The organism is Kribbella catacumbae DSM 19601, assembly GCF_000372465.1.
GTDB classification, from domain to species: domain Bacteria; phylum Actinomycetota; class Actinomycetes; order Propionibacteriales; family Kribbellaceae; genus Kribbella; species Kribbella catacumbae.
In genome coordinates this window covers 1-100,735 of sequence record NZ_AQUZ01000032.1, presented here as the reverse complement: position 1 = coordinate 100,735, position 100,735 = coordinate 1, and the positions used below count along the sequence as shown (strand labels likewise).

Annotated in this window: 86 protein-coding genes; 55 read left to right on the top strand and 31 right to left on the bottom strand. The window is 67.7% G+C overall.

The features are described from left to right. The coding region (locus A3ES_RS0128780) for a hypothetical protein (protein WP_020390310.1) at positions 1–570 on the bottom strand (570 nt) is incomplete at its 3' end. 168 nt (positions 571–738) lie between these two features. Between A3ES_RS0128780 and A3ES_RS0128775 the strand changes: the two genes are divergently transcribed. After that, a complete protein-coding gene (locus A3ES_RS0128775; protein ID WP_020390309.1) occupies positions 739–1,284 on the top strand; it encodes a hypothetical protein in 546 nt (181 codons plus the stop codon). Between the two features lie 85 nt (positions 1,285–1,369). On the opposite strand, the gene A3ES_RS0128770 is transcribed toward A3ES_RS0128775, so the two are convergent. Next, a complete protein-coding gene (locus A3ES_RS0128770) occupies positions 1,370–1,618 on the bottom strand; it encodes a helix-turn-helix domain-containing protein (RefSeq protein WP_020390308.1) in 249 nt (82 codons plus the stop codon). Between the two features lie 248 nt (positions 1,619–1,866). Here A3ES_RS0128770 and A3ES_RS0128765 point away from each other — a divergent pair, with 248 nt between their 5' ends. From A3ES_RS0128765 to A3ES_RS0128745, 5 genes are all read left to right on the top strand, one after another. Next, the gene (locus A3ES_RS0128765) at positions 1,867–2,523 is read left to right on the top strand and encodes an SAF domain-containing protein (RefSeq protein WP_157630791.1); all 657 of its coding nucleotides are present in this window, start codon (positions 1,867–1,869) and stop codon (positions 2,521–2,523) included. Next, positions 2,523–3,797 carry a CpaE/TadZ family protein gene (locus A3ES_RS0128760; protein ID WP_020390306.1) on the top strand — a complete coding sequence of 425 codons (1,275 nt, stop codon included), beginning with the start codon at positions 2,523–2,525 and terminating at the stop codon, positions 3,795–3,797. Before A3ES_RS0128765 ends, A3ES_RS0128760 begins: the two co-directional genes overlap by 1 nt. A 94-nt stretch (positions 3,798–3,891) precedes the next feature. Continuing rightward, positions 3,892–4,680: a DUF4097 family beta strand repeat-containing protein gene (locus tag A3ES_RS0128755; protein WP_020390305.1), complete on the top strand. Its 789-nt coding sequence runs from the start codon at positions 3,892–3,894 to the stop codon at positions 4,678–4,680. Positions 4,681–4,726: 46 nt separating this feature from the next. Then, the gene (locus tag A3ES_RS0128750; protein WP_020390304.1) at positions 4,727–5,383 is read left to right on the top strand and encodes an HAD family hydrolase; all 657 of its coding nucleotides are present in this window, start codon (positions 4,727–4,729) and stop codon (positions 5,381–5,383) included. Between the two features lie 2 nt (positions 5,384–5,385). Continuing rightward, positions 5,386–6,612, top strand: coding sequence for a glycosyltransferase 87 family protein (locus A3ES_RS0128745; protein ID WP_157630794.1), 1,227 nt, complete (start codon positions 5,386–5,388; stop codon positions 6,610–6,612). A 139-nt stretch (positions 6,613–6,751) separates the two neighbouring features. Here the strand turns inward: A3ES_RS0128745 and A3ES_RS0128740 are convergent, their stop codons facing one another. Together A3ES_RS0128740 and A3ES_RS0128735 are read right to left on the bottom strand one after the other, a co-directional pair. Continuing rightward, entirely contained in the window at positions 6,752–8,077 is a 1,326-nt protein-coding gene (locus A3ES_RS0128740; protein WP_020390302.1) for a hypothetical protein, read from the bottom strand. Positions 8,078–8,088: 11 nt separating this feature from the next. After that, a complete protein-coding gene (locus A3ES_RS0128735; protein WP_020390301.1) occupies positions 8,089–8,574 on the bottom strand; it encodes a cupredoxin domain-containing protein in 486 nt (161 codons plus the stop codon). A 220-nt stretch (positions 8,575–8,794) separates the two neighbouring features. Here A3ES_RS0128735 and A3ES_RS0128730 point away from each other — a divergent pair, with 220 nt between their 5' ends. The 4 genes from A3ES_RS0128730 to pruA all read left to right on the top strand — a co-directional run bounded on the left by A3ES_RS0128730 (position 8,795) and on the right by pruA (position 13,679). Continuing rightward, positions 8,795–10,258, top strand: coding sequence for a WS/DGAT/MGAT family O-acyltransferase (locus A3ES_RS0128730; RefSeq protein ID WP_020390300.1), 1,464 nt, complete (start codon positions 8,795–8,797; stop codon positions 10,256–10,258). Further along, a complete protein-coding gene (locus tag A3ES_RS0128725) occupies positions 10,255–10,821 on the top strand; it encodes a DUF6912 family protein (protein ID WP_020390299.1) in 567 nt (188 codons plus the stop codon). The genes A3ES_RS0128730 and A3ES_RS0128725 overlap by 4 nt, the downstream gene beginning before the upstream one ends. A 5-nt stretch (positions 10,822–10,826) precedes the next feature. Then, positions 10,827–11,741, top strand: coding sequence for a non-homologous end joining protein Ku (gene ku / locus A3ES_RS0128720; protein ID WP_026163293.1), 915 nt, complete (start codon positions 10,827–10,829; stop codon positions 11,739–11,741). A gap of 309 nt (positions 11,742–12,050) precedes the next feature. Further along, on the top strand, positions 12,051–13,679 hold the full coding sequence (pruA, locus tag A3ES_RS0128715; RefSeq protein ID WP_020390297.1) for an L-glutamate gamma-semialdehyde dehydrogenase: 1,629 nt from the start codon (positions 12,051–12,053) through the stop codon (positions 13,677–13,679). Here the strand turns inward: pruA and A3ES_RS0128710 are convergent, their stop codons facing one another. Then, on the bottom strand, positions 13,680–14,336 hold the full coding sequence (locus tag A3ES_RS0128710) for a TetR/AcrR family transcriptional regulator (protein WP_020390296.1): 657 nt from the start codon (positions 14,334–14,336) through the stop codon (positions 13,680–13,682). 139 nt (positions 14,337–14,475) lie between these two features. Here A3ES_RS0128710 and A3ES_RS0128705 point away from each other — a divergent pair, with 139 nt between their 5' ends. Continuing rightward, a complete protein-coding gene (locus tag A3ES_RS0128705; RefSeq protein ID WP_026163292.1) occupies positions 14,476–15,339 on the top strand; it encodes an alpha/beta fold hydrolase in 864 nt (287 codons plus the stop codon). Positions 15,340–15,360: 21 nt separating this feature from the next. Here A3ES_RS0128705 and A3ES_RS0128700 read toward each other — a convergent pair whose 3' ends face one another. Together A3ES_RS0128700 and A3ES_RS0128695 are read right to left on the bottom strand one after the other, a co-directional pair. Continuing rightward, entirely contained in the window at positions 15,361–15,549 is a 189-nt protein-coding gene (locus A3ES_RS0128700; RefSeq protein ID WP_020390294.1) for a hypothetical protein, read from the bottom strand. An 82-nt stretch (positions 15,550–15,631) separates the two neighbouring features. Continuing rightward, entirely contained in the window at positions 15,632–16,129 is a 498-nt protein-coding gene (locus A3ES_RS0128695) for a DUF2505 domain-containing protein (RefSeq protein ID WP_020390293.1), read from the bottom strand. 152 nt (positions 16,130–16,281) lie between these two features. Here A3ES_RS0128695 and A3ES_RS0128690 point away from each other — a divergent pair, with 152 nt between their 5' ends. Beyond that, positions 16,282–16,812 (top strand): hypothetical protein, encoded by a 531-nt coding sequence (locus A3ES_RS0128690; protein ID WP_020390292.1) that lies wholly within the window; start codon positions 16,282–16,284, stop codon positions 16,810–16,812. Positions 16,813–16,936: 124 nt separating this feature from the next. Here A3ES_RS0128690 and A3ES_RS0128685 read toward each other — a convergent pair whose 3' ends face one another. Both A3ES_RS0128685 and A3ES_RS0128680 read right to left on the bottom strand, forming a co-directional pair. Beyond that, positions 16,937–18,403 carry a glycoside hydrolase family 76 protein gene (locus A3ES_RS0128685; RefSeq protein WP_083933758.1) on the bottom strand — a complete coding sequence of 489 codons (1,467 nt, stop codon included), beginning with the start codon at positions 18,401–18,403 and terminating at the stop codon, positions 16,937–16,939. A 109-nt stretch (positions 18,404–18,512) separates the two neighbouring features. Beyond that, the gene (locus A3ES_RS0128680) at positions 18,513–19,685 is read right to left on the bottom strand and encodes a VOC family protein (RefSeq protein WP_020390290.1); all 1,173 of its coding nucleotides are present in this window, start codon (positions 19,683–19,685) and stop codon (positions 18,513–18,515) included. A gap of 91 nt (positions 19,686–19,776) precedes the next feature. Between A3ES_RS0128680 and A3ES_RS0128675 the strand changes: the two genes are divergently transcribed. After that, positions 19,777–20,760 carry a threonine ammonia-lyase gene (locus A3ES_RS0128675; RefSeq protein ID WP_020390289.1) on the top strand — a complete coding sequence of 328 codons (984 nt, stop codon included), beginning with the start codon at positions 19,777–19,779 and terminating at the stop codon, positions 20,758–20,760. A 3-nt stretch (positions 20,761–20,763) separates the two neighbouring features. Here A3ES_RS0128675 and A3ES_RS0128670 read toward each other — a convergent pair whose 3' ends face one another. After that, positions 20,764–21,432 (bottom strand): hypothetical protein, encoded by a 669-nt coding sequence (locus tag A3ES_RS0128670; protein WP_020390288.1) that lies wholly within the window; start codon positions 21,430–21,432, stop codon positions 20,764–20,766. Positions 21,433–21,633: 201 nt separating this feature from the next. On the opposite strand from A3ES_RS0128670, the gene A3ES_RS0128660 reads away from it, so the two are divergent. Together A3ES_RS0128660 and A3ES_RS0128655 are read left to right on the top strand one after the other, a co-directional pair. Next, positions 21,634–22,215, top strand: a complete 582-nt coding sequence (locus A3ES_RS0128660) for a hypothetical protein (protein ID WP_020390286.1) — start codon at positions 21,634–21,636, stop codon at positions 22,213–22,215. Positions 22,216–22,265: 50 nt separating this feature from the next. Next, complete coding sequence (locus tag A3ES_RS0128655; RefSeq protein WP_237745080.1) at positions 22,266–23,108, top strand: tryptophan 2,3-dioxygenase; 843 nt, start codon at positions 22,266–22,268, stop codon at positions 23,106–23,108. Positions 23,109–23,132: 24 nt separating this feature from the next. Here the strand turns inward: A3ES_RS0128655 and A3ES_RS48780 are convergent, their stop codons facing one another. Genes A3ES_RS48780 through A3ES_RS0128640 form a run of 3 tightly spaced genes read right to left on the bottom strand, consistent with a single transcriptional unit; the run spans position 23,133 to position 30,761 of the window. Continuing rightward, positions 23,133–28,370 carry an AAA domain-containing protein gene (locus A3ES_RS48780; RefSeq protein ID WP_020390284.1) on the bottom strand — a complete coding sequence of 1,746 codons (5,238 nt, stop codon included), beginning with the start codon at positions 28,368–28,370 and terminating at the stop codon, positions 23,133–23,135. Further along, positions 28,367–29,542, bottom strand: coding sequence for a M48 family metalloprotease (locus A3ES_RS0128645; RefSeq protein WP_026163289.1), 1,176 nt, complete (start codon positions 29,540–29,542; stop codon positions 28,367–28,369). The genes A3ES_RS48780 and A3ES_RS0128645 overlap by 4 nt, the downstream gene beginning before the upstream one ends. A gap of 43 nt (positions 29,543–29,585) precedes the next feature. Then, on the bottom strand, positions 29,586–30,761 hold the full coding sequence (locus A3ES_RS0128640; RefSeq protein ID WP_020390282.1) for an amidohydrolase family protein: 1,176 nt from the start codon (positions 30,759–30,761) through the stop codon (positions 29,586–29,588). Positions 30,762–30,813: 52 nt separating this feature from the next. On the opposite strand from A3ES_RS0128640, the gene A3ES_RS0128635 reads away from it, so the two are divergent. From A3ES_RS0128635 to A3ES_RS0128625, 3 genes are all read left to right on the top strand, one after another. Continuing rightward, positions 30,814–31,443, top strand: a complete 630-nt coding sequence (locus A3ES_RS0128635; RefSeq protein ID WP_020390281.1) for a hypothetical protein — start codon at positions 30,814–30,816, stop codon at positions 31,441–31,443. A 125-nt stretch (positions 31,444–31,568) separates the two neighbouring features. Then, the gene (locus tag A3ES_RS0128630) at positions 31,569–32,258 is read left to right on the top strand and encodes a response regulator transcription factor (protein WP_020390280.1); all 690 of its coding nucleotides are present in this window, start codon (positions 31,569–31,571) and stop codon (positions 32,256–32,258) included. Positions 32,259–32,260: 2 nt separating this feature from the next. After that, entirely contained in the window at positions 32,261–33,586 is a 1,326-nt protein-coding gene (locus tag A3ES_RS0128625; protein WP_020390279.1) for a HAMP domain-containing sensor histidine kinase, read from the top strand. 47 nt (positions 33,587–33,633) lie between these two features. Here the strand turns inward: A3ES_RS0128625 and A3ES_RS0128620 are convergent, their stop codons facing one another. After that, complete coding sequence (locus A3ES_RS0128620) at positions 33,634–34,245, bottom strand: M15 family metallopeptidase (protein ID WP_026163288.1); 612 nt, start codon at positions 34,243–34,245, stop codon at positions 33,634–33,636. Positions 34,246–34,333: 88 nt separating this feature from the next. Here A3ES_RS0128620 and A3ES_RS0128615 point away from each other — a divergent pair, with 88 nt between their 5' ends. Further along, positions 34,334–35,029, top strand: coding sequence for a response regulator transcription factor (locus tag A3ES_RS0128615; RefSeq protein ID WP_020390277.1), 696 nt, complete (start codon positions 34,334–34,336; stop codon positions 35,027–35,029). Continuing rightward, complete coding sequence (locus tag A3ES_RS0128610; RefSeq protein ID WP_020390276.1) at positions 35,022–36,128, top strand: sensor histidine kinase; 1,107 nt, start codon at positions 35,022–35,024, stop codon at positions 36,126–36,128. Before A3ES_RS0128615 ends, A3ES_RS0128610 begins: the two co-directional genes overlap by 8 nt. A 34-nt stretch (positions 36,129–36,162) precedes the next feature. On the opposite strand, the gene A3ES_RS0128605 is transcribed toward A3ES_RS0128610, so the two are convergent. The 5 genes from A3ES_RS0128605 to A3ES_RS0128580 all read right to left on the bottom strand — a co-directional run bounded on the left by A3ES_RS0128605 (position 36,163) and on the right by A3ES_RS0128580 (position 41,385). Then, positions 36,163–37,263, bottom strand: coding sequence for a UDP-N-acetylglucosamine--N-acetylmuramyl-(pentapeptide) pyrophosphoryl-undecaprenol N-acetylglucosamine transferase (locus A3ES_RS0128605; RefSeq protein WP_020390275.1), 1,101 nt, complete (start codon positions 37,261–37,263; stop codon positions 36,163–36,165). Next, positions 37,260–37,898: a D-Ala-D-Ala dipeptidase VanX gene (gene vanX / locus A3ES_RS0128600; protein WP_020390274.1), complete on the bottom strand. Its 639-nt coding sequence runs from the start codon at positions 37,896–37,898 to the stop codon at positions 37,260–37,262. The genes A3ES_RS0128605 and vanX overlap by 4 nt, the downstream gene beginning before the upstream one ends. Then, positions 37,895–38,926 (bottom strand): D-alanine--(R)-lactate ligase, encoded by a 1,032-nt coding sequence (gene vanA / locus A3ES_RS0128595; RefSeq protein ID WP_020390273.1) that lies wholly within the window; start codon positions 38,924–38,926, stop codon positions 37,895–37,897. The genes vanX and vanA overlap by 4 nt, the downstream gene beginning before the upstream one ends. Further along, a complete protein-coding gene (locus A3ES_RS0128590) occupies positions 38,923–39,966 on the bottom strand; it encodes a D-isomer specific 2-hydroxyacid dehydrogenase family protein (protein WP_020390272.1) in 1,044 nt (347 codons plus the stop codon). The genes vanA and A3ES_RS0128590 overlap by 4 nt, the downstream gene beginning before the upstream one ends. Before the next feature lie 288 nt (positions 39,967–40,254). Then, positions 40,255–41,385, bottom strand: coding sequence for a lipid II:glycine glycyltransferase FemX (locus A3ES_RS0128580; protein ID WP_085955583.1), 1,131 nt, complete (start codon positions 41,383–41,385; stop codon positions 40,255–40,257). Between the two features lie 221 nt (positions 41,386–41,606). Here A3ES_RS0128580 and A3ES_RS0128575 point away from each other — a divergent pair, with 221 nt between their 5' ends. Next, positions 41,607–43,046 (top strand): MFS transporter, encoded by a 1,440-nt coding sequence (locus tag A3ES_RS0128575; protein ID WP_020390269.1) that lies wholly within the window; start codon positions 41,607–41,609, stop codon positions 43,044–43,046. Positions 43,047–43,343: 297 nt separating this feature from the next. Here A3ES_RS0128575 and A3ES_RS0128570 read toward each other — a convergent pair whose 3' ends face one another. Beyond that, positions 43,344–44,324 (bottom strand): NmrA/HSCARG family protein, encoded by a 981-nt coding sequence (locus A3ES_RS0128570; protein WP_020390268.1) that lies wholly within the window; start codon positions 44,322–44,324, stop codon positions 43,344–43,346. Positions 44,325–44,423: 99 nt separating this feature from the next. Here A3ES_RS0128570 and A3ES_RS0128565 point away from each other — a divergent pair, with 99 nt between their 5' ends. The 12 genes from A3ES_RS0128565 to A3ES_RS0128510 all read left to right on the top strand — a co-directional run bounded on the left by A3ES_RS0128565 (position 44,424) and on the right by A3ES_RS0128510 (position 66,296). Then, a complete protein-coding gene (locus A3ES_RS0128565; RefSeq protein ID WP_020390267.1) occupies positions 44,424–44,924 on the top strand; it encodes a MarR family winged helix-turn-helix transcriptional regulator in 501 nt (166 codons plus the stop codon). Positions 44,925–45,030: 106 nt separating this feature from the next. Next, positions 45,031–45,327 carry a hypothetical protein gene (locus A3ES_RS55615; RefSeq protein WP_020390266.1) on the top strand — a complete coding sequence of 99 codons (297 nt, stop codon included), beginning with the start codon at positions 45,031–45,033 and terminating at the stop codon, positions 45,325–45,327. After that, positions 45,324–46,232, top strand: a complete 909-nt coding sequence (locus tag A3ES_RS0128555) for an FAD:protein FMN transferase (RefSeq protein WP_020390265.1) — start codon at positions 45,324–45,326, stop codon at positions 46,230–46,232. Before A3ES_RS55615 ends, A3ES_RS0128555 begins: the two co-directional genes overlap by 4 nt. Further along, entirely contained in the window at positions 46,232–46,780 is a 549-nt protein-coding gene (locus A3ES_RS0128550) for a ferric reductase-like transmembrane domain-containing protein (protein WP_020390264.1), read from the top strand. Before A3ES_RS0128555 ends, A3ES_RS0128550 begins: the two co-directional genes overlap by 1 nt. After that, on the top strand, positions 46,777–47,988 hold the full coding sequence (locus tag A3ES_RS0128545) for an NADH-ubiquinone oxidoreductase-F iron-sulfur binding region domain-containing protein (RefSeq protein WP_020390263.1): 1,212 nt from the start codon (positions 46,777–46,779) through the stop codon (positions 47,986–47,988). Before A3ES_RS0128550 ends, A3ES_RS0128545 begins: the two co-directional genes overlap by 4 nt. Then, positions 47,985–48,233 (top strand): ferredoxin, encoded by a 249-nt coding sequence (locus tag A3ES_RS0128540; RefSeq protein ID WP_020390262.1) that lies wholly within the window; start codon positions 47,985–47,987, stop codon positions 48,231–48,233. The genes A3ES_RS0128545 and A3ES_RS0128540 overlap by 4 nt, the downstream gene beginning before the upstream one ends. A gap of 86 nt (positions 48,234–48,319) precedes the next feature. After that, entirely contained in the window at positions 48,320–53,179 is a 4,860-nt protein-coding gene (locus A3ES_RS0128535) for an NAD-glutamate dehydrogenase (RefSeq protein WP_020390261.1), read from the top strand. Positions 53,180–54,413: 1,234 nt separating this feature from the next. Then, entirely contained in the window at positions 54,414–55,163 is a 750-nt protein-coding gene (locus A3ES_RS0128530) for a hypothetical protein (protein WP_020390260.1), read from the top strand. A 170-nt stretch (positions 55,164–55,333) separates the two neighbouring features. Further along, positions 55,334–58,138, top strand: coding sequence for a S8 family serine peptidase (locus A3ES_RS51660; protein ID WP_020390259.1), 2,805 nt, complete (start codon positions 55,334–55,336; stop codon positions 58,136–58,138). Positions 58,139–58,342: 204 nt separating this feature from the next. Continuing rightward, complete coding sequence (locus A3ES_RS0128520; RefSeq protein ID WP_020390258.1) at positions 58,343–65,134, top strand: RHS repeat-associated core domain-containing protein; 6,792 nt, start codon at positions 58,343–58,345, stop codon at positions 65,132–65,134. Continuing rightward, entirely contained in the window at positions 65,131–65,490 is a 360-nt protein-coding gene (locus tag A3ES_RS51655) for a DUF2019 domain-containing protein (protein WP_020390257.1), read from the top strand. Before A3ES_RS0128520 ends, A3ES_RS51655 begins: the two co-directional genes overlap by 4 nt. Positions 65,491–65,612: 122 nt before the next feature. After that, a complete protein-coding gene (locus A3ES_RS0128510) occupies positions 65,613–66,296 on the top strand; it encodes an IMP cyclohydrolase (RefSeq protein ID WP_157630789.1) in 684 nt (227 codons plus the stop codon). 50 nt (positions 66,297–66,346) lie between these two features. Here the strand turns inward: A3ES_RS0128510 and A3ES_RS0128505 are convergent, their stop codons facing one another. Next, positions 66,347–67,084 carry a GntR family transcriptional regulator gene (locus A3ES_RS0128505; protein WP_020390255.1) on the bottom strand — a complete coding sequence of 246 codons (738 nt, stop codon included), beginning with the start codon at positions 67,082–67,084 and terminating at the stop codon, positions 66,347–66,349. A gap of 163 nt (positions 67,085–67,247) precedes the next feature. Between A3ES_RS0128505 and A3ES_RS0128500 the strand changes: the two genes are divergently transcribed. From A3ES_RS0128500 to A3ES_RS0128445, 12 genes are all read left to right on the top strand, one after another. Then, positions 67,248–68,249, top strand: a complete 1,002-nt coding sequence (locus A3ES_RS0128500; RefSeq protein ID WP_020390254.1) for a Gfo/Idh/MocA family protein — start codon at positions 67,248–67,250, stop codon at positions 68,247–68,249. Next, on the top strand, positions 68,246–69,127 hold the full coding sequence (locus A3ES_RS0128495; protein WP_020390253.1) for a sugar phosphate isomerase/epimerase family protein: 882 nt from the start codon (positions 68,246–68,248) through the stop codon (positions 69,125–69,127). Before A3ES_RS0128500 ends, A3ES_RS0128495 begins: the two co-directional genes overlap by 4 nt. Next, on the top strand, positions 69,127–70,068 hold the full coding sequence (gene iolC, locus A3ES_RS0128490) for a 5-dehydro-2-deoxygluconokinase (protein WP_020390252.1): 942 nt from the start codon (positions 69,127–69,129) through the stop codon (positions 70,066–70,068). Before A3ES_RS0128495 ends, iolC begins: the two co-directional genes overlap by 1 nt. A gap of 358 nt (positions 70,069–70,426) precedes the next feature. Further along, positions 70,427–71,299, top strand: a complete 873-nt coding sequence (locus tag A3ES_RS0128485; protein WP_020390251.1) for a Cgl0159 family (beta/alpha)8-fold protein — start codon at positions 70,427–70,429, stop codon at positions 71,297–71,299. 46 nt (positions 71,300–71,345) lie between these two features. Then, positions 71,346–72,236, top strand: coding sequence for a 5-deoxy-glucuronate isomerase (iolB, locus tag A3ES_RS0128480; protein ID WP_026163283.1), 891 nt, complete (start codon positions 71,346–71,348; stop codon positions 72,234–72,236). Positions 72,237–72,483: 247 nt separating this feature from the next. Further along, positions 72,484–74,403 carry a 3D-(3,5/4)-trihydroxycyclohexane-1,2-dione acylhydrolase (decyclizing) gene (gene iolD / locus A3ES_RS0128475; RefSeq protein ID WP_020390249.1) on the top strand — a complete coding sequence of 640 codons (1,920 nt, stop codon included), beginning with the start codon at positions 72,484–72,486 and terminating at the stop codon, positions 74,401–74,403. After that, positions 74,396–75,289, top strand: a complete 894-nt coding sequence (locus tag A3ES_RS0128470) for a TIM barrel protein (protein ID WP_020390248.1) — start codon at positions 74,396–74,398, stop codon at positions 75,287–75,289. Before iolD ends, A3ES_RS0128470 begins: the two co-directional genes overlap by 8 nt. Positions 75,290–75,370: 81 nt before the next feature. Next, positions 75,371–76,372: a substrate-binding domain-containing protein gene (locus A3ES_RS0128465; protein WP_020390247.1), complete on the top strand. Its 1,002-nt coding sequence runs from the start codon at positions 75,371–75,373 to the stop codon at positions 76,370–76,372. A 9-nt stretch (positions 76,373–76,381) separates the two neighbouring features. After that, the gene (locus A3ES_RS0128460; protein WP_020390246.1) at positions 76,382–77,428 is read left to right on the top strand and encodes an ABC transporter permease; all 1,047 of its coding nucleotides are present in this window, start codon (positions 76,382–76,384) and stop codon (positions 77,426–77,428) included. Then, positions 77,425–78,303: an ATP-binding cassette domain-containing protein gene (locus tag A3ES_RS0128455; protein ID WP_020390245.1), complete on the top strand. Its 879-nt coding sequence runs from the start codon at positions 77,425–77,427 to the stop codon at positions 78,301–78,303. Before A3ES_RS0128460 ends, A3ES_RS0128455 begins: the two co-directional genes overlap by 4 nt. Further along, positions 78,300–79,361 carry a Gfo/Idh/MocA family protein gene (locus A3ES_RS0128450; RefSeq protein ID WP_020390244.1) on the top strand — a complete coding sequence of 354 codons (1,062 nt, stop codon included), beginning with the start codon at positions 78,300–78,302 and terminating at the stop codon, positions 79,359–79,361. The genes A3ES_RS0128455 and A3ES_RS0128450 overlap by 4 nt, the downstream gene beginning before the upstream one ends. A gap of 58 nt (positions 79,362–79,419) precedes the next feature. Further along, complete coding sequence (locus tag A3ES_RS0128445; RefSeq protein ID WP_020390243.1) at positions 79,420–80,916, top strand: CoA-acylating methylmalonate-semialdehyde dehydrogenase; 1,497 nt, start codon at positions 79,420–79,422, stop codon at positions 80,914–80,916. Between the two features lie 47 nt (positions 80,917–80,963). On the opposite strand, the gene A3ES_RS0128440 is transcribed toward A3ES_RS0128445, so the two are convergent. Together A3ES_RS0128440 and A3ES_RS0128435 are read right to left on the bottom strand one after the other, a co-directional pair. Beyond that, positions 80,964–81,449: a DUF488 domain-containing protein gene (locus A3ES_RS0128440; protein WP_026163282.1), complete on the bottom strand. Its 486-nt coding sequence runs from the start codon at positions 81,447–81,449 to the stop codon at positions 80,964–80,966. A 123-nt stretch (positions 81,450–81,572) separates the two neighbouring features. After that, a complete protein-coding gene (locus tag A3ES_RS0128435; RefSeq protein ID WP_020390241.1) occupies positions 81,573–82,451 on the bottom strand; it encodes a LysR family transcriptional regulator in 879 nt (292 codons plus the stop codon). Between the two features lie 76 nt (positions 82,452–82,527). Here A3ES_RS0128435 and A3ES_RS0128430 point away from each other — a divergent pair, with 76 nt between their 5' ends. Continuing rightward, positions 82,528–83,247, top strand: a complete 720-nt coding sequence (locus A3ES_RS0128430; RefSeq protein ID WP_020390240.1) for a CTP synthase C-terminal region-related (seleno)protein — start codon at positions 82,528–82,530, stop codon at positions 83,245–83,247. On the opposite strand, the gene A3ES_RS0128425 is transcribed toward A3ES_RS0128430, so the two are convergent. The 5 genes from A3ES_RS0128425 to A3ES_RS0128405 all read right to left on the bottom strand — a co-directional run bounded on the left by A3ES_RS0128425 (position 83,219) and on the right by A3ES_RS0128405 (position 88,846). Continuing rightward, positions 83,219–83,557, bottom strand: a complete 339-nt coding sequence (locus A3ES_RS0128425; protein WP_020390239.1) for a YnfA family protein — start codon at positions 83,555–83,557, stop codon at positions 83,219–83,221. The two genes, A3ES_RS0128430 and A3ES_RS0128425, sit on opposite strands and share 29 nt — an antisense overlap. Next, positions 83,544–83,882, bottom strand: coding sequence for a hypothetical protein (locus A3ES_RS0128420; RefSeq protein ID WP_020390238.1), 339 nt, complete (start codon positions 83,880–83,882; stop codon positions 83,544–83,546). The genes A3ES_RS0128425 and A3ES_RS0128420 overlap by 14 nt, the downstream gene beginning before the upstream one ends. A 21-nt stretch (positions 83,883–83,903) precedes the next feature. Then, positions 83,904–86,603 carry a glycoside hydrolase family 84 protein gene (locus A3ES_RS0128415; protein WP_020390237.1) on the bottom strand — a complete coding sequence of 900 codons (2,700 nt, stop codon included), beginning with the start codon at positions 86,601–86,603 and terminating at the stop codon, positions 83,904–83,906. 87 nt (positions 86,604–86,690) lie between these two features. After that, positions 86,691–87,692, bottom strand: a complete 1,002-nt coding sequence (locus A3ES_RS0128410; protein ID WP_020390236.1) for a Gfo/Idh/MocA family protein — start codon at positions 87,690–87,692, stop codon at positions 86,691–86,693. A 14-nt stretch (positions 87,693–87,706) separates the two neighbouring features. Continuing rightward, positions 87,707–88,846: a phytanoyl-CoA dioxygenase family protein gene (locus A3ES_RS0128405; RefSeq protein ID WP_020390235.1), complete on the bottom strand. Its 1,140-nt coding sequence runs from the start codon at positions 88,844–88,846 to the stop codon at positions 87,707–87,709. Between the two features lie 100 nt (positions 88,847–88,946). Between A3ES_RS0128405 and A3ES_RS56310 the strand changes: the two genes are divergently transcribed. Continuing rightward, on the top strand, positions 88,947–90,008 hold the full coding sequence (locus tag A3ES_RS56310; RefSeq protein ID WP_020390234.1) for a LacI family DNA-binding transcriptional regulator: 1,062 nt from the start codon (positions 88,947–88,949) through the stop codon (positions 90,006–90,008). Here A3ES_RS56310 and A3ES_RS0128395 read toward each other — a convergent pair. Next, positions 89,941–90,948 carry a LacI family DNA-binding transcriptional regulator gene (locus A3ES_RS0128395; protein WP_020390233.1) on the bottom strand — a complete coding sequence of 336 codons (1,008 nt, stop codon included), beginning with the start codon at positions 90,946–90,948 and terminating at the stop codon, positions 89,941–89,943. The genes A3ES_RS56310 and A3ES_RS0128395 overlap by 68 nt on opposite strands. A 239-nt stretch (positions 90,949–91,187) precedes the next feature. Here A3ES_RS0128395 and A3ES_RS0128390 point away from each other — a divergent pair, with 239 nt between their 5' ends. Continuing rightward, complete coding sequence (locus tag A3ES_RS0128390; protein ID WP_020390232.1) at positions 91,188–92,225, top strand: Gfo/Idh/MocA family oxidoreductase; 1,038 nt, start codon at positions 91,188–91,190, stop codon at positions 92,223–92,225. Positions 92,226–92,348: 123 nt separating this feature from the next. Beyond that, entirely contained in the window at positions 92,349–93,092 is a 744-nt protein-coding gene (locus A3ES_RS0128385; RefSeq protein ID WP_020390231.1) for a GntR family transcriptional regulator, read from the top strand. A 29-nt stretch (positions 93,093–93,121) separates the two neighbouring features. Here the strand turns inward: A3ES_RS0128385 and A3ES_RS0128380 are convergent, their stop codons facing one another. Then, entirely contained in the window at positions 93,122–94,396 is a 1,275-nt protein-coding gene (locus A3ES_RS0128380) for a hypothetical protein (protein WP_020390230.1), read from the bottom strand. A gap of 14 nt (positions 94,397–94,410) precedes the next feature. Next, positions 94,411–94,911: a SigE family RNA polymerase sigma factor gene (locus tag A3ES_RS0128375; RefSeq protein ID WP_020390229.1), complete on the bottom strand. Its 501-nt coding sequence runs from the start codon at positions 94,909–94,911 to the stop codon at positions 94,411–94,413. A gap of 1,208 nt (positions 94,912–96,119) precedes the next feature. Between A3ES_RS0128375 and A3ES_RS0128370 the strand changes: the two genes are divergently transcribed. From A3ES_RS0128370 to A3ES_RS0128345, 6 genes are all read left to right on the top strand, one after another. Continuing rightward, positions 96,120–97,439: a TadA family conjugal transfer-associated ATPase gene (locus tag A3ES_RS0128370; protein WP_020390228.1), complete on the top strand. Its 1,320-nt coding sequence runs from the start codon at positions 96,120–96,122 to the stop codon at positions 97,437–97,439. After that, the gene (locus A3ES_RS0128365; protein ID WP_020390227.1) at positions 97,439–98,299 is read left to right on the top strand and encodes a type II secretion system F family protein; all 861 of its coding nucleotides are present in this window, start codon (positions 97,439–97,441) and stop codon (positions 98,297–98,299) included. The genes A3ES_RS0128370 and A3ES_RS0128365 overlap by 1 nt, the downstream gene beginning before the upstream one ends. Next, positions 98,296–99,234 (top strand): type II secretion system F family protein, encoded by a 939-nt coding sequence (locus tag A3ES_RS0128360; RefSeq protein ID WP_026163281.1) that lies wholly within the window; start codon positions 98,296–98,298, stop codon positions 99,232–99,234. Before A3ES_RS0128365 ends, A3ES_RS0128360 begins: the two co-directional genes overlap by 4 nt. 14 nt (positions 99,235–99,248) lie before the next feature. Next, positions 99,249–99,446 carry a hypothetical protein gene (locus tag A3ES_RS0128355; RefSeq protein WP_020390225.1) on the top strand — a complete coding sequence of 66 codons (198 nt, stop codon included), beginning with the start codon at positions 99,249–99,251 and terminating at the stop codon, positions 99,444–99,446. 224 nt (positions 99,447–99,670) lie between these two features. Next, the gene (locus tag A3ES_RS0128350) at positions 99,671–100,024 is read left to right on the top strand and encodes a TadE family protein (RefSeq protein WP_237745079.1); all 354 of its coding nucleotides are present in this window, start codon (positions 99,671–99,673) and stop codon (positions 100,022–100,024) included. Next, on the top strand, positions 100,021–100,479 hold the full coding sequence (locus tag A3ES_RS0128345) for a hypothetical protein (protein WP_020390223.1): 459 nt from the start codon (positions 100,021–100,023) through the stop codon (positions 100,477–100,479). The genes A3ES_RS0128350 and A3ES_RS0128345 overlap by 4 nt, the downstream gene beginning before the upstream one ends. Positions 100,480–100,735 lie beyond the last annotated feature (256 nt).

Here is a 100,735-nt window from a genome sequence, read left to right as displayed (position 1 = left end):
GGTCCGCGGGTGGGAGTCGGCTAGTGAGGTGCCGGTCGGCTGGTTGGTCGAGTGCGGCTGGGGGGAGGTCCGCGGGTGGGAGTCGGTTAGTGAGGTGCCGGTCAGCTGGATGGTTGAGCGGGGTTCGACGGAGCTCCAGGGGCGGGTGCCGGAGGGGGCGGCGGCGGTTGGCTGGGTGGTTGAGGTGGTGGTGGGGGTGGTGAAGGTGTGGGTGCTGTCGGTTGGGGCTGCTTGAGCTACGCCGATGGTGAGTGGGGTGACGGCGGCTACCCCTAGAGCCGAGCGGAGTAGGGCTCGGGAGCTCTGGGATGTGATGCAGGCGGCGACGACCGAGGCGCCGCGGCCGACTGCGCCAGGGGTCTGCTCGAGGACCGTCGCGAGGACCGCGACGACGAGCCAGCAGTACGCGACCCACGCCACCGCGCCGACCGCCAAGGAGGCCATTGCGGTCAGGTCCTGGGCTGTGCCGGCGCCGATCGAGCCCGCGGTCACCCAGCGGAGCAGTAGGCCGAGGCCGGCCAGTGCGCCCAGGGCGACCAGCCCTTTCAGTCCACGGATCGTCGCATTCATCCGTTTTGACCTCCGACCTATGAGTTTGCGTGAGTTTGCGTCTGCTTGATCAATATAGACCTGCCTAGACCGGCTTTGGCAAGTCGACAAGTGGGCGGAGTGTGTCACGCAGTGTGGAAGTCATCGACGCAGAGTGGCGATGACCGCTAGGGCGGGTAGGTTCGCGGCATGCGTCTGGAAGCCCTGTTCGAGGATCTGGAGTCGCAGTTCGAGGCCCTGCAGGAGGGTGATCTGTTCGGGGAGGTCGCGGACCGGATCCGTGCCGAGGTCGGCAAGATCACCGTGCTGGACCGCCTGCGCGGCGCCGTCGGGACGGTGATCCGGGTGGAGTTGAGGCGCGCCGAGCCGGTTCAGGGGACACTCAGCCGGGTCGGCAAGGACTGTCTGCTGATCGAGGCGGAGCGCTACGAGGAGTGGCTGATCCCCGACACCGCACTCACCGGAATCCATGGGCTCGGCCCGTGGGCGGAGCCGGCCGAGGGGGCAGTCGCGGCAAAGCTCGGCCTGGCGCATCTGCTGCGCGGAATCGCCCGGGACCGTTCACCGGTGACGTTGTTCTGCGGCGGCAATCCGATCACGGGCACGATCGACCGGGTCGGCGCCGACTTCCTGGAGCTGGCCGAGCACCCGCTGGACGCACCGCGCCGGCGTACCGAGGTCTACAACTCCCGCCTGGTCCCCACCCAAGCCCTCGACGCCGTCCGTCGCCGCTAGCCCTTTATCGGCTCGCTAGCGCCCTAAAAGAGGCCAGCGGTCACAACCCGCCAGCGGCCGCCCCGAGTCCACGCGACGGGGGCTGTCAGAGCTGCGCGTCCTCCGAGGCTTCGGCTTCTTCGCCGAAGGGGTGGGAGTCGATGAACTGCTTGGTCTCGGTGTAGAGCCGCTCGATGTACTTCTCCAGCTCCGACGACTCCACCCGCCACTGCCCGCGGCCGCCGATCTTGACCGCCGGGATGTCGCCGCGGCGGACCAGCGCATACACCTGATTGGCTGAGATGTTCAGGACCTCGGCGACGTCGGACAGCTGGAGAAAGCGCGGAGCCGGCATGCGTGCTGGGTCCCTTCGGGTCGGCGGCGGCTGATTGCTTCAGTTTGCCACGGTTGGCATCTGGATGAGCCTGTTTGTCCCCAACCGCGGCCGGCCTGTGGATGACGAACGACGCCCGGACCGCGGACACGGCAGAATGTCGGTCGCCAAGAGCAAACCAACGGCAACCAAGCGCGACCAAGTGCGACCAAGTGCACTGAGCGCGACCGAAGACCTTCAAGTGGTAACCAAACTGGGGAGAGTTCCGAGTGGCCGACAGTCCTATGCTGCGGAGTGGGTTCGCGGCGCCGTCCACGCCGACCCTGCGGACCCGGCGGGCGCGCTGGAAGGACGGCCGGCTGCTGCTCGGCGTGCTGCTGGTCGCGATCGCCGCGCTGGCCGGCGCCAAGATCCTGTCGGCGGCCGACGACACCACGGCGGTCTGGGCCGCCAAGCGCGACATGCCGATCGGCGTCACGATCACCGGCGACGACCTGACCACCGTGAACGTCCGCTTCACCAGCGACGACGCCGCCCGCCAGTACGTCGCCGCCGACGCGGATCTCAAGGGCATGGTCACCACGCGTGCGATCAGCAAGGGCGAGTTCGTCCCGCGTCAGGCAGCGACCACCAAATCCGACAACGAGCGCACTGAGCTGCCACTGTCGGTCGCGACCGGCCGCCTCCCGTCCGACACCGCTGTAGGCGACCATGTCGACGTCTGGGTGATTCCCAAGGATCGGCCGGCTGCGAAGCTCTGGGCCGAGGTCCGCGTAGTACAGATCGATACGGTGAAGGGCGTCGCGGGCAGCTCGGCGCGGAGACAGGTACTGGTCGGCCTGGGAGCCGAGTACGTCAGGGGACTCCCTGCAACCCTCGCACTGATGAGTGCTGGCGAGCCCGTGCTCATCCGGCGGGGCCGCTGATGTCTGTACCCGTACTGCTAGCAGTGACCGGTGCGCCGTGGGAAGCCGACGTCGTACGCCGGGCCGAAAGAGCCAACGGCATCCGGGTAGTCCGCAGATGCGTCGACATCGCCGACGTGATGGCCGCAGCAGCCACTGGGCAAGCGCGGGCCGTCTTGCTCGCAGAAGACCTGCCCCGGCTGACCTCTGACGCAGTAGCAGCTCTCCACGCTCGCCGGATCGCAGTAGTCGCGCTGGTCGACCCGTCCGACAACGGCGAACCCTCCGGTGCCGAGGACCGCCTCAGCCGGATGGGCATCGAGCGGATCCTCCCGGCAGACGTCAGCGCGGATGACCTCGGCCGGGCCATCATCGACGCGGTCGACTCGGGCCCACCGGTGACCGTCTCCCACTTCGCAGGCGGCTTCGTACCGTTCAACAGCGAGTCGGTGGCCAACCCCGAGGCGTACGGCGAGCCCTACGGCCAGGGCACCGGCCGGGTGATTGCGGTTTGGGGGCCCACGGGCGCGCCAGGCCGCAGTACGGTCGCAGTCGGTCTGGCTGCGGAGCTAGCAGCGCGTGGCGTGTCCACCTTGCTGGCCGATGCCGACGTGTACGGCGGCACTGTGGCTCAACTGCTCGGCATGCTCGACGAGACCTCCGGACTCGCTGCAGCCGCTCGTTCCGCCAGCGGTGGCTCCCTGGACGTGGCAGTGCTCGCCCGGCACGCCAGGCAGGTAGGGCCGAACCAGTTGGTCCTCACCGGCCTTAGCCGCGCCGACAGGTGGACCGAACTGCGGCCAACCGCCATCGAGTCGGTCTGGTCGACCGCCAGGATGCTCGCGCCCTGCACTGTGATCGACGCCGGCTTCTGTATTGAGAGCGACGAGGAGATCTCGTTCGACACGCTTGCGCCGCGCCGCAACGGCGCCACTCTCGCAACGCTCGAAGAGGCCGACGAGGTGGTCGTGGTCGGGACAGCCGACCCAGTCGGGCTCACCCGGCTGATCAGGTCCCTGCACGAGCTCAGGGCCGTCGTACCGTCTGCCAACACGCGCGTAGTGGTCAACAGGGTTCGCTCAGGGTCGCTAGGGAGCTCCCCGACCGAGGCCGTGAACGAGGCTCTCAGCCAGTACGCCGGCGTACAGGCTGCGGCGTTGCTGCCGTTCGACCAGGCGGCGTGTGATGCGGCGCTGACGCACGGCCGGAGCCTCGTGGAGGCCGCGAAATCCAGCAAGCTGCGTAAGGGAATGCAGCAGTTGGCAGCCGGGGTTATCAGGGATCTCCTCAGTTGATTTCCGGGGGTTAACCCCACCGACAAGCGTCCGGGGATATGCCAGGGTTGGCATCAGGGCGTCAACTGTGGCGCCGGCACCACCAGGGAGCGCCATGTCCGAGGTCGAGGGCCGTCCGGCCAGCACGATGAGCACCGAGCGCCGCTACGGCATCGCGATCTCGGTCGCCCTGATCCTGGGCGGTGTCTACTGGGCGCTGACCAGCCTGACCGAGAACACCAAGACCAGCGAGCAGACCTACCCGGTGGTCGGTACTTCGCTGTCGATCGAGACCCGATCGGCCAATCTCCAGGTGCAGTCGGGCGACGTCAGCCAGATCACGGTCCACCGGCGGATCGAGCGCAACGCACTGGGCTCGGACCCGAAGGAGAAGTACGAGGACGGCAAGCTGGAGATCCGCGACAGCGGCTGCGGGTTCCTGTCCTTCGGCTGCGACACGGAGTACGTCGTGACCGTGCCCAGGGACCTCAGCGTGACGATCGACAGCAGCAGCGGCGATCTCAAGGTCGCCGGTCTCAGCGGAAGCACCACGCTCAAGTCGAGTTCGGGTGGGATCGAGGCGCGGCAGATCTCCGGCGACCTCTCCCTGGAGTCGTCGTCCGGTGACCTGGAGGCGACCGATCTGAGCTCTGGCTCGGTCACCGGCAAGAGCAGTTCGGGCAGCATCCAGCTGTTCTTCCGGACGGCGCCGACCAAGGTGCAGTTGGAGTCCAGCTCGGGGGACGTGTCCGTGCGGCTGCCGGCCGGCGAGGAGTCCTACAAGGTCGAGGCCGACACCAGCTCCGGCGACGAGAACACCACCGTCAAGACGGACCCGGCCGCCACCCGCACGATCAAGGTCGAGACGTCCTCGGGCGACGCCACCGTCATGTACGGCGGGTGAGCGGGCGGCCGGGGCCGCTGACCATGTCCTGAGTAGTCTTGCGCGCATGCCTGACGACACGCCTGTACTCCGTGGCCTGCTGGTGGACTGGGGTGGCGTACTGACCTCCGGTCTGGAAGACGCCCTGGGTCGCTGGGCCGAGTTGGACGGCCTCGACTTCGAGGCGTACTACCGCGCGATGGTCGACTGGCTGGCCGCCAGCCCGGTCGAGGCTGAGGTGAACCCGATCCACGCGCTCGAGCGCGGCCAGCTCGCGGTTCCCGACTTCGAGCGCAAGCTGGCCTCGATGCTGGTTCGCCGCGACGGCGGCCCGGTCCAGGCCGAAGGACTGCTGGAGCGGATGTTCGCGCACTTCGAGCACCAGCCGCAGATGTCCGCGCTGATCCGCCGCGCCAGGGCACACGGCATCAAGACCGCACTGCTCTCGAACTCCTGGGGCAACAGCTATCCGCGCGAGACCTGGGACGGCATGTTCGACGACCTCGTCATCTCCGGCGAGGTCCAACTGCGCAAGCCCGAGGCGGAGATCTACCTGCTGGCCGCTGAACGGCTCGCTCTCCGCCCGGCCGAGTGCGTTTTCATCGACGACATGGAGCTGAACGTCGTCGCCGCCCGCGAACTCGGCATGACCGGGATCGTGCACACGTCGTACGACGAGACCCGGCGCGAACTGGAAACCCTCTTCGGGGTCGACCTGACGTGACGATGACCTCGACCTCACCGCACACCGACCGCCGCTGGCTCCTCGTCGCCGTCCTCGGCTGCGCGGCCTTCGTTGCCCTCGGCGCCTGGGCCTACGGCCTGTTCGACGGCATGATCGACCTACGCGTCTACCGGATGGGCGGCTCGGTCCTGCTCGACCGCGCTTCCCTGTACGACGCACAGCTGCCGGGCTCGGGTCTGCCGTTCACGTACCCACCGTTCGCGGCGATCGCGATGGTCCCGCTGGCCGCCGTGCCGTGGGGCGTCGCGCTGGTGCTCTGGACGACGATCTCGGTGCTGTGCATCGCGCTGATCTGGCGCGTGGCGCTGCCCGCGAACGCTTGGAACCTCGTCGGCGATCAGTGGCGCGACCGGCGGATCGCAGTACTGGCTGCGTTGACTGCTGGTTCGTTGTTGCTCGAGCCGGTCTGGCAGACGATCCAGTTCGGTCAGATCAATTTGTTGCTGACCGCAATGATTCTGCTCGACCTGGTCCGGCCGACCGGGGCGAAGTGGCGTGGATTCTGGGTCGGCGTGACGATCGGGGTGAAGCTGACTCCGTTGCCGTTCCTGGCGTTCCTGCTGATCACCAAGCAGTGGAGGGCGTTCCGCAACGCACTGCTCGGGTTGGTGGCGACGGTGGCGATCGGTTTCGCCGTCGTACCGAACCAGTCGTGGGAGTACTGGACCGTTGTCATTCGCAACGCCAACCGGGTCGGCGGGTTGGCGTACACCGCGAACCAGTCGTTCATGGGCTTCCTCAGCCGGCTTGGCGACGAGGCGTCCTGGGTGGAGCCGGTCTGGTTCTTGCTCTCAGCAACCTTCGGCCTGCTGGTGCTTTGGCTGGCCCGCAAGTACTGGCTGGCCGACGAGCGGGTGACCGCCCTCTCGGTGATGGCGCTGGCCGTGCTCTATGCGTCGCCGGTTTCCTGGAGCCACCACTGGGTCTGGATCATCCCGCTCGGCATCAGCCTGATCCGCGCGGTCCACCGCGAATGGGGGTCGAAGCCGGCCCTCGTCACCGGCATCCTCTGGTACGGGCTCTTCGTCCTCAGGTCCATCTGGTGGGTCCCCTTCCGCGACGACCGCGAACTCAGCTGGTCGTTCTGGCAGTCGATACCCGGCAACTCCCACCTGCTCCTCGGGATGATCGCCTTCCTGACCCTCGCCTACGCCAGCCGCTCCCTGCCGACGCCACAGGCTCCCGCGGATATCCCGAAAGCCGGCTAGCGCCGCGGCTCCCGGACCGCCACCACACACCAACCCCGCCAATCGGCCGAACCGAGCGCTCACCAGCGCTCGGCGCTGGCCTCAAGTGAGGAGTTGGTGTGTGATGGCGGTCCGGAGCGCGCCTGGGAAGGACGCAGTACTAGTCGGAGAACAGCAGCAAAAGTCCGCCGACGGTGTAGCCGACCATGACGACCAGCAGCGGGAGTTGGCCGGCGAGGGCCTTGTTGCGCGGGAAGAGGGCTACGGCTCGGTCGTGGGCGGAGATGACGCCCATCAGGTGGCCGGAGACGACTGCCAGGACCTGGATCACGGAGATTGTCGTGCTGTGGTTGGTGATTCCGGTGTTCAGGCCGAGGAGGCCGGTGCCGAAGATGTTGGCGCCGTTCGACAGCGGGTCACTCAGGTAGATCAGGGTCCGCTGGCCCTCCAGGATGAGCAGCGTCAGGTAGTGCGCGACGACGTACCCGAAGGCGATGGGTACGACGGAATGCGCGAACAACCCAGGAAGCGCAGTACGGGAGCTCTCGGACAGCCGCCCCGCCAGCAATGTCGCGCTCGAGTACGTCACCAGCACGAAGAGGATGAAGGCGAGTAGCGCGAGGGTTCCGAGCATGGTCATCGAGTAGTCGGAGTTCTGGGCCCAGCCGATCCAGGCCGTCGAGTTCGAGAAGCCGTCGTACGCCGTTGAGCCGAGCAGCGCCGCGACCATGCCGACCAGTCCTGGTTGCGCCTTCAGCCCGTCCAGGTTCTCCAGCGGCCGGCGGAGCACCAGCCTGCCGTCGTCGCGCCGGCCCCAGGGCGACAGTCGCGCCATCAGCGTGGCGTAGACCTCGAACGGGTCGGCGGTCGAGAACCAGCGGTCGCCGAACAGGACCGCGCCGATCAGCATGATCACGACGTACAGCGCGAGCCACGCCTGCAGTACCGGCAGCGTGGCGCGGTCGGGCGCGACCAGCTCCAGCCAGGTGAAGGCGAAGATGCCGAGCGCGGCCGGCCACAGGCCCAGCCACTTCGGCAGCGTGAGCACGCCTTGCGAGGGCGGCTGACGCAGTGCCTTGCTGAGCAGCAGATGCACCGTGCGCAGCGGGTTCAGCGTGCGCCAGACCGGGCCGAGGAGCAGCGAGATCGGTACCAGGCCGACCCACACCAGGATGTAGATGAACCCGAAGATCGGGTTCGTCAGCCGGTCGACGCCGAACAGCAGCGCCACCATCGTGTACAGGAAGATCGCCAGCCCGACCAGCCGGACGAACCAGCGGAAGCCGGCCGAGTCGACCATCCGGGTGATTGCGTCCGGCAACGGCTTGCCAGAGGCGTTACCCCGGTACTTCGGATTGCGCCAGGCCAGGCCGAGGATGACGAAGGAGAGTGCGATCGCGAGGCCGGCGCCGCCGACGGCCAGGGCGAACGGGACGGGCAGGTCCTGCCGGCCGCCGATCCCGTGCAGCGGCAGAAGAAGTGACATCACGGCGAGCGTCAGGAAACGACGAGCTTGGCGACCAGTTTGCCGCTCTCGTGTGTCTCGACCTCGAAGGTGCCCTTCATGTTCGCGGTGAACTTCACCGAGACGGGCTTGCCCGGTTTCAGCTCGAGCTCCTTGTCGTAGCCGTGGACGTGCAGCTGGTCCTCGGCGTCGCTGACCGCGGTGATCAGCACGGTCTGGCCGGCCTTCACCTTGATGCTGGAGCCGCTCGGGTTGACCTTGCCGTTGGCAACGGTGACGTCGACGGTCACGTCGGCCTGTTCGCCGGACGGGTCCGCGGTGTTCGACGGCGACTTCGTGTTCGGCGTACTGCCCGGGGTGCCACTCGGCGTCTCGGTCGGCGTCGGCGTCGGCGCGGAGGAGGGTGCGGTCGACGGGGTGGCGCCGGTGCCGGAGTCGTCGCCGCAGCCGGCCAGGACCAGCATGCCGAGAGCGGGCAGGAGCGCGAGCGCGGTACCGCGGGAGAACGTCGAACGCATGAGACGAGGGGCCTTTCAAAGGTCGCTGACACGAGCAGGACGTGGGACACGCCCTCTTGCCTGACGAACGTGCAGGCGTCAGTGTTCCCGCTATGCACCATCAGTCGTGTCACGATCGCTGACAGCCACGTCCGTCGTCGACAGCCAGTGTCGCAGCCGACTGTCGGTAGACCCGGTTAGGGTGACTGAACACGAACCACGACAGCGAAGGAGGGCCCGGATGCCGGACCGGCTGACGTCGCTGGACCTGACCTTCCTGAAGGCCGAGAGTCCGGCCACGCCGATGCATGTCGGCACCGTGGACATCTTCGAGCCACCGGTGCACGGGGACGACGGGTTCGACTACGAGAGTCTGGTCGCGCTGATCCGGGACCGGATCGCCTTCGTCCCGCGGTACCGGCAGCGGATCCAGCAGATCCCGGGCCGGTTCGCGGGCCCGATCTGGGTCGACGACGAGGATTTCGACATCACCTTCCATGTACGCCGGTCCGCGCTGCCGCGGCCTGGCACGCATGCCCAGTTGCTGGAGCTGGTCGCCCGGATCATGTCCCGCCGGCTCGACCGGGCCAGGCCGCTGTGGGAGATGTACCTGGTCGAGGGCCTGCAGGGCGACCGGTTCGCGATCATCGCGAAGTCCCACCAAGCGCTTGTCGACGGCAACAGCACGGTCGACATCGGGCAGGTCGTCCTGGACGCCACCGCGCATCCGCGGGACACCCCCACCGACACCTGGCAGGCCGCACACCCGCCGTCGGCGCTGGAGTTGCTCGCGGGCGTGTTCGCGGACGCCACCCGCCATCCGACTGCAGTACTGGAGCTGGCGCGGGCCGAGATGGCCAGCCTGACCGGCTCGACGTCCGTGCGTGAGGTGCTCGGCGACGTGGTCGGGTCGGTGGTCGCTCAGCGGCACGTCCAGGAGAGCTCGCTGCACGTCAAGACGTCCGGCCAGCGCCGGTTCACCACCGTCCAGACGGACCTGGAGGACTACCGAGCGGTCCGGGCGATGCACGGCGGCACGGTGAACGACGTGATCCTGGCCGTCGTCGCCGGGGCACTGCGGGCCTGGATGATGACCCGTGGCGAGTCGGTCAGTCCGACCCGCGGCGTGCGAGCCGTCGTACCGGTCAGCATCCGGGATGACGATGACGAGGAGCCGACCTCGCTCGGCTCGCGGGTGATCGCCTCGACGGTGAACCTGCCCGTCGGGGAGAACTCGCCAGTCATGCGGCTGCACCAGATCTCGTACCAGACGAAGGTGCACAAGGACACCGGGCGAGCCGTCAGCGCCCGCTCACTGGTCGGGATCGCCGGGTTCGCGCCGACCACGCTGCATGCGCTCGCGGCCCGGGTCGCGACCGCGACGGTGCGGCCGATCGACGACGTGGTGATCACGAACGTGCCGGGTCCACAGTTCCCGCTCTACGCCCAGGGTGCGCCGATGCTCGCGTCGTACCCGGTGGTGCCGTTGATGCCGGGTCAGGGGCTGTCGGTCGGCGTCACGTCGTACGACGGCAAGGTGTCCTTCGGGCTGAACGCGGACCGAACCGCGATGCCCGACCTGGCCGTCTTCGCCCAATGCGTCACGGATGCGCTGGACGAGCTGCTGGACACCACCAAGGGGAGCCGCAGCCGTGCCTCGCGCGGCCGGAAAAAACCTCGCAGTCCGAAGAAGGCGGGTTCATGAGGGTCTATATCCCATCCACCATCCCCCTGCTCGACGCCGCCTGTCACACGGGGGAGTTCGGACCGGCGCCCCAGCTCGCGTACGCCGTGACGCCGGCGCTGCGCGAGTGGTTCGCGGCCAGCGACGACGAGGAGCTCGAGTACGCCGCGTTGGCGCAGGCGGCCCGGGCATCGATCGGGCTGCTCGCGGCCGACCCGAAGGCGCCCAGGAAGCGGGTCGTAGTCGCCTGCGAGGTTGCAGCGGTCCCGCCGGCAGACGGCAGCGTCCAGCTGGGAGACGCGCGGCTGGAGCTGCATGTGGTGATCCCGTGGACAGCGGTCGCGGCGGTGCATCTGGACGGTGACGACGCCGTCGAGGTGGTCCGCCAGGCCGCGGAGCTCTGGGAGGTGGCGCAGGGTGACACCGCGAATCCCGCCCACGAGGACGCTGTCTTCGCCCTCGACTCGTGCGAAGGTGAAGACCTGTTGTGGTACGCGACACAGGAGATCCCGGACGTCCTCGCGGCGGAGAGGCCGCGTGGAGGACTGCCCGGCCGGCCGGGCGACGAGCTGACAGGGAGCTGATGGCGATGCAGGCGATCTGGAAGGGCGCCATCTCGTTCGGGATGGTGACGATCCCGATCAAGGTGTTCTCGGCGACGGAGGAGAAGGACATCTCCTTCCGTCAGGTCCATGTCGCCGACGGCGGCCGGATCCGGTACAAGCGGGTCTGCTCCGAGTGCGGCGAGGAGGTCCCGTACTCCGATATCGGCAAGGGCTACGAGATGGCCGACGGCCGGATGGTGATCCTCGAGCCGGAGGACTTCGCCGACCTGCCACTGTCGAGCAAGAAGGTCATCGACGTCCTGGAGTTCGTGCCGGCCGACCAGGTCGACCCGCTCTACCTGGGCAAGTCGTACTACCTGGCCGCCGACGGGGGCCCGGGCGCGAAGCCGTACGTGCTGCTCCGGGACGCGCTCGAAGGCTCCGAGCTGTATGCGCTCGTGAAGGTCGCGCTGCGGTCGCGGGAAAGCCTCGGCCTGCTGCGAACCCACGACAACGTGCTCGTGCTGCAGGTGATGCTCTGGCCGGACGAGGTCCGCGACTCAGCCTTCGCCGCACCGGACGAGGACGTGGAGATCCGCAAGCAGGAGAAGGCGATGGCCGAGTCGTACATCGACACCCTGCGCGGCGAGTTCGACCCGGACCAGTACCACGACGAGTACCGGCACGCGCTGGAGCAGGTCGTCGAGGCGAAGGCAGCCGGCGTACCGCTGCCTGAGGCGGAGGAAGAGGAGACTGAAGGCGCCGAGGTCGTCGACCTGGTCGCCGCACTCCGCGCCTCCGTCGAAGCCGCCAAGGCCCGCCGCGCCGCTGGCGGCTCCGGCGGCGGAGGCCAAGGCGACGCCACCCCCGCCAAGAAGGCGGCCAAGAAAGCCCCGGCCAAGAAGGCGGTCGCCAAGAAGGCCCCAGCAAAGAAGACCGCCGCGAAGAAGACCGCCTGACCTGGCAGTGGAGGCTCGGCGCGGCCGATCCATCGCCGTCCCGGTGACGGCGAATCCCAGGATCGTGCCCCGCCGAGACCGCTCGCGCCTTGGAGCTCAATCTCCTCGTGTGTTGGAGTTTGAACCCCTCGCGTTCTGGAGTTAGCCCTCCTCGTGTTTTGGTGGGGCTGTTGGGGGACTGGACCTGTCAGGTTCGTGGTCTGGGGTTGGACATGGCAACATGAAGGCGCGAGCGTGTCGCGGCAGGCCCCGATCGGGCGCACCGTGCCGCTGAGAACCAGTCCAGCCGACCGAGGAGCACCACACACCATGGATGCCGTCACCGCTGTACCCACTCCGATCAACGAGACAGTCCGTGGGTATGCGCCCGGCTCGCCCGAGCGGGGCAGTCTGGAGGCGAAACTCAAGGAGTTCAACGCGGCCGGTGCGATCGACCTGACCTGCACGATCGGCGGCGAGCAGAAGCTCGGCGGCGGTGCGCGGTTCCAGGTGGTCCAGCCGCACAAGCACGCGCACGTGCTCGGCACCCTCGGCAACGCGACCGAGGCGGACGGCAAGGCCGCCGTGGACGCCGCCCTCGCGGCCGCCCCGGGCTGGCGCTCGCTGTCGTTCGACGACCGCGCCGCCGTCTTCCTCAAGGCCGCCGACCTGCTGGCCGGCCCGTGGCGCGACACCCTGAACGCCGCGACCATGCTCGGCCAGTCCAAGACGGCCCAGCAGGCCGAGATCGACGCCGCCTGCGAGCTGATCGACTTCCTCCGCTTCAACGTCGCGTTCGCGCGCAACATCATCAACGACCAGCCGATCTCCTCGCCGGGGATCTGGAACCGGGTCGACTACCGCCCGCTCGAGGGGTTCGTCTACGCGATCACCCCGTTCAACTTCACCGCGATCGCCGGCAACCTGCCGACCGCGCCCGCGCTGATGGGCAACACCGTGGTCTGGAAGCCGTCCCCGACACAGCAGTTCGCGGCGCACTGGACGATGCGGCTGTTCGAGGCCGCTGGGCTGCCGGCCGGTGTGATCAACCTGGTCACCGGCGACGGCATCGACGTCAGCAAGTCCGCGCTGACCCACCCCGACCTGGCCGGCATCCACTTCACCGGCTCGACCAAGACCTTCCAGAGCCTGTGGTCGACGGTCGGCGCCAACATCGCGTCGTACAAGACCTACCCGCGGCTGGTCGGTGAGACCGGTGGCAAGGACTTCATCCTCGCCCACCCGTCGGCCGACCCCGCCGTACTGAGGACCGCGATGGTCCGCGGCGCCTTCGAGTATCAGGGCCAGAAGTGCTCCGCCGCGAGCCGCTCGTACGTCCCGCGCAGCGTGTGGAACAAGATCCGCGACGACATCGCCGCCGAGACCGACTCGCTGACGATGGGCGACGTCTCCGACCTGACGAACTTCATCGGCGCCGTGATCGACGACCGCGCCTTCGCCAAGCACAAGGCGGCGCTGGACCGGGCCCAGCAGTCCGGCACGATCGAGGTCCTTGCCGGTGGCACCTATGACGACTCCGAGGGGTACTTCGTCCGGCCGACCCTGCTCGTCTCGGACGACCCGACCGACGAGATCTTCAGCACCGAGTACTTCGGCCCGATCCTCGGCGTGCACGTCTACGAGGACGGCGACTACACCAAGGTGTTGCAGCAGATGGAGAGCGCCGCGCCATACGGGCTGACTGGTGCGGTCATCGCGCAGGACCGTACTGCGGTCGCGGAGGCGGCCGACTACCTGCGTTTCGCCGCGGGCAACTTCTACGTGAACGACAAGCCGACCGGCGCGGTCGTCGGCCAGCAGCCGTTCGGCGGCGCCCGCGCGAGCGGCACGAACGACAAGGCCGGCTCGATGTGGAACCTGATCCGCTGGGCCAGCCCGCGCTCGATGAAGGAGACCTTCGCCCCGCCGACCGACTACCGCTACCCGCACCAGGGCTGATCAGGCCGACAGTCCTCGCCGGACGGTGATGTAGAACGAAGTCAGGTCCTCGATCAGGGTCTCCACCTGATCGGGGGCCTCGGCGTCGGCGTCCAGCAGCCAGTCGGCGATCAGGTCGAACAGCCCGCCGACCAGCCCGATCGCGATCGCGTGCCGCGCCCGCCGGTCCGGCTCGTCCCGCTCCAGCTCCTCGGCGGAGTCGGGCGCCGCGTCGTACCGGTCCCAGATCTGCTCCAGGAAGCCGGCTGCCCAGCGCCGGTTGGTACGCCGTTGCCGCTCGACCGTTTTGGAGATGCCGCCGGCCTGGCCGAAGGTGACCTTGGCGACCCGCGGATCGTCCAGCAGGGCGTGCGCGAAGGCCGCGATGATGCCCGGGACCGCCTGGCGTTCGTTGCCCTCGGCCCGTGCCGCGACGGCCATCATTGCGGCCATCAGGCGTTCCGAGGTGCGCTGGAGCAGCGCGACGTAGCAGTCCTCGCGGCTGTCGAACACCTCGTAGAAGCTCTTCGTACCGACGTATGCCGTCGTGCAGATCTGCTCGATCGACGTGCCCAGATACCCGTTGGCCGCGATCAGGTCGAGTGCGGCGTCCAGCAACTGCTCCCGGCGCTCCGCCTTGCGCTGCTCGCCGGTCAGACCTCTGATCACTCGCCCCATGGCGTGGACGTTACCCCGGGTGGCGGGTTGGTAACCAGTGTGCGAGTTATGAACACGAGCTCTTGTTCCTAACTCGCAGACGTGCTCCACTGTCGGTCATCCCGTCGTCACCGAACGACACAGCCCCTCGGGAGCCGTCATGAGAAATGTCCTCCGGCGAACCGCAGCAGCACTGGTGGCCGCTGCACTGCTCGCCACCTCCGTCACCGCCTCGGCGCAGGCCGCGCCGCCCAGCTCCGGCTTCGACAACTGGTCCTGCAAGCCCTCGGCCGCGCATCCGAACCCGCTCGTCCTGCTGCACGGTCTGGGCGGCAACGGCCCGGGCAACTACTCGTACCTCGGTCCGTACCTCGCGGCGAAGGGGTACTGCGCCTTCACGCTCACCTACGGCCAGGCCACGCCGCTCATCCCGGTCGGCGGCACGGTCTCCATCGTCCAGTCGTCGGCCCAGATCGAGGCGTTCGTCGACCAGGTCCGGCAGAGCACGGGGGCCGCGAAGGTCGACATCGTCGGTCACTCCGAAGGCGGCTTCCAGAGCATCTACGGGCCGAAGATCCGCGGGTACGCCGGCAAGGTCGGCAAGGTGATCGCGCTCGCGCCGCCCACGCACGGTACGACGTTCGGTGGTCTGGTGAGCGTCGGCGACTACCTCGGCCTGCGCCCGCTGGTCGACCAGGTACTCCGGGAGTTCGGCTGCCCGGCCTGCGAGGAGATCATCGTCGGTGGTCCCGCGGTGGCACGACTGACGACCGGCCCGATCGCCCAGCCGGGCGTGAAGTACACGGTGATCGCGTCGAGGTTCGATGCTCTGGTGACGCCGCACGAGACGTCGTTCATCCGAGAGTCCGGGGTGAAGAACCAGTTCGTCCAGGACACCTGCCCGCTCGACCCGGTCGGGCATGTCGGGCTCGCGTTCGACCCGACTGTCGCGCAGTTGGTCGCGAACGCGCTCGACCCGGCGCATGCGTCCCGGGTGCTGTGCGGCTTCGGCCCGCCGGTGTAGGTCCGCAGGCGGTGTAGGTCTTCAGGCGATGCGGTGCTGGGCGGCGGCCGGGCCGATCAGCACCGCGGATCCGCAGGCGACACAGATCCACTCGTCGGCGGGGTCGGTCGCGGGGTGATCCCTGGTCCGGACCTGCTCGAAAGGCATGACGTCCTCGCACAGGACGCAGTACCAGGTGTCGTCGATCGGTGTGCGGCGTCGGGTACGCATCAGAAACCCACCTCCGATAGTCCTTTTCAGGTTGCCATCGGAGGTGGGTTCACCGGGTCAGCGACACGGTAGTGCGAGGCGGTCAGTTGGTGCCGTTGTGCCAGTCGCGGCCGAGGTCGTGCTCCTTCTGCAGGCCGGAGCGGATCGCGTCGACCACGAACGGCTCGATCTTCTTGCCGATCAGCGGGACCGAGACCTTCACGTCGAGCTCGATCGCCTGGACGGTCTCGCCGCCGGTCACGGTGATGCTGGCGGTGCCCTTGAGGGTGACCGGGGTGTTGGTGATCTCGCCCTTCACGTCGGCCTTCCGCGACCCGTCCGCGGCGGCCGGGTGCCAGGTCTCGGTCTGGACGACGGTCAGCGTCCCCCCGACGAACTTGCGAGCGATATCCGGTACGTCGTCCGACGGCATCTCCCGCTGCACCCGGACGACGGTGTCGCCGCCGGACTCGCTGACCTTGACGTCGTACGACAGCGCCTTGGTCTTCTCGCAGGCCTGCTCGCGGAAGGTGGCGTCGGTGACGATCGCGAAGACTTCCTCAGGGGTGGCGTCATAAGACGCCGACATCTTCAGCTCCATGCCGCACATCATGGCATTACCGCTCGGTCACCAGCCGGACCGTCTTCCTGAAACAGATTCGTGACACAGTGTGATCTGAAAATGATTGTTGTGGAGTGGCTAGGCTTCGTAAGTTTCCTACCAATAGGGATGGCTTCTAGGTAGGAGGCGGTATGCGTCGGCTGGTGAGTGTGGTGGCGGGGATCGCAGGGTTGGTGGCGCCGGGAGTGGTTCCGCTCCAGGCGGAGGCGGCGCCTGAGGCTGCCAAGAAGTGCAACACCAAGGAGATCAACTGGTACGTCCGCGGTGGCAAGGAGGTCTATGTCGGGACCAACCTGTACTCCGACTGGATGGAGGGCCCCGGCCGGATCACCTACTCGAAGACCGCTACGTCGGAGTCGAACTCCTCCTGGAGTGGGGATCTCGGGGTCAGCATCAACGTGGTGATCGGCGAGATCCAGAACAAGTACTCCAAGACCGTCGGCAAGTCGCACTCGGTTTCGGACAGCTGGTCGTACACGGCGGAAGTGCCGGCGGGGAAGGTCCGGCGGTTGCACCAGCTGAAGCAGTCCTGGCGGGTTCAGGTCGTTCGCTGGCGCTACACCACCTCGGACTGCAAGAAGACCAAAGAGGTCAGCAACAAAACCGCCACCTTCCCGGTCAAGAACCACGACTACATGTGGATCCTCGTCGGCAAAGCCTGACCCACCCCCCACTTTGGGCACCGGCTGAGCACGTACTTGCGAGTAGAGCGACTAGCCGGTGCCCAAAGTGGCGTGGGAGCCGGGCGACGACGTCCTCGGATGGCTGCGGCTGCCTGGTTGAGCTTTAGGGCGTCGCGTTGAGGAGGTCGAGGGCGCTGTGCTGGCGGGCCGCGTCGAGTTTGTCGATCGGGCCGTACCAGCGCAGGCCGTACTGGTCCATTGCTGTCCGGTCGGCGGCGAACGCGCGGTCGGCCTGCTTGCGCAGGTAGGTCGTGTAGGGACGGTCGGACAAAGCCGCGTTCAGTTTGCCGAGGCCGCGGACGTGTGCGCCCTTGAACGACGGCCCGTCGCCGCCGCAGTCCCCTCCCTCGCAGGGCTCACGCAGGATGCCGTCGGCGGTGTTCAAACCGGACGAGGTCGTGGCGGCGTCGGCGATCTGGCGGGCGGTGGTGAGATACGAACTGTTGCCGGTGGCACGCGACAACTCGGTGAGTGCCCCGAGCAACACACCCTGGTTGTAGCTCCAGGCAACGTCTCCGTTGTTCTTGCAGGTCGACAGGTTGATCCCGTCGTTCACCAGGTGCGAGCTGTTGATCATCCCAGTCTGCTGGAACCACGCCCAGCCGTTCTGTGCCCGCTGCAAGTACGTCGTGTCGCCCGCGATCCGGTTGTGCAGCGCCGCGCTCAGCTGGATGTAGAGCGAGTTGGAGATCGCGTTCTTGTACGTCTTGGCCTGACTCCACCAAACGCCGCCACCGCAGGTGTTGTCCCAGTACGCTGCCATGTGGTCGGCATCGGCTCTCGCGGTCTGCAGGTACCGCGTTTCGCCGGTCAGGTCGTAGGCGGCGATCCACGCGAGACCCCACCAGCCGGTGTCGTCGATGTAGTCGTTGCGGAACTGTCCCTGCTGGGCGTTGAGGTTGAGATCGTAGGTGCGCGCGATCGCGTACCGATAGCTCCCCATCCCTGTCACCCGGGCGTTGTCGATGATCGCGTTGAGCGCGTTGGCCGAGTTCCACCAGCCGGTGGTGTCGAACAGCCCGGTCGAGTAGTTGTAGAACTGCATCTGCGCAGTGGCAGCCGCCGTACGCCGGTCGCCTGCGTTCCAGGTGGTCCGTGCCCACGGAGTACAGGCGATGTCGGGGCGGTCGCCGGCTTTGCCGCAGGCGCGGAGGGCGCCGACGCCGTGGTTGTTCCAGTCGTCGACGTTGAACATCAGCGTGCGCCAGCCACGCTGCCCGGCCGGTACGCCGGTGTTGCCGAGCCGGCTGCCGGATGCCCAGCTGCGGCCGCCGTCCATCGAACGGTCGAGCCAGACCTCGTCGCCGGGATTGCCGTTCTCGATCGAGGCCCAGCCCATCGCGTCGGCATCGTCGAAATGCAGCCGTAGCGTGCGGCCGAAGACCGCGGCCGAGACCGGTGACCGGTCGCCTGGCGACAGTGCGGGGTCGCGGGCGTCGCAGTACTTGTTGCAGATGGTCGCTTGGGTCGACATGGTCACCGCCGGAGTGGACGGGGGAGCCGGTGGTGGAGCTCCGGCCGGAATGGACAAAGTGGTCAGGACGGCGACGGAAACGATTCCAACGATCATGAGTTCTCCCTGGGGCGGAAGGAAGAGAGCGCTTTCAGGGAAGGTAAGGCGCTCTGTGTGAGCCCGTCAATACGCCAGGTGATCTGAAAGAGCTGGTCAGGCTGCGGCTTTAGCTGTTGGTGGTGATGGTCAGCTCGTTGCCCTCTGGGTCGGTGAGGGTGGTGCCGGTGACGACTCGTCCGCCGGCGGCGACGGCTGCGTCGATGCGGGGCTGGACCTGGTCTGACGGGACGAGGAGGTCGAGGTGGATGCGGTTGCGCTGCCGGCGCCGGTCCTCCTCGGCTGCGTCCAGCTGCTGGAAGATGATGACCGGATTGAGGCGGCGCGGATCGTAGATGTCGGACGCATGCGGGCGCGGGTCGTGCTGATAGCCGAGCGCGGTCGTCCAGAACGCCCGTACCGCGGGAACATCAACCGCGTCGATGCCGAACTGGACGAAGCGCAAGCGCGTCGGGTCAGCGGCGAGGCCTAGGTCGTACGCCGCGGTCTGGATCCGGCCGGCCAGGTCGACGAAGCCGGGCTCGGCCGCACCCTCCTCGTCCTCCCACTGGTCCTTCCCGCTGTCGATCGTGACGCCGTCCGGCCGCAGATCCACCAGCAGCGGCAGGCCCGCGTCGTCAGCCAGACCGGCAACGGAGGTGGTGAGCTCGACCGCCTGCGCAGGGGAGGTAGTCGGGTAGAAGGTCATTGCGCCGAAGAGCGCATGCCAGTCGTAGGTCTCCTTCGAGAGTTCACTGCCGGGAACGAGGTCGATCTCGTTTCCGTCGGCGTCGGCGAGGGTGAGCTGATAGACGCCGTACGCCGCCTGGCCGAGCGCCGCCTTGACCGCCTCCACCGCTTCGGGGACCCGGGCGACGTCGACGTGGATCCGGTTGCGCTGTGGCCGTGGCTGATCCTGGCGGTGAAACGAGATGGCCGGATCCCGGCGCAACGGATCCACGAGACTGCCGTCCCCGACCGGCTTATAGGCGAGCGCGGTCTGCCAGAACGACACCACCGATGTCTTGTCAGCCGCATCGATCGCCAACTGGACGATCTGCAGCGCCGCCGGATTCGCCGTCAGCCCGAGTTCCTGAGCCGCCGCCGAAATCGCGCGAGCCAGCTCCACGTCGGCCATGCTGATCCGCACGCGCACCCCGCTGGCGCGCAGCTCCAGCGCCGGCAGATCGTCGCCGTCCATCAAGTCCGCGATCCGCTCGATCAGCGCCGCCCCCGCCGTCAGCGACGGCACCTCAAACCAGGCACTCGCACCGCCGCCGATAGTCCGCCAGTCCGTGGTCATGAGACCAGGCTAGGGCGGTTTGCTCCCAAGACCTCCGCAGTTTGTAGTTTGGTGTGTCCACTCAGCTGATGAAACGACGCTGGAGGTTGCGGTGCGATTGGACCTGGCGAGAATCCTGCTCGCGCGTACCCAGATCAGTCCGATCTTCCTGGGCACACCGCAGTACGAATGTGAGCCCCTGAGCGAGGCCCTGGGATGCCGCGTCATCCTGAAGGTGGAAACCCTCAACCCCACCCGCTCGTTCAAAGGCCGGGGAACCGAGACCGTCCTCACCCGGCTGCAAGCAAGCGGGACCGCGGACGCCGTCGTCTGCGCCAGCGCGGGGAATCTCGGCCAGGCGCTCGCATTCGGCGGCCGGCTCCGTCGAATCGGAGTCACGGTGGTCGCCTCGTCGGCCGCCAACTCGCTGAAGCTCGAGCGGATGAAGGCGCTCGGCGCCACCGTGGTCCTGGTCGACGGGGAAATCGAAGAAGCTCTCGAAACCGCTGCGCGGATTGCCGCCGAGACTGGCGCGTTCCTGGTCGAGGACAGCAAGGACCTCGGTACTTGTGAGGGAGCGGCGACGATCGGGGTCGAGCTCTCGGAGTTGCCCGGTGCACTCGATTCGGTACTGATCTCGTTGGGCGCCGGCGCGATGGCGTCGGGTGTGGGCTTCGCGCTGAAGAATCTGCGCAAGGACGTCGAGATCATCTGCGTCCAGCCCGAGAAGGCACCGGCGATGACGCTGGCATTGCGCGCGGGACGGCCGGTTGAGGTCGGGATTCCGGCCACCATCGCCGATGGCGTTGCGGGCCGCTCTGTCATCCCGGAGGTGCTCGACGATCTCTCGGCGGTCGTGGACGACGCGGTGCTGGTCACCGAAGACGGCATCGTCGAAGCGATGCGCCTTCTCTACCTGCACGCGGGCCTGGTGGTCGAACCAGCCGCGGCGCTGGGAGTCGCTTCGATCCTGGAGGGTGGAGGGCGGTTCGACGGCAAAACCGTCGCGACGATTCTGTGCGGCAGCAACGTGACGCCGTCGGACTTCGATCGCTGGATCCGGGGCGGACTGCTTGCCTCGCCGGCCGGATCCTAGTACCTACCTTGCCGTGGCGATCAAGGAGATCAGGATCGCTACGGACAGCACAGCGGTGACGGTAATGGCCACGGCTCGGCCGCGGGCCTTGCGGCGCATGAGGTCTGTCGGCGCCAAGCGCATCGCGCACGGGTCGAACACCGAGTCGGCCCGCGAACCGTCGCCAGCGCCCTCGTCGGTCAACGCGGCCTCGTTGATCGCGGCTTGCGAGTGCTGGATGCCCATGGCCCGCAACTGCTGTTCCGCGTCATCCACCGACAGCCGCTCGGCCCGCACCAACGCCCATGCTGCCCGGGCGTCGGGAGTGAGTCTGCGCAACGCGAGGTCGTCGACGGCCTCCGATTGGGGGAACAGCCGACGTCCCCAGGCCTGCGGCAGCAACCGCAGCGGAGTACGGGAATCGGCTTGTTTTATGGCGTCCTGGACGACGCGGCGGCGGAGGAAGCCACTGGCGTCGCTCTCGCCGGCCAACTGCCGCTCCAGCCGGCGGCGGTCGGGAAGTGAGTGCTGAACGACTCCGTGCGCGGCGAGGACGCGCCGATGGCGCCCGAGCGAAGGCGGCAAGATCAGGTAGGCGAGCCGGACGAAAGCCGCGTAACCGTCCAGCAGCGCTGCTTCGACCTCGGCGGGAGTGACGGTCCTGCGGTCAGGCAGGGTCTGGATGTCGATCACTTCAGCTCCTCGGATCGGTGCAAGCCTCCACCGATCACCCAACGAGCGACAGCGCCGAGGGTCACACCTTGCTGCTCCCGGTGCTGCCGGTGCTGCTGTTGCTGCTGGCATCGGCAGGCTGACGGACGGCATCGCGACGGCTTCCTGACAAGTTTCTGACATCGCCTTCATAGGGTCGCGGGAGGATCTCCGCACCGGGTCATGGACAGGAAGGTCGATACGTTGCGCACTCGCAGCTCGGCGGTGTTCGGCGCGGTCGTGGCCCTCGCGGTGAGTCTCATCGCTGCGGCTTCCAGCTCGGCTGCCGAGCCACGGCCGGACTGGATCAGCTTGATCACCGGCGACCAGGTCGCAGTCGACGCGAACGGCTCACTGCTCGCAATCCGGCCAGCCACCGGCCGCGAGCGCATCGGCTTGACCGTCCGTCGCTCCGGCGAGCACCTGTACGTCGTACCGGCTGACGCGTCTGCTCTCATCACCAGCGGTGCTCTTGATCCGCGGCTGTTCGACATCACGCTGCTGGCCCGACCGGAGTACAGGCGGCAGAACGAGGACGGCCTCGCGATCATCGTGGCCTACCAAGCGCACGAGCCCACGGCGAAAACGCAGGTGCGGTCGATCGATGGGGTCCGCCTCGAGCACACCTACACGTCCCTCAACGGCGACGCACTGACCCTCAGCAGCCAAGGCTCACCCACCCCCTGGAACCAGCTGACCTCCGCAACAGGCATCAAGAAGATCTGGCTGGACGCAGTACTGGTGGATGTGGGCTTCTCCGACTGACACGTTGTGTAGTCGACGTTACCGGTTGTGATCGCGGTTATCCTCGGGCCGTGAGTGAGACGAGCGGGATCCAGCCCAGTGGTGAAGCGGTGACCGGCCGGTGGGATGGGGTTGATGTGCACTTCGGTGAGGAGGGTGGCCGCCTCACCTATGGCAGCTATCTGCGGCTGGGGGAGTTGCTCGATCAGCAGCGGCTGGAGTCTGATCCGCCGGCGCATGACGAGCTGCTGTTCATCACGATCCACCAGGTCTACGAGCTGTGGTTCAAGCAGGTGCTGCACGAGATGACGGCGTCGCGGGATGCGATGCTGTCGGGGCAGCTCTGGCTGGCGCAGCATCTGCTCCGGCGGGTGCACACGATTGAGCGGACGCTGACCCAGCAGGTCGACATCCTCGAGACGATGACGCCGCAGGACTTCGGCGAGTTCCGGCACCGGTTGTCGCCGGCGAGTGGGTTCCAGTCGGTGCAGTTCCGGGAGATCGAGTTCCTGTCCGGCGCCAAGGATCCGTCGTTCGTGAAGCGCTTCCGGGGTCTGAGCGATGCCGAGAAGGCCCGGCTCGAGCAGCGTCTCGCTGAGCCGACGCTCTGGGACGCCTTCCTGGTGGTACTCGAGCAGGCAGGCTTCTCGACCGCCGACGAGGACGACCTCCGCAAGGCGCTGCAAACCGTGGCCAGCGATCGCGGCAGCTATGCGGAGATCTGGGAACTGGCCGAGGCGCTGGTCCAGCACGACGAGCTCGCGGCTGCCTGGCGCGCACGGCACGTGGTGATGGTCGAGCGAATGATCGGCACCAAGCCCGGCACCGGCGGCTCATCCGGCGCCGGCTACCTCCGCAGCCGCTTGGAGCTCCGCTACTACCCCCTCCTCTGGACCCTTCGCACCTCCCTCTAACTCACACCCAACGCTTCGCCAGTGTTAGTCGGTAGGGCGATTGAGGGTGTCTAGTAGGCGGGCTACTACTGCGGCTGGGTTGCTGGTCCAGTCGCCGGTCAGGACGTGGTGGGTTCGCCAGCCGCCGGTGGATAGGGCGCGTGGGTGTGTGGTCAGGCGCTCAAGGAGTGAGTCGGCAGCGATTCGCTCAGGTGTGTCGACCAGTACTGCGAGCCGGTGCCCTTCGTCGTCCGGCCGGCGCAACGCCAGGTCGCACAGGAAGACCGACTCGCCAACGGCCGTCTCCACCACAACCCCCTGCTCCCGAAGCCGCTCCGCCAATTGCTCAACCACCGCAGACCTCAGCGCACCCGTTGTGTCGCTGCCGTGGGGGAGATGCCGCGGTCGGTAGCCGCCGTTGGTGTGGTGGGCCGGGTATTGCGCGAGGGCCGCGTGAACGGCTTCCGGGTTCGCTTGGGAGACCGCGTTGGCGTAGGTGAGGAAGCGGCGCAGGGTGTTGGCGCCGTCGTTGTAGGTGTTGGTGATTGCTTCCGGTTCGATGCTGCTGACGATCACCATGTGCTGGCGGGCGCGGCTGAAGATGACGTTCAGCCGCTTCTCGCCGCCGGAGGTGTTGATCGGGCCGAAGTTCATCATCATCCGCCCGTCGGCGCCGGCCGCGTAGCAGACGCTCATGATGACGATGTCGCGTTCGTCGCCCTGCACGTTCTCCAGGTTCTTCACGAACAGCCCGGCGTCCTGCTCGTCCCGGGTGCGCACCTGCTCGGCCTCGTACCGCGCGCCGAACTCCGGATCCGCCTCGGCGAGCTCGTCGAGTGCCCGCTCGATCTCGCCCTGCTGTGCCTCCGAGAAAGCCACGACCCCGAGACTCTTGCCGGTCTCGCGCGCCAGCAACTCGCGGACCAGCCCCGCGATCCAGCTGGCCTCCGCCGGATTGGTACGCCGTACGTAGACGCCGTCGACCACCCGTACCGCTGTGATGCTGCCCGCCAGCATCCCGTCGGCCACCTCTGCGACCTGGGTGCCCCCGCGCGAAGTCAGGTCGTCGCCGGCGCGCACGGTCCACGGTGGTGCGGGATGAGCGGGCAGACGATCGGGGATCGTGGCCAGCTTGCCCTGGTAGAAAGCCGCGTTGCTGAACGAGATCAACGCCTCGGAACGGCTGCGGTAGTGCCAGGTCAGCATGGTCGAAGCGAGTCGCAGCGCGCTGATGGCCAGGAAGCTGTCGTCCGACAACGCGACGCCGATCTGCTCGGCCTCGTCGTCCGGGTCGGCGGCCGGGGTGGTGACGCGGAAGTACTGCGTGGGTGGCAACTGCATCTGGTCGCCGACGACGATCACCTGCGGCGCTCGGTGCAGCGCGGGAATCGCTTCCTCGATGGGGATCTGGCTCGCTTCGTCGTAGATCACCACGTCGAAGGAGGTGTCGAGCGGCAACGTGTCCGAGACCGACGACGGGCTCATCAGCCAGACCGGGCGCAGTAGCGAGACGACCTCGCCGGGTGCGCCGGAGGCGAGATCGCGGATCGACTTGTAGCGCATCACCTTGCCGAACTCGTGCTCCAGCTCGCGACGCCCGGTACTGAAGTTCTTCTTCCGCGCGCGATCCACCGCCGACATCCCGGTCGCGCTCGCCTCGGAATGCGCGAGCTCCGCCAGGAATCGCCGCCGTACTCCGGCCACCACCACGTCGGCGTTGACCGTGGTCAGCTCGTCGTACACGAGGCTCAGCTCGCCGACGATCGAGTCGAGTCGCGCTGACGTCACCTCGGTGAGCAGCGGCGTCGCCGACCGCGCCCGCTCCCAGTGGAGGGCGCAAACCGCATACTCCAACTGCTCGGGTGTCGCCTCCAACGCCCGTACTGCGGTCTGCACCGTCGCCGGCGCCTCACCCAACCGCCGCATCACGGAGATCAGCCGCTGAACCACCGGCACCAACCCAGGCGAAGCCAGTACGTCGACAATCTCCCGCACCCCACCCAACGTCCGCTCCGCGTACTCCTCAACCAGAAAGCCGCCGGTAACCCCGTCAGCTTGCTTCAACACCTCATCAACCCGCGCAAGACCCTCCACAACCCCCACACCAGCAGGCGCTGCAGCCGAAGGAAGAGCGAAGGGGGTGGCGGGTGCCTCGCCCGGAGGGGAAGGTGCGTCGGCCGACGAAGGCGCGGTGGGCGCGTCCCTCGGAGAGTGGGTGGTAGGTGTTAGGGCGGTCAGCCATGGGGTGAGGGTTGGGTCTTGGCTTAGGTGTTGGAGTTGTTGGGTTAGTTCGGCTGGGTTTTCTGTGCCCCAGTCGCGTAGTGACTTCTCGGCGTGGGAGCCGACGGCCGCGGTCGCGTCGTGGGCGGCGACCAGGGTGGTGAGCACTTCGGTCACCGACGGGCGCACGGCTCGCCCGGATGCATCAAAGCGCTCGCGGATCAGCGACTTCACCCGGCGCCAGTCGCCGGACAGGAAGGAGAGCACGCCACCTTCCTTGCTCTGGGCAACAGTCAGCGCGGCCCGCGCATCAGCAACACCCAGCGGCTCCGTCCACCCCGCAGCCTCCGACCAAGCGGCGCGTTCAGCCGCCAGCAGCGCCTCGTGCTCGCCCGCCACACTGCGCAGCTCCCGGGCCAGCGGCGACCCGCTCTCGAGCACCTCGCCCTTGCCGCGCTCAACCAGCGGCAACATCACCACCCCGAGTTCACCCAACCGCCGCACAACCCGCACACCAACGCCGTCCCACCCATCGGGCGCCGTCAGACCGGTCGCGGCGAGAGCGTCAGCAACAGCCGTCCACCCATCGCGCGCATCGGCAGCGATAACAGGGATCTCAGCATCAGCACCCGGCGCAGACCAGACCGCAGGCGCGACCAGACTCAGCGGACTTCGAGCCAGTACTCCGCCACTGCCCGGATCCGCAGCGGCCAACCCCGACGCCAGCTCGCCGACGACCTCCCGCGCCGCCCACCAATCGCCCGGTGACGGGATCAGCCTTCGCTGCAACGGCTCCAGCGCCGAACCCCACTCATGCTCGCGCAACTCGGCCAACGTGTTCACGACAGTCCGCAGCGAAGGCGATTCACCGGCCAGTTGCGTCTCGAACTCACCGACGGTCGCCAGCAACCGATCCACCCGCGCCACCAGCGCGTCACGGCGTACGGTCACGCCTTCGAGATCGTCCGAGGCCGCGAGCCAAGTCTCATAGGTGTCGCGCAACCCGTGCACGAACGCCTTCTTGTCCGCCTGCGAATCATGGATCAGCGTGCACAGCCCATCGAGCCGCCGACTCACCAGCCGTGCATGGACGACGTCGAGCGCCGCGCGTTTCTGGCAGACGAACAGCACCCGCTGACCGCGGGCCACGAAGTCCGCGATCATGTTGGTGATCGTCTGCGACTTGCCCGTCCCCGGCGGTCCCTGGATCACGAAACTCTCGCCGCGCTGAGCCCGAGCCACGGCCGCGACCTGCGACCCGTCCGCCGGCACCACCAGATGCCGCGCTGCCGTCGGCAGCTCCGCAGGCTCGCTCACCAAAGGCCGCGGCCGATCCGAGAACAACTGGTCGAACGACGGGCACGATCGCCCAGTCTCCAGCAGTTCGTCGTAGTCGCGGACCAGCCCGAGTGTCCGGTAGTTGAAGTTCGCCAGTGCGACCGCGCACAGATCGACGTCCCACGAGTACGGACTGCCGTCGTCGCCGGCCTCCAGCACATAGGTGTCGGTCTCGATCGCCGAAGGCCGTCGCGGCTCGCCGAACACCACACTCAGCGGCAACTCCTGCACAGCAAGCTGATTGCGGAAGATCTGCACCCCGAGCGGCTGATAGTCCGGCCGCCGGTAGGAGTACGAGTAGTGCCGCCCGCCGAACTCGTTCGCCGTGTTGCCATGCTGCCGTCGCCGGTAGTTGCGCAGCTTCACCATCGCGCGCTGCCGGACGAGATCGATGCGCGGCTTCTCCCGCAGATGCAGTTGCAGCCCCGGCTCCGATGCCTGCAGCTCGGCCCGCAGCCGCTCGTGCAGTACGCCGATCGCGTCCGGCTCGGTGAGATCCACCTTGTCCGGCAGGTTGATCCCATAGAGCTGATGTAGGTGATGCCGCAGTGTCGGGTTGATCTCGGCGACCGGATCGGTGATCCGCAGCGTGTACGAGTCGCGCACCCCACGCTTCTTCGCGACCTCCACCTTGACGAGCACCAGGGGAGAGGTCAGCCGAGTCGCCGGATCGTTCTTCAGATCGTGCCAGCGCAGGAACGCCGGGACCAACCGCAACTGATCCTGCCCGTACTCCGCGCGGTCGCGTCTGGCCGTCGAGATCAGCTTGCCCAACGCGGCCGCGGCGTACGGCGCTTCGTCGTACCGGATCCAGCGGCCGACGGGCTGGGGTTTGCCGTCGACGAGTCGTGCGGCGAGATCGGCGTTCCAGGTGAAGAGCTGCTCCGCGCGGATGTTGCGCACGTCGAGCATCAGCGGGACGGAGACCTCGGTGAGGTTGATCGTCTGGGCCGTGTGCCGGAAGCTGACCAGGCGGTTGCGCCGGGAGAGGTCGAAAAGCCTGTCCCGCAAGGCTTTCAGCACCGCGGCGCGCCGGTCCGCCGTGCCGCGGGTGATCGCGTCGACATCGAAGTCGAGCGGCTGGTCGCGATAGTTCTCCAGCTGCTCGATCAGCGAGCGCAGATCCTGCGCGCGGTGATGGCGGTCCGGCTCGGCCATCTGTGCCGCCACCGAGACGATCACCGGATGCAGCGAACCGGTCAACGTGTAGAAGTTGCCTCGGGCATCGATCAGTCGTGCGACATCCTCGGTGCGCGACAGGTCGAGCCCGCAGCCCAAAGCGATCAGGAGCTGGCCGAGGCTGAAGATGTCGGTCAGCGGGTCATGGTGGCCGAGCACGTGCTCCCAGCTCTGCCAACCGGGCACCAGCACCGGTGCAGTGATTGCCTCAGGCACCGGCTCGGTTACCTGCAGGCGACCAGTGCCGCCACTCTCACCGAGGTCGAGCTCGACTTGCCGGTGGGCGACGACCTCGACCGCGGCGGCTCGATGCCCTTCCCTGGCAGCGATTTCGGCGGGCTGCAGCAGTGGCCGCGAGGCATCCTCCGCCGCGAAGCCGAGTCGCGTCCGGTCGTCCACAGTGATCCGGTCGAGCCCACGCAGCGGTGCGACGAGACCACGCTCATGCACCTCCGCGGTCGCGTGGAACAGCGGCAACACGGCCGCAAGCAACGCGTCATTGCCGAGCCCGCCCTGGGAGACCGCCAGCGCGACGAGATCCTTCATGGCGTCACCGCCTGCGTCAGCTCGGCCCGGCGCTGATCGCTCCAGCCGAGCTCGTCGTCGGCCAGATCGTCGTACTCCGAAAGCCCCGCCCTCCGAGCCAGCGACATCGAGGCGATCAGTGCGTCGTCGCCCAGCTCAGGATCGGCCGTGGCGAGATCAAGCAGCAAATAGCAGAGGTACTGCCGGGTCGCGGCCGTCAACGCCCGCGGCCGTGGAATCGGAGCACCATCAACCGGACGGATCGCCAGCGGCTCATCGAACCGCGGCACCGCACCACCCGGTACGCCGAGAGGCCCGGGCGGATCCGCGAACCCGGCCGCGTAGGTGGCGACCGTGTGCGCGCGCAAACCTTCGGCCTGGGCGATATGCGCGGCGAAATCCATGCTCAGCTCGCGAAGCAACCCGGCATCCAGCAGATCCGGCGCGTCCACATCGAGCGGCCCGGTCAGCAGTACTTCGACGTCCTCGCCGGCCAGCCAGTTCTGCAAGGCCCAGGCGCGCGCGACTCCCTCGGGGTGGCTCGTCCCGCGGCTGCCCGCGCTCAGATCAAGCTCATCCGCCTGCCGGAGATAGGCCGCCGGGTCGACGGAACCCAAGCCCGTCTGGACTTTCAGCAACGCGCGCACCGCAGTACCGAGGTCTCCGCAAGCCACGAGTGCGCCGCGGTCGGCGAACAGCTCACACGCCATCACCCATCGACGATGCGTCTCCAGGTACTGCGCCGGCGTACGCGCGTCACCCGCCGCCGCGTCGAGCAACCGGTCGATCGCGAGATAGGCGCCGTTCTCGAGAGTCCACAGCACCCGATGCGCCAGCTCATGCCCGCAGACCGCCGTCAGCTCGTCGGGATCCAGCCGCTCGAGCAGCGGCCCTTCGAACAGGATCACCGCCCGATCCCCTTGATGCAGCAGCGAAGCATTCGGCTGCCCAGCACCTTGTGCCTGGAAGAACTCCACCTCCGCCTGAAGCCCCAACGCCTCAGCCGCCCGCCGCCCGGCCGCGTGCAACTCCGGGTGACTCTCCGCTGCCAAACGATAGGTGTTCCGCAGCAGAGCGTCACTCAGCCCGGCATCCCGGGCCTCCCCGTCCCGCAAAGCCGCCCAGGCGCGCTCGTCCACCCGGCGTACTTGCGAAAGCACGGCCCGGTGATATCCCAGCGGTCCCAGCGACATCTCAACCACAGCGTCACCTTAACGAGCCCCACCGACGAAAAGTTCAGATGCGGCTGCCGCGGAGGTAAACGGCCTGGGGTGTTCTGAGGGCGGTGATGTCGGTGGTGGGGTCGCCCAGGACGACCAGGAGGTCGGCGTCGGAGCCTGGGGCGAGGCGGCCCTTGGTCGGGAGGTTGAGCGTGGCGGCGGCTTGGGCCGTGGCGGTCGTGAGGGCTGCGGTTGGGGCGACGCCGCCCTCGACGAGGCCGATAACTGCTTCGGGGAGGATGCCGTGTGCCTTGCCCGGGTTGATCCCGGCGTCCGAGCCAGAGATGAGACGGACGCCGGCTGCGTGCAAGTGGCCGAACAACTGGATGCGAGTCTCGTAGTCGGAACCGGTCCTCCGCATCATCTCCAGTACTGCGGGAGGCGGCGTCGCCCCGGGCACCGCGCCAAGCGTCGGGCAGATCGCAGTACCGGTGGAGGCGAGGTCGGCGACCACGGTGTCATCCACGGCGAGTCCGGAAGCTGTGATGAACGAGCAGTGCTCGATTCCGTCGACTCCCGCGGCGAGGGCGAAGCGGATCGCGTCGAGGGAGTGCGCGTGCGCCGTGACGGGCAGCCCGCGGGCATGGGATTCCTCAACCACCACGAGGAGTTCCTCGGTACTGAACTGCACGGACGCCGGGTCGCTGCCCGGCGTGTTGACGCCACCGCTGGCCATGATCTTCACAACGTCCGCCCCACGTGCCGCGCGCTCGGCGACAGCCTCGCGCAACGCGTCGACGCCCAGCACGGCACCGCCCATGTTCCAGCAGTGGCCCTCCGGAACGGTGATCGGCGGCCCGCTCGCGAGAACAGTCGGCAGCAGGGCATCGGCGTACCGGGCTCGCCAGTCGATGACGGCCCAGTCGCGGTCACCCAGGTCCCGTACGGTTGTGACGCCACTGGCCAGTTGCCTGCGCAGCGATTCCTCGATGACGTCGTCCAGTTCGGCCGCGCTGAAGTCGGGGATCCGGTCGAGCGCACCCGGCCCGCTGTCGCAGCAAAGGTGCACGTGGGCGTCGATCAGCCCCGGCAACACGGTGCAGCCCTCGAACCGGGTCAGCTCGCAGCCGGGCGGCAGCGCAGTACCGGCCGGTCCGACGCTGACGATCCGGTCGCCGTCGACGACGACCACCGCGCCGCCGCCGGAATACCGCTCCCCGTCGAACACGCCGTCCGTTTCGATCCCGATCATCCGGCGACAGTACTAGTGTCAGCCTGCTCTGGGTTGAGAACCGATCGAGGAGATGACCGGTGTGAAGCTCTACTCCGATGTGGGTGTGCAGCGGTTCGGGCAGGTTCTCGGGGACTTGATGTTGCTGGGGTGGATCGCGTTCTGTACCGCGCTCGGTCTGACCGTCTTCAAGATCACCAACGCGCTCGGCTACCCGGGGCGCAAGGCGGCCGAGGCCGGCGACGGGCTGGCGGCTGATCTGCACAAGATGTCCGAGCCGGTGGGAAAGGTGCCCGCGGTCGGCGATCAGCTGCGGGCGCCGATCGATGGAGCGGCCAACGCGGCGGCGAGGATGGCTGAGGCGGGTCGGGATCAGGCGCATGCCGTCGAGCAGTTGGCCTATCTGCTGGCCGGGGTGACGATCGGTTTGCCGGTGCTCTTCGCGCTGCTGATCTGGCTTCCGCGAAGGATCAGGTTCTCCCGGCGGGCGACGGCTGCGCGCAAGTTCATCGACGATGCCGCCGATCTCGACCTGTTCGCGCTCCGGGCGATGGCCAATCAGCCGATGCACCGGCTCGCCAAGATCTCCGACGACCCGGTCACCGCTTGGCGCGAGGGCGATTCAGCCGTCATCGCCCGGCTGGCCGACCTGGAACTCCGCAGTACCGGCCTCCGGGCTCCACTCCCAGCGGTAGACGGCTGAGGTCCCGGACCGCCACCACTCACAAACCTCCGGCGAAGGCCGTGGCGCCCGCCTGGCTGAGCGGGGCGGGCGGTTCGAACCAGAGGTTCATGAGTGGTGGCGGTCCGGCGCACTACGCTCACCCCATGGCGAGGGTGCTGCTGGTCGAGGATGATGACGCGATCCGGACGTCGCTGAGCAAGTCGCTCACGGCTGCCGGGCATGCCGTCACGGCGCTCGCCAGTGGAGCGGACGGAGTCGCGTCCGTCGCCCGGGACAAGCCCGACGTGATGTTGCTCGATCTCGGGCTGCCCGATCTCGACGGCCGGGACGTGCTCGCGATGGTCCGCGCGGTCAGCGACGTGCCGGTGATCGTCGCGACGGCCCGGGACGACGACGCGAGCGTGGTGAAACTGCTCGACGCCGGCGCCGACGACTATGTGATCAAGCCGTTCAGTTCCGCTCAGATCGACGCGAGGATCCGGGCCGTACTGCGCCGTGGCGGTCCCGACCAGCCAGGCGAGTCGGTGCTCAGCCTTGGCGCGCTCTCCATCGACCCGCGCAGCCGCGAGGTGTCCGTCGACGGCCAGCCCGTCGATCTGACCCGCAAGGAATTCGACCTCCTGCTGGCTCTCTCGCGACGGGCGGGCGCGGTCGTGACGAAGCGGGAGTTGCTGGCCGAGGTCTGGGGCCTGCCCTGGGGAGGCGGCGACCGTACTGTCGACATCCACCTCTCCTGGCTGCGCCGCAAGCTCGGTGAGACCGCTGCCGAGCCACGCTTCCTGCACAGCGTGCGCGGCGTGGGCGTCAAGCTCGCACCCCCAGAGGCGGGCTGACCATGCGCCGCCGGATCCTGCTGCTCTCGGTCGGTATGACCACCCTGGTGGTGCTCGCGTTCGCAGTACCGCTGACCATCCTGATGCGGAACGCGGCAGCTGACGACTCTATGAAGGCCGCTCGCTACCGGGCGGAGACCATTGCCAATTACGTCGGCGACAAGGACCACACTGCAGCCGACATCCAGGCGTACATCGATGACATCCAAGGCGACGCCCCCGGCCGTGTCTCGGTCCGCATGCCCGACGGTACGACGCTCGGCGACCCGCCACCCGGCGGAGTCACGGCACCCAAGCCACTGCCCGCCGGCTACGACGGTGGCGAGGACAAGCCCGGTCCGCCGAAGCTCACGCCGACCTCGTTGCGCAGTGTCGGCGGCGGCAAGGCAGCAGAGCTTAGCGTCGGTACTGCGGCCGGCCCCGCCTCCATCTGCCTCTACCTGACCGCCGAGGAGCTGTACGACGGCCTGGTCCCGCGCATCCTCGTCCTCCTGGCCGGCAGCCTGCTCGTCCTGCTCCTGAGCATCCTCGGCGCAGAGCTGGTCTCCCGCCGCCTAGCCCGGCCCCTCGAAGAGACAGCCCGTACTGCGGAACGCCTGGCCAAGGGCGACGTCGACGCACGAGCCCCGACAACCGGCCCGGCGGAAGTCGCCAAAGTAGGGGCCGCGCTCAACGGTCTCGCCGACCGCATCGACGAAGTCATCGCAGTAGAGCGCGAAGCCGTCGCAGACCTCTCCCATCGACTCCGTACTCCGCTCACCGCGCTCCGGCTGCAGGTGGAAGCCCTGCCCGACCGTGAGCGAGCCGAAGAACTCAACATTCAGGTCAACACTCTCGAACGCACGTTGACCGCGGTCATCAAAGCGGCCCGCCGCCCGCAACGCGAAGGCCGGGTGCCGCACTGCGACGCAGTGGAGGTGACTCGGCAGCGGGCCGCCTTCTGGGAGCCACTGTTCGAGGACCAGGGCCGTGAGCTCGTCCTCGAACTGCAGCCACCGGCGATGGTCCGGGCCTCTGCAGAAGACCTGGCCGCCGCCATCGACGCACTGGTGGAGAACGTCGTCGCGCACACTCCCGACGGCACACCTGCGCGCATCATCCTCACCCGCCAGCCTGTCGGCGGCAGCGACGGCGTACTGATCGTGGTGGCCGACGAAGGCCCGGGTATCCCGCTAGGAGCCGGAGAACGGGGCCGCAGCGATCGCGGCTCCACTGGCTTGGGCCTGGACATCGCCCGCCGCTGCGCCGAAGCCGCCGGCGGCCGCCTCACCATCCACCCCAACCTCCCCACCGGCTCCTCAGTCCACCTGACCCTGGCAGCCCCCTAGAGCAGCTCCGGTACTCCGCTGGGCTAACGCCGTGGTGGCGTCAGCTGTCAATGCTGCATTCGCGGATCGTGCGTGGGGTCGGGATACATGGCTGGGCAACCATGTTCGACCGCCTCGGGGCGCAGCTCGTAATGCCAAGGCTCATTGGCGTAGATCTGGCACAGCCCGTACTTCGCGCCGTGTTCCGACAGCCACGCCGTGGCGTCGGAGCGCCCGATGTCGACCGCCTTCCCGGCCACATGGGCAGACTTGTCCGGAGTGGCGACCCATCGGGCAGCTTCCTCCTCCGAGCCGCGCTTGGCGACCGTCTCGCGAAGAAGCTGAGTCTGGTACGCCGGTGAGCGCCATCCGCTGTTGACGTAGAACTTGATGCCGTTGGCGGAGGCATCCGTCGCCGCTTCGCGCAGCGCCTTGAGCAGGTCGGTGTCGAGGTTGGCGACGCCGGGATGCCGGTCATCGAAGACGGTCACGCTGGCGGGGAGGACGCCGTCCTTCTCGGTAGCCGTAGTCCCGGGGTCGCTGCGAAGGACGTCACTGAACGAGAGCGCCGAGGTCTGGTGGACGACTCCGATGATGGCCGCAGTGACGACCACCAGGCCGACGGCGTACGGTTTGAGCGTCCTGCGGGTCGTTCTTCGAGCTGTCGCGGTTTGAGTCATGCTTGCCAGTCAAGGCACCGCGGTGTTGTCGGATCGTAGGGGGTTTTCGATATACGGACGATATGTTTCGCCTCGTAGCATGGGGGACATGCGTGTGTTGGTGGTCGAAGACGAGCCCCTGATGGCCGAGGCCATCCGGGACGGGCTGCGGCTGGAGGCGATCGCGGCCGACATCGCCGGTGACGGGGACACCGCTCTGGAGCTGTTGAGTATCAATGCCTACGACATCGCCGTCCTCGACCGGGACATTCCCGGTCCCTCCGGTGACGAGGTCGCCGAGAGCATCGTTGCCTCCGGCACCGGTATGCCGATCCTGATGCTCACCGCCGCCGACCGGATCGACGACAAGGCCTCCGGGTTCGAGCTCGGTGCCGACGACTACCTCACCAAGCCGTTCGAGCTGCAGGAGCTGGTGCTCAGGCTCCGGGCACTCGACCGCAGGCGCAGCCTCAGCAGGCCGCCGGTGCGAGAGATCGCGGGCCTGCGGCTGGATCCGTTCCGCCGCGAGGTCTATCGGGACGGTCGGTACGTCGCGCTCACCCGGAAGCAGTTCGCCGTACTGGAGGTCCTGGTCGCCGCGGAGGGCGGTGTCATCAGCGCGGAAGAGCTGCTGGAACGGGCCTGGGACGAGAACGCTGACCCCTTCACCAACGCCGTACGCATCACAGTCTCGGCCTTGCGTAAACGCCTCGGAGAACCTTCGATCATCGCCACCGTGCTCGGTGTCGGCTACCGCATCGAGACAGCGTCCGGCACCGGACGCGAGGATGGGGATCGTGGATAGGGAGCAGGGTTGGAGTGTTCGCCTCAAACTGACTCTCAGCTACGCCGGCGTCATCATGATCTCCGGCGCCGTGCTGCTTGCGGCGGTGTGGGTTTTCCTCCTGCGTTACGTCCCTGACGTGATCGCCAAGCCCGAGCCTGGCAGCGGCCTCCGCCCCTGGCCAGCCTCTCCCGACCGCGGCGATCTGGTGGTTGCGTTCCTCCCGAGGGTGGGCGTCATGCTGGCGTTGTTGCTGGTGTTCGGTCTGGTGGGGGGATGGCTCCTGGCCGGCAGCATGCTCGCGCCGCTGACCCGCATCACGAATGCCACCCGGCTGGCCGCGAACGGATCGCTGTCCCACCGGGTCCTGCTGGAAGGCCGCAATGACGAGTTCCGCGAACTCGCCGACTCCTTCGACACCATGCTCGCGCAGCTCGAAGCACACGACGCCGAGCAGAAGAGGTTCGCGGCGAACGCCTCCCACGAACTGCGCACCCCGCTGGCGATCACGCAGACCCTGCTGGAGGTGGCCCGCAACGATCCGGGCCGCGACCCCGGCGACCTCGTCGACCGCCTCCACCACGTCAATACCCGGGCGATCGACCTCACCGAGGCCTTGCTGCTGCTCAGCCGTGCCAACCAGCGCTCCTTCACCCGGGAAGACGTCGACCTGTCCCTCGCGGCGGAGGAGGCCACCGAAACGCTGCTTCCGCAAGCGGAGAAGCACGGCGTCACCATCGAGACCTCCGGTGAGCCGGCCCCCACCATCGGCTCCTACCCGCTTTTGTTGCAGCTGACAACGAACCTCGTGCACAACGCGGTCGTCCACAATCTGCCGGAACAAGGCATGGTGTGGGTCACGACGAGCGTTCGGTCCGGGTCCGTGGTGCTCAAAGTCGAGAACACCGGCGAGAAACTCTCCCCGCAGGTGGTCTCGACCCTCACCGAACCGTTCCAGCGCGGCACCCAACGCGTCCGCACCGACCACGCGGGTGTCGGCCTCGGCCTGGCGATCGTGAAAAGCATCGCCCAGGCGCACGACGGTACCCTCACCATGAAGCCCCGGCCCGATGGCGGGCTCCGCATCACGGTGCGACTCCCCGCCGCGCCAGCTCACTGACCTTCCGGTACGTCGTACGTGGCGGCCGTGATGCTCAGGATGCGAACGTCCGTCGTCCGGCGATCGCTCTGAGCACGTGCCGGGCCAGGACGACGTCCGCGTCCAGCGCGCCGGCCGCCGACGCCCGGGCCGACATCGCCGCGATCCGCGCGGGATCGGTGAGTACTGAGATCAGCGTGGACTCGATCCAGGCCGGGGCAAGGTCGGCGTCGTCGACGAGTAGTGCCCCGCCGGCCGCGACTACCGGCTCGGCGTTCAGGCGCTGCTCACCACCGCGCAGCGGCAGCGGGACATACGCGGCCGGCAAACCGACAGCGGCCAGCTCGGCACACGTCATCGCCCCTGAGCGGCAGATCACGAAGTCGGCCGCGGCGTAGGCGTACTGCATCTCGTCGACGTAGGGGAGGACGACGTACGGCGTATCGCCGGTCTCCACCTCGACCACATGCTGCGGCCCAGTGATGTGCAGCACCTGTACGCCGCTCGCCCGCAACGCCGCTGCTGCGCCGGACACCGCGGCGTTGATCGCCCGGGCACCCTGCGAACCGCCGGTGACCAGCAGTACCGGGCGGTCGAGTCGCAGACCGAACCGCTGCCGGGCTGCGTCGCGCAGCGCGGGTCGGTCGAGCCCAGTGATCGCCGGCCGCAGCGGGATCCCGATGGCGGTGGCATGAGCCAGCCGGACACTCGGCGCGGCGGTGAACACGTGCGCCGTCATCCGGGCCGCCAGCCGATTGGCCACGCCGGGCAGGGCATTCGCTTCGTGGACGACGATCGGCAAGCCCCGCCTGTGGGCGGCGAGGTAGGCCGGCGCGGCCACGTAGCCGCCGAAGCCCACCACGACCTCGGCCCGCACACGGTCGAGCACGGCCCCAGCCGCCAGTACCGAGTCGCGCAGCCTGCCCGGCGTTCGCAGTAGATCCCGGTTCAGTTTGCGCTGCAGCGGCACCGGCGGGATGAGCTCGAGCGGGTAACCGCGGGCCGGGATGAGCGTGGTGTCCAGGCCGCGGACGGTGCCGAGGGCGGTGACCTCGGCCGTCGGCTCCAGCCGGCGCAGCGCGTCGGCGAAGTTCATCATGGGCTCGATGTGCCCGGCCGAATGGCCGCCGGCGACCACGACCCGCGGCGCCGTCACGCGCGCCGGCCGAGTTGGTACCGGTTCAAGGTGATCGGGAAATCAAAGTAGGTGTCCGGGTAAGGCTCATCATTCAAGGTGTAGTGCCACCACTCGGAGTCGTACCGATGGAAACCGCAGGCCTCCATCACAGAACACAGATGGTGGCGGTTCTGCGCCTCGGCCGGCGTAATTCCCGGGGCTCCATGATGTGAGATCGGGTCCATCAAGTCATGGTCACCGCCCATGGCGGCAAGCTCACCGGAATCCAGGTGATAGAGCGTCAGGTCGACGGTGCTGCCGCGACTGTGGCCGGACCTGGCGGACACATATCCTTTGTGGACCATCTCGGCTCTGCCGATATTCGGATAGTGCCGCCGCTTCGTCCGGCCGTCCTCCGGCTGCCTGGACCACCGCAGAAAGTTGTCCACGGCGCGTTGCGGGCGATAGCCGTCCCAGAGCAGCAAGCCCAGGCCAAGGGATTCGGCCTTCTCCTGCGCGCTTTCCAGGGCTACGCACAACGCACTCGTGCCGACGATCCGGTTGGCGAGGTAGCCATCCACCGGCTTTCCGGTGAAGTTGTCCCAGGTGGCGTACTTGGCATCCCAGCGCAGTCCGGGCACGAACTCGTCCACAAAAACGAAGTCCGCCTTCATCGGCTCTTTCCCGCCAAAGCCAAGGACACCAGCCGGTCGATCACGTCGGCACGCGACAGTCCGGCCGCGGTCATCATTCTCGGATAGCGGCTGTACGAGGTCAGGCCGGGCAAGGTGTTGACCTCGTTGAGGACGACCTTTCCGTCCTCGGTGAGGAACAGATCCACCCGCGACAGCCCTCTGCATCCCAGTGCGCGATAGACGGCCTTCGCGGTGTCCTGAACGAGTGAGCGCGAGGTGGCCGAAATGTCGGCAGGGACGGTCACTGCCGAGTTGTCCGAACCGCTTTCCGGCGTACTCTCCTGATGGATCTTGAAGAAGCCGTGCGACAGCGTGATCTGGTCCACCTCACCGGTGATCAGATCCTGATCGTTCCCCAGGACGGCACAGCCGATCTCGGTGCCGATGACAGCCTCTTCGATCAGTACCTTCGAGTCGTACTCTCGGGCGGCGTCCACCGCACCCGGCAGGTCCTCTTCCCGGGCAACCTTGCTGACACCGAAAGACGACCCCGAGCGGGCCGGCTTCACGAAGACGGGATAGGTCAGCTGGTCGGTGGGGATCTTCTCGTCCGCCGTGACGGTCCAGAAGTTCGGCGTGGCGATTCCCGCGCTTCTGGCGACCAGGTAGGTCAGCGACTTGTCCATGCACAGCGCCGAGCTCTGGATATCGCAGCCGACGTACGGGATGCCGGAGAGCTCCAGCAGACCTTGGATCCCACCGTCCTCGCCGAGTTTGCCGTGCAGCACGGGCAACACCAGGTCCAGGCGGATCGTTTCGTACTTCCCCTGGTCCAGGACGAGGAGTCCGTGGACGTTTCGGTCCGGTGACAGCATGACCGGACGGCAGTTGCCGTTCTCCCAGTTCTCGCCGGGGCCGTCACAAAGCTTCCAGGCGCCGCTCTTCGTGATCCCGAGGTAGAACGGCTCGAAGACGTCGGTATCGAGGTTCTTCGCGACCTCCCGGGCAGACTTGACGGAGATGTCGTGTTCTTCGGAGAAGCCTCCGAAGATGATTCCGATCTTCATATCCACTGCTGCTTTCTGCGTTCGTACTTCAGGCAATTGATGATGGAGTTCTCGACGGTGTCGCTCAGGGCGCGGTCGGTGTAGTAGGCGGTGTGCGGGCTGATGATCACGTTCGGCAGTTCTTGCAGCCGCACCAGTGGTTTGCTGTCGATGGGGTTGGTGCTGCGATCGGCGTAGAAGATTCCTTCCTCTCCTTCGAGGACATCCAGAGCCGCGCCACCCAAGCGGCCGCTTTCCAAGGCCGCAACCAGGGCCTCGGTATCAAGAAGCGGCCCGCGTCCGGTGTTGACAATGAACGCGCCGGGTTTCAGTTGCGCGATCCGTTGGCGATTCAGGAGATGGTGGGTCTCGGGGGTGAGCGGGGTATGCAGTGTCACCACGTCGCTCAGCCGCAGCAATTCATCGAGGGGAACGTAGTCTGCAGACGTCCTGGGGTGAGTGTCATAGGCCAGCACCCGGCAGCCGAAACCGCGCAACCTGTCCATGACTGCGGCGCCGATGCGTCCTGTTCCGATGACCCCGACGGTCAGATCGCGGAGGTCTTTCCCGCGGACCTCGTTCAGCCGGTAGTCATGAACATCGGCCCGGCGGAGGGTGCTTTTTGCGTTTCGTACCGCCATCAGGATCAGCATCAGCGTGTAGTCGGCCACGCTGTCGGGGGAGTAGGCGACGTTCTCGACACAGATGCCGACGCTCTCCGCGTACTCCACCTCGAGATGGTTGTAACCAATGCTTCTGGTGGAGATGTACGCGACGCCGGCCCGGCTGAGCGCAAGGAGAGTGGAGTTGGTGATCTGAGCCTTGTGGCCGACGCTGATGCATCGGCTGCCTGATGCCAGGTCGACGGTGGCTTCGGATACCGCTTCCTCGGTGATGGTGGGCATGACGCCGAAGCGAGGCGCCAACTCCCGGAACAAGACTTCCTCGTCCGGCTCGCAGCCATAGATGGTGATTCGCGTGGTCAGGACGGCCGAGGAGGACCAGGCCGCCAGCGATCCGGTGCGGCGGGCCGCTGTTCGTGCTGGTTCGCTGTAGGTCATGCCTTCCAGTCAAGGCAACGAGATGTAGCCGGTACGTATGAGATTTCCGATATGCCGGCGATACACCGCGCTGTCTTGACTGGAGGCGTGGCCTACAACCTCTGTCTTCTCGCTCTCGCCGCCGGGTTCGTGAGCCGCGTCTTGTACATCCGGGCCCGGCAGCGGCGCGAGCGCGCCATCAGTCAACGCTCTGACAGGAGTTGAGCTTGATGGTCGTTGGCAACGATCCGGCCCCAGGAGCCCTCACCTTCGAAGTGCCTTCTTCACCCTGTCAACGTGTTCCGGTGGTCATCGTCCACGCCGCCTGATGGCCCCGCGTCGCGTCATGTACAGGTCGAAGGCCCGGTAAGCCATCGGTCGCAGCGGCAGGTCCCACTCGCCGACGTACCTCACCGCCTGACCGCCGGTACCGACCTTGAACTGGATCAACCCGACGTGCGGATCGTCAGCGTCGAGGGTGGGGGTGATGCCGCGGAGGTCGTAGACGTCGCAGCCGGCTGCCAGCGAGTCGCGGATCATCGCCCACTGGCAGGCGTTGGAGCCGCGCACCTCGCGCTTCTCAGTGGAGGAGGCGCCGTAGGAGTACCACGCGTGGCCGCCGACGCGAACCAGGATGGTCGCTGCGACCAGTTTGCCCTCGTGGTGGGCCAGGTAGAGCTTGATCCGCTCGGGGTCCTCGGCGCTCATCGCCGCGAACATGGTCTCGAAGTAGCTCAGCGGCCGGGGAGTGAAGTGGTCGCGCTCGGCGGTGTGGACGTAGAGGTCGTGGAACGCCTTCAGGTCCTCACCGACGCTGACCTCGACGCCCTCCTTGGCCGCCTTCTTGATGTTTCGGCGCCACTGCTGGTTCATGCCCTTCAGCAAGTCGGCCTCGGTCTTGCCAGACAGCGAAATCTCAAACATGTACTGCGGCTGCCCGGCCCCGAAGCCGTCCTCGGGGCTCTGCGGCAACCAGCCGGCATCCCTGAGCTGGCTGGTCACGCGGGCCCCGACCGAATCGGTCTGCAGGCTGGGCATGTCGGTAAGCCGATTGATGTCCGGGTCGGCGATTCCGTCCTTGACCTGCCCGGCGGCCCAGGTGTTCGTGCGCACCGGCGGGCAAAGCCGGATCGCGAACGCACCGTGCGCCTTGAGATAAACCGCCAGCGGGTCAAGCCACGCACCGATCTCGCCGGTCCAGTCGATGGCCGGCCCCTCCGCCAGGTAAGCCAGCGTGAACCGCTCAAGCCGCGGCACCGGCCGATGCAGCACAAGCCCAGCACCGACCAGCTGCCGACCGTCGTACCAACCAAGCGACTCACTACGCCACTCGGTCTTGACCCGCCCCCACGCCGGCGTCTGCAGAAAGCTGACCGACCGCTGCGTCTGTGTGAACGCCAGGTGCTCAGCGGCACTGATAGGCCCAACGGTCACCCTCACGCCCGCAACCCCAAGCAGCAGCGCCTTGATCTTCTGTAGGACATCGCTCCAGTCAAGGCAGCGCGGTGTTGCCCGCACGTATGCGGTTCTCGATACGCCGACGATATGCGTCCGGGACCGTCGACGTCGCGCCTTTTGGATACCCCCTACTGGTATCAGCTCCGGCATGCTAAATTCCTCTCGATTCGATACCCCCCTGGGGTACTAGAGAGGATGTTGTCATGAGTTCTACAGCTGGAGTCACGCGTTCGGCGTCGCGTCGCTGGTGGGCGCTCGGTCTGATCGCCGCGGCGCAGTTCATGGTCATCATGGACACGTCGATCATCGGAGTCGCGCTNCCNGAGATACGGNCGGATCTTGGCTTCNCNCCACAGGCGTTGTCGTGGGTGTTCAATGCCTATGTGGTCGCGTTCGGCGGCCTGCTGCTCCTTGGCGGGCGGCTGTCCGACCTCTTCGGCGCACGCCGGATCTTCTCGGCCGGCTGGATCGTCCTGCTTGCGGGATCGGTTCTCGCCGGTGCGGCAAACGGTGTCGGCCTGGAGTTGGCCGGCCGGGCGGTCCAGGGTGTTGGCGCGGCACTGATTGCCCCATCGGCGCTGACGTTGTTGATGATGTTGTTCGGCTCCGAGCCGAAGGAGTTGACCAAGGCGCTGGCCCTCTATGGCGCCGCGGCACCGGCCGGCGGTACGGCTGGAGTGTTTCTCGGTGGCGTGATCACCGAGTACGCGAGCTGGCCATGGGTGTTCTACCTGAACATCCCGATCGCAATCGCCGTACTGCTGGCCACTCCCGCCCTGATGCCGGCCGCGGTCGCTCGACGCGGCAGCGTTGACCTCGTAGGCGCACTGACTGCCACGGGCGGTATCGGTGCTGCTGTGTACGCGATCGTCCGCGCACCGGAAGCGGGATGGGCGAGCGGCGAGACTCTGCTGGTCGGAGCGGCGGCTGTCGCGCTACTGGTTGCCTTCGTGGCGGTACAGGCCCGTCGCTCCGAACCGCTGATGCGGCTCGCGATCTTCCGCGCCCCGAACCTGGCCGCGGCCAACGTCGCCCAACTGCTGCTGGGAGCTGCCTGGGTACCGATGTGGTTCTTCCTGAACCTGTACCTCCAGCAGGTGCTCGGCCTGAGCGCCTTCCCCAGCGGTTCCGCCTTGTTGCCGATGACAACTTTCATCATGCTCGGGATGATCGTGGTCGCACCGCGGTTCATCGCCCGCTTCGGTCCGAAGCGGACCCTGATCACCGGCATGACGGTGCTCACCGCCGGGCTGGCCGGCCTGTCCTTGATCCGATCCACCGGGTCCTTCTGGGTCGACGTCCTGCCGGCTTCGTTGATCGCCGCGGCAGGCATGTCGCTCGCCTTCATCCCCAGCCTCGGCATCGCCCTTTCCTCGGCGCGGCCCGAAGAAGGAGGCCTGGCCTCAGGAATCGTGAACACCAGCTACCAGATCGGCTCCGCGCTCGGCCTGGCAGCCATGACAGCGGTCGCCGCGGCAGCCGGCGCCGACCAGTTGGGCGACCCCGGCGCGCTGACCGGCGGATACTCCGCCGCATTCCTCGGCGCCGCCGTCATCGCCGCAGCCGGCGCCGTCCTCGCCGCCGCAACGCTGCGCACCGCCAAGTCCACCAACAGCAAGGAGACCGCCGATGTGCTGAAGTGACTCTCATGGAGCCAACGCGCCGGCCAGATCCACGCAGTACAGGATCAGGCCGGCGCACCCGACCACGGCAAGCCGCGAGGGCGGCGGGATCGGCTGCGTCGGGGCGAAAGATTCTGCGGGGGCGTATCGATCCGTGGCGCGCTCGACTGATCGCCTTGGATCGGCTCCCCGGTTCGCATCTGGTGCCGACCGTGCGCGGGGAACTGCTGGCCCGGCTCGGACGGCGACCAGAGGCGCGCGCAGAGCTAGAGCTCGCGGCCCGGCTGTGCGCCAACAACCACGAACGCGATCGGGGCCTCAGGCAACGGTCGCTTTGAGCTCGTCCTTGTGCTGGTCGAGCCAGGTGGTGAGGGACTGGACTTCCGGGGTCAGTTCGCGGACTACCTCGAGGTCGCGGTTGGCGGTGAAGCGGGCTGAGTCTTCGGCGTAGTACTGGAACATGTTGGCGAACTCGACGGCCATCGGGAAGCCGAGTTGGCGGAAGGCGTCCCAGGTGTAGGGCTGGTAGGTGACCTGCTCGCCGAGTACGTCGCTGAGTGCGGTCGCGTACTCCTGGCCGGTCGAGTGGTCGCCGGCGATGCTCACCGTCCGGCCGATGAACTCGTCGCCGCGGGCGAAGATGGCGAGCGCCGCCTTGCCGATGTCCTCGGGGGCGATGCCGGACAGCGGCTGATCCGCCATTGGCAGGGTCAGGACGAGCTTGCCGTCCTCACCGCGGACCGGGCCCATGCCCTGCAGGAGCGCGTTGAAATAGAAGGTGGTCTGCAGGAACGTCGTCGGCAGGCCGTACTTGGTGAACAGTTCGTTGGCCTCGCCCTTCGCGTCGAAGTGCGGCACCTTGTAGCGGCCGTCATCGAGGCTCGGCACCCGATCGGTCTCGCCGAAGTGCAGCCGGGTGTCCTCCAGCGTCGACCAGATCACGTGCGCGACGCCGGCGTCCTTGGCGGCCCGGGCGGCGTTCTCCGCCTGCTTGAGCTCCATCTCCGCACGAGTCCGGGCAGCCTCTTCCGCCCGAGTCCGCTCGACCCAGTAGTTGGTCACCACGAACGCGCCATCAGCGCCGTCGAACGCCTTCCGCAGACTCGCCTCGTCGTCCAGATCCGCCTCGACCACCTCGGCGCCGGCGGCCACCAGGGCCAGCGACTTCTCGGACCGCGCGTTCCGCGTCAGCGCCCGTACTGCGAACCGCTGGCCCGCGTCGGCCAAGATCGCCTGCACCAGCCCGCCGCCCTGCGAACCGGTGGCCCCGACTACGGCGATGAGCTTCTTGTCTGTCATCCGAACTCTCCTTGATCCAGCGCTGTGAGATTTAGGTTGATGCGTCAACTCGGAATGAGCATAGCTCGTTAGGTTGATGTGTCAACCCCATCGGGTAGGATGATCGATGTGGCGAACGAACCGTGGCTCGACGACGACGAGCAGAAGGCCTGGCGCAACTTTCTGTTGATGCGCCGGACGCTGGAGACGCACCTGACCCGGCACCTGCAGCGGGAGTTCGGCCTGTCCGCTTCGGACTTCGAGATCCTGGTGAACCTGTCCGAGTCCGAGACCGGCCGGATGCGCGCGTACGAGCTGGGCGCGGCGACCCAGTGGGAGAAGAGCCGGATGTCGCATCACCTGACCCGGATGGAGAAGCGGGGGCTGATCCGCAAGGAGGCCTGCGAGTCCCGCTACCCGGAGATCGTGCTGACCGACGAAGGGCTGGCCGCGATCAAGGCCTGTGCGCCGATTCATGCCGGCCGGGTGCGCGAGCTGTTCGTCGATGTCCTCGGCAAGGACCGGATGGTCGCGCTCGGCGAGGCGTCCGCCGAGGTGGTCGACGCGGTCGAGAAGCATGAGCGGACCAGTTGCTCACCGGAGGTCCGCGGCTTCTGCTGAGCGGCGTCGGCTGAGAGGGCTTCTCAGCCGAGTCTCAGCAGAACTTGACCTCGGCTTGAGGTTCTCTTGGTGTGCGCCTGAGGCCCCCGCCGCGAGGCTTCTGGGCATGGTCACCACAGCGATCGATCCTCATCCAGAACGCACCCGCTGGCTGCGCAGATCGGCGGCGGCCGCCATCGCCACCGTCGTCCTCGGGATCACCGGGACCGGCCTGGCCGTCGGCATCCTGACCGCGCGCCAGCCCGACACCTCCGGCGGCACCCAGGCCTCGAGCTCCGACGACAGTTCGACCAGCTCTGATAGCGGCAGCAGCTCCAGCGACGACAGCGGCAGCAGTAGCAGCAGCGGCCTCGGTTCGGCGCAGCAGGACGCGCCGGTACAGGGCGGGAGCAACGGATCATGACTGCCTCACGCACCTGGCAGGCCTGGAGCTGCACAGTCCGCCTGACTGTCGACGACCCCGTAGTACTCGGTGCGGCCGCTGGTGCTCTCAAGGCACTGATGGATCGCGTAGACAAAGCAGCTAGCCGCTTCAGACCGGACTCCGAGCTGTCGGCGGTCAACACCCGCGCCGGCTCCATGGTCCCCGTCTCGCGCCTGCTGGTCGACCTGGTCGACGTAAGCCTCGTCGCGGCCTCCATGAGCGGCGGTGCAGTCGACCCGACTGTAGGAGCCGCAGTACTGGCCGCTGGCTACGACAGCGACATCGAGACTGTCCGGGCCCGGCTGGCCAAGCCCACCGAACCCACGAGCCCGGCACCCGGCTGGCAGCAGGTCAGGCTCAACCGCAAGGTCGCCATGGTCGGCATCCCCGAGGGAACCTCTCTAGACCTGGGTGCCACGGCCAAGGCCTGGACCGCTGACAGAGCCGCCCTGGTCCTCAGCAAGCGCCACGGCTGCGCAGTACTGGTCGAGATCGGTGGTGACCTCCGTGCCGCCGGTACGCCGGCCGAACCCTGGGTCATCCGGGTAGCAGAACGCGAAGGCGAGCAAGGTGTCGCAGTAACCCTCGCCCACGGAGGCCTGACCACCTCAACCCGTACTGCGCGGAGCTGGGCAACCCCCGGCGGTTATGCCCACCACGTCATCGACCCGCGCACCGGACGGCCCGCAGACGGCCGCTGGCGTACAGCGTCGGTGTGGGCGCCGACCGCAGTACGAGCCAACACCTTCAGTACTGCGCTCGTCGCCACCGGCGAGGCGGCTCTTGGGCGCCTGACTCTGGCCGGGCACCCGGCACGTCTGGTGGCCGACGATGGTGAGGTCACCGAGCTGTCTGGCTGGCCCGCCGCGAGCAAGGCCGCCTGATGACCCTTTGGTACCTGGCCCGCGCCGCCGGCGTGATGGCCCTGATCTTCTTCACCCTGGCTGCCTCCCTCGGCGCCCTGGGATCGGGCAGCCGAGGGCCAGAGCGACGGTTCTGGCTGCAGTACGTGCATCGGTCGGCAGCAGTCACCGGCTTGCTGCTCTTGATTGCTCACGTGGTGGCCGTGATCTGCGACAGCTTCGTCGACATCAGCGCCGCCGTCATCGTGTGGCCATTCGGCTCCGGCTACCGGCCGTTGGCCATGACGGTCGGGGTACTGGCCTTCTACGCACTGGTCGTCGCTGCGGTCGTCGGAGCGGCTAGGGGACGGCTGGCTCGATCCGAAGCGTTCACCAGGCACTGGCGCTCGATCCACATCGCCGCCTCCGTCGGCTGGCTCCTGTCGATCGGCCACAGCCTGCTGGCCGGCACCGATCGGGGGACGCCCTGGATGCTCGCGATCACTGTCGCGTGCATGGCGGCCGTCGGTGCATCTGTCGCTGTACGCCTTCGGAATAGGACCACAGCTCGCCTAGTGAGGGCCTCATGACGATCCTGCAAGAGACGCCGACCCCACTCCGCGCGATCGGAGAGCCGCGACTCCTCGCCGGGCTCCAGGACGGGCGCGCTGACCTTCAAAGGCATCTACAGACGCACGGTCCGCTGCCCGAGCTCACCAGGGAGTCCTACAGCGAGTTGGCGACGGCTGTTGGTCTGCGTGGCCGCGGAGGAGCCGCCTTCCCGGTCGCACTGAAGCTTGCCGACCTCCCAGCCAGGGGCATCGAGGCAGTAGTCGTCAACGGCTCCGAGAGCGAGCCAGTCAGCCGCAAGGACCGTCTGCTGCTGACCATGGCGCCTCACCTGGTACTGGATGGCGCCACCGGGCTCGCGCGGGCTCTGAAGGCTCCGCTGGTCATAGTGGCCGTCCACGATGCCGCGGCCGCCGCATCGGTTCGTACTGCGCTACTGGAGCGCCAGGATGGTGTGGAGGTTCAAGTAGCCGACACACCCGGGCGGTTCGTCGCCGGTGAGGCCCGGGCCGTGCTGAGTGTGCTCGAAGGCGGCCCATCGGTTCCGCCCGGGCGGAAGGTGCTGCCGACGAGGAAGGGGTACCACCGGCGCCCGACCTTCTTGTCGAACGTGGACACCTTCGCCCAGCTCGCAGTACTGGCCAGACTCGGCTCGCATGAGTTCAGTAGTACCGGGCTGATCAGCGAGCCCGGCACTCAGTTGCTGACGATCGATGGCTCGGTAGAGCGCCCAGGAGTTGTCGAGACTCCCACCGGGACACCGCTGGAGGCACTACTACGCTTTGCCGGCGCATCGCAGGGCCCTGTTCTGGTCGGCGGCTACCACGGGAAGTGGCTGCCCAATGACTCGAGTCGACCAGAGACGTCCGGCGGCGCCGGGATCATCCTCGCGCTCGGTACGGACACCTGCCCGCTCGGCGAGGCGCACCGGGTCGCCCAGTGGCTCGCGAGCCAGTCAGCTGGTCAGTGCGGTCCCTGTGTGTTCGGTCTCGCCGCACTGGTCGACGACTTTGAGCGGCTGCTTGCAGGAGACCCAGCCGGCTGGCACGACGCCCAGCGCCACCTCGGGCTCGTACCGGGGAGAGGCGCCTGCGCCCACCCCGATGGATCGGCAAGGTTCCTCGTGTCGGCACTCGAGGTCTTCGACGACGACGTCCGGCAGCATCTGGCCGGCGGCTGCGGCCGCCCGGTCCGGGGAGTACTGCCGGTACCTGGAGGTAAGTGGTGAAGAAGCTGGAGATCGACTGGACCCGCTGCGACGGCCACGGGCTCTGCGGCACGCTGCTGCCCGACGACGTCTGGCTTGACGAGTGGGGATTCCCGGTCCTCCGTGGCCGCGAGATCACCCGCGGTGAGCTGGCGAGTGCGCGCCGCGCAGTACTGGCCTGCCCGGCCCTCGCTCTGCGACTCGCGGCGACTGTTAACCGTGATTCGAAGGGCAGTGAAAGGACCGTCCCGACATCACACCAGTGACCGAAGTGGACTAATGTCTGAGGGAGGCGCACAACGTCGTGCGCCCGGCGCAGAGCGCCGCTTGGCACGCGTGGAGACGGTGGGGAATGCAGAGCAAGCTGGACGTCCAGAAGGCGGATGTTCTCGCCAAGGCGGTGGCCGCGGGGTCACACGGCCACGAGGTCGATTCTGTCAAGTTGCGGACCTTTCTGGAGCGGTACTACCGGTACGTCGCCGCGGAGGACGTCGCCGCGCGCCAGCCGACCGACTGTCTGGGCGCCGCGAAACACCACTACAAGTCTGCGCTGACCCGGCCGCAGGGCACCGCCAAGGTGCACGTCTTCACCCCGACGGTGGAGGAGCACGGCTGGTCCGCGAACGGCCGGACGGTCGTCGAGATCGTGATCGACGACATGCCGTTCCTGGTGGACAGCGCGGCGATGGTAATCACCGATCACAACCTCGAGTTGCAGTTGCTGGTGCACCCGCAGTTCGTCGTACGGCGTGACGTCACCGGCACCCTGCAGGAGGTGCTCGACGACGCGGCCGCCGCGGACGAGCACGACCTGGTCCGGGAGAGCTGGATGCACCTGGAGGTCGAGCGGATCGCCGACCCCGCGGAGCACCGCGCGCTGGAGCAGGCCCTGCAACGCGTACTCGGCGACGTGCGCGAGGCGGTCGAGGACTGGCCCAAGATGCACGAGAAGGCCGTCACAATCGCCGAGGAGCTGGACGCGTCCCAACTGCCGGTCGGCGAGAACGAGGTGGAGGAGACCCGGGAGCTGCTGGAGTGGCTCGCCGACGAGCACTTCACCTTCCTCGGCTACCGCGAGTACAGCTTCACCATGCGCGGCGAGCAGGGCATCCTGCGCGGCATCCCCGGGACCGGCCTGGGCATCCTCCGGCCGGACCCGAAGCTGGACGAGAACGCCGGGCTGCTGCCGCCGGAGGTGAGTGCCAAGGCGCGAGAGAAGAAGCTGCTGATCCTGACCAAGGCCAACTCGCGCTCGACGGTGCACCGCTCGTCGTACCTGGACTACGTCGGCATCAAGCAGTTCGACGAGAACGGTGAGGCCGTCTCGGAGCGCCGGTTCATCGGGCTGCTCTCCTCCACGGCGTACACCGAGAGCGTCATGCAGGTGCCGGTACTGCGCCGCAAGGCGATCGAGCTGTTCCGCCAGACCGGCTTCGACCCGAACAGCCACAGCGGCAAGGGCTTGCTGGACGTGCTGGAGACCTACCCGCGTGACGAGCTGCTGCAGGCGCCGGTGGAAGACCTGCTGCCGATCGTGCAGTCCGTCCTGCACCTGCAGGAGCGTCGCGCGGTCAAGCTGTTCGTCCGGCGCGACGTCTACAACCGCTACCTGTCCTGCCTCGTCTACCTGCCGCGCGACCGCTACACCACGGCGGTCCGGCTCAAGATGCAGCAGATTCTCAAGGACGCGATCGGCGCCGAGTCGGTCGACTACGCCGCCTACGTGACTGAGTCGGTACTAGCCCGGGTGCACTTCGTGGTCCGGATGAAGCAGGGCGAGACGGTCGGCGAGTTCGACTCCGAGATCCTCGAGCAGAAGGTCGTCGAGGCCACCCGCGCCTGGCAGGACGACTTCAACGTCGCACTGCACGCCGAGGGCGGTGACGGCGCCGTCACCAGGCTCAGCAGCCAGTACGCCGCGGCCTTCCCAGAGGCGTACAAGGAAGACTTCGACGCCCGCGTCGCCGTACGGGACGTCACGATCCTCGACCGCCTGCCCGCCGAGAATGGGCTGGCCATGTCGCTCTACACCCCGATCGACGAGCAGTGGGAGGGCGAACGCCGCTTCAAGGTCTACCGAACCGGTACTGCGCTGTCGCTGTCCCAGGTGCTCCCGTTGCTGACGCACATGGGCGTCGAGGTGATCGACGAGCGGCCGTACGAGCTCCGCCGGCCCTCGGGGACGGCGTACATCTACGACTTCGGCCTCCGGGCGCCCAGCGGCTACGAGGAGCGGGAGGAACTGCGCGGGCTCTTCTCCGACACCTTCCAGGCGGTCTGGGAAGGCCGGGCGGAGAGCGATAGCCTCAACGCGCTCGTACTGCGAGGCAGCCTCAGCTGGCGGCAGGTCTCGATCCTGCGCGCCTACCAGCGCTACATCCGCCAGGGCGGCACGCCCTTCAGTCAGGCCTACATCGAGAACACCTTCCTCAACCACGTCGACGTGGCCAAGCTGCTGGTCCAGCTGTTCGAGACCAGCTTCGACCCGGCCCGTGGTCCCGCCGACGACCCCGACCGGGCGAACGCGGTGGCTCAGCTGGAGAAGGAGATCGTCGCCGCGCTCGACACGGTGAAGAGCCTGGACGAGGACCGGATCCTGCGGTCCTACCTGACCGTCATGAAGGCGACGCTGCGGACGAACTTCTTCCTCCCGGCCACCGACGGGACGCCACGGACGTACATTTCGTTCAAGCTGGAGCCCAAGGCGATCCCGGAACTGCCGCAACCGCGGCCGGCGTACGAGATCTTCGTGTACTCGCCGCGGGTCGAGGGTGTGCACCTTCGCTTCGGCGCGGTCGCGCGTGGTGGGCTGCGCTGGTCGGACCGCCGGGAGGACTTCCGCACCGAGGTGCTGGGCCTGGTGAAAGCGCAGATGGTGAAGAACTCGGTGATCGTGCCGGTGGGTGCGAAGGGCGGTTTCTACGCCAAGCAGTTGCCGGATCCGCTGGTCGACCGGGATGCGTGGCTGGCCGAGGGCATCGCGTCGTACAAGACCTTTATTTCGGGGCTTCTGGACATCACCGACAATATTGTTGCCGGTGACATCGTTCCGCCTCGCGACGTGGTTCGGTACGACGGAGACGACGCGTATCTGGTCGTTGCCGCTGACAAGGGAACCGCGACGTTCTCGGATATCGCCAACGGGGTCGCCAAGGAGTACGGGTTCTGGCTGGGGGACGCTTTCGCCTCGGGTGGGTCGGTCGGTTACGACCACAAGGCGATGGGCATCACCGCGCGCGGCGCGTGGGAGTCGGTCAAGCGGCACTTCCGCGAGATGGGCCATGACTGCCAGAACGCCGACTTCACCGTCGTCGGCGTCGGTGACATGTCGGGTGACGTATTCGGCAACGGGATGCTGCTGTCGGAGCACATCCGGCTGGTCGCGGCGTTCGACCACCGGCATATCTTCCTCGACCCTTCGCCGGACGCGGCGGTGTCGTTTGTGGAGCGGCGCCGGTTGTTCGACCTGCCCCGGTCGTCGTGGGCGGACTACGAGGCGTCGCTGATCTCGGCCGGCGGTGGCGTCTACGCGCGCACCGACAAGGCGATCCCGATCTCGGCGGAGGTGCGCGAAGCGCTCGGGCTGGAGGGTCACCCGACGTCCCTGACGCCGAACGAGCTGATGCAGGCGATCGTCAAGGCGCCGGTCGACCTGTTCTGGAACGGCGGAATCGGTACCTACGTGAAGGCCGTCGCGGAGTCGCACGCAGACGTCGGCGACAAGGCCAACGACGCGATCCGGATCGACGGCAAGGACCTGCGCGCCGGTGCGGTGGGTGAGGGCGGCAACCTCGGCTTCACCCAGCTCGGCCGGATCGAGTACGCCGCCAAGGGCGGCCGGATCAACACCGACTTCATCGACAACGTGGCCGGCGTGGACACCTCCGACCATGAGGTGAACATCAAGATCCTGCTCGACAAGGTCGTCGCGGCCGGCGATCTGACCGAGAAGCAGCGCAACGACGTGATCGCGTCGATGACCGACGAAGTGGCCGGGCTGGTGCTGAAGAGCAACTACCGGCAGAACATCGGCCTGGCCAACGCGACCGCGCAGGCCCCGGCGCTGATGCACGTCCACCAGGACTGGGTCCGGCGGCTGGAGAAGGAAGGGCTGCTCGACCGGGAGCTGGAGTTCCTGCCGAGCATCGCGGAGTTCAAGCGCCGCAAGGCCGACGGACGCGGGCTGACCTCGCCGGAGCTGTCGGTGCTGATCGCGTACACGAAGATCGTGCTCGAGGCCGAGCTGCTCAAGACGTCGCTGCCGGACGACGACTTCCTGGCCGCGAAGCTGGTCAGCTACTTCCCGAAGGCGATCCAGGACCGGTTCGCCGAGCCGATGGAATCGCACCAGCTGCGTCGCGAGATCATCACCACCCAGGTGGTGAACGAGTTCATCAACTCCTCCGGCATCACGGCGTACCACCGGCTGTCGCTGGAGACCGGCGGGTCGGTGGAGGACGTGGTCCGGGCGAACCTGGCCGCGTCGCGGATCTTCGGCCAGCCCGAGCTGCTGGCCAGCAACGCCGAGCTCGACAACGTGGTGGACGCGGCGACCCAGACCGCGATGCGGCTGGAGACCCGGACGCTGGTCGAGCGGGCCACCCGCTGGCTGGTGTCCAACCGGCGCCCACCGGTCGACATCGCCGACCTGATCGACTTCTTCGCACCCGGCATCGCCAAGCTCACCGCCGCCCTTCCCGACGTACTGCGTGGGCGCGAGCTGGCGTTGTTCGAACAGCGTCGCGAGGCGCTGGTCTCGAAGGGCGTCTCGGGGGAGTTCGCCACCCGGATCGCGGTCCTGCCGCCGGCGTACGCGGCACTGGGCATCGTGGAGACGGCGGATCGCGACGACCTCGACGTACTGGAGGTCGCCAAGGTCCACTTCGCTTTGGGTGAGCGCTTGCACCTGGGGCTCTTCCTGGAGCGGATCATCGGTCTGCCCCGCATGGACCGCTGGCAGACGATGGCGCGCGCGGCTCTGCGCGACGACCTGCACGCGGTCCACGCACGACTCACCGCCCAGGTCCTGGAGACAACCGACGCCGCCGCCGAGCCCGAGGACCGTGTCATCGCCTGGCAGGACATGAACGAAACAGCCCTGTCCCGAGCCGCCACGATGATGGAGGAGATCGTCGAAACCGAAGGCCCAGAACTGGCCCACCTCTCCGTAGGCCTCCGCCTGGTCCGCACCCTCCTCACCAACCAGGCCTGACTCTCCCTACGCCCGCTCCTCCGTCGCAAGCTCCCGCCCACCCCAGAACGCCGCTCCTCCGTCGCGGCTGAAACCACGGGCGTGGCGCGCCGAGGTCCTACCGGAGATGATCCCCGGGTCCCGTTCGGGCCCGGGAAATCCCCACGCGGCTCCTGCGTCGCAGCTCCCGCCCGCCCTGGTCCGCGGCTCCTTCGTCGCCGCTCCGCAGTACAAGCGGGGTGCGCTTGCTGCGGCCGGTACCCGAATTCGTGGGTGACGCCGGGGCTGTCAGCCGTCCCGCCCCTCGGTGTTGCAGCCGGAAGACGTTCCGACTCTTCCCGTCGCTGGTGCTGCAGACAGCAGTTCGATGCGTCGACGAAGTTGCCTGGGAAGGTACCAACCTGAGTGGAGCGTCGCGCTGGCCGAGAACGCGTAGAGCAAGGCCCAGAGCGAACCGGACAATGCCGCTCCAACGGCGGCGATCGCCATGACGACGCCGAGAGCAGTGGTGAGTCTGGGACCCGGTTGCCAGCGGGATCTAGCAAGGCCATCGGAGGCGATCCGGAGAGCCGCGGCGCGGACCTCAGGATCGACCGGTACTGGCCCACGCATGGAAGCGCGACGAGCGAGCTGCAGCTTGTCAGCTGGCAGGCCGCCTTCAAGTTCTTCGCGTTTACGTCGCCAGCTGGGCTCCAACCTCCAAGTCACCAAGGCAAACGGAATTGCGGCGATACCGGCGATGATTCCGGATGGTGCCCAGCCCGTCCCATCAGTCTTGAAGAAAANCCCCNCCCCCNCCCCGCCGATCAGACCGATCCAGACGGCCACCAGCCACCTGGGCGGGTCGGAGAAGTTGCTCTGCACGGGCTCATGATCCACGACGAGTTCTCTACATGCCAGAGTCCCGCCAAAACACCGTTGCCTGCCCAGGCCGGTGACAAGCGGCTATCCCTTGCCACACACCGAATAGTGCAGAATCCGATAACGCCTACTCCCAACGGTACGAGCTGATTTGCGCTCAGTGGGGCCGGTCAAGCTCGAGCTCGCCAAGGCCGTCGAGCATCTGTCTGGCGAGCGCGGGATGCCGGGAACGCCAGGCCTGCGATGGGGAGGGCGGTGTAGCCGGCTTCGGAGCGGGTCTGATGGTTGGCTGTTAGGTTGTCCGCCTGTCGTCATGTCGTTCGGTCTGGGTCGTGCATGTTGCGACGCGGTAGGCGCGCGGCGTGGATCTGGCGCCATCCGAAAGGCTGAGCTCATGACTGCCCCATCGGGCCCGCTGGCTTTGGATGATGCGCTGGCCCGGATCACCCGCAACTTCCGCGGGGCCACCGCTCACGCCGACGAGATCCAGTGCGAATGCCACTGGGGCAGTGCGGAGGAACTTGCCAGCCTCAAGGTTCCCGACGTCGTGCTGGACCCTGACTTGTTGCGCCGTACCGTGTGGGCCACAGACTGGGCCGACCAAGCATCCGTGCTGCGCAGGGTCCTGCCCCAGCTCGCCGTCGCGATGGCCGAGGGTGGCGTCGACGATTACGACCTGCCACACCTGGGTGAGTGGATCGCGAGGGGCAACTGGCAGCAGTGGCCCATCGACGAAGCAGCAGCCGTTGGGACGTTTCTGGAAGCGTGGTGGGTACGCAGCCTTACCTCACCTGCCGCTCTGCCTGCCCACCAAGCACTTACCCTCTGTGGTGGGGCAGCGGGGACAGTCGGCCCTTGGCTCGCATTCTGGGAAACGCTCGATCACCCGTTGGCTACTCAGCGTCTCGCCGAGCTCGTCGATGAGTGGGGCCTCATCCTGCTGTCGGACGACTTGCCTTGGTCAACCATCGACCGCAAGGACGAAAAGCTCCGCGAACTGACCGCCTGGCTGCTAACCCACGCCCCCGGCCGCTTGGCCGGTCACGATCGCCTGCTCAACATCCTCAACCGGCTCACAATCACAGGCCCCGCTCGCTGGGACGACCCCGACTGGCCATACCCTGCCGCCGGCTGGGAGCGATAAGCCCGAATAGCGCCCGGCCAGTCTTCCGTTTGCAGCTTTTGACAGGTGAGATGGCTGCCGGTTCCGAGCAGACCCTGGCATACTCCGGGCGACTATTGCTTTGAGGCCCTGGGGGGTCCCCTGTGTTACTCCGTCCTGCCCATTTACTCCGCCTAGGTCTGCCCGCCGCCATGGTTGCGGCGACCCTGGTCGCGGTGACCGGCTCGTCCGGTACTGCCGACGTCTCGGCCGAGCCGCGTCCGTTCAAGGCGGACTTCCGTCCCGAGAGAGGGGCGGCGAAACCCGCGTACGACGCGAAGTCCGTGATCGTGCAGTTCAAAGCGAAGGCAACCACCTCGGCCCGTAAGGCCGCGCTGGCCAAGGTCAAGGGCAAGTCCGACGTGTCGGTCACCTCGGACATCGTCACCGTGACCGGCGAGGGCACAGCGCCCGATCTGTTGAAGAAGGTCAAGAGCGACCCCGCGGTCGCGCAGGCCTCGCTCAACTACATTCGGCGCAAGACTGCGACGCCCAACGACTGGCTCTACGCCAACTACCAGAAGTACCTGCCGACCGTTCGGGTCAACCAGGCCTGGGATCTGAGCAAGTCGGCCGGCACCCAGACTGTCGCCGTACTGGACACCGGTGTCGACGCCGGTCATCCGGATCTGGCCGGTCACCTGCTGCCGGGCTACAACACGTTCAACACCGCGCTGCCGCCGAACGACGGCGACGGTCACGGTACGGCGGTCACCGGCATCATCGCGGCCGGGACCAGCAACACGATCGGCATCGCCGGTGTGGCCTGGAATGCCAAGGTTCGGCCGGTGAAGGTGCTCGACGACAACGGTGAGGGCAGCGACGCCAACCTCATCAACGGCATCAACTGGGCGGTCAAGAACGGCGCCCGGGTGATCAACATGTCGCTCGGCAGCAGTGAATCCAACCCGGTGCTGCACACCGCGATCCAGAACGCCGTCGCCAAGGGCGTCGTGCTGGTCGCCTCGTCGGGTAACACCGGCCTCTCCGCGCCGCACTACCCGTCCGGCTACCCCGAGGTGCTGTCGGTCGGCGCCACCAACTGGTACGGCGCGTTGACCGACTTCAGCACCTACGGCGACTCGGTCGACATCGCCGCCCCGGGCTTCGACATCACCAGTACTGCGCCGCGGGCGAAGACGCCAGCCGGCTACGACCCGTACTGGCTGGGCCTCTCCGGTACGTCGTTCTCCTCGCCGATCGTCGCGGGTGTCGCCGCACTAGTGCGGAGCAAGTGGCCGACGTTGACGCCGGCCCAGGTGATGGCGCGGTTGAAGGCGACCGCCCGGGACGCCGGTCCGCGCGGCATCGACCCGTACTACGGCGCCGGCATCCTGGACGCGTACCAAGCCCTCGGTGGCAGGTGGACCACCGACTTTCCGGTGGTCCGCCCCGACCCGTACGACCAGCCCGCTCCGGCCCGGGCGCTCACGACGCCCTACAGCTCCACGTTCAACGTCGAGGGCGACGTCGACTGGTACTCGGTGTGGTCAACCGCTCCCCGCAATCTCAAGGTGTCGCTCACCGGCTCGGAGTTCAATCTCGACCTCCCGGTGAACATCGCTCCGCGCATCGAGGTGTACAACTCCGACCTGGAGCCGCTGGCGACTGCCGTGAACCCGTTCCCGGCGAACCCGGCCGTCCCGGCGCCGCTGACCGCGACCGCCAATGTCAGCGTGGCGGCAGGCGCCACGTACATCGCCGTACGCAACAACAACGGATCGCGGGACACCCGTCAGTACACGCTGAGCTTCACCGAGGAAGGGCCGGGTGGCACCACTCCCGGGATCGCGTACCCGGTGCGGGACGTCGAGCCTTCCGATATGACGACGTACCAGCTCGTGACCACCAAGCCGGTGGTGACGTTTGCCCGTCCGGTGCTCGCGACCAGCGTCACGCCGAGCACGGTGCGACTGGTGAACGGCAAGACCGGTTCCAGCGTGGGTGCCACGGTCGCGTACGACGAGGCCACCAAAAAGGCCGAGCTCACGCCAACCGCGCCGCTGCTCGACAACGCGCCGTACCGGATCGTCGTCAGTGGTGTCCAGGAGGCCGGCGGTACTCCGCTTGCGCCGTTCAGCAGCGTGTTCTCGACGAGAGACGACCCGCCCGCGGCGCCGACGTTCGACGCGACGGGCGCGTACCTGGCCGCGACGCTGACGTGGAAGCTCGCGCCGCTGTCGGATCTCGACCAGGTGATCGTCCGCCGCAACGCCGGGAACACCGTGCCGACGTTGACCACCGGCGCGCTCGTCTACGCCGGTACTGCGTCCGCCTTCAAGAACACCGGGCTCGCGCAGAACACGACGTACACCTATGGCGCTTGGGTGAAGGACCGCACCGGCAACGTCAGCCCGGTGGCGGTGTCGCGACTGTGGGGTGTGAAGACAGGCATCGCGATGTCGACGACGCTGCTCAACTATGGCGGCTCGGTCACGATCAAGGGCAGCACGATTCCCGCCAACGGGGTGGGCAGCATCATTCCGGTCAACCTGTACGTGCGGCCGAAGAACAGCACCAAGTTCACCTTGCTCGCCACGCTGAACACCTCGACGACCGGGAACATGTCGTTCGTGCACAAGCCGTTGGTGTCGTCGGTCTACATGCTGACGTATCCCGGTAACGAGGATCGGATGGGGACCCGGACCCCGGACGTCACCGTGCAGGTCGCGCCGACGGTCTCGGCCGCGTTGTCGCCGGTGTCGATCCGGCTTGGGCAGTTGACGAAGCTCAGTGGGTACGTCGCTCCGGCGCACTACGGCGCGCCCGTTTACCTGCAGCAGTACGGCAACAAGGTCTGGAAGTCGATCGCCTCGGTGAAGCTGAGTTCCTCGGGTGCGTACGCGTTCGGGATCAAGCCGGCGATCCGCGGCCAGATCGCCTACCGGGTGTGGTTCCCGGCCGACGCCGACCACGCTCAGGCGTTCAGCGCGACCAAGATCCTGACGGTCGGCTGACCCGCAGTACCTGACCAGCACGCCCCGGCCGATGCGGCCGGGGCGTGCTGCTGTTAGCAGGGCGTCAGCCGGGTAGCCGGTCGTGGACAGAAAGTGACAGTGGCAGCAAGTTCCTGTTGACAGAGCTTGCCTGGTCGGCCAGATTCGAACGCGTTGTGTTCCCGCCCTGGTACACCACGTCACAACGCTCTGGGGGAGTGAGGCATGCACTTGTCACGCCTGCGTACGGTCACTGTCGGCGTAGTAGCGATCGCGGTCTTGCTGGGTGGGGTGAAACCACCAGTAGTCGAGGCCGCCGAGCCAAAGAGGCCCAAGCCCGCACCTGTCTCCGCGGAGAAGTCGGCCGTCACCGTCCCGGCCGACTCCGTGAAGCCTCAGCTGGATCCGGCGACAGCCGGCACCGAGCGTCCGCAAGCCACGCCGGCCAAGGTCGTCTGGCCGGCGGCCGGTACGGCCACGGTGAAGGTGCCGGCGCCAGCGAAGGCCGGCAACAAGGCCGAGGCCAGCAGTAAGGCCGGCAATACGGCCGTGTCGGTGACGCCGTCGGCTGCCCGAGCGGCCGGACCTGACGAGGTTGCCGTCACGACGTTCGACCGCAAGGTCGCCGAGCGGCTGGGTGGTCACGGCCTCGCCCTGCGGCTCACGCGGGCTGATGGCGTGCGGACCTCCGCTCCGGTCGGCGTCCAGGTCGATGTCTCCGGATTCGCCAGCGCGTACGGCGGCAACTTCGAGTCGAGGCTGAGGCTGCTCGCCAAGCCGGCTTGTGCCCTGACCACTCCAACCGCCGCTGGCTGCGACAGCGCCAAGCCCGTACGCAGCCGAGTCGATCTCGCCCGGCACACGCTGATCGCTGACGTCCCGGCAGACCCGGCGGGCACTACCAGCAGCAAGGGCTCGGTCTATGTCGTGGCCGCTGCCCCCAACGGTGACGCCGGCTCGTACACGGCCACCAAGCTCTCCTCATCGAGCAAGTGGTCGGTGGGCCTGCAGTCAGGTGACTTCAACTGGAGCTACCCGATCCCCAAGGTGCCCGCCATCTCCGGCAAGGCGCCCGACCTGGATCTGAGCTACTCCTCGCAGTCCGTCGACGGCATGACGGCCTCCGAGAACGCGCAACCCTCGTGGGCGGGTCTGGGCTGGAGCCTCGATACGCCGTACCTCGAACGCCGGTACAACGGTTGCTCCGACGACGGCGGCGACACCGGGGACCTGTGCTGGGCCGGCGAACAACTCATGCTGTCGCTGGAAGGCACGTCCTCGGAGCTGGTCAAGGACAAGGCCGCCGGTGGCGACATCTGGCGGGCCAAGCAGGACCCGGGCTGGCGGGTCGAGCGGCACAAGGACGCCGGGAACGGCGACAACGACGGCGAGTACTGGGTGGTCTCCACCCCGCAGGGCATGACCTTCACCTTCGGTCGCGGCAAGCAGGCCAGGACCGGTACTGCGACCGACTCGGTCTTCACCGTGCCGGTCTTCGGTGACGACGACGGCGAACCGTGTCACAAGAGCAGCGTCGAGGACTCGTGGTGCACGCAGGCCTGGCGCTGGAACCTCGACGGCGTGGTCGATGCCCACGGCAACTCCACCACCTACTTCTACGACCAGGAGAAGAACAAGTACGCCCGCAACGGCGAGTCCGGGAAGTCGATCGAGTACGTCCGCGGCGGTCACGTCCGCGACATCGTCTACTCGCAGCGTTCCGGCGCAGAGGGTACGACGGCGCCGGCCCGGCTGCACTTCATCACGAACGACCGGTGCATCGAGGCCGCCGACGGATCGGGGACCTGCCCGGCGTTCGACAAGGACCACGCTTCGTCGTACCCCGATGTCCCGATGGACCAGGTGTGCACCGGGAGCTGTACCGGTGACGAGCAGAAGTCGCCGACCTTCTTCACCGGCAAGCTGCTGCGATCGGTGACGGCGCAACGCAACGAGGGCGACACTTTCGTCGACGTGGACCGGGTGGACTTCACCTACTCGTTCCCGAAGCCGTCGGACGGGACCAGTGCCTCGCTCTGGCTGGAGAAATTCCAGCAGGTCGGCATGAACGGCTCGGGCGAGCAGTCGCTGCCGGCGGTGGTGATCGCCGGTCGTGAGTCGCCGAACCGGGTCGACGCCGCACCCGGCGCCGGCGTACCGAAGCTCGAGAAGCTGCGGGTCACCACGGTCACCGACGAGCTCGGCCGCCGCGTCGAGGTGGGCTACGGACAACCCAGCGGCTGCACCATCGACAACTTCCCAGAGGGGAAGGCGGACACCAACACCCAGACCTGCTTCCCCGGCTGGCGATCGAACGACAACAGTTCGGGCTTCGGCTGGTGGCACCGGTACCTGACCACCAGCGTGACCGTGGTCGACCAGGCCGGCGGCAGCCCGGACCAGGTCACCGAATACCGGTACCGCGGCAAGCCGGCCTGGCACTTCGACGATGACGACGTCACCCCGATCGAGCGGAAGACCTGGAGCGACTGGCGCGGCTTCGGCAGCGTCGACGTCGCGAAGCTGAACGGCGGCCGGGCCGTCGAGGCGACCCGGAACCTGTTCTTCCAGGGCATGGACGGTGACCGGCTGGCCGGCGGCGGTACCAAGTCGGTCGACGTCGTCGACTCGCAGGGGACCGTGGTCGAGGACTCGCCCTGGCTGCGAGGCAAGGAACGCGAGCAGCAGCAGTTCAAGCTGGACGCCGACGCCGCCCCGTCGTACGAGCTCGGCGGGTCGCTGCACTCCTATGTGTCGGCTCGGACGACGCCAGCCGAGCCCGGCAAGACAGATCCTGATGACGACGCGCACCAGGTCGTCGAGCGCGAGTCGCTCAAGCGCGAGACGGTCATTGCCGAGGGCAACGGTGCGCGCTCCACCCGGACCACCCGGATGACCACCACGTTCGACGAGTACGGGCAGCCGACCGCCGTGGTCGATGCCGCCGGCGACGATGTGCGCTGCACCCGTACGTCGTACGCGCGCGACGCCGCCACCGTGACCGGCTGGATGCTGGCCTTCCCCTATCGGGTGCGGAACTACGAGGGCAGCTGTGAGGCCCCGAAGAGCCTGATCTCCGGCAAGGACCAGTACTACGACGGCGCGGATACTCCAGAAGCACCGGTACGCAAGGGCGACGTGACCAAGACGGTCGCCGCGCTCACCGCCTCCGGTCCGGACACCATCACCTCGTCCGTGACCACCTCCGCCACCTTCGACGACTACGGCCGGACCCTGACCGAGACCGATGCCAACGGCAACGTCTCGAAGACGGCGTACGCGCCCACCATCGGCCGGCCGGCGACGGTGACCGAGACCAACGCGCTCGGCCACGCCGAGGTCACCACGATGGACCCGGACCGCCAGCAGCCGTTGTCGGTCAAGGACGAGAACGGTCAGGTGACAACGAGCGGGTATGACCCGCTCGGGCGACTGCTGTCGGTCCGTACTCCGGAGCAGGCGGCTGACGCTCCGGCGGCGAAGGCCTTTGAGTATTCCCTCGATCCCGACCACAAGCTGCCGCCCAAGATCCTCACCAAGGTGCTGCAGTCCGGCACGAACTACATCTCCAGCTGGACTCTGCTGGACTCGATCGGCAGGGAACGCCAGGAGCAGGAAGTCTCACCGGCCTCCAGTTCCGCGGAGCCCCGCACGATCCTGACCGATACCCGGTACGACGGCGCCGGTCACGTGGTGGCGGAGTCGCTGCCGGTCGTGGTGCCCGCGGCGGCCGGCAACGCACTGCAGGCGGTTCCGGCCGACAAGGTGGTCGAGACCCGGCACTCCTACGATGATCTCGGCCGCAACATCCGCGCCGCCCATGTTGCCCAAGGCAATCAGCTGTGGGACTCGTCGACGGCGTACTTCGGTGACCACGTCCGCACCACGCCGCCGCCCGGTGGCGTGGTCAAGACGACCTGGACCGACGTACGCGGTCGCCAGTTGCGCAACGAGGAGGGCACCGGCGCGACCAAGGCCACCACGACGTACACCTACCACCCGTCGGGTCAGGCCGCGTCCGTCACGGATCCGGGCGGGCACAAGGCGACCTTCGGGTACGACCTGCTCGACAGGCGGACGGAGTCGAATGACCCCGACGCCGGCCAGTCCAGGACGCAGTACGACGCGGTCGGCAACCAGGTGGCTTCCTGGGACGCCAAGACGCTGGGCTCCGGCGCAGCGGGCCCGACGCTCTCGATGCGGTACGACGTGTTGAACCGTCCGCTCGAGAGGTGGGCAGGCAAGGCAGGTACCGGCACCAAGATCGCGTCGTGGTCCTACGACTCGGCCGAGATCAGCAACGGGATCGGCCGCGGTGCCGACCAGACCACCTTCCGGGACGGGAAGGCCTTCGTCCAGGCGGCGACCGGCTATGACCAGCGTGGCCGCGCACTGGGCAGCAAGTGGACCTTCCCGGCCGGGGTCGGCGGCTTGCTGCACGGTTCGTCGTACACGGTCTCCTACGGCTACGACGCCGCCGACCATCGCGTGGAGAAGACCTACGAGAACGCGGTGATCGGTGCACCCAAGGAGACGGTCCGGACCGGGTACGACGAGCTGGGCAACCCGACGACGCTGACTGGCACGTTGACCGACCCGTTGACCGGGAACACCCACACGGACCCGTACCTCTCGGCGACGACGTACGCCGCGGACGGCAAGCTCGGTGGACGCCAGTACGCGAACAAGGGCTTCCCGCTGAGTCGCGCCTACTCCTACGAGGAGGACACCCAGCGGCTGTCCGCGATCCAGACGCTGGTCGGCAACCCGCTGAACAACGACGTCAAGACGGAGCAGGACGACAAGTACAGCTGGGACCAGGCCGGCAACGTCCAGCAGATCACCGACCGCACCGGACACAAGCCGGTGGCGACCTGCTTCGACTACGACGGTTTGCAGCGGCTGACGCACGGCTGGACCACGTACAAGACCGACTGCAGCGACGCGGAGTCCACCCTCACGCATGACGGGCCGGTCGGCTACAACCAGTCGTGGACGTACTCGCTCGACGGCAACATCACCTCGGCCCGCTCGCTGCACACCACCAAGAACTACAGCTACGGGGACGCCAAGCACCCGCACGGGGTGACGAAGGCCGGCGCGGAGTCGTTCAAGTACGACGCCAACGGCTCGATGGTGGAACGTCCCGGGCTGCTCGGCAGCCTGATTCCGACGAAGCTCGCCTGGGACGCGCAGAACCAGCTGGAGTCCGAGACCAGCACCCTGGTCAGCAAGACCGAGTTCGTCTACGCGCCGGACGGCACCCGGATGGCCCGGGTCGATCCGCTCGGACTGACCGCGACGCTGTACATCGACGGTCAGGAGATCCTCGTCGTCGCCGGTGTCATCAAGGCTGCGACCCGCTTCTACGACCAGGCCGGCGTGACTGTCGCCGAGCGGCTCGAGCTCGGCAAGGTCATCTGGCAGCTGAACGACACGCAGGGCTCGGCCCAGATCGCCGTACCGGATGGCACCGGAATCGCCAGCCGCAGCTACTACTCGCCGTACGGCGAGATCCGTGACCTGCTGCTGCCACCACCTACCGAGCATGGCTGGCTGGGCAAGACCAAAGATCCGACCACCGGGCTGAACGCGCTCGGTGCCCGGTACTACGACGCCCAGCTCGGCCGGTTCCTGTCGACTGACCCGGCCAGCGACCTGTCGTCGGCTCAGACGGCCAACCCGTACTCCTACGGGGCCAACAACCCGATCACCTACATGGACCCGACCGGTCTGTGGAGCCTGTCGGGTGCTTGGAACGCGGTCAAGAGCGGGGTCAGCAAGGCCGTCGACTGGGTCGACGAGAACAAGGGCCTGATCGCGAACGTCGCCGTCGGCATCGGCGTCGGCATAGCGATCGGCGCGGTCTGTGCCACCGGTGTCGGCTGCCTGATCGCCGCTGGGGTCGCCGCGGGTGCGGCGGGTGCCGCAGCGGGGTACGGCGTCGACGTCGCAGAGGGGAAGAAGGACTTCTCCTGGGGTGGTCTGGCCACCGAGGTCGCTACCGGCGCCGCCATCGGCGGGTTGACCGCGGGTGCGGGCGCCGGGCTGGGCGCGGGAGCCCGGGCGGTCGCCGGCTCGACTGCTGGCAAGGCAGTGACCGCGGCTGCGTCGAAGGCTGGCTCGTCCGCCGCGAACTCGGCCGCGGGCCAAGCGGTCCGGGCCGGTGGCAAGGCAGTGGCAGACACCGTGAAGGCCGGCGCGGGCAAGGTCGCCTCTGCCGCGAGATCGACCGGCCGGACGGCCGCCAAGGCCTGCAGTTTCGCGGCAGCCACCACCGTGGTGATGGCCGGCGGGGCGACGAAGGCGATCGCCGACGTCAAGCCCGGCGACGAGGTGATCGCCGCTGATCCGGAGACCGGCGAGCGAGGGCCGCGCAAGGTCAAGGAGGTGTTCGCGCACACCGACACGCTGGTCGACCTCGCGGTCGACGGCGAGGTGATCACGACCACCGAGGACCACCCGTTCTGGAACGCGACCGACCACGAGTTCCAGCGGGCCGACCGGCTCGACCCGGGCGACGAGGTGCTCGCCAGTGACGGCCGCAAGGTCCGGGTCAAGGGTCTGGTGCCCGGCTCGCAGCGGACGGCCACTGCCTACAACCTCAGCGTGGAAGGCATCCACACCTACCAGGTCGGGCAGCGCGGGTTGCTGGTCCACAACTCCTGCACGGTGCCCACCCCCAGGGTCGACGCCTCGACGCTGCCTGGCTACCGGTCCTTCAGCGCCGCCAAGCGCGCTCTGGGTTCACCCGGCCAGGGCAAGGTGTACGACCACGTCGTGGAGCAGTCGCAGGCGGCTCGGAGCGGGTTCGCGAAGACGGAGATCAACCATCCGTTCAACATGAACCCCGTCAGTGCCCGGACGAACCAGATCAAGGCAAACTACTACTCGTCCAAGCAACCCTTCACCGGTGGACAGACGGTTCGGGACTGGCTCACCGGGCAGAGCTTCAAAGATCAGTACACCTTCGGGATGGATGTGCTGGCCAAGATCAAGGCAGGAGTCATCACATGACGGCTACGCCGGGCGGCGACGAGGTGGCTGCGCTCGTCGAGCGGTACCGGCTCCTCGCGGAGGAGTGGGACGAGAAGCAGGGCGATGCCAAGCGGGCGAACCGTGTCTTCGACCAGCACCACGAGGTCGCCAAGCAACTCCGGGACATCGAGGGCGGTCGACTCGGCATCCAGGCTCTGCTGACCCATCCGGTCATCGGCGTCCGCCTGCTGGCGGCGACAGACACTCTGAGGTGGGCACCGGAGGCCGCAGTACCGGTGCTCGAGCAGATCCAGTCCGTTCGGGACCTGCATGCGATCAGCGCGGAGTACACCCTGAAGGCCTTCCGCGAAGGCAAGCTGAACCTCGACTGGTAACTGTCCCGACCGACAGGACATAGTGCTCGAAATGGGCTCGGCCGCCGCTCTCGTGAGCGTGGCGGTCAGCCGAACTGCCCACTATGTCCTGTCGGTCGGGACGGCCAGTTAGGCTTCGGGGCGTGGCGACCCTCGTGGATTTGGTTGGTGGTAGTGAGTACCCGGGCCGGGGGTTGGCGATCGGGCGCGACAGCGATGGCGCGCCGTTCGTCGCCTACTGGCTGACTGGGCGGAGTGCCGCCTCCCAGCAGCGGCAACTCGTGGTGTCAGAGCGCGAGGTCGTCGTGCAGGACGTGGGCGGTGGCGCGTCCGACGAGCTGCGGCACTACACGGCGGCGATCCGCGACGAGGACTGGGTGATCGTCGGCAACGGGACCCATGTCAGCGAGCTCGCCGGGACGCACGCCGACTGTGTGGATCTCCAGGTGGCGCTGCGCAACATCGACTACGAACCCGACCCGCCGATCCGGACTCCCCGGATCGTCGGCGGCGCCGTCATCGAGGGCCCCGAGTTGCTGGACCTCGTCGTAGGCTCCGCGCGGTCGTACTCCGCGGACCAGGTCCAGCACCCGTCGTTGTTCCTGCGCCGCTCCGAGGAAGCCACCGCCGGCGTCGTCACCACGTACTCCGGGTCTGCCGACCAGGTGGTCACCGATGGCTACCCGGTGGTCGTCTCGGTCGAGGCGGAGTGGGAGACCCTCCCCGACCTGCTCTGGGACCGGCTCAACCCGGCTCTGCGAGTCGCGCTCGTCGTCATCCCGTTACTCACGGACACCTTCGAGGACGCGATCGCCCGGGCGCGCTGACCTCAGCGATCACTGCTCTCGGTGCTCACTGCTCGCGGCGGTCGCTGATCTCAGCGTTCGCTGACGATGACGTCGACGGAGTACTGGTCGGCTCGGTAGCAGTGGTCGCCGAACTCGACCGGCGAGCCGTCGGCGTCGTACGCGCTGCGGGTCATCGTGACGAGCGGCTCGGCCTTGGACATGTGCAGCGTCCGGCGCTCCTCGGCGGTGGCGTTGCGGGCGCCGATGCGCTGCCGCGCCACCGTCGGGCGGATGCCGCGCGCCCGGAGTACGGCGTACAGGCCGTCGGTCTCCAGTTGCTTTGTGGTCAGGTCGTCCATTGCCGGGGGCAACCAGTTGCGCAGGATCGCGAGCGGCAGGTCGCCGGCGTAGCGGAGCCTGACGATCGAGACCAGCGGGGTGCCGGGCGGGAGGCCGAGCGCCTCGGCGGCACGATCGTCCTGCGCTGAACAGATCAGCGAGAGTACTTCGGTGCGCGGGGTCCTGCCCTCGCGGATCAGGTCGTCGTACAGGCTGGTCAGTTCGGCGCGGCGGTGGACCATCTGGTTCGCGACGGTGGTGCCGATGCCGCGGCGGCGGACCAGCAGGCCTTTGTTGACCAGCTCGGAGATCGCGCGGCGCACGGTCGGCCTGGACAGGTTGAGCCGGTCGGACATCGCCAGCTCGTTCTCGAACGCGTCGCCCGGGCGCAGCGTGCCGTCGCTGACGGCAGCGGTCAGCTGCTCGGCGAGCTGGTGATAGAGCGGCACCGGGCTCGACCGATCGATCTGGATCGGCAGGGCGGCCATGGTCGGATGTTACAGGAAGGAGGTTTGTATGTCCCAACGTGAAAATGTGCTTACAAAGTATTGACACTCCTGGGCTGGACCGCGAAGCTGACGGGACGAACCAGGACCGCCGGTGGACCGCGCCGGCGGCACTCACGAGCGCCTTGACGAGAGGGCATACAGGATGCGAATCGGGTTGGTCGGGGCCGGGCGGATCGGGGCGTTCCATGCCGCGACGCTGAAGGGTCTGCCGGCGGTGGAGCAGGTCGTCGTCGCGGATGTCGACGCGACCCGGGCGGAACTGGTCGCCAAGGATCTCGGCCTGGAGTTCGCGGCCTCAGCCGATGAACTGCTGACCAGCGGGATCGACGGTTTTGTGATCGCCGCGGCCACGTCGGCGCACGCCGAGCTGATCTCGAAGGCCGTCGCCGCCGGGATCCCGACCTTCTGCGAGAAGCCGGTGGCGACCGACCTCGGCGACACGCAGCGGATCGTCGAGCTGGTCGAGGCCTCGGACGTGCCCGTGCACATCGGCTTCCAGCGCCGGTTCGACGCCGGGTACAGCTCGGCCCGGGAACAGGTCGTCAGCGGGGAGCTCGGCTTCATCCACCACATCCGTGCGAACACCAACGACGCGTTCCCGCCGGCGCGCGAGTACATCCCGACCAGTGGCGGCTTCTTCCGCGACTGCACGGTGCACGACTTCGACATCATCCGCTTCGTCACCGGTCGCGAGGTCGTCAGCGTCTACGCCACCGGCGCCAACCGCGGCGAGACCTTCTTCGGCGAGTACGGCGACGTCGACGCGGCCGCGGCTCTGTTGACGCTGGACGACAGCACCTTCGTGTCGGTCAGTGGCACCCGCTATAACGCGGCCGGCCACGACGTCCGGATGGAGGTGCTCGGCTCGCTCGGGTCGATCGCAGTCGGGCTGGACGAACACACCGCGCTGCGGTCGGCCGAGCCGGGCATCACCTTCCCGGACGGTCAGTCGCACGCCACTTTCATGGACCGGTTCCGGCCGGCCTACATCGCCGAGCTGACCGCTTTCACCGAGGTCGTCGCCGGCACCCGCGAGGTACCGTGCACGGTCCGCGACGCCCTCCAGGCCTTCCGAATCGCCGACGCCTGCGAACTGTCCCGACACGAGAACCGCGTTGTTTCATTGGAGGAGATCGGCGCATGACTGAGATTGCTGCCCGGATCGCCGGAGCGCCCATCTCCTGGGGGGTCTGTGAGGTCCCGGACTGGGGTTGGCAGTACGACCCGGACACGGTGCTCGCGCAGATGCGCGACGTGGGCATCGCCGCGACCGAGTTCGGGCCGGACGGGTTCCTGCCGGACGACCCGGCCGAGAAGGCGAAGGCGCTCGCCGATCTGGGGTTGCGTGCGGTCGGCGGGTTCGTGCCCGTAGTACTGCATGATCCTTCGCACGACCCGTCTGCTGAGGTCGCTCGCGCGTTGGAGGGCTTTGTCGCTGCCGGGGCCAGCACGCTTGTGCTCGCCGCGGCGACCGGGCAGGACGGGTACGACGATCGCCCGGTGCTCGACTCGGTCGGCTGGGGCACGTTGCTGGCCAATCTCGACGCGCTGGCCGGGCTGGCCGCCAAGCAGGGGATCACGGCGACGCTGCACCCGCACGTCGGCACGATGGTCGAGAACGCGGATGACGTCGACCGGGTCCTGCAGGGCTCGACGATCGGCCTCACGCTCGACACCGGGCACCTGCTGATCGGCGGCGTCGATCCGGTGGCGCTGGCGCTGAAGCACACGTCGCGAATCCTGCACACGCACTTGAAGGACGTCGACGCTGGATGGGCCGCGAAGGTCCAGTCTGGCGAGGTCAGCTACACCGACGCCGTACGCGCGGGGATGTACCGGCCGCTCGGTGGCGGTGACATCGACCTGACCACGATCGTGTCCGCGCTGGAGAAGTCCGGGTACGACGGCTGGTACGTGCTCGAGCAGGACACGATCCTGGCCGGGCGCCCCGAGGACGACGGGCCGCTGGCCGACGTACGGGCGAGTATCGAGCATCTGCGGCGGATCGCCGGGGCGGTCTGATGGCTGACGACGTACTCACCATCGGGCGGATCGGGGTCGACCTCTATCCGTTGCAGACCGGGACGCGCCTCGAGGACGTCGAGAGCTTCGGCAAGTTCCTCGGCGGAAGTGCGACCAACGTCGCTGTCGCGGCCGCCAAGCATGGGCGGAAGTCGGCGGTGATCAGCCGGACCGGCAACGACCCGTTCGGCACCTTCATCCACCGGACGTTGCTGGAACTCGGCGTCGACGATCGGTTCGTGACGCCGGTCGAAGGCCTGCCGACGCCGATCACGTTCTGCGAGATCTTCCCGCCGGACAACTTCCCGCTGTACTTCTACCGGTTCCCGAAGGCGCCGGACCTGGTGATCAACCCGTCCGAGCTCGACCTGGACGCGATCAAGGACGCCTCGATCTACTGGTCGACGGTGACCGGGTTGTCGGCCGAGCCGAGCCGGACCGCGCACTTCACCGCCTGGGAAGCGCGGGAGCGACGCCCGCTGACCGTGCTCGACCTGGACTACCGGCCGATGTTCTGGGCGGATCCGAGCGAGGCGCACGAGCAGGTCAACCGCGCGCTCCAGCACTGCACTGTTGCTGTGGGCAACCGCGAGGAGTGTGAGGTCGCGGTCGGCGAGACCGACCCGGACAAGGCCGCCCAGGCGCTGCTCGACCGCGGGCTGGACCTGGCTGTCGTGAAGCAGGGCCCGAAGGGAACGCTGGCACGAACCCGCGACGAACGAGTCGAGGTGCCGCCGTTCCCGGTCGAGGTGGTCAACGGCCTCGGTGCCGGCGATGGCTTCGGTGGCGCCTTGTGCCACGGCCTGCTGGCAGGCTGGCCCTTGGAAAAGGTGATCCGCTTCGCGAACATCGCAGGCGCAATCGTCGCCTCCCGCCTCGAATGCTCGACCGCAATGCCCACCGAGTCCGAGGTCCTGGCCCTCCTGGAGCAGTCCGCATGACCGCCATCGGAAGCAACCCGCTGTCCCACACCTGCCGGCTACTGCCGGCCTGGCCTGCGGCTTCACGGCGCTGCTGCTCCACCACCATCCCGACCGCACTGCCACATGGCACCGCGTTGCTTGGGTCTGACCTGGGGGAGTCCGCATGAGCACCGCCGGAAACAACCTCCGAGGCCCCGGATCCGGGTCGGGCGGAGTAGTGCCGGCTGGAGCCGGACCTGGTGGAACCGTGCCGGGTGGAGCCGGGCAGGGAACGGGGATGGGTGGAACCGTGCCGGGTGGAGCCGGGCAGGGAACCGGGATGGGTGGAACCGTGTCTGGTGGAGCTGGGGTGGGTGGGGCTGAGTTGGGGGTTGATGTGAATCCGACTGAGATCAGGGTGCGGTATCCCGAGCGGATCGCCGAGGCCTGGCAGGGGAGGCGTCGGCGCGAACTGGTCGGCGAAGACGGCCGGCTGCTGATCGTCGCCGCCGATCACCCAGCGCGCGGTGCCCTCGGTGTCCGGGACGACCGGATGGCGATGGCGAGCCGGGCGGGGCTGATCGACCGGCTCTGTACTGCGCTCCGCCGCCCGGGCGTCGACGGCGTACTCGCGACTCCCGACGTACTCGAAGACCTGCTGCTGCTCGGTGCGCTCGAAGGCAAGGTCGTCATCGGCTCGATGAACCGGGGCGGGCTGCAAGGCGCGTCGTTCGAACTGGACGACCGGTTCACGGCTTACGGTACGGCGGATGACATCGCCGGGCGCAGGCTGGACGGCGGCAAGATGCTGACCAGGATCTGCCTCGACGATCCCGGCACGGTGGCGACGCTGGAGAGCAGCGCCCAGGCGGTGACCGAACTGGCCGAACGCAAACTGATGGCGATGGTCGAGCCCTTCTGGTCGGTCCGCCGCGACGGACGCGTGACGAACCTGCTCGACCCGGACTCGGTCATCAAGTCAGTACACATCGCCTCCGGCCTCGGCGCCACCAGCGCCTACACCTGGCTCAAGCTGCCGGTCGTCGACGACCTGGCTCGGGTAATGGACGCAACCACCTTGCCGACCTTGCTGCTCGGGGGCGACCCAACCGTCGCCCCCGAGGAGACCTACGCCTCCTGGGGCAAGGCCCTGAGCCTCCCCTCGGTCCGCGGCCTGGTCGTAGGCCGAGCCCTCCTCTTCCCACCCGACGGCAACGTATCCGCCGCCGTAGACCAAGCCGCCACCCTCGTCCACGGAGGCGCCGCATGACCCCGGACGAGCTCCAGCCAGCAGCCGGTGCCGACGGAGGTGTCGCATGACTGAGTGGTTTCGGGGTGCGGGGTCTACGGCGCGGGATGGGTTTGACGTGGCGGTGAGCCCGGGGGAGGAGGGCTGGGAGCACACCGGTTTGTACGTCGCCACGTTGCAGCCGGGGCAGTCCGTCGAGATCGACACGGGTGACTCCGAATGGCTCGTGCTGCCGTTGTCGGGGTCGGCCGAGGTGATCGTCGACGGTGAGACCGTGCCACTGGCTGGGCGCGCGGATGTGTTCTCCGGCGCGACCGACCTCGCCTACGTGCCGCGCGGCTCCACCATGGCCGTCGTCAGCGCGGGCGGTGCCCGAATCGCCTTCCCACACGCTCGTGCGGCATCGGACTACCCGTTCCGGCGGATCGGTGTCGAGCAGGTCGAGACCGAGCTACGTGGCGCGGGTGTCGCCTCCCGGCAGGTGCGCAACTTCGGTACGCCCGCGGTGCTCGAGGCCGACTCGATCATCGCCTGCGAGGTGCTCACCCCGGCGGGGAACTGGTCGTCGTACCCGCCGCACAAGCACGACGAGCACAAGCCTGGCAAGGAGAGTGAGCTCGAGGAGATCTACTACTTCGAGCTGCGGCTCTCCGACGCCGCCCCTGAGGTTGTCAAGGGCAACGACCCGATCGGTTACCAGCGGGTCTACGGCACCGACGACCGCCCCATCGACGTACTGGCTGAAGTGCGCAGTGGGGATCTGGTCCTGGTGCCACACGGTTGGCATGGTCCGGCGATGGCGCCTCCTGGTTATGACATGTACTACCTGAACGTGATGGCCGGCCCCGGTACGGAGCGGGAGTGGCTGATCAGCGACGACCCACAGCACGGCTGGGTCCGCGAGCTGTGGAAGGCCGAACAGATCGACCCCCGCCTCCCCTTCGGGAAGAACCAATGAAAGCCGCGGGTAGCTCCGGCGCAACGGCGCTGGCTGGACGTAGATCCGTCGCAACGACGGGGACTGAGTGCGGCGCCGAGGCGACCACGAGGTCTGGACGCGGTGTCGGTCCAACGGCGTGGGTCGGGTGTGGGGCCGGTGTCACGGCGGTGACTGGGAATGGGCTCGGGGCAAGGGGGATGGCTTCGGGTGGGGCTGTCGGGTGCGGGATGGTTGACGGGATGACGATGGGTTTTGGAGGAGAGCTATGACGGTGCGTCTCACGGTCGCGCAGGCGTTGGTGCGATTCCTGGGCGTTCAGTACTCCGAGCGCGACGGGCAGCGGCAGAAACTGTTCGCGGGATGCTTCGGCATCTTCGGGCACGGCAACGTGGCCGGCATCGGCCAGGCGTTGCTGCAGTCCGAGCTCGAGGACCCCGAGGCGTTGCCGTACATCCTCGCCCGCAACGAGCAGGCGATGGTGCACAGCGCCTCCGCCTTCGCCCGGACCCGTGACCGCCTGCAGACCTACGCCTGCACGGCGAGCGTCGGCCCCGGTTCGACCAACATGATCACCGGCGCGGCCCTGGCGACGGTCAACCGGCTACCTGTTCTTCTCCTTCCTTCTGACGTGTTCAGCACCAGGGTGGCGACGCCGGTGCTGCAGGAACTGGAAAGCACGACCGCCGGCGACATCTCCGTGAACGACGCCTTCCGCCCGGTCTCGAAGTACTTCGACCGGATCTGGCGCCCCGAGCAGCTGCCCTCGGCCCTGCTGAACGCGATGCGCGTGCTGACCGACCCGGTGGAGACCGGCGCGGTCACCATCGCCCTGCCGCAAGATGTGCAGGCCGAAGCCTTCGACTGGCCCGAGGACCTGTTCGCCGAGCGCACCTGGTACGTCGCGCGTCCGTTGCCCGAGGCATCTATTGTCGACAAAGCGGTAGAACTCATCAGATCTTCGCAGCGTCCGCTGATCGTCGCCGGCGGCGGTGTGGCCTACTCGCAAGCCCAGGACGCGCTGCGCGAGTTCGCTGAGCAGACAGGTATCCCGGTCGCGGAAAGTCAAGCAGGCAAGGGATCTCTGCGCTACGACCACCCGCAGTCGGTCGGCGCGGTCGGGTCCACGGGCACGACGGCCGCGAACGCGCTGGCCCGCGAGGCCGACCTGGTGATCGGTATCGGCACCCGCTACGCCGACTTCACGACGGCGTCGCGGACGGCCTTCCAGAACCCGGACGTGCGGTTCGTCAACATCAACGTGGCGCGCTTCGACGGTGGCAAGCATGCTGGTCTCCCTGTCGTCGCAGATGCCCGGGAAGCCCTTGTTTCCTTGGCGTCTGCGGTAGGCGATTGGTCTGTGCAGAACCAGTACAGAACATTGACCGCCGAGCTCGCAACCCGGTGGGACGCGATTGTGGATAACACCTACAACCCATCCACAGAGGTGACCGGGAAGCTGGCCGAAGGGCTGCTCACCCAGGGCGAGGTTCTGGGTGCCGTCAACGAATTGTCGGCGGCGTCTGATGTGGTGGTTTGTGCGGCCGGTTCGATGCCGGGCGACCTGCACAAACTCTGGCGGACCCGCGATCCGAAGGGATACCACGTCGAATATGGCTACTCCTGCATGGGTTATGAGATCGCCGGCGGGCTGGGCGTCCGCCTCGGCGCACCCGAGCGCGACGTCTTCGTCCTGGTCGGCGACGGGTCGTACCTGATGATGTCGAGCGAGCTCGTCACCGCCGTGCAGGAGAACGTCAAGATCATCGTCGTCCTGGTGCAGAACCACGGCTTCGCCTCGATCGGGGCCCTGTCCGAATCCCTCGGCTCCCAGCGCTTCGGTACGGCGTACCGGCGGCGCGGCGGGGACGGGCGACTCGATGGGGACTACCTGCCGGTCGACCTGGCGGCCAACGTGCGCAGCCTCGGTGTCGAGGTGCTCGACGTGAATAGCCGCGCCGAGCTGGAGAAGGCGATCGGTACTGCGAAGGCCGCCGACGGGCCGATCGCGATCCACGTGAAGACCGATCCGCTGATCGGTGCGCCGGACAGCGAGTCGTGGTGGGACGTGCCGGTCAGCCAGGTGTCCGACCTGGAGTCGACGCGCACGGCATCGGCGGCGTACGAGGAATCCAAGAAGGCGCAACGGCCGTACCTGGCACCAGTCGAAGGAGACAGCCGTGGCTAGCGTCACCATTGGCAGCGCGCCCGACTCCTGGGGCGTCTGGTTCGCGAACGACGAGCAGCAGACGCCTTGGCAGCGGTTCCTCGACGAGGTCGCCGCAGCCGGCTACACCCGGATCGAGCTCGGCCCGTACGGGTATCTGCCCACGGATCCCACGCAGCTGAAGGAAGAGCTGGACAAGCGCGGCCTCGCGGTGACGGCCGGCACGATCTTCGAGCACCTGCATCGCCCCGACTCGTGGGAGTCGACCTGGAGCGATGTTTCGGCCGCTGCCGAGCTGGCCGCGGCGATGGGCGCCCGGCATCTGGTCGTCATCCCGTCGATGTGGCGGGGTTCGAACGGTGAGGTCGTCGAGCCGCGGCTGGATCACGAGGGCCAGGCGCGGCACGGCCGGCAGGTGACCGAGCTGGGCCGGCGGATCGCCGCGGAGTACGGGCTGAAGACGCAGTACCACCCGCACGCGGACGGGCATGTGGACAGTCAGGAGACGGTCGAGCGCTTCCTCGCCGAGACCGATGGGGAGCACGTCAACCTCTGCCTGGACACCGGCCACATCAGCTACTGCGGCGGCGACAATCTCGAGCTGATCCGGAAGTACCCCGAACGGATCGGCTATGTGCACCTGAAGCAGGTCGATCCCGTGGTGCTGGCGCAGGTGGAGGCCGACGGCGTCGGCTTCGACGAGGCGGTCCGGCGTGGCGTGATGTGCGAGCCGCCGCTCGGCGTGCCCGAGTTGCCGCCGGTGCTCGACGCGCTGGCCGCCCTGGACGCGGACCTGTTCGCGATCGTGGAGCAGGATATGTATCCGTGCCCACCCGATGTCCCGCTGCCGATCGCGGAGCGGACGCTGGCGTACCTGAAGAGCCACGGGGGTGGTGTAACCGTTTGACGACCAGCAGAGTATTCCTCTCTGGTCACACCCAAACGCCGCGGCGTTACCGCGGAAACGTCTGAAAGGCTGGTTGTAGTCATGGTTCGGTGGCAGAAGAAGGCGGTGGCCACGGGGGCGGCGCTCGTGCTGGTCGCGGCACTGGGTGCTTGTAGTTCCTCGGGCGGTAAGAAGGAAGAGCAGCAGAGCGGTTCCGGCTCGGGCAATGTCGCGAACACTCCGCGCATCAAGGTTGCGATGATCACGCACTCGGGCCCGGGTGACACCTTCTGGGACATCGTCCGCCGGGGCGCGGAAGCCGCCGCCCAGAAGGACAACGTCGAGCTGCAGTACTCCTCCGATCCGGACGGGGCAGCGCAGGCGAACCTCGTGCAGACGGCGATCGACTCGAAGGTGGACGGCATCGCGGTCACCCTGAGCAAGCCCGACGCGATGCTGCCGAACGTCAAGAAGGCGATCGCGGCCGGAATCCCGGTCACGATCCTGAACGGCGGCCTCGACGTCTTCAAGCAGGGGCAGACCGGCGCGATCGGGTACTTCGGTCAGGACGAGCGGATCGCGGGCCAGGCCGTCGGTGACAAGGTGAAGGCGCTGGGTGCGAAGAAGGTGCTCTGCGTCATCCACGAACAGGGCAACGTCGGGCTCGAGTCCCGCTGCCAGGGCATCAAGGACAAGTTCGGCGCCGTCGAGAACCTGAACGTCAACGGCACGGACCAGCCGGGGACGCAGGCGACCGTGACCTCGAAACTCCAGCAGGACAAGGCGATCGACTACGTGATCGGGCTGAACGCGGGGATCACGTTGACCGCGGTGACGGCAGCTAAGGACGCCAGCTCAGCCGCCAAGGTCGCCACCTTCGACATGAGCAAGGAGATGGCGAAGGCGGTCAAGGACGGCACCGTGCAGTTCGCCGTCGACCAGCAGCCGTACCTGCAGGGGTACCTCGCTGTGGACGCGGTCTGGCTCTACAAGACCAATGGCAACACCATCGGCGGCGGTGAGGCCACGTTGACGGGTCCTTCGTTCGTCGAGAAGTCCAACGTCGACGCGGTGGAGAAGTTCGCCACGGCCGGGACCCGCTGAGGTATCGCCGTGGCTTCGACGATCGCGACACCCACAGGCGTCGACGACCGCGTCTCGACGCGTTCGATCGGGGCCCGGCTGCTGAGCCGCCCGGAAATCGGGTCGCTGGTCGGCGCAGCGGTGATCCTGGTGTTCTTCCTGATCTCCGCTGCACCGTTCCGCGACATCAACAACACCGGCACGATCCTCTACGGGGCTGCGCTCATCGGGGTGATGGCCGTCCCGGTATCGCTGTTGATGGTCGGCGGCGAGTTCGACCTGTCCGCTGGTGTGGCGGTGACGACCGGGGGCCTGACCGCCGGCATCGTCGCCTACCAGTTCAGCCTGAACGTCTGGGTCGGGATGGCCGTGTCGCTGGCGCTGGCGCTGCTGATCGGATTGTTCAACGGCTGGCTGCTGATGCGGACCGGACTGCCGAGCTTCCTGGTGACGCTCGGCACGTTCTTCATCCTGCAGGGCGTGAACATCGCCGTAACCCGGCTGACCTCAGGAGCCGTCGCCTCGAACTCGATCAGCGACATGGACGGGTTCAGCGCGGCGAAGGCGGTATTCGCGTCGGAGTTCAAGCTCGGCGGGATTACCGTCAAGATCATCATCGTGTGGTGGATCCTGTTCGTCGCCCTCGCCGCGTGGGTGCTGCTGAAGACGAAGGTCGGCAACTGGATCTTCGCCGTCGGCGGGGACGCGGCGGCCGCCCGGGCGGTCGGCGTACCGGTGAAGAAGGTCAAGATCGGGCTGTTCATGACGGTCGGGTTTTTTGCCTGGTTCACCGGTATGCAGCTTCTGTTCAACCAGAACGGCGTGGTGCAGTCAGGTGAAGGCGTCGGCAAGGAGTTCCTCTACATCATCGCGGCGGTAGTCGGCGGTTGCCTGCTGACCGGCGGGTACGGGTCGGTCGTCGGTGCCGCGGTCGGTGCGCTGATCTTCGGCATGGTGCAGCTCGGCGTCGTGTACGCCGGCTGGAACCCGGACTGGTTCAAGGCGTTCCTCGGCGTGATGTTGCTGCTGGCCACCATCGTGAACCTCGTCGTCAAGAAGAAGGCGGATGCACGATGACTACCACGAAGGGCTTCGCCAGCGAGGCCGCCAGCAGTCCCACCACACCGGTGGTGCACCTGGAGGACGTCGGCAAGAGCTACGGCAACATCCAGGCGCTGCGTGGAGTGTCGCTGTCGGTGCGGCAGGGCGAGATCACCTGCGTGCTCGGCGACAACGGCGCGGGCAAGTCGACGCTGATCAAGATCATCGCCGGCTTGCACGCTCACACCGCGGGCACCCTGTCGGTGAACGGCGAGGAGCGGCACTTCTCCTCGCCGCGTGAGTCGATGGACAGCGGGATCGCGACCGTCTACCAGGATCTGGCGCTCGCCCCGCTGATGTCCGTCTGGCGGAATTTCTTCCTCGGCAACGAGCTCACCAAGGCGTTCGGAACGCTGGACGCGACGCGGATGAAGAAGATCACCGATGGCGAGCTGACCAAGATGGGGATCTCGATCCCCAACCTGGAACAGCCGGTCGGGATGCTGTCCGGCGGTCAGCGCCAGTGCATCGCGATCGCGCGGGCGATCTACTTCGGTGCCAAGGTGCTGATCCTGGACGAGCCGACCGCCGCGCTCGGCGTGAAGCAGTCCGGGGTGGTGCTGAAGTACATCGTCAAGGCGCGCGACGCCGGTCTCGGCGTCGTCTTCATCACCCACAACCCGCACCACGCGTACCTGGTCGGGAACCATTTCGTCGTCCTCAAGCTGGGCCGGGTCGCGCTCGACACCCATCGCGCCGACATCACGCTGGAGCAGCTGACCAACGAGATGGCGGGTGGGTCCGAACTGGAAGCGCTCAGCCACGAGCTCCGCGGGATCGACGCGGAGGCGGTGGTGGTGCGTCCGGCCGACGAGCCGGTCCGGATCCAATCCCCTCTGGAGAGCACATGACCCAAGACCTCAGGATCGGCATCATCGGCGTCGGGATGATGGGCGCCGATCATGCCGAGCGGGTCGCCCGGCGGATCTCGGGCGCCCGGCTTGTCGCCGTCTCCGACCCCGACACGGCCCGGGCAGCCACACTGGCCGCGACGCTGGGCGGCGCGCTAGACGGAAGCCCGGGTGCGGCCCCGGATGGAAGGCTCGGCGGGGTTCGGGTGGTTGAGGATCCGCTGGCGCTGATCGGTGATGCCGAGGTGGATGCCGTGATCATCGCCTCGCCGGGCTTCGCGCACGCCGAGCAGTTGATGGCGTGCCTCGAACACGGCAAGCCGGTGCTCTGCGAGAAGCCGCTGACGATGGACACCGAGTCGTCGTTGCGGGTGGTCGAGGCCGAGCACAAGGTCGGGCGGTCGTTGATCCAGGTGGGGTTCATGCGCCGCTTCGACCCGGAGTACGCGCGGTTGAAGCAATTGCTGGACTCCGGGGAGCTCGGCCGGACGCTGCTGCTGCACAACGTGCACCGGAACAAGACGGTCGCGCCGACGTTCCGCAGCGAGATGATCGTGCGCGATTCCCTGGTGCACGAGGTCGATGTGGCGCGCTGGCTGTTCGGCGACGAGATCACCCGGATCACCGTGCACGCCCCGAAGCCGACCAGCCTGGTCGGCGAGGGCGTGCTCGATCCGCAGCTGGCCGTGTTCGAGATGGCCGGCGGGGCGATGGCCGATGTGGAGGTGTTCGTGAACTTCCAGGTCGGGTACGAGGTGCGCTGCGAGGCCGTCGCGGAAAGGGGCAGCGCGACGATCGGGCTCGGGGTCGACGTCTTGACCAGGCAGGCCGGACACTGGGGTGGTGCGGTGCCGGACGACTTCCGGGTTCGCTTCGGGCTCGCGTACGACATCGAGGTCCAGCGCTGGGTGAATGCCGCGGCGCGGGGCGAGATCGACGGCCCGACGGCCTGGGACGGGTACGCCGCCGCCGCGGTCTGCACGGCCGGCGTCCAGTCCTTGCAGGAAGGCCGCCCGGTGGCGGTCGAGATGGTCAGCCGGAGCGAGGTGTTCGGGTGAAGACCCCGGAGGCGAGCACGTTCACAAGCAAGAAGATCACCGAGGTAGGGATACAGCTGTGAGTACTGAGCGAATCACCCATTTGATCGGCGGGACCCCGTGGACGGGAGTCTCCGAACGCACCAGCAAGGTCTACAACCCGGCCACCGGCGAGGTGACCGGCGAGCTGGACCTGGCCTCGGCGGTGACCGTCGACGAGGTGGTGAAGGTCGCCCATGACGCCTCGAAGGCGTGGGGCCGGATCTCGCTCACCAAGCGCGCGCAGGTGCTGTTCGCCTTCCGCGAGCTGCTGAACGAGCGCAAGGAGGAGATCGCCGCGCTGATCACCGCCGAGCACGGCAAGGTGCTCTCGGACGCGCTCGGCGAGGTCACCCGCGGCCTGGAGGTGGTCGAGTTCGCGTGCGGCATCCCGCACCTGCTGAAGGGCGGCTTCAGCGAGAACGTCTCCACCAACGTCGACGTCTACTCGATCCGCCAGTCACTCGGCGCGGTCGCGGTCATCTCGCCGTTCAACTTCCCGGCGATGGTCCCGCTCTGGTTCGTCCCGATTGCCGTTGCCTGTGGCAACAGTGTGGTGATCAAGCCGTCCGAGAAGGACCCGTCCGCCGTCAACGCGGTGGCCGCGCTGTGGAAGGAGGCCGGCCTGCCCGACGGTGTGATGAACGTCGTGCACGGTGACAAGGAGGCCGTCGACCGGCTGCTCGAGCACCCGGACATCAAGGCCGTCTCGTTTGTCGGCTCCACGCCGATCGCCCGGTATGTCTACGAAACGGGCACCAGGAACGGCAAGCGCGTGCAGGCCCTCGGCGGCGCCAAGAACCACATGGTCGTGCTGCCGGACGCCGACCTCGATCTCGCCGCTGACGCCGCGGTCAACGCCGGCTTCGGCTCAGCGGGGGAGCGCTGCATGGCGATCTCCGCGCTGATCGCGGTCGAGCCGGTCGCGGACGACCTGATCGGCAAGATCCGCGAGCGGATGGCGACGCTGAAGACCGGCGACGGCACCCGCGGCTGCGACATGGGCCCGCTCGTCACCGGACCACACCGCGACAAGGTCGTCGGGTACGTCGAAGCCGGGGTCGAGGCCGGCGCCGAGCTGGCCGTCGACGGCCGCGAAGGCCCCTTCGACGGTGGCGACGACGGCTTCTGGCTCGGCCCGACACTGTTCGACAAGGTCACTCCGGACATGTCGATCTACACCGACGAGATCTTCGGCCCGGTGCTCTCGGTGGTCCGCGTCCAGTCGTACGACGCCGCGCTGGAGCTGGTGAACTCGAACCCGTACGGCAACGGCACCGCGATCTTCACCAACGACGGCGGCGCCGCACGGCGCTACCAGACCGAGGTGGAGGTCGGCATGGTCGGCGTCAATGTGCCGATCCCGGTCCCGATGGCCTACTACTCGTTCGGCGGCTGGAAGAACTCGCTGTTCGGCGACACCCACGCGCACGGCACGGAGGGCGTCCACTTTTTCACTAAGGGCAAAGTCATCACCTCCCGCTGGCTAGACCCCTCCCACGGCGGCCTCAACCTAGGCTTCCCCACCCACGACTGACGTCGGCGAATGGCCAGACCGCCGGGGCCACACCCCCGGCGGTCCCTTCAATCCGGGCGGATGTCTGAGAGCGACATGCCGTGCTGGGCCTGCAGGCGCCCGGCTATGAGCGAGCGGTGGCACGCCTCTGGGTCGCGCTCGACGCAGAGGAGAGCCGTCACCGAGTCCGCCGGGAGTTCCGCCACGAGCGCGTCGAGATCGAACGGTTCGAGGATTTCCCGGGTATAGCGCTCGGCGTACGCGGGCGCGAGTTCGATGCGGTTGCGCTTGCCGACGCCCTGCTGGTCGTCCTCGCGGTACTGGAGGTGGCGCAGTTCGGTCGTCGGTGCCAGGCCCTTCACGTGCCGATAGCCGATCTTCGCCGCGCTCAGTGCGCTCTGAAGCCGCGCCGAGTTCGCCCAGGCATAGTCGGTACCCCGAACGCCGCGGCGCTGGCGGAGGTCGAGCAGCAGCCCGGCGCCCCCGTCAGTGAGCTTCTCGAGGAAGGTCTCGGCGGTGAACCCGTAAACGCCGATTGTCACCAACCTGATCACCGGAAACACCCACCTTCCTGCTACTCCTGCCGAGGCGGCCACTGCCACGGCCTCCTGATGAGCTTCTCAGCGAATCACGACACCCTGTGTCGTGTATGTCAGGAGAGCTGGTGGATCGCGGAGTCAACTGCGAAGAGCCAGTACTGCGGCAAGCGTGGTTGCGGCCGGTTCTTCGATGTGGCCGTGGAGTAGTTCGGTTCGGTGGACGAGGCGGGGTGTGTCGACGAGGACCGTTGACACACCCGGCAGCGGTGCGATCGAGGCTGGGAGTACTGCGAGGCCGTGGCCTGCGGCAACCAATTCGAGCAGGGTCAGCGTATCCGCGCCGTGGTAGGTGAGGGCGGCGCGGAGAGCGTCCGATTCGGTGGCGGCTCGTAGGTCGCTTAGAGGTGCTGCGAGGTCGGGGGCGTCGATCCAGCGCGCGTCGACCAGAGCATGCAGGCTGAGCCGTTTGCGCCCGGCCAGTGGATGGTCGGCCGGCAATGCCACGACGAGCGGCTCGTGGGCGACTGCCGTAGTACGGAGGGTGCCGAGGTCGAAGAGTCGGAGTGGGTCGCTGGGCGCGGCGACGCCGTCGATCAGGCCGAGGTGGAACTCGCCGGCGGCGACTCCCTGCGCGACGGCCTCTCGCCCGGTGATCGCGACGGTGATGTCGAGGCCTGGCTTGGTTCTGCGGAGTTCGGTCAATGCGGTCGCGGGCGAGGCAGCCAGGGGAGTCGCGCCGAGGATCAGGGTCCCGGCCGGCTCGCCGACGGTTCGCAGTACGTCGGCTCGGGCGGCGTCCAGGCGGAGCAGGATCGGGGCTGCGTGTTCGAGCAGGCGCTCGCCGGCGGGAGTCGGGGTCACTGGGCGGCGGTGGAGCAGCGCAGTACCGAGGTCGTGTTCCAGGGCGGCTATGTGCTGGGAGACGGCTGACTGGGTGTAGCCGAGTTCGGCGGCAGCAGCCGAGAACGAGCCGTGTTCGGCGACGGCAACGAAGGTCCGCAGCAGGTGAGGATCCACGTCGATCAGTATTGCTTATAGCGACTGCACAGATCATCGTTGGCGCTGATTGCCAGCCAAAGGCGACGATGAGGGCATGACCACTGCCTACACCGCCCGGATCGCGCTCGTCGCGGATCGCTCGCCGCAAGTCCGTTCACATGCGCGGGTGCCGCTGCTGCTCGACGCCCTGCGCGAGCGTGAGCAGCTCGACCTGGACGTCTACTGGGTGCCGACGGGCGAGGCCGAAGAACTCAAGGGTTTCGACGGTGTCTGGTTGCTGCCCGGCAGCCCGTACGCGAGCGAGTCGGGAGCGCTCGCCGCCGTCCAATGGGCTCGCGAGAGCGGCGTACCGTTCCTCGGTACCTGCGCCGGCTTCCACCACGCACTCCTGGAGTTCGCCCGCAACGTCTGTGGCGCAACAGACGCGCAGCACGGCGAAACCAACCCCGACGCCGACGACCTCCTCATCGTCCCGCTCGCCTGCTCACTGGTCGGCCACGAAGGCGCCATCCGGCTGACCCCTGGCACAGCGGCCGCAGCCATCGTCGGCTCCGAACGCTCCGTCGAGCGCTACCACTGCTCGTACGGGCTCGACACCAGCCGGCTCGACCTACTCCGCGACAACGGCCTGGTCTTCAGCGCCTTCGACGACTCCGGCGACCCGCGCATCGCTGAGCTCCCCACTCACCCGTTCTTCCTCGCCACCCTCTTCCAGCCCGAACTGGCCGGCGACGGGTCGCAGCCGCACCCGATCATCCGCGCCTTCGCTCAAGCAGCGGCCGGATTCATGACGCACTCCGCGGCGCGTACATGATCACAGCGACCCCGACCAGACAGATCGCGGCGCCGGCGAGGTCCCACCGGTCCGGGCGGAATCCGTCAAGGAGCATGCCCCAGGCAAGCGACCCGGCGACGAAGACGCCACCGTAGGCGGCCAGGATCCGGCCGAAATGCGGATCGGGCTGGAAGGTGGCGACAAACCCGTAGGCACCCAGCGCGAGGATGCCGCCGGCGATCCACCACAGGCCACGGTGTTCGCGCCACCCTTGCCAGACCAGCCAGGCGCCGCCGATCTCGGCGATGGCGGCCAGCACGAACAGCGCGATGGACCTAACGGTCGTCATGGATCAGAGCCGTGGCCGCTCGCGCGGCAAGGCCGTCCAGTACGTCGATCTGCGACTCGGGCACCGTCACGTCAAGCAGCAGTTCGCCATCGGCGGTCGCGGTGTAGTCGAAGCTGAAGAACGAGCAGCAGCTCGACTCCCGTGCGGTCAAGTCCCGCGCAGTAGCTTCGACCTCAGCGTCGAGTCGCAGCTGCAACGTAATGGGCGCCACGCGGTCGAGACCACGAAGGCCACCGGCGAAGAGGTCGTCGAACTCGGCGACACGCAACGGTTGCTCCGCAGTCGGCAGCGTGCACGCCTGCGGAGCCCACTCATGAGTGCTCATGTCTCCACAGTAGGCCTGGACCTAGGTACCGGATGCAAGTCCAGACGCCCACCGCGGCACCAGCTCGGCCACTTGCGGCGCCACGCTGCCGCCCTTCCACACAAGACGGATCGCCTCGGCCCGCAGACCCTGGGAGTCGATCTCGGCATAGGACCCGGCCACCTGACCCACCTGACGCCACGAGCCGGCCACTAGGACCTCTACGTCCGCAGCAGCAGCCGCACCAGTCCGCTGGAGCACTGTGACAGCAGCGAGCGCACGGGGCGCCGACAAGGTCGCCACGAGAGAGTCGCCCGCCGCAGGCACACCGCCCGCCAGATACGCCGTCTCGACGTTGCCATCTACAGCTGCCGCGTACGACGAACCGCTGGCTGGCGCCGGCGTACCGTTGATCGTCAGCTCAGTCCTCCCAGCACCAAGGGTCTGTACGGAGAACTCACGAACCACGACCCAGAAGTCGCCAGCCGCCAACGCCCGATACCGGACATAGCGAGCCTTCGTCCCAGCCGGCGCCGTGGCCCGTACCTCGGCCGTGGTCGCCCGCGTCAGCTCGGTCCACTGGGAACCGTCGACCGAGTACTCCAGGACGCCGGAGGGGATGTAGTCGTTAGGACTGCTCGCCTTGCCCATCAGTACGGCGATGTCACCGATCTCCGTGGTCTCCCCGAGGTCGACGCGCACCTCGGAACCCGGCTCCGGGCTGCCATTGCTCCAGAAGAAGGTGTTGGGGTCGCCGTCGACCATCCGCGCCGGAACGTAGTCCTGATAGGTGCCCAGCGAGGTAGACGCTCCGCGATGAGGGACCACGCCGAGCCAACCGTCGTGGACGCGTCCTATCTCGGCGATCAGCTGGTCGACCACGCGTTCGCCGATCCGCGGATAGGTCCCGCTGTGCGGCAGCCTGCCGTCACGGATCGCCTTGGCCTGCATGACCAGGTCGGTCATCTGCTGACGTGCGGTCCATGCTGCGGCACCGTCAGCTGCCAGCACCGAGAGTCCGCGCTGCATCGCCCGACCCCACAATTCCGTTGCCTTGAGCCACGATTCCGACTCGGCCGTGAAGGCCGGGTCGACCATACCGGCCCGGATCACGGCCGGCGCGGCGGCGACGGCGTTCACGGCCGGACGCAGTACGGCGATGGCGCGAGCCCGGTCGCCCGTGCGCCACGTCTGCCAGAAGGTGTCGATCGCGGCTTGCAGTTCCGGCGCGCTCTCCGGGTGCAGCGTGCCGTCGTAGGTGTTGAGGTCGGCGAACACCTTCAGGGCTTCGACCGTGCGCCGGTCACCGCCGGCGCGCTCGGCGAGGGCACGCAGCCACGAGGCCCGTTCGTCGTACGAGGCAGGGTTCCAGCCGAGCTCGGCGAAGGAGTACAGCGCGACCTTGCTGACCGCGGCTTGGTTCATCGGATTCGAGATGACCCCGGCGACATGCGACGCGAGGGCAGGCTCGCGGCCGCTGTAGTCGGCGAGCAGCAGCCGCCCGGCCGCGTAGTCGTTGACCGGATAGTTGTCCCAGATCAGGATGTCGTGTCCGAAGACCGCCTTCGCCTGCGCCGCCTGCGCGGCTGTGATCGTGCGCGGTACGACGCCGACTCCGGTCCAGTGCACAACCACGTCGGTGTCCATCAACTCGCGCAACGCCTTCTTGTACGGCGTTTCCGAGACGTTGTAGTACTCCGTCGGCACCATCTGCAAGGGCGCGAGCCCCGGCTTGGTCTCGACCCACTCACGTTGCACGCGGTTGAGCAGCTCGCTCTGCGCGCGACCGGCCGCCGCGCCGCCCGTCCCGTACTTCGCCCGGTCGGCGTCGCAATGCCAGACGTTGTAGTTGATGTCGTCGAGCGGCACGTTGAACGACCGCCCGCCGAGCGCATAGAGCGCCTCGAACTTCGCGACCAAGGCCTGGAAGTCGGACTCCGAGGTGTAGCAGATGTCGAGCCCGGGGGAGAGCGCGAAGGTGAAGTCCACCTTGTTCTGCCGGGCCCGGCTGACCAGCTCGCCTAGCTGCGCGAGCTTGTCGGCGGGGTAGGGCTCACGCCACTTCTCGCGGTGGTACGGGTCGTCCTTCGGCGCGTACTCGTAGGTGTTCATCCGGTGGGCGCCGAGATAGTCGACGTGATCCAGCCGGTCGGCGTGCGACCAGGGCGTGCCGTAGAAGCCTTCGATCGAGCCGCGATAGCGCATGGTCGGCCAGTCCCTGATCGCCACGCCAGGCATCCAGTCCGTTCCCTGCCGAGGCTGCATGAGCTGGGAGAGCGTCTGCGCGGCGTAGTACGTGCCGTCTGTGTCCACGCCATCCAGTACGACGTGGCTGCGGCCTCTACGGTCCTGCCCTGCAGCCAGTACGTACCCCTCGGCGGGCAGCCCGGTGCTACTGGTGACGCGCAGGGTTGCGAGAGTCGTGTTGGCCTGACCGAGCCAGATAGTGGTCGGTGTGCCGGGGTCGGCGCCGTCGGTGGCCTTCACCCTCGTCACACCGGCACGCTCGAGTACTTGCCGTACTACGCGCTCACTGTCCGCGTCGGAATCCTTGCCACGCACCAGCCCCACGACGGGCGGGATCGGGAACCCGTCACCGCGCCGAGTCAGCTCTTGGGGTTGCGGCGAGACGAGCCCGGCGTACGGCGTACTGGCTGTGGCGCTTGGTGCGGCAAGGGCGAGGGGTGCGGTCAGCGCGATCACGCCGACGGCGGACAGAAAGGGCAGCGGTCGACGACGCATCGAGTCTCCTCGTGGCTGGGCGGCTTCAGCCAGTTAGCCATTGCGCATAACTGCGCGTCAAGGCGTCGTCCACGGCAACTTACGGCACTAGATGGTCGTAGTCGGCCGCGGCTGGAGGCCGGCGTCGCGGTAGCAGGCGTCGATCAGTTCCATCGTCGCGTGGGCGTCGTCGGCGTCGGTGATCAGCGGAGCGCCGTCACGCAGGTGCGCGGCGAACGCCTCCAGCTGGTAGGTGTAGGAGGACTTGGTGCCCAGCCGCTCGACCCAGGTGTCCTCCTTGGTCTTCACCGTGACGCTGTCGTCCAGATGCGGCAGCACGAAGCTCGGCGCGAAGGCCTCGCCGCGGGTGCCGATGATCCGCAGACTGAAGTCGAGGTCCTCGCCGGCCATGCTCGTCCGTACTGCGCCCGTCGCGCCGTTGGGGAACACCAGGTCGGCGTTGAGCCATTCGTCGACACCAGGGAGACGCTTGCGCTCACCTGCGCGGGCATTGGCGAGCTTGGGTGCACCGCCACCCCACGGCGCCAGCATCCGCTGCGCGTGCAGTGCGTAACAGCCGACATCCATCACAGCACCACCAGCGAGCGCCAGTGACCAGCGCGGGTCCTCGTCGGCAGGCGGCGGCATCACCATCGTCGCCTCGACGTGCTGCAGTTCGCCGAGCTCGCCCTTGGCCAGCAGTTCGTGCAGTCGCCGCGTCACCGGGTGGAAGACGTAGTGGAAGCCCTCCATCAGTACGACGCCCTGTTCGCGCGCCGCGTCCCGCACCTGGGCCGCCTCGGTGGCATTGCTCGCCGACGGCTTCTCGGTCAGCACATGCTTGCCCGCGGCAATCGCCCGCAGGTTCCACGGCCCGTGCAACCCGTTGGCCAGCGGGTTGTAGATCGCCTCGACCTCGGGATCGTTGATCACGTCGTCGTAGCTGGCCATGACCCGCTCCACGCCGTGCTCAGCCGCGAAGGCTTCCGCCCGTTCGGTCTCCCGGGCCGCGACCGCGACCAGCCGGGCGCCGGTCAGCCGGGCCGGCTCGACGATCGCCCTACCCGCGATACGGGCGGCGCCGAGGATTCCGATGCGAAGCGGTTCCATACGTTCTCCCTTGCTCAGATGTCATCCGTACGGCGGCGGACCGCGTGCTCGTCGAGGGCCTGCTGCAGACGACCGTCGGGCCAGTCCTCGGCGAGGGCTTGGCGGACCAGGTCGGCCTGGGTCTGGGGAGCGAGTCCGCCGATCGGCTGATCTCGGTCCAGGTTGGTCGGGAAAGCGTATCCCTCGGCGCTCGCGGCGATGACGTTGTCCAAAGCGAAGGGGTTATCGTGCCGCAGAGTACGCAGTACGGGATAGAGGGTGACCGCCATCCGGACCCGGTCGACACTCTCCATCGCGCGCCCGAACGCCGACGAGATCTGCAGCAGGTTCGCCATCCGGAAGATGTCGGTGGAGTGATTGCTGCCGGCCGCATGGAACAGCGCGGGGTTGAAGAAGACAGCATCGCCCTTGCTCAGCGGTAACTGCACGTGATGGGCAACGAAGTGCTCGCCGAACTCGGGCTGCCGCCAGGCGAGGTATCCCAGCTCGTACTTGTGCGAATGCGGCAGGTAGAGCGTCGGCCCACTCTCCACCGGCATGTCACAGTGGGCGACCGCCCCTTGCAGCGTCAGTACGCTGGACAGCTTGTGCACATGGGCAGGGTAGGCAGCGGCGACCTCGTTCGACTGGAAGCCGAGGTGGTAGTCGCGGTGCACCGTTTGGCCTTCACCTCCCGGATTCACAACGTTCACCTGCGACGTGACCTGGTACGCCGGTCCGAGCCAGGCCTTCGCCGCCAGCGCGAGAAGATCGTTGGAGTAGTAGCGGGCGAACACCACGGGTGCTCTGATCGCCAGCTTCTCCAAGGCGTTCCAGACGCGATCGTTGGCGCCGGGCTTGGCGAAGTGATCACCCGCCGCCGTACCGGCCCGCTGCTGGTCGTCGATCATCGCGCGGAACTCGTGGGTCGTGGCGTCGACCACTTCCTTGCCGAAGGCCCCTTTCAGGACGATGATCCCCGGCCCGTCACTGAGCGCCCTGGCGAACTCCGCTTGCACCTCCAGCGGATCCTCCTTGCGGATCCGGGCCGCGTCGTACAGCGGTACCTCCTGCTCGACCACGTCCGCGAACGGGTAGTCGGCCGGGTCGGTTCGGTCCTGGAGAACCTTCAACAGGTCCGGCAGGTGAGCATCCTCGGGCTTCAGCCAGGTCATCGGTGGGCTCCTCTCGTCTTTCGCTTCAGCCTGGCGCCTGGCTGACGGGATTGGTACACCTAGAATCCGTCAAAAACCCGTCATTCGCGGAGGTGCTCCCGTGGGCCGTGCATTCCGCGTGCGCGACATCGCAGTACAGGCGGGCCTGAGCGAGACGACAGTCGACCGGGTTCTCAACGGCCGCCCCGGTGTCAGCATCCGCGCCCAGCGCCAGGTCGACCAGGCCGTCCGCGACCTGGAACGCCAACAGGACCAGGTCCGCCTCGGCGGTCGCACACTCGTGATCGACCTCGTCATGCAAGCCCCGTCGCGTTTCACCGGCGCCGTCCGCGCGGCGCTGGAGGGCGAACTGCCCGGCTTGCGTCCCGCAGTGATCCGCGCCCGCTTCTCTTTGGATGAGACCGCCTCGGCTCCGGCGATGGTCGAGGCCTTGGAGCGGGTACGCCGCCGCGGTTCCCAGGGCGTGATCCTCAAGGCACCCGACGAACCCGAGGTCGTCGAGGCCGTCGACCAACTGGTTGCCGCCGGCATCCCCGTGGTGACTCTGGTGACCGATCTCCCAACCAGCCGCCGGGTCGCCTACGTCGGCATCGACAATCGCGCGGCCGGCGCCACCGCGGCGTACTTCGTCTCCCAATGGCTGGGCGATGCGCCCGGCAACATCCTGGTGACGTTGAGCCGCGACACCTTCCGTGGCGAGGAAGAACGCGAAATGGGCTTCCGTGCCGCGCTCCGCCGCCTGGCCCCCGACCGCGCACTGGTGGAGCTCAACAACACCGACGGGCTCGACGCCACCATGCACGACCTGGCGCTAGAGGCACTCATCGCCGACCCCAGCATCAACGCCGTCTACTCCATCGGCGGCGGCAACAGCGCGATCGTCGACGCCTTCGCAGCTCTGGGTCGCCCCTACCGCTGCTTCATCGCCCATGACCTCGACCCCGACAACCACGCTCTACTCCGGTCCGGCGCCCTTACCCTGGTCCTCCACCACGACCTGCCCGCCGACCTCCGCCGCAGTTGCCACGCTCTACTCCAAGCTCACCACCTGCTCCCCAATGCACCCCACTCGTTGCCGTCCAACATCCACCCGATCAGCCCGTACAACCTGCCGAGCGCGGTGGGGCCGTCGTGGAGCGGAGTACGAGGGTTGGGGGGATGACGACGGCGGCTGTTGTGGCGTTGGGGTCGGTGAGGCGGGTCTGGGCTATCGCGATGGTCTGGTTGGCCAGGGCGGTGGTGTTCTGGGCGACGGTGGTGAGGCTGATGTGGGAGAGCGCCGCGATGGTGGAGTTGTCGTAGCCGACCACCGAGAGGTCCCGGGGGATCTCCAGGGATGACTGGCGGATCGTGTCGAGAAAGCCCGTGGCTGCGCGGTCGTTGAAGAGCGTGACCGCGGTGACGGGCGGTGAGTCGTTCAGGAAGGTCTTGGCCGCGTCGGATCCATCGGCCTCGGTGCGGCCGCCCGGCTGGATGAAAGGCGAGAGGCCGGCATGCCGCATGGCCGCGCGATAGCCGGTACGGCGTTCCGCGGAGCCCGGGAACTTGGCGCCGTCGATGTGCAGGATGGCCCGATGTCCCAACGACAGCAGGTGTTCCACAGCCAACCGCGAACCCCCCTTGTCATCCGTTCGTACGACATCGACGCCGGCAGCGCGGACCTTGCGGCCGATCACGATGACGGGCTGTGACTCTGCAAGCGCTGACAGAGCCGAAGGGGAAAGCTGCGGACCCAGCAGGATCAAAGCCTCGCAGCGATAGTCGAGTAGCGACTGAACCGCGCGGGACTCGCCTCGCGAAGGAGCAACAGCACTGAGGGCAAGGTCGTAACCGGCTGCTTCGGCCGCCGAGTACAGCACTTCCACCAGATCGCCATGAAATGGAGCCCGTACGTCGAACGTCACGCCGAGCAACCGTGTCCGGGTGCGACCGAGGAGCCGCGCCCGGTGATCGGGCCGGTAGCCGAGATCGTTGCCGGCAGCCAGGACCCGTGTCCGGGTGGCATCGCTCGCGCCGGGCGCATCGCGGTACACGATCGAGACGAGCGCGCGCGACACTCCGGCCAGCCGGGCCACGTCCTCCATCGTCGGGGGACGATCCATCCGGTTGCCTCCAACCAACCCACCTGATCATTCGCCCCTTTTTGACCCTCTGTGGACAAAGCCCGGCGTTGCGGCGTCGGTCGAGAGCATCAAAAAGGGGCGAATGATCAGCTGGGGTTACCTGGCAGAACTCTTGACGGGTCCATCAAACCAGTGTTCGCTTGCTCGTGACTAGAGCGCTCTAGTAGTAGTTGCTCGTCACAACGGGGTACATCACACGTCATGAGGGGATCGACCACATGCGTACCGATCATGGGCTGCAAGTCATCCGGATCGCGTTGATCGGTGCCGGCCGGATCGGCACCATGCACGCGGGCCACATCGCGCGCCGGGTCCCGGCCGCCGAGCTGGCCGCCGTGGTGGACCTGCGGCTCGACGTGGCCGAGAGCGTCGCGGCGAAGTACGACGCCAAGGCGACCGCCGAGCTCGACGATGTGCTCAAGGATCCCGAGATCGAGGCCGTCGCGATCACCTCGTTCGCGGACGTGCACAGCGAGCTGGTCGTCCGCGCGGCCGAGGCGGGCAAGGCGGTCTTCTGCGAGAAGCCGGCCTCCCTCGACCTGGTGGAGATGGACCGGGCGATCCTGGCGACGCGGAAGGCCGGCGTCCCCTTCCAGGTCGGCTTCAACCGCCGCTTCGCCGCTGACTTCGCGGCCGCGCACGCTGCGGTCGTCAGAGGCGAGATCGGTACGCCGCAGCAGCTGCGCTCGGTCACTCGCGATCCTGGTTGGCCGGGCGGTCTGAGCAATTCGGTCAACATCAAGCCCTGGACGATCTTCCGCGAGACGCTGATCCACGACTTCGACACCTTGCTCTGGCTCAACCCGGGTGCCGAGCCGATCGAGGTCTACACGCGAGCCGACGCGCTGGTCGCCCCGCAGTACAAGGACAGTGGGTTGATCGACACCGCGTCGGTCATGCTCAGCTTCGACAACGGCGCGATCGCGACCGCGGAGGCCAGCTTCTCGGCGCTGTACGGGTACGACGTACGCGGCGAGGTGTTCGGCTCGAAGGGCATGGTGACGGCGGGGCGGCATGCGAGCAGCCCGATGCTGCAGTACGGCGAGCAGGGGATCAGCCAGCAGACGCTCAGGAGCGACGAGGAGATGTTCGGCGACGCGTATGTCGCCGAGGTCTCGCAGTTCGCCGATGCGATCCGGACCGGCTCGACTCCGCCCGTCACCGGCGAGGACGCCCGCAGGGCACTTCGCGTCGCGCTGGCCGCGATGAAGTCCCACGAGGAGCACCGTCCGGTCCAGCTGACGGAGATCGGCTGAGTTAGCCCACAGCGATGACGAACTCGCCTTGTGCCGGTCCTCTGGCACCTTCAGAAACGAAGAGATCTGATCAAACCCACGCTCCGACTCGACGGTGCGCCCTGGACACCCCAAGATGTGCCCATGAGCACCGTCCAGGTCAGTGTTGATCGCACCAGTCGCACCCCGCTTCACGTACAGCTCGCGCAGCAGCTCGAAGCGGCGATCCAGGGCGGTGACCTCCCGGTCGGTTCCCGGCTCAGCAACGAGGTGGACCTCGCCGAGGCCTATGGCCTCAGCCGCCCGACGGTCCGGCAGGCCATCGCCCGGCTGGTCGACCAGGGTCTGCTGGTCCGCAAGCGCGGCGTCGGCACCCAGGTGGTCGGCAACTCGGGTCAGGTCCGCCGCAGCCTCGAACTCACCAGCCTGTACGACGACCTGGCCGCCGCGCACCGCAAGCCCCAGACGGAGGTACTGCGCTTCGGCATCGTCTCCGCGACCGCAGACGTCGCCGCTGCCCTCCAGTGCGAGCAGGGGGATCGCGTACTGCGCCTGGAGCGGCTCCGCCGCGCTGACGGCGAGCCGCTGGCCCTGATGCGCAACTGGCTTCCCCCGGAGATGCTCGACACCGACCCGAACACCCTGGCCGAGCGCGGCCTCTACGAACTGCTCCGGGCAGAGGGGGTCCGGCTGAAGGTGGCGCACCAGACCATCTCGGCCCAGCCGGCCACAGCAGAGCAAGCCCGGCTCCTGTTGGAGGAGCCGGGCTCACCGCTACTGGCGACTACGCGGATCACGTACGACGACCACGGGCGCGCAGTGGAGTACGGGTCACATCTGTTCCGTGCTTCTCGCTACGCCTTCGAGCACACTCTCGTCCACCGCTGATCCACCCCTCAGAGGACCAGCGGGGAGCTTTACTTCGTGCCGGTCCCGGGGAACTTCCAGGACTTGTTCCCAGCCATCACCAGCAGTTGCTGCGGGGTGAAGGGGGGAGTCACCCGGGTGTGCTTGGAGCCCTTCTCCGCCGTGGCGTTGTAGCTCGTTATGGCGATCGTCCGGCCGTCCGGGTAGTGGATCTCGGCCTTGTTGGCGACGACTCCGTCCTTGGCCTGACGTGCGTCGGCGTACTCCGGCACGTTCTTGCCCCAGCCGGTCACGGATCCGTCCGGCCGGACCTTGCAATTCGAGATGCCTTCGGGTCCGCACTTGGTGACCGGGTGCTCGTACGTCACGAACACGATGATCCGCGACAGGCCTTTACCGTCGTTGATGACGTACGCCGCGCCGTTGTGGCCGTTGGTCCCGCCGCCGTTGGTCTCCGGCCGGGTGAGCTTCAGGCCGGTCGGCAACACGTTCTTGAGCGTCTGCAGCGTCAGCTGCACTGGGACGCCTGGCTTGCCTGCGCCAGGATCCTTCGGCTCCGGCTTGTCCGGCCCGCCGGTCGGCAGCGGCTGCTTCGGCGGGAAGCGCCAGAGCGTGCTGTCCACGATCTTGGTCAGCTCGGCCACCGACAGTGCAGGCTTCGGCCTGGTCTTCTCGGTCTGCTTCTCCTCCGTCGCGTTGAAGCTCATCAGACTGATCGCTTCACCGCCCCGGCGATGGACGGCGACCGAATTACGGAGCACCCCGCCAGGGTTGTTGTCCGGCTCGTAGGTGGGCTCTTCCTTGGAGACGGTGATGCGAGAGCCGTCAGGGCGGGGCAGGCAGGTGCCCGGCTGAGGCTCGTAGCAGCTTCCCTCGATACCAGGCGCATTCACCGACAGCGAGAGCTTGGACAGTCCCTTGCCGTCACTCACGAGCAAGGACACCCCGTTGCCAAAGGTATCTCCGTGGGTCTCGGTCTTGGTGACCTTCAGGTGCGGCGGCAGGAGCTTGAGCAGCGTCGCCAGGGTCTCCTTCTGGGTGACCGGTTTCGCCGCGACGCCGTTGGCTTTCGGGGTCGCTGGCGCGGTCGTAGTACCGGCGGTTGGCGGCTGGGCGTCCTTGCCGAAGAGTTGGCTGCCGCTGACGATGATGCCGGCCGTGGCCAGTACTGCGGTAGCGCCGCTGAAGCTGATCAGGGCGGTCCGGCGGCGGCGCAGGGTGACGCCGCGACGCATGCCGCGTTCGACCAGGTCAGTGGACTCGGGTTCGAGGTTCTCGGTGGCCCGGCGCATCAGCTCGGGCAGGGTGTCGTCGAGGTTCTTCATCAGGTTCCTTGTCCTCAGAGAGCGATCAGGTGGTCGGCGTCCGAGCCCAGGACGGCGCGCAGCCGTTCCAGTGCTCGTGACGTTCTGGTCCTGATCGCACCGGCGTTCTTGCCGAGATCCAGCGCGACCTGTTCGACGCTGCGATCTTCGAAGAACCGCAGCACCAGCACCGCACGGTCGAGAGGAGCCAGTTCGGCCAGCGCGTTCTGCAGCGAGATCCGCAACGCCGGATCACCCGGCCGCTCGGCCCGCTCCGGCAGCGACGAGGTCGGCTGCTCGCTCCAGCTGCGCCGCCGCCGCTGCGAGATGAACGTCCTGGCCAGCACGGTCTGCGCATAGGCCGGCGGGTTGTCGATCCGCTGCAGACCCCGCCAGGCCCGGAACATCTTCGCCAGCGTCTCCTGCACCAGATCCTCGGCATGATGCCGATCCCCGGTCAGCAACCAAGCCGTCCGATACAACTGTGGAGTCCGCGCCCTGGCGAACTCCTCGAAGTCGTCCGTCGTAGATCTCATCCCGGCCTCTCCGTCGTGGTCTCACCTCTACGACGCCCCACCCCACCCCCCGCGTTACACCCCAAGTCTCCCCACCCAGAGGTCCGCCCCCACCCCAGCCACACCCGCACCCCGCCATCCCCACCGGCCCGCCCGTCGACTCTGCCCGCTTGCCCGTCGGCCCCCTCGCCCCATCGGGTACCGCGAACCGTGGGGTTAACCGCTCCTCGCGGGGTTCGCCCCCTGCTAGACCAAGGGGTGAACCCTCTGTCGAGGGGCTGAGCCCGCAGAATGCGCTCGGGGGGCGCGTGCCGGGGAGTTCGGCGTACCGTCCGCAACCGGCTCGACCTGAACCCGTCGCCTGCCGCACCCCGCCCTCGCCGCCGCTGTTGCCCCTGCCGCGCGCCCCGTCCGGTACTGCGAACTGTGGGGTTCGCGGGGCGGATCTGCCTCGGCAAGAGGTGATCGACCTTGGGTACGGGGTGGGCGTCGTTGGGCAGGTTGAGTGCCTGGCCGGCGCACAAGGTGGCTGGGGTGGTCAAAAAGGGGGGCGGATGATCAGGTGGTGTCGGCCGGGCGAGGGTTGTGTCCCGATGGACAGGACATAGTCGGGTGGGTGGCGTTGTCTCACGCGTGGGCAGTGCGGGCGAGACGGCGTACACGGGGTGCACTACCTGTCGGTCGGGACACGACACCTCCTGTACCAGGCTGCCGGACGTCACGCTGGAGGGTCGGCGGCGACGAGGCCCGCTGGGGGCGCAGTGCCGAATGGTCCGGACGCCCACGCATACCCCTGTCCGGCCAGCAAACGTTTCCCCCGGCGTGTCGGGGCATCAGCGCCGGTCAGTGCGTGCGCAGCCGTCCGCGCCCTCGCCACGGCGGCCGCACGGTCGAGCACCCGACCAGCTGATTCCAGGCCCTGCCTGCGAGTCTGTCCCGGCGAAGCGCCTCCCGAACCCCTCAACTAACTGACTTTGGGGTTAGCGGCTCCTCGCGGGGTTCGTCCATAAGACCAAGGGCCGAATCCTCTGTCGAGGGGCTGAGCCCGCAGAAATGCGTTCCGGCGGGAGGCGGCGCGGAGAAGGGAACTGCAACAACGTGCAATTTGGTGGATCCGGTGGTGAGCGGGTGGATACGGTCGGTGAACCCCCGGCGTGTGAGGGTTATCCACAGGCTGCGGGGATCGGGTTGGCGCCGGTGGGCCCCGGGTTGAAAGGATGTCGCTCAGGGTGACCGCACGGGTCGCCGGACGAGACGCTCACGGGGAGACGATGACAGCCGACAGACTTGCCCCGCGCCGGTCCGGCTGGAACGGCGCGGTCGAGCTGATCGACGCCCAGGTCCGTGACGTGGTCCGCCGCGAGGGCATCGACCCGCTGCGTAACCCCGGCGCCGTGAACGCGATCGTCGCCACCGTCGTCAAGGAGTACGACGAACGCAGCCTGACGGGAATCGTGCCCCCGATCGGCGACCTGGAGGCGGTCAGCCGTGAGGTGCACGACCGGGTGGCCGGCTTCGGCCCACTCCAGCGGTATCTCGACGACCCGGCGGTCGAGGAGATCTGGATCAACGAGCCGAGCCGCGTCTTCATCGCCCGCGAGGGCCGCCACGAGCTGACCACGACCGTGCTGACCGAGGAGGAAGTCAGCGACCTCGTCGAGCGGATGCTGAAGACGACCGGCCGCCGGATCGACGTCTCCCAGCCGTTCACCGACGCCCGGCTGCCCGACGGCAGCCGCGTGCACATCGTGCTCGGCGGAATCACCCAGCGCTATGCGGCGATCAACATCCGCAAGTTCACCGTCCGCGCCACCCGGCTGGCCGACCTGGTCGCGCTCGGCTCGCTGACCCAGCACGCCGCCGCCGTCCTCGACGCGTCGGTCGCCTGCGGTCTCAACATCCTCGTCTCCGGCGGCACCCAGGCCGGCAAGACCACGATGCTCAACGCGTTGTCCGGCTCGATCCCCGGCAGCGAACGCGTGATCAGCTGCGAAGAGGTCTTCGAGATCAAGCTGCCGATCCCGGACTGGGTTTCGATGCAGACCCGGCAGGCCGGTCTCGAAGGCACCGGCGAGGTGCGCCTGCGCGACCTGGTCAAGGAGTCCTTGCGGATGCGGCCGAGCCGGATCATCGTCGGTGAGGTCCGCGGCGAGGAGTGCCTCGACCTGCTCCTGGCTTTGAACAGTGGACTTCCCGGCATGTGCACGATCCATGCCAACTCCGCGCGCGAGGCACTGACCAAGATGTGCACGCTACCGCTGCTGGCAGGGGAGAACATCGGCTCCCGGTTCGTGCTCCCGACCGTCGCCGGCTGTGTGGATCTCGTCGTCCACCTCGGGATCAGCCACGACGGCCAACGCCGGGTGCGCGAGATCGTCGCGGTCAGCGGCCGGATCGAGGAGCAGGCGATCGAGACCGAAAACCTGTTCTCCACCCTCGACGGACAGTTGCGCCGCGCCGAAGGCCAGTTGCCGCATCCCGAGCGGTTCCAGCAAGCCGGCTACTCGCCGTCCGGGCTGCTCACCGAGTTGCCGCGGGGCGTGGGCTGATGGGACTCCTGCTCGGCCTGGTCTTCGGGATCGGCCTGCTGCTGATCATCTGGTCCTTTGTCTCACCGCGCGACACCAGGCCCAGTGCCGACGGACGCTTGACCACGCGCAGCCGCGACCTACTCGCCGCCGCCGGGGTCGAAGGCGTGACACCGGCCGCGTTCATCGGTGCTTGTGCGATCACGGGGTTCGTGGCCTTCGTCCTGATGTTCCTCGTCTCGGCCACCTTGCCGATCGGCGTGGTCTTCGGCGTGATGGCCGGCGGCCTGCCGGTGGCCCTGCTGAAGAGTCGCGCGCGGAAACGGCTGGCCGAGTTCCGCGAGCTGTGGCCGGATGTGGTCGACAACGTGGCGTCCGCAGTACGGGCCGGTCTGTCGTTGTCGGAGGCGCTGGCCCAGGTGGGCGAGCGCGGGCCGTTGCCGTTGCGGGAGCCGTTTCGCCGGTTCGGTTCGGACTATGCGTCGACCGGGCGCTTCGCGGATTCGCTGGACCGGTTGAAGGCCCGGCTCGCGGATCCGGTCGGCGATCGGGTGATCGAGGCGCTGCGGATCGCGCGCGAGGTCGGCGGCGGCGATCTCGGCCGGTTGCTGCGGTCGCTGTCGAGCTTCCTGCGCGATGACGCACGCACCAGGTCCGAGCTGGAGTCACGGCAGGCCTGGTCGGTCAACGGTGCTCGCGTCGCCGTGGCCGCGCCGTGGCTGGTGCTGGCGATGCTTTCCTTCCAGGGCGACGTGATCCAGCGCTACAACTCGCCTGTGGGCGCCTTGATCATCGGCATCGGGGCGGTCGTCTGTGTCGTCGCCTACCGCCTGATGCTGCGCATCGGCCGACTGCCTGAGCCTGAGCGGGTGCTGCGATGAGTCCGATGATGCTGGGTGCCTTCCTCGGCGCACTGCTCGGCGGCGGTCTGCTGCTGGTACTGCGACGCCTGCCGTTCCTGCGCAAACCGTCCGTCGACGACCGGATCGGACCGTATCTGCGCGACCTCGGCGGTTCGGACGTCTTCCTCGGCGTGGTGAACTCGGGCTCGCCGTTCTACGCGATCCTGCGGCTGTTCGGTCCGTCATTGCGCGCCGGCGCGGTGCGGCTCGAGCGGATCCTGGGCGGCGCTGTGACGATCCGCCGACGGCTGGCGCGCGCCGGAATCGACCGTACCGTTGAGGAATTCCGGATCGAGCAGGTCCTGTGGGGCGCGGCCGGCTTCGGTCTGGGTCTGCTGACCGCCCTGATCGCTTTGTCCTTTGGCGTTGGCAACCCGATCGGTCTGCTCGTCCTCTGCTGCTTCCTCGCAGTCATCGGCGTACTGTCCCGCGACACCTACCTGACCAGCCAGGTGCGCCGCCGCGAACGCCGCCTGCTGGCCGAGTTGCCGACAGTCGCCGAACTGCTGGCCCTGTCGGTCGCGGCCGGCGAAGGGCCCGCGGCAGCGCTCGATCGAGTCGCCAGATCTTGCCGCGGCGAACTGGCCGACGAGCTGCAACGAGTCCTCGCCGAGACGCGAGCGGGTGATCCGTTGGTGCGAGCGCTCGACGCACTGGCCGACCGCAGCGGCCTGGTTGCCTTGTCGCGCTTCGCCGACGGCCTCGCCGTCGCGCTGGAACGCGGCACCCCACTGGCCGACGTGCTGCGTGCTCAGGCCGGCGACATCCGTGAAGCGAGCCGTCGCGAGCTGATCGAGTCGGGTGCGCGCCGCGAGGTCGCCATGATGATTCCGGTGGTGTTTCTCGTGCTCCCGGTGACCATTGCCTTCGCCTTCTATCCAGGCGCTGTCGGGATCCGGCTGATCGCCGGGTGAATTGAGGAGATGCCATGTCCCTGCTGATGACCAGACTGTTCGTAGCGCTGGTAACAAAGCCCAGACCCGCTAGCAAGGAACGCGGCGACGTCCCCGGCTGGGTCCTTATCACCGTCATGACCGCCGGCCTGGTAGTCGCAATCTGGGCCGTCGCCGGCCCCAAACTCGCAGACATGCTCGGGAAAGCCCTGGACTCCGTCTCCAACAAGTGACTCCACCCCACCCCCACCACCCACCAGGGCCGGCCGGCGCTGCACCGGCTGCCCCCGAACCGGCGGTGGCACGACCCCACGGCCCGTCCCACGCGCGGCCGGTCAGCGAGCCGATCCAGCGGCGATGGGCCGGTGCTGGGTGTCCAGCAGTTGACCGGCAGCGGCCCGGCGCTCGGCGATCGTCAGTCCTCCCGCAGCGTGTGCTCGGGGAGCATGGGGCTGCGGTGGTGGATTTTGTGCTGGTCTCGATGTTGGTCGTGCCGTTGTTCCTGGGGATTCTGCAGGTGGGCTTGTTCTTGTATGTGCGGAACAACATCACCGCAGCCGCCTCCGAGGGCGCGCACTATGCGGCGGTACTGAATCGCGAGCCGGCGGACGGCGAGGCGCGGACGCGCGAACTGGTAGACGGCGTCGTACGCAGCGAATTGATCGACTCGGTCGAGGCGCAAACGACCGACGTGAGCGGCCAACCCGGCGTACTGATCGTGGTCAAAGCACACATGCCGCCGCTCGGACTGTGGGGCCCTGGCATCGCGTTCACCGTCGAAGGGCACGCGATCAAGGAGACCGGCGAATGATGCGGCGGTCGCACCGCCGGGACGAGGAGGGCAACGCGGTGGTCGAGTTCTCCTGGCTCGCGTTGTTGCTGTTGGTGCCGCTCGTGTACGTGATGCTCGGCGTATTCGACGTACAGCGAACTTCGTACGGCGCGACTGCCGCCACCCGCGCGGCCGGGCGAGCTTTCATCATCGTGCCGGCCGGACGGTCGGAGGAGGATGCGCGGGCGCGTGCGTTCGAGGCAGCGCGTCTGGCGATGAAAGACCAGGGCGTGAACCTGACCGCCGAGCAACTCAAGATCACCTGCACCCCAGCCTGCCTCGAGCCAGGCTCCACCGTCACCGTGGAACTGAACACCGAAGTACCGCTGCCCCTGATCCCCGACGCCCTCGGCGGCGAACGCCCAGCCATCCACATCACCGCCTCCCACACCGAGCCCTACGGCAACTACCGCGAGTCAAAGGGCGACAAATGACCCGCCTCACCAACAACTCACAAGCCTCGACCACCCCACCCCCCGCACCCCGCCCCACCCAGTACGCCGCACACCATCTCGCCCAGCAATCCACAGACCCTCACGCCCACTCCGCCGCAGACCATCTGGCCCAGCGATCCGCAGGCGCTCTCACCCACCCCGCCCAGCGATCCGCAGACCCTCACGCTCACCCCGCCGCAGACCATCTGGCCCAGCGATCCGCAGACCCTCACGCTCACCCCGCCGCAGACCATCT

What these genes read in the sequence shown, in the direction of transcription:
- A3ES_RS0128645 (WP_026163289.1), bottom strand. Translation starts at nt 29,542, where the DNA reads ATGTCGCTGGGACCGCTGGGATATCACCGGGCCGTGCTTTCGCAAGTA.
- vanA (WP_020390273.1), bottom strand. Translation starts at nt 38,926, where the DNA reads ATGAAGATCGGAATCATCTTCGGAGGCTTCTCCGAAGAACACGACATC.
- A3ES_RS0128555 (WP_020390265.1), top strand. Translation starts at nt 45,324, where the DNA reads ATGACTGCCTCACGCACCTGGCAGGCCTGGAGCTGCACAGTCCGCCTG.
- A3ES_RS0128375 (WP_020390229.1), bottom strand. Translation starts at nt 94,911, where the DNA reads ATGAGATCTACGACGGACGACTTCGAGGAGTTCGCCAGGGCGCGGACT.
- A3ES_RS51655 (WP_020390257.1), top strand. Translation starts at nt 65,131, where the DNA reads ATGACGGCTACGCCGGGCGGCGACGAGGTGGCTGCGCTCGTCGAGCGG.
- A3ES_RS0128415 (WP_020390237.1), bottom strand. Translation starts at nt 86,603, where the DNA reads ATGCGTCGTCGACCGCTGCCCTTTCTGTCCGCCGTCGGCGTGATCGCG.
- A3ES_RS0128635 (WP_020390281.1), top strand. Translation starts at nt 30,814, where the DNA reads ATGACCGGTGTGAAGCTCTACTCCGATGTGGGTGTGCAGCGGTTCGGG.
- A3ES_RS0128695 (WP_020390293.1), bottom strand. Translation starts at nt 16,129, where the DNA reads ATGGAGCTGAAGATGTCGGCGTCTTATGACGCCACCCCTGAGGAAGTC.
- A3ES_RS0128640 (WP_020390282.1), bottom strand. Translation starts at nt 30,761, where the DNA reads ATGATCGGGATCGAAACGGACGGCGTGTTCGACGGGGAGCGGTATTCC.
- A3ES_RS48780 (WP_020390284.1), bottom strand. Translation starts at nt 28,370, where the DNA reads ATGAAGGATCTCGTCGCGCTGGCGGTCTCCCAGGGCGGGCTCGGCAAT.
- A3ES_RS0128450 (WP_020390244.1), top strand. Translation starts at nt 78,300, where the DNA reads ATGACCCAAGACCTCAGGATCGGCATCATCGGCGTCGGGATGATGGGC.
- A3ES_RS0128630 (WP_020390280.1), top strand. Translation starts at nt 31,569, where the DNA reads ATGGCGAGGGTGCTGCTGGTCGAGGATGATGACGCGATCCGGACGTCG.
- iolC (WP_020390252.1), top strand. Translation starts at nt 69,127, where the DNA reads ATGGCTGACGACGTACTCACCATCGGGCGGATCGGGGTCGACCTCTAT.
- A3ES_RS0128690 (WP_020390292.1), top strand. Translation starts at nt 16,282, where the DNA reads ATGCGTCGGCTGGTGAGTGTGGTGGCGGGGATCGCAGGGTTGGTGGCG.
- A3ES_RS0128745 (WP_157630794.1), top strand. Translation starts at nt 5,386, where the DNA reads ATGACCTCGACCTCACCGCACACCGACCGCCGCTGGCTCCTCGTCGCC.
- pruA (WP_020390297.1), top strand. Translation starts at nt 12,051, where the DNA reads ATGGATGCCGTCACCGCTGTACCCACTCCGATCAACGAGACAGTCCGT.
- A3ES_RS0128760 (WP_020390306.1), top strand. Translation starts at nt 2,523, where the DNA reads ATGTCTGTACCCGTACTGCTAGCAGTGACCGGTGCGCCGTGGGAAGCC.
- A3ES_RS0128385 (WP_020390231.1), top strand. Translation starts at nt 92,349, where the DNA reads ATGAGCACCGTCCAGGTCAGTGTTGATCGCACCAGTCGCACCCCGCTT.
- A3ES_RS0128625 (WP_020390279.1), top strand. Translation starts at nt 32,261, where the DNA reads ATGCGCCGCCGGATCCTGCTGCTCTCGGTCGGTATGACCACCCTGGTG.
- A3ES_RS0128565 (WP_020390267.1), top strand. Translation starts at nt 44,424, where the DNA reads ATGATCGATGTGGCGAACGAACCGTGGCTCGACGACGACGAGCAGAAG.
- A3ES_RS0128410 (WP_020390236.1), bottom strand. Translation starts at nt 87,692, where the DNA reads ATGGAACCGCTTCGCATCGGAATCCTCGGCGCCGCCCGTATCGCGGGT.
- A3ES_RS0128700 (WP_020390294.1), bottom strand. Translation starts at nt 15,549, where the DNA reads ATGCGTACCCGACGCCGCACACCGATCGACGACACCTGGTACTGCGTC.
- A3ES_RS0128750 (WP_020390304.1), top strand. Translation starts at nt 4,727, where the DNA reads ATGCCTGACGACACGCCTGTACTCCGTGGCCTGCTGGTGGACTGGGGT.
- A3ES_RS0128545 (WP_020390263.1), top strand. Translation starts at nt 46,777, where the DNA reads ATGACGATCCTGCAAGAGACGCCGACCCCACTCCGCGCGATCGGAGAG.
- A3ES_RS0128740 (WP_020390302.1), bottom strand. Translation starts at nt 8,077, where the DNA reads ATGTCACTTCTTCTGCCGCTGCACGGGATCGGCGGCCGGCAGGACCTG.
- A3ES_RS0128570 (WP_020390268.1), bottom strand. Translation starts at nt 44,324, where the DNA reads ATGACAGACAAGAAGCTCATCGCCGTAGTCGGGGCCACCGGTTCGCAG.
- iolB (WP_026163283.1), top strand. Translation starts at nt 71,346, where the DNA reads ATGACTGAGTGGTTTCGGGGTGCGGGGTCTACGGCGCGGGATGGGTTT.
- ku (WP_026163293.1), top strand. Translation starts at nt 10,827, where the DNA reads ATGCAGGCGATCTGGAAGGGCGCCATCTCGTTCGGGATGGTGACGATC.
- A3ES_RS0128755 (WP_020390305.1), top strand. Translation starts at nt 3,892, where the DNA reads ATGTCCGAGGTCGAGGGCCGTCCGGCCAGCACGATGAGCACCGAGCGC.
- A3ES_RS0128725 (WP_020390299.1), top strand. Translation starts at nt 10,255, where the DNA reads ATGAGGGTCTATATCCCATCCACCATCCCCCTGCTCGACGCCGCCTGT.
- A3ES_RS0128425 (WP_020390239.1), bottom strand. Translation starts at nt 83,557, where the DNA reads ATGACGACCGTTAGGTCCATCGCGCTGTTCGTGCTGGCCGCCATCGCC.
- A3ES_RS0128615 (WP_020390277.1), top strand. Translation starts at nt 34,334, where the DNA reads ATGCGTGTGTTGGTGGTCGAAGACGAGCCCCTGATGGCCGAGGCCATC.
- A3ES_RS0128705 (WP_026163292.1), top strand. Translation starts at nt 14,476, where the DNA reads ATGAGAAATGTCCTCCGGCGAACCGCAGCAGCACTGGTGGCCGCTGCA.
- A3ES_RS0128420 (WP_020390238.1), bottom strand. Translation starts at nt 83,882, where the DNA reads ATGAGCACTCATGAGTGGGCTCCGCAGGCGTGCACGCTGCCGACTGCG.
- A3ES_RS0128535 (WP_020390261.1), top strand. Translation starts at nt 48,320, where the DNA reads ATGCAGAGCAAGCTGGACGTCCAGAAGGCGGATGTTCTCGCCAAGGCG.
- A3ES_RS0128430 (WP_020390240.1), top strand. Translation starts at nt 82,528, where the DNA reads ATGACCACTGCCTACACCGCCCGGATCGCGCTCGTCGCGGATCGCTCG.
- A3ES_RS51660 (WP_020390259.1), top strand. Translation starts at nt 55,334, where the DNA reads ATGGTTGCGGCGACCCTGGTCGCGGTGACCGGCTCGTCCGGTACTGCC.
- A3ES_RS0128390 (WP_020390232.1), top strand. Translation starts at nt 91,188, where the DNA reads ATGCGTACCGATCATGGGCTGCAAGTCATCCGGATCGCGTTGATCGGT.
- A3ES_RS0128685 (WP_083933758.1), bottom strand. Translation starts at nt 18,403, where the DNA reads ATGATCGTTGGAATCGTTTCCGTCGCCGTCCTGACCACTTTGTCCATT.
- A3ES_RS0128620 (WP_026163288.1), bottom strand. Translation starts at nt 34,245, where the DNA reads ATGACTCAAACCGCGACAGCTCGAAGAACGACCCGCAGGACGCTCAAA.
- A3ES_RS0128495 (WP_020390253.1), top strand. Translation starts at nt 68,246, where the DNA reads ATGACTGAGATTGCTGCCCGGATCGCCGGAGCGCCCATCTCCTGGGGG.
- A3ES_RS0128345 (WP_020390223.1), top strand. Translation starts at nt 100,021, where the DNA reads ATGATGCGGCGGTCGCACCGCCGGGACGAGGAGGGCAACGCGGTGGTC.
- A3ES_RS0128465 (WP_020390247.1), top strand. Translation starts at nt 75,371, where the DNA reads ATGGTTCGGTGGCAGAAGAAGGCGGTGGCCACGGGGGCGGCGCTCGTG.
- A3ES_RS0128380 (WP_020390230.1), bottom strand. Translation starts at nt 94,396, where the DNA reads ATGAAGAACCTCGACGACACCCTGCCCGAGCTGATGCGCCGGGCCACC.
- A3ES_RS0128500 (WP_020390254.1), top strand. Translation starts at nt 67,248, where the DNA reads ATGCGAATCGGGTTGGTCGGGGCCGGGCGGATCGGGGCGTTCCATGCC.
- A3ES_RS0128660 (WP_020390286.1), top strand. Translation starts at nt 21,634, where the DNA reads ATGGACAGGAAGGTCGATACGTTGCGCACTCGCAGCTCGGCGGTGTTC.
- A3ES_RS0128530 (WP_020390260.1), top strand. Translation starts at nt 54,414, where the DNA reads ATGACTGCCCCATCGGGCCCGCTGGCTTTGGATGATGCGCTGGCCCGG.
- A3ES_RS0128355 (WP_020390225.1), top strand. Translation starts at nt 99,249, where the DNA reads ATGTCCCTGCTGATGACCAGACTGTTCGTAGCGCTGGTAACAAAGCCC.
- vanX (WP_020390274.1), bottom strand. Translation starts at nt 37,898, where the DNA reads ATGAAGGCGGACTTCGTTTTTGTGGACGAGTTCGTGCCCGGACTGCGC.
- A3ES_RS0128680 (WP_020390290.1), bottom strand. Translation starts at nt 19,685, where the DNA reads ATGACCACGGACTGGCGGACTATCGGCGGCGGTGCGAGTGCCTGGTTT.
- A3ES_RS0128365 (WP_020390227.1), top strand. Translation starts at nt 97,439, where the DNA reads ATGGGACTCCTGCTCGGCCTGGTCTTCGGGATCGGCCTGCTGCTGATC.
- A3ES_RS0128710 (WP_020390296.1), bottom strand. Translation starts at nt 14,336, where the DNA reads ATGGGGCGAGTGATCAGAGGTCTGACCGGCGAGCAGCGCAAGGCGGAG.
- A3ES_RS0128520 (WP_020390258.1), top strand. Translation starts at nt 58,343, where the DNA reads ATGCACTTGTCACGCCTGCGTACGGTCACTGTCGGCGTAGTAGCGATC.
- iolD (WP_020390249.1), top strand. Translation starts at nt 72,484, where the DNA reads ATGACGGTGCGTCTCACGGTCGCGCAGGCGTTGGTGCGATTCCTGGGC.
- A3ES_RS0128590 (WP_020390272.1), bottom strand. Translation starts at nt 39,966, where the DNA reads ATGACCTACAGCGAACCAGCACGAACAGCGGCCCGCCGCACCGGATCG.
- A3ES_RS0128405 (WP_020390235.1), bottom strand. Translation starts at nt 88,846, where the DNA reads ATGACCTGGCTGAAGCCCGAGGATGCTCACCTGCCGGACCTGTTGAAG.
- A3ES_RS0128770 (WP_020390308.1), bottom strand. Translation starts at nt 1,618, where the DNA reads ATGCCGGCTCCGCGCTTTCTCCAGCTGTCCGACGTCGCCGAGGTCCTG.
- A3ES_RS0128735 (WP_020390301.1), bottom strand. Translation starts at nt 8,574, where the DNA reads ATGCGTTCGACGTTCTCCCGCGGTACCGCGCTCGCGCTCCTGCCCGCT.
- A3ES_RS0128505 (WP_020390255.1), bottom strand. Translation starts at nt 67,084, where the DNA reads ATGGCCGCCCTGCCGATCCAGATCGATCGGTCGAGCCCGGTGCCGCTC.
- A3ES_RS0128775 (WP_020390309.1), top strand. Translation starts at nt 739, where the DNA reads ATGCGTCTGGAAGCCCTGTTCGAGGATCTGGAGTCGCAGTTCGAGGCC.
- A3ES_RS0128550 (WP_020390264.1), top strand. Translation starts at nt 46,232, where the DNA reads ATGACCCTTTGGTACCTGGCCCGCGCCGCCGGCGTGATGGCCCTGATC.
- A3ES_RS55615 (WP_020390266.1), top strand. Translation starts at nt 45,031, where the DNA reads ATGGTCACCACAGCGATCGATCCTCATCCAGAACGCACCCGCTGGCTG.
- A3ES_RS0128360 (WP_026163281.1), top strand. Translation starts at nt 98,296, where the DNA reads ATGAGTCCGATGATGCTGGGTGCCTTCCTCGGCGCACTGCTCGGCGGC.
- A3ES_RS0128455 (WP_020390245.1), top strand. Translation starts at nt 77,425, where the DNA reads ATGACTACCACGAAGGGCTTCGCCAGCGAGGCCGCCAGCAGTCCCACC.
- A3ES_RS0128395 (WP_020390233.1), bottom strand. Translation starts at nt 90,948, where the DNA reads ATGGATCGTCCCCCGACGATGGAGGACGTGGCCCGGCTGGCCGGAGTG.
- A3ES_RS0128730 (WP_020390300.1), top strand. Translation starts at nt 8,795, where the DNA reads ATGCCGGACCGGCTGACGTCGCTGGACCTGACCTTCCTGAAGGCCGAG.